The sequence below is a fragment of the Falsigemmobacter intermedius genome, from assembly GCF_004054105.1.
GTDB classification, from domain to species: domain Bacteria; phylum Pseudomonadota; class Alphaproteobacteria; order Rhodobacterales; family Rhodobacteraceae; genus Wagnerdoeblera; species Wagnerdoeblera intermedia.
The window spans coordinates 1-112,788 of record NZ_SBLC01000011.1 but is presented as its reverse complement, the minus strand read 5'-3'; the positions used below and the strand labels follow the sequence as shown (position 1 = coordinate 112,788).

The 112,788-nt window shown below is 62.8% G+C and carries 104 protein-coding genes, 5 pseudogenes and 1 riboswitch (1 of these 110 only partly in view); of the genes and pseudogenes, 47 read left to right on the top strand and 62 right to left on the bottom strand.

What is annotated here, in order from left to right; translation table 11 throughout:
- The 3 genes from EP867_RS09865 to EP867_RS09855 all read left to right on the top strand — a co-directional run.
- On the top strand, positions 1-177 hold the end of the coding sequence (locus EP867_RS09865) for a VWA domain-containing protein (protein WP_241656879.1). It extends 765 nt beyond the left edge of the window; only the last 177 of its 942 coding nucleotides appear in the window; its start codon lies beyond the left edge, outside the window; its stop codon occupies positions 175-177.
- Positions 178-188: 11 nt separating this feature from the next.
- Positions 189-722 (top strand): SRPBCC family protein, encoded by a 534-nt coding sequence (locus EP867_RS09860; protein WP_128488641.1) that lies wholly within the window; start codon positions 189-191, stop codon positions 720-722.
- 75 nt (positions 723-797) lie between these two features.
- Positions 798-1,799 carry a LysR family transcriptional regulator gene (locus tag EP867_RS09855; protein WP_128488639.1) on the top strand — a complete coding sequence of 334 codons (1,002 nt, stop codon included), beginning with the start codon at positions 798-800 and terminating at the stop codon, positions 1,797-1,799.
- A 103-nt stretch (positions 1,800-1,902) separates the two neighbouring features.
- Here the strand turns inward: EP867_RS09855 and EP867_RS09850 are convergent, their stop codons facing one another.
- The gene (locus EP867_RS09850; protein ID WP_128488637.1) at positions 1,903-2,670 is read right to left on the bottom strand and encodes an enoyl-CoA hydratase/isomerase family protein; all 768 of its coding nucleotides are present in this window, start codon (positions 2,668-2,670) and stop codon (positions 1,903-1,905) included.
- 474 nt (positions 2,671-3,144) lie between these two features.
- Here EP867_RS09850 and EP867_RS09845 point away from each other — a divergent pair, with 474 nt between their 5' ends.
- The 3 genes from EP867_RS09845 (at position 3,145) to EP867_RS09835 (ending at position 6,466) form a co-directional block, all read left to right on the top strand.
- Positions 3,145-4,317: an acyl-CoA dehydrogenase family protein gene (locus tag EP867_RS09845; protein WP_128488635.1), complete on the top strand. Its 1,173-nt coding sequence runs from the start codon at positions 3,145-3,147 to the stop codon at positions 4,315-4,317.
- 70 nt (positions 4,318-4,387) lie between these two features.
- Positions 4,388-5,434, top strand: a complete 1,047-nt coding sequence (locus EP867_RS09840) for an acyl-CoA dehydrogenase family protein (RefSeq protein ID WP_128488633.1) — start codon at positions 4,388-4,390, stop codon at positions 5,432-5,434.
- Between the two features lie 72 nt (positions 5,435-5,506).
- Positions 5,507-6,466 carry a Bug family tripartite tricarboxylate transporter substrate binding protein gene (locus tag EP867_RS09835; RefSeq protein WP_128488631.1) on the top strand — a complete coding sequence of 320 codons (960 nt, stop codon included), beginning with the start codon at positions 5,507-5,509 and terminating at the stop codon, positions 6,464-6,466.
- A 180-nt stretch (positions 6,467-6,646) separates the two neighbouring features.
- On the opposite strand, the pseudogene EP867_RS09830 reads toward EP867_RS09835, so the two are convergent.
- Positions 6,647-7,126, bottom strand: a pseudogene (locus EP867_RS09830) (LysR family transcriptional regulator); the annotation flags it as partial.
- Between EP867_RS09830 and EP867_RS20250 the strand changes: the two are divergent.
- Complete coding sequence (locus EP867_RS20250; RefSeq protein ID WP_241656878.1) at positions 7,080-7,220, top strand: hypothetical protein; 141 nt, start codon at positions 7,080-7,082, stop codon at positions 7,218-7,220. The pseudogene EP867_RS09830 and the gene EP867_RS20250 sit on opposite strands and share 47 nt — an antisense overlap.
- A 73-nt stretch (positions 7,221-7,293) precedes the next feature.
- Here EP867_RS20250 and EP867_RS09825 read toward each other — a convergent pair whose 3' ends face one another.
- Positions 7,294-9,582: an arginine/lysine/ornithine decarboxylase gene (locus EP867_RS09825; RefSeq protein WP_128488629.1), complete on the bottom strand. Its 2,289-nt coding sequence runs from the start codon at positions 9,580-9,582 to the stop codon at positions 7,294-7,296.
- A 278-nt stretch (positions 9,583-9,860) separates the two neighbouring features.
- Between EP867_RS09825 and EP867_RS09820 the strand changes: the two genes are divergently transcribed.
- Positions 9,861-11,078 (top strand): mechanosensitive ion channel family protein, encoded by a 1,218-nt coding sequence (locus EP867_RS09820; RefSeq protein ID WP_128488627.1) that lies wholly within the window; start codon positions 9,861-9,863, stop codon positions 11,076-11,078.
- A 79-nt stretch (positions 11,079-11,157) separates the two neighbouring features.
- A complete protein-coding gene (locus EP867_RS09815; protein ID WP_128488625.1) occupies positions 11,158-11,862 on the top strand; it encodes a YoaK family protein in 705 nt (234 codons plus the stop codon).
- An 11-nt stretch (positions 11,863-11,873) separates the two neighbouring features.
- Here EP867_RS09815 and EP867_RS09810 read toward each other — a convergent pair whose 3' ends face one another.
- From EP867_RS09810 to EP867_RS09745, 14 genes are all read right to left on the bottom strand, one after another.
- On the bottom strand, positions 11,874-12,209 hold the full coding sequence (locus EP867_RS09810; RefSeq protein WP_128488710.1) for a hypothetical protein: 336 nt from the start codon (positions 12,207-12,209) through the stop codon (positions 11,874-11,876).
- Positions 12,209-12,832 (bottom strand): hypothetical protein, encoded by a 624-nt coding sequence (locus EP867_RS09805; RefSeq protein WP_128488622.1) that lies wholly within the window; start codon positions 12,830-12,832, stop codon positions 12,209-12,211. The genes EP867_RS09810 and EP867_RS09805 overlap by 1 nt, the downstream gene beginning before the upstream one ends.
- Positions 12,829-13,530: a response regulator transcription factor gene (locus EP867_RS09800; protein WP_128488620.1), complete on the bottom strand. Its 702-nt coding sequence runs from the start codon at positions 13,528-13,530 to the stop codon at positions 12,829-12,831. The genes EP867_RS09805 and EP867_RS09800 overlap by 4 nt, the downstream gene beginning before the upstream one ends.
- Positions 13,508-15,052 (bottom strand): sensor histidine kinase, encoded by a 1,545-nt coding sequence (locus EP867_RS09795; RefSeq protein ID WP_128488618.1) that lies wholly within the window; start codon positions 15,050-15,052, stop codon positions 13,508-13,510. The genes EP867_RS09800 and EP867_RS09795 overlap by 23 nt, the downstream gene beginning before the upstream one ends.
- The gene (locus EP867_RS09790) at positions 15,049-16,395 is read right to left on the bottom strand and encodes an ATP-binding response regulator (protein WP_128488616.1); all 1,347 of its coding nucleotides are present in this window, start codon (positions 16,393-16,395) and stop codon (positions 15,049-15,051) included. The genes EP867_RS09795 and EP867_RS09790 overlap by 4 nt, the downstream gene beginning before the upstream one ends.
- Positions 16,376-17,557, bottom strand: a complete 1,182-nt coding sequence (locus EP867_RS09785; protein WP_128488614.1) for an FIST N-terminal domain-containing protein — start codon at positions 17,555-17,557, stop codon at positions 16,376-16,378. Before EP867_RS09785 ends, EP867_RS09790 begins: the two co-directional genes overlap by 20 nt.
- A 1-nt stretch (position 17,558) precedes the next feature.
- On the bottom strand, positions 17,559-18,254 hold the full coding sequence (locus EP867_RS09780; protein WP_128488707.1) for a response regulator: 696 nt from the start codon (positions 18,252-18,254) through the stop codon (positions 17,559-17,561).
- A 129-nt stretch (positions 18,255-18,383) separates the two neighbouring features.
- Complete coding sequence (locus EP867_RS09775) at positions 18,384-18,989, bottom strand: hypothetical protein (RefSeq protein WP_241656877.1); 606 nt, start codon at positions 18,987-18,989, stop codon at positions 18,384-18,386.
- Positions 18,986-19,786 (bottom strand): ABC transporter permease, encoded by an 801-nt coding sequence (locus EP867_RS09770; protein ID WP_128488612.1) that lies wholly within the window; start codon positions 19,784-19,786, stop codon positions 18,986-18,988. Before EP867_RS09770 ends, EP867_RS09775 begins: the two co-directional genes overlap by 4 nt.
- On the bottom strand, positions 19,783-20,526 hold the full coding sequence (locus tag EP867_RS09765; RefSeq protein ID WP_128488609.1) for an ATP-binding cassette domain-containing protein: 744 nt from the start codon (positions 20,524-20,526) through the stop codon (positions 19,783-19,785). The genes EP867_RS09770 and EP867_RS09765 overlap by 4 nt, the downstream gene beginning before the upstream one ends.
- The gene (locus EP867_RS09760) at positions 20,523-20,774 is read right to left on the bottom strand and encodes a PepSY domain-containing protein (protein ID WP_128488607.1); all 252 of its coding nucleotides are present in this window, start codon (positions 20,772-20,774) and stop codon (positions 20,523-20,525) included. Before EP867_RS09760 ends, EP867_RS09765 begins: the two co-directional genes overlap by 4 nt.
- A gap of 11 nt (positions 20,775-20,785) precedes the next feature.
- Positions 20,786-21,220, bottom strand: coding sequence for a cupredoxin domain-containing protein (locus tag EP867_RS09755; protein ID WP_164888826.1), 435 nt, complete (start codon positions 21,218-21,220; stop codon positions 20,786-20,788).
- A gap of 18 nt (positions 21,221-21,238) precedes the next feature.
- The gene (locus EP867_RS09750) at positions 21,239-22,204 is read right to left on the bottom strand and encodes a PQQ-dependent catabolism-associated beta-propeller protein (RefSeq protein WP_128488605.1); all 966 of its coding nucleotides are present in this window, start codon (positions 22,202-22,204) and stop codon (positions 21,239-21,241) included.
- A gap of 18 nt (positions 22,205-22,222) precedes the next feature.
- A complete protein-coding gene (locus EP867_RS09745; RefSeq protein WP_128488603.1) occupies positions 22,223-23,425 on the bottom strand; it encodes an ABC transporter substrate-binding protein in 1,203 nt (400 codons plus the stop codon).
- Between the two features lie 192 nt (positions 23,426-23,617).
- On the opposite strand from EP867_RS09745, the gene EP867_RS09740 reads away from it, so the two are divergent.
- Positions 23,618-24,145 carry an SRPBCC family protein gene (locus EP867_RS09740; RefSeq protein WP_128488601.1) on the top strand — a complete coding sequence of 176 codons (528 nt, stop codon included), beginning with the start codon at positions 23,618-23,620 and terminating at the stop codon, positions 24,143-24,145.
- Positions 24,145-25,074: a YncE family protein gene (locus EP867_RS09735; protein WP_128488599.1), complete on the top strand. Its 930-nt coding sequence runs from the start codon at positions 24,145-24,147 to the stop codon at positions 25,072-25,074. The genes EP867_RS09740 and EP867_RS09735 overlap by 1 nt, the downstream gene beginning before the upstream one ends.
- Here the strand turns inward: EP867_RS09735 and EP867_RS09730 are convergent.
- From EP867_RS09730 to gfa, 7 genes are all read right to left on the bottom strand, one after another.
- The gene (locus EP867_RS09730) at positions 25,058-25,879 is read right to left on the bottom strand and encodes a substrate-binding domain-containing protein (RefSeq protein WP_128488597.1); all 822 of its coding nucleotides are present in this window, start codon (positions 25,877-25,879) and stop codon (positions 25,058-25,060) included. The genes EP867_RS09735 and EP867_RS09730 overlap by 17 nt on opposite strands.
- On the bottom strand, positions 25,879-26,391 hold the full coding sequence (locus tag EP867_RS09725; protein WP_128488595.1) for a c-type cytochrome, methanol metabolism-related: 513 nt from the start codon (positions 26,389-26,391) through the stop codon (positions 25,879-25,881). The genes EP867_RS09730 and EP867_RS09725 overlap by 1 nt, the downstream gene beginning before the upstream one ends.
- Before the next feature lie 165 nt (positions 26,392-26,556).
- Positions 26,557-28,362, bottom strand: a complete 1,806-nt coding sequence (locus tag EP867_RS09720; RefSeq protein ID WP_128488593.1) for a methanol/ethanol family PQQ-dependent dehydrogenase — start codon at positions 28,360-28,362, stop codon at positions 26,557-26,559.
- A gap of 220 nt (positions 28,363-28,582) precedes the next feature.
- Positions 28,583-28,978 carry a c-type cytochrome gene (locus EP867_RS09715; RefSeq protein WP_128488591.1) on the bottom strand — a complete coding sequence of 132 codons (396 nt, stop codon included), beginning with the start codon at positions 28,976-28,978 and terminating at the stop codon, positions 28,583-28,585.
- Between the two features lie 34 nt (positions 28,979-29,012).
- Positions 29,013-29,843 carry an S-formylglutathione hydrolase gene (gene fghA, locus EP867_RS09710; RefSeq protein ID WP_128488589.1) on the bottom strand — a complete coding sequence of 277 codons (831 nt, stop codon included), beginning with the start codon at positions 29,841-29,843 and terminating at the stop codon, positions 29,013-29,015.
- A 102-nt stretch (positions 29,844-29,945) separates the two neighbouring features.
- The gene (locus EP867_RS09705) at positions 29,946-31,076 is read right to left on the bottom strand and encodes an S-(hydroxymethyl)glutathione dehydrogenase/class III alcohol dehydrogenase (protein ID WP_128488701.1); all 1,131 of its coding nucleotides are present in this window, start codon (positions 31,074-31,076) and stop codon (positions 29,946-29,948) included.
- Positions 31,077-31,197: 121 nt separating this feature from the next.
- Positions 31,198-31,779, bottom strand: a complete 582-nt coding sequence (gene gfa / locus EP867_RS09700) for an S-(hydroxymethyl)glutathione synthase (RefSeq protein WP_128488587.1) — start codon at positions 31,777-31,779, stop codon at positions 31,198-31,200.
- Between the two features lie 262 nt (positions 31,780-32,041).
- On the opposite strand from gfa, the gene EP867_RS09695 reads away from it, so the two are divergent.
- From EP867_RS09695 to EP867_RS09665, 7 genes are read left to right on the top strand one after another with little or no spacing between them, the layout of a single operon-like run.
- Complete coding sequence (locus EP867_RS09695; protein WP_128488698.1) at positions 32,042-32,995, top strand: AAA family ATPase; 954 nt, start codon at positions 32,042-32,044, stop codon at positions 32,993-32,995.
- Positions 32,979-33,884: a DUF58 domain-containing protein gene (locus EP867_RS09690; RefSeq protein ID WP_128488585.1), complete on the top strand. Its 906-nt coding sequence runs from the start codon at positions 32,979-32,981 to the stop codon at positions 33,882-33,884. The genes EP867_RS09695 and EP867_RS09690 overlap by 17 nt, the downstream gene beginning before the upstream one ends.
- On the top strand, positions 33,881-34,240 hold the full coding sequence (locus EP867_RS09685; RefSeq protein WP_128488583.1) for a hypothetical protein: 360 nt from the start codon (positions 33,881-33,883) through the stop codon (positions 34,238-34,240). Before EP867_RS09690 ends, EP867_RS09685 begins: the two co-directional genes overlap by 4 nt.
- Positions 34,231-35,181 carry a VWA domain-containing protein gene (locus EP867_RS09680; RefSeq protein WP_380049733.1) on the top strand — a complete coding sequence of 317 codons (951 nt, stop codon included), beginning with the start codon at positions 34,231-34,233 and terminating at the stop codon, positions 35,179-35,181. The genes EP867_RS09685 and EP867_RS09680 overlap by 10 nt, the downstream gene beginning before the upstream one ends.
- On the top strand, positions 35,178-36,113 hold the full coding sequence (locus EP867_RS09675) for a vWA domain-containing protein (protein ID WP_128488581.1): 936 nt from the start codon (positions 35,178-35,180) through the stop codon (positions 36,111-36,113). Before EP867_RS09680 ends, EP867_RS09675 begins: the two co-directional genes overlap by 4 nt.
- On the top strand, positions 36,110-36,712 hold the full coding sequence (locus EP867_RS09670; RefSeq protein WP_128488579.1) for a hypothetical protein: 603 nt from the start codon (positions 36,110-36,112) through the stop codon (positions 36,710-36,712). The genes EP867_RS09675 and EP867_RS09670 overlap by 4 nt, the downstream gene beginning before the upstream one ends.
- Complete coding sequence (locus EP867_RS09665; RefSeq protein ID WP_128488577.1) at positions 36,706-37,809, top strand: BatD family protein; 1,104 nt, start codon at positions 36,706-36,708, stop codon at positions 37,807-37,809. The genes EP867_RS09670 and EP867_RS09665 overlap by 7 nt, the downstream gene beginning before the upstream one ends.
- 106 nt (positions 37,810-37,915) lie before the next feature.
- On the opposite strand, the gene EP867_RS09660 is transcribed toward EP867_RS09665, so the two are convergent.
- The 3 genes from EP867_RS09660 to EP867_RS09650 all read right to left on the bottom strand — a co-directional run bounded on the left by EP867_RS09660 (position 37,916) and on the right by EP867_RS09650 (position 40,410).
- Positions 37,916-38,173, bottom strand: a complete 258-nt coding sequence (locus EP867_RS09660; RefSeq protein ID WP_128488575.1) for a hypothetical protein — start codon at positions 38,171-38,173, stop codon at positions 37,916-37,918.
- Between the two features lie 144 nt (positions 38,174-38,317).
- Positions 38,318-39,595, bottom strand: coding sequence for a PQQ-dependent sugar dehydrogenase (locus tag EP867_RS09655; RefSeq protein ID WP_128488573.1), 1,278 nt, complete (start codon positions 39,593-39,595; stop codon positions 38,318-38,320).
- A 278-nt stretch (positions 39,596-39,873) separates the two neighbouring features.
- Complete coding sequence (locus EP867_RS09650) at positions 39,874-40,410, bottom strand: cupin domain-containing protein (RefSeq protein ID WP_128488571.1); 537 nt, start codon at positions 40,408-40,410, stop codon at positions 39,874-39,876.
- Between the two features lie 758 nt (positions 40,411-41,168).
- On the opposite strand from EP867_RS09650, the gene EP867_RS09645 reads away from it, so the two are divergent.
- The 5 genes from EP867_RS09645 to EP867_RS09625 are packed head-to-tail and all read left to right on the top strand — an operon-like array spanning position 41,169 to position 46,018.
- Positions 41,169-42,110: a glycine/sarcosine/betaine reductase selenoprotein B family protein gene (locus EP867_RS09645; RefSeq protein ID WP_128488569.1), complete on the top strand. Its 942-nt coding sequence runs from the start codon at positions 41,169-41,171 to the stop codon at positions 42,108-42,110.
- A 1-nt stretch (position 42,111) separates the two neighbouring features.
- The gene (locus tag EP867_RS09640) at positions 42,112-43,305 is read left to right on the top strand and encodes a CaiB/BaiF CoA transferase family protein (protein ID WP_128488567.1); all 1,194 of its coding nucleotides are present in this window, start codon (positions 42,112-42,114) and stop codon (positions 43,303-43,305) included.
- Between the two features lie 26 nt (positions 43,306-43,331).
- The gene (locus tag EP867_RS09635; RefSeq protein ID WP_128488565.1) at positions 43,332-44,351 is read left to right on the top strand and encodes an ABC transporter substrate-binding protein; all 1,020 of its coding nucleotides are present in this window, start codon (positions 43,332-43,334) and stop codon (positions 44,349-44,351) included.
- Positions 44,352-44,364: 13 nt separating this feature from the next.
- Positions 44,365-45,144 (top strand): ABC transporter ATP-binding protein, encoded by a 780-nt coding sequence (locus EP867_RS09630; RefSeq protein WP_128488563.1) that lies wholly within the window; start codon positions 44,365-44,367, stop codon positions 45,142-45,144.
- Positions 45,137-46,018, top strand: a complete 882-nt coding sequence (locus tag EP867_RS09625) for an ABC transporter permease (protein WP_128488561.1) — start codon at positions 45,137-45,139, stop codon at positions 46,016-46,018. The genes EP867_RS09630 and EP867_RS09625 overlap by 8 nt, the downstream gene beginning before the upstream one ends.
- A gap of 72 nt (positions 46,019-46,090) precedes the next feature.
- Here EP867_RS09625 and EP867_RS09620 read toward each other — a convergent pair whose 3' ends face one another.
- The 11 genes from EP867_RS09620 to EP867_RS09570 all read right to left on the bottom strand — a co-directional run bounded on the left by EP867_RS09620 (position 46,091) and on the right by EP867_RS09570 (position 57,350).
- On the bottom strand, positions 46,091-46,576 hold the full coding sequence (locus EP867_RS09620; protein WP_128488559.1) for a RidA family protein: 486 nt from the start codon (positions 46,574-46,576) through the stop codon (positions 46,091-46,093).
- 71 nt (positions 46,577-46,647) lie between these two features.
- Entirely contained in the window at positions 46,648-47,043 is a 396-nt protein-coding gene (locus EP867_RS09615) for a c-type cytochrome (protein ID WP_128488557.1), read from the bottom strand.
- A 24-nt stretch (positions 47,044-47,067) separates the two neighbouring features.
- Complete coding sequence (locus tag EP867_RS09610) at positions 47,068-48,654, bottom strand: flavin monoamine oxidase family protein (RefSeq protein ID WP_241656876.1); 1,587 nt, start codon at positions 48,652-48,654, stop codon at positions 47,068-47,070.
- Between the two features lie 213 nt (positions 48,655-48,867).
- On the bottom strand, positions 48,868-50,163 hold the full coding sequence (locus tag EP867_RS09605; protein ID WP_128488554.1) for an NAD(P)/FAD-dependent oxidoreductase: 1,296 nt from the start codon (positions 50,161-50,163) through the stop codon (positions 48,868-48,870).
- Between the two features lie 84 nt (positions 50,164-50,247).
- Positions 50,248-51,687, bottom strand: coding sequence for an enolase-like domain-containing protein (locus EP867_RS09600; protein WP_128488552.1), 1,440 nt, complete (start codon positions 51,685-51,687; stop codon positions 50,248-50,250).
- Positions 51,684-52,487: an ABC transporter ATP-binding protein gene (locus tag EP867_RS09595; RefSeq protein ID WP_241656875.1), complete on the bottom strand. Its 804-nt coding sequence runs from the start codon at positions 52,485-52,487 to the stop codon at positions 51,684-51,686. The genes EP867_RS09600 and EP867_RS09595 overlap by 4 nt, the downstream gene beginning before the upstream one ends.
- 24 nt (positions 52,488-52,511) lie before the next feature.
- A complete protein-coding gene (locus EP867_RS09590; protein WP_206616325.1) occupies positions 52,512-53,513 on the bottom strand; it encodes an ABC transporter substrate-binding protein in 1,002 nt (333 codons plus the stop codon).
- A 30-nt stretch (positions 53,514-53,543) separates the two neighbouring features.
- Positions 53,544-54,305 (bottom strand): ABC transporter permease, encoded by a 762-nt coding sequence (locus tag EP867_RS09585; protein WP_206616324.1) that lies wholly within the window; start codon positions 54,303-54,305, stop codon positions 53,544-53,546.
- Positions 54,306-54,316: 11 nt separating this feature from the next.
- On the bottom strand, positions 54,317-55,381 hold the full coding sequence (locus EP867_RS09580) for a dihydrodipicolinate synthase family protein (RefSeq protein ID WP_128488548.1): 1,065 nt from the start codon (positions 55,379-55,381) through the stop codon (positions 54,317-54,319).
- Positions 55,382-55,477: 96 nt separating this feature from the next.
- Positions 55,478-56,515 (bottom strand): NAD-dependent epimerase/dehydratase family protein, encoded by a 1,038-nt coding sequence (locus tag EP867_RS09575; RefSeq protein ID WP_206616323.1) that lies wholly within the window; start codon positions 56,513-56,515, stop codon positions 55,478-55,480.
- A 196-nt stretch (positions 56,516-56,711) separates the two neighbouring features.
- Positions 56,712-57,350: a TetR/AcrR family transcriptional regulator gene (locus EP867_RS09570; protein ID WP_128488544.1), complete on the bottom strand. Its 639-nt coding sequence runs from the start codon at positions 57,348-57,350 to the stop codon at positions 56,712-56,714.
- A gap of 291 nt (positions 57,351-57,641) precedes the next feature.
- Here EP867_RS09570 and EP867_RS09565 point away from each other — a divergent pair, with 291 nt between their 5' ends.
- On the top strand, positions 57,642-58,691 hold the full coding sequence (locus tag EP867_RS09565; protein ID WP_128488542.1) for a hypothetical protein: 1,050 nt from the start codon (positions 57,642-57,644) through the stop codon (positions 58,689-58,691).
- 49 nt (positions 58,692-58,740) lie between these two features.
- On the opposite strand, the gene EP867_RS09560 is transcribed toward EP867_RS09565, so the two are convergent.
- The 6 genes from EP867_RS09560 to EP867_RS09535 are packed head-to-tail and all read right to left on the bottom strand — an operon-like array spanning position 58,741 to position 65,403.
- Positions 58,741-60,072 carry a TRAP transporter large permease gene (locus EP867_RS09560; RefSeq protein WP_128488540.1) on the bottom strand — a complete coding sequence of 444 codons (1,332 nt, stop codon included), beginning with the start codon at positions 60,070-60,072 and terminating at the stop codon, positions 58,741-58,743.
- The gene (locus EP867_RS09555) at positions 60,069-60,593 is read right to left on the bottom strand and encodes a TRAP transporter small permease subunit (protein WP_128488538.1); all 525 of its coding nucleotides are present in this window, start codon (positions 60,591-60,593) and stop codon (positions 60,069-60,071) included. The genes EP867_RS09560 and EP867_RS09555 overlap by 4 nt, the downstream gene beginning before the upstream one ends.
- A 30-nt stretch (positions 60,594-60,623) precedes the next feature.
- Positions 60,624-61,670 carry a C4-dicarboxylate TRAP transporter substrate-binding protein gene (locus EP867_RS09550; protein ID WP_128488536.1) on the bottom strand — a complete coding sequence of 349 codons (1,047 nt, stop codon included), beginning with the start codon at positions 61,668-61,670 and terminating at the stop codon, positions 60,624-60,626.
- A gap of 36 nt (positions 61,671-61,706) precedes the next feature.
- Positions 61,707-64,088: a xanthine dehydrogenase family protein molybdopterin-binding subunit gene (locus tag EP867_RS09545; RefSeq protein ID WP_128488534.1), complete on the bottom strand. Its 2,382-nt coding sequence runs from the start codon at positions 64,086-64,088 to the stop codon at positions 61,707-61,709.
- Positions 64,085-64,582: a (2Fe-2S)-binding protein gene (locus EP867_RS09540; protein ID WP_128488532.1), complete on the bottom strand. Its 498-nt coding sequence runs from the start codon at positions 64,580-64,582 to the stop codon at positions 64,085-64,087. Before EP867_RS09540 ends, EP867_RS09545 begins: the two co-directional genes overlap by 4 nt.
- Positions 64,582-65,403, bottom strand: a complete 822-nt coding sequence (locus tag EP867_RS09535; protein WP_128488530.1) for an FAD binding domain-containing protein — start codon at positions 65,401-65,403, stop codon at positions 64,582-64,584. The genes EP867_RS09540 and EP867_RS09535 overlap by 1 nt, the downstream gene beginning before the upstream one ends.
- 156 nt (positions 65,404-65,559) lie before the next feature.
- Between EP867_RS09535 and EP867_RS09530 the strand changes: the two genes are divergently transcribed.
- Positions 65,560-66,180, top strand: a complete 621-nt coding sequence (locus EP867_RS09530) for a TetR/AcrR family transcriptional regulator (RefSeq protein ID WP_128488528.1) — start codon at positions 65,560-65,562, stop codon at positions 66,178-66,180.
- 39 nt (positions 66,181-66,219) lie between these two features.
- Here the strand turns inward: EP867_RS09530 and tpa are convergent, their stop codons facing one another.
- The 9 genes from tpa to EP867_RS09485 are packed head-to-tail and all read right to left on the bottom strand — an operon-like array spanning position 66,220 to position 75,720.
- On the bottom strand, positions 66,220-67,599 hold the full coding sequence (gene tpa, locus EP867_RS09525; protein WP_128488526.1) for a hypotaurine--pyruvate aminotransferase Tpa: 1,380 nt from the start codon (positions 67,597-67,599) through the stop codon (positions 66,220-66,222).
- Between the two features lie 24 nt (positions 67,600-67,623).
- Positions 67,624-68,424, bottom strand: coding sequence for a FadR/GntR family transcriptional regulator (locus EP867_RS09520; protein ID WP_128488524.1), 801 nt, complete (start codon positions 68,422-68,424; stop codon positions 67,624-67,626).
- A complete protein-coding gene (locus tag EP867_RS09515) occupies positions 68,405-69,910 on the bottom strand; it encodes a M81 family metallopeptidase (RefSeq protein WP_128488522.1) in 1,506 nt (501 codons plus the stop codon). The genes EP867_RS09520 and EP867_RS09515 overlap by 20 nt, the downstream gene beginning before the upstream one ends.
- Before the next feature lie 3 nt (positions 69,911-69,913).
- Positions 69,914-71,179, bottom strand: a complete 1,266-nt coding sequence (locus EP867_RS09510; protein WP_128488520.1) for a Zn-dependent hydrolase — start codon at positions 71,177-71,179, stop codon at positions 69,914-69,916.
- Between the two features lie 2 nt (positions 71,180-71,181).
- A complete protein-coding gene (locus EP867_RS09505) occupies positions 71,182-71,886 on the bottom strand; it encodes an ABC transporter ATP-binding protein (protein WP_128488518.1) in 705 nt (234 codons plus the stop codon).
- Positions 71,883-72,653: an ABC transporter ATP-binding protein gene (locus tag EP867_RS09500; protein ID WP_241656874.1), complete on the bottom strand. Its 771-nt coding sequence runs from the start codon at positions 72,651-72,653 to the stop codon at positions 71,883-71,885. Before EP867_RS09500 ends, EP867_RS09505 begins: the two co-directional genes overlap by 4 nt.
- Positions 72,650-73,621, bottom strand: coding sequence for a branched-chain amino acid ABC transporter permease (locus EP867_RS09495; RefSeq protein WP_128488516.1), 972 nt, complete (start codon positions 73,619-73,621; stop codon positions 72,650-72,652). Before EP867_RS09495 ends, EP867_RS09500 begins: the two co-directional genes overlap by 4 nt.
- A gap of 1 nt (position 73,622) precedes the next feature.
- Entirely contained in the window at positions 73,623-74,477 is an 855-nt protein-coding gene (locus EP867_RS09490; protein ID WP_206616322.1) for a branched-chain amino acid ABC transporter permease, read from the bottom strand.
- 58 nt (positions 74,478-74,535) lie between these two features.
- Complete coding sequence (locus EP867_RS09485) at positions 74,536-75,720, bottom strand: ABC transporter substrate-binding protein (protein ID WP_241656873.1); 1,185 nt, start codon at positions 75,718-75,720, stop codon at positions 74,536-74,538.
- A gap of 477 nt (positions 75,721-76,197) precedes the next feature.
- Positions 76,198-76,307: riboswitch (TPP riboswitch) on the top strand.
- On the opposite strand from EP867_RS09485, the gene EP867_RS09480 reads away from it, so the two are divergent.
- The 4 genes from EP867_RS09480 (at position 76,298) to EP867_RS09465 (ending at position 79,381) form a co-directional block, all read left to right on the top strand.
- Positions 76,298-76,909: a YkoF family thiamine/hydroxymethylpyrimidine-binding protein gene (locus EP867_RS09480; protein ID WP_128488511.1), complete on the top strand. Its 612-nt coding sequence runs from the start codon at positions 76,298-76,300 to the stop codon at positions 76,907-76,909. (Overlaps the previous riboswitch by 10 nt.)
- An 18-nt stretch (positions 76,910-76,927) precedes the next feature.
- Positions 76,928-77,680 carry an ABC transporter permease gene (locus EP867_RS09475; protein ID WP_128488509.1) on the top strand — a complete coding sequence of 251 codons (753 nt, stop codon included), beginning with the start codon at positions 76,928-76,930 and terminating at the stop codon, positions 77,678-77,680.
- On the top strand, positions 77,673-78,407 hold the full coding sequence (locus EP867_RS09470) for an ABC transporter ATP-binding protein (protein WP_128488507.1): 735 nt from the start codon (positions 77,673-77,675) through the stop codon (positions 78,405-78,407). The genes EP867_RS09475 and EP867_RS09470 overlap by 8 nt, the downstream gene beginning before the upstream one ends.
- Complete coding sequence (locus EP867_RS09465) at positions 78,404-79,381, top strand: ABC transporter substrate-binding protein (RefSeq protein WP_128488505.1); 978 nt, start codon at positions 78,404-78,406, stop codon at positions 79,379-79,381. Before EP867_RS09470 ends, EP867_RS09465 begins: the two co-directional genes overlap by 4 nt.
- 6 nt (positions 79,382-79,387) lie before the next feature.
- Here EP867_RS09465 and EP867_RS09460 read toward each other — a convergent pair whose 3' ends face one another.
- A complete protein-coding gene (locus tag EP867_RS09460) occupies positions 79,388-80,155 on the bottom strand; it encodes an aspartate dehydrogenase domain-containing protein (RefSeq protein WP_128488503.1) in 768 nt (255 codons plus the stop codon).
- A 141-nt stretch (positions 80,156-80,296) separates the two neighbouring features.
- Here EP867_RS09460 and EP867_RS09455 point away from each other — a divergent pair, with 141 nt between their 5' ends.
- Genes EP867_RS09455 through EP867_RS09445 form a run of 3 tightly spaced genes read left to right on the top strand, consistent with a single transcriptional unit; the run spans position 80,297 to position 83,698 of the window.
- Entirely contained in the window at positions 80,297-80,683 is a 387-nt protein-coding gene (locus tag EP867_RS09455; RefSeq protein WP_128488501.1) for a response regulator transcription factor, read from the top strand.
- Positions 80,684-80,687: 4 nt separating this feature from the next.
- On the top strand, positions 80,688-80,945 hold the full coding sequence (locus tag EP867_RS09450) for a hypothetical protein (RefSeq protein ID WP_128488499.1): 258 nt from the start codon (positions 80,688-80,690) through the stop codon (positions 80,943-80,945).
- On the top strand, positions 80,942-83,698 hold the full coding sequence (locus EP867_RS09445; protein WP_322099006.1) for an ATP-binding protein: 2,757 nt from the start codon (positions 80,942-80,944) through the stop codon (positions 83,696-83,698). The genes EP867_RS09450 and EP867_RS09445 overlap by 4 nt, the downstream gene beginning before the upstream one ends.
- Here the strand turns inward: EP867_RS09445 and EP867_RS09440 are convergent.
- Positions 83,665-85,203 (bottom strand): helix-turn-helix domain-containing protein, encoded by a 1,539-nt coding sequence (locus tag EP867_RS09440; RefSeq protein WP_128488497.1) that lies wholly within the window; start codon positions 85,201-85,203, stop codon positions 83,665-83,667. The genes EP867_RS09445 and EP867_RS09440 overlap by 34 nt on opposite strands.
- A 181-nt stretch (positions 85,204-85,384) precedes the next feature.
- Between EP867_RS09440 and EP867_RS09435 the strand changes: the two genes are divergently transcribed.
- From EP867_RS09435 to EP867_RS09410, 6 genes are all read left to right on the top strand, one after another.
- Positions 85,385-86,728: a substrate-binding protein gene (locus EP867_RS09435; RefSeq protein WP_241656872.1), complete on the top strand. Its 1,344-nt coding sequence runs from the start codon at positions 85,385-85,387 to the stop codon at positions 86,726-86,728.
- Between the two features lie 97 nt (positions 86,729-86,825).
- Complete coding sequence (locus EP867_RS09430) at positions 86,826-87,854, top strand: branched-chain amino acid ABC transporter permease (RefSeq protein ID WP_128488495.1); 1,029 nt, start codon at positions 86,826-86,828, stop codon at positions 87,852-87,854.
- Between the two features lies 1 nt (position 87,855).
- Positions 87,856-88,974 (top strand): branched-chain amino acid ABC transporter permease, encoded by a 1,119-nt coding sequence (locus EP867_RS09425; RefSeq protein ID WP_128488493.1) that lies wholly within the window; start codon positions 87,856-87,858, stop codon positions 88,972-88,974.
- A complete protein-coding gene (locus tag EP867_RS09420; RefSeq protein WP_128488491.1) occupies positions 88,971-89,741 on the top strand; it encodes an ABC transporter ATP-binding protein in 771 nt (256 codons plus the stop codon). The genes EP867_RS09425 and EP867_RS09420 overlap by 4 nt, the downstream gene beginning before the upstream one ends.
- Complete coding sequence (locus EP867_RS09415; RefSeq protein WP_128488489.1) at positions 89,738-90,451, top strand: ABC transporter ATP-binding protein; 714 nt, start codon at positions 89,738-89,740, stop codon at positions 90,449-90,451. The genes EP867_RS09420 and EP867_RS09415 overlap by 4 nt, the downstream gene beginning before the upstream one ends.
- A 181-nt stretch (positions 90,452-90,632) precedes the next feature.
- On the top strand, positions 90,633-92,270 hold the full coding sequence (locus EP867_RS09410) for a long-chain-fatty-acid--CoA ligase (RefSeq protein ID WP_241656871.1): 1,638 nt from the start codon (positions 90,633-90,635) through the stop codon (positions 92,268-92,270).
- Here EP867_RS09410 and EP867_RS09405 read toward each other — a convergent pair.
- A complete protein-coding gene (locus EP867_RS09405) occupies positions 92,252-93,310 on the bottom strand; it encodes an AraC family transcriptional regulator (RefSeq protein ID WP_128488487.1) in 1,059 nt (352 codons plus the stop codon). The two genes, EP867_RS09410 and EP867_RS09405, sit on opposite strands and share 19 nt — an antisense overlap.
- A gap of 84 nt (positions 93,311-93,394) precedes the next feature.
- Between EP867_RS09405 and EP867_RS09400 the strand changes: the two genes are divergently transcribed.
- Together EP867_RS09400 and EP867_RS09395 are read left to right on the top strand one after the other, a co-directional pair.
- Positions 93,395-95,170: an acyl-CoA dehydrogenase gene (locus tag EP867_RS09400; protein WP_128488484.1), complete on the top strand. Its 1,776-nt coding sequence runs from the start codon at positions 93,395-93,397 to the stop codon at positions 95,168-95,170.
- Between the two features lie 15 nt (positions 95,171-95,185).
- Positions 95,186-95,980, top strand: coding sequence for a crotonase/enoyl-CoA hydratase family protein (locus EP867_RS09395; protein ID WP_128488482.1), 795 nt, complete (start codon positions 95,186-95,188; stop codon positions 95,978-95,980).
- 33 nt (positions 95,981-96,013) lie between these two features.
- On the opposite strand, the gene EP867_RS09390 is transcribed toward EP867_RS09395, so the two are convergent.
- From EP867_RS09390 to EP867_RS09375, 4 genes are all read right to left on the bottom strand, one after another.
- Positions 96,014-97,510, bottom strand: a complete 1,497-nt coding sequence (locus EP867_RS09390) for a tripartite tricarboxylate transporter permease (RefSeq protein WP_128488480.1) — start codon at positions 97,508-97,510, stop codon at positions 96,014-96,016.
- Positions 97,511-97,520: 10 nt separating this feature from the next.
- The gene (locus EP867_RS09385) at positions 97,521-97,958 is read right to left on the bottom strand and encodes a tripartite tricarboxylate transporter TctB family protein (RefSeq protein ID WP_128488478.1); all 438 of its coding nucleotides are present in this window, start codon (positions 97,956-97,958) and stop codon (positions 97,521-97,523) included.
- A 77-nt stretch (positions 97,959-98,035) separates the two neighbouring features.
- The gene (locus EP867_RS09380; RefSeq protein WP_128488476.1) at positions 98,036-98,995 is read right to left on the bottom strand and encodes a Bug family tripartite tricarboxylate transporter substrate binding protein; all 960 of its coding nucleotides are present in this window, start codon (positions 98,993-98,995) and stop codon (positions 98,036-98,038) included.
- 234 nt (positions 98,996-99,229) lie between these two features.
- Positions 99,230-99,985 (bottom strand): fumarylacetoacetate hydrolase family protein, encoded by a 756-nt coding sequence (locus EP867_RS09375; RefSeq protein WP_128488474.1) that lies wholly within the window; start codon positions 99,983-99,985, stop codon positions 99,230-99,232.
- A gap of 434 nt (positions 99,986-100,419) precedes the next feature.
- Here EP867_RS09375 and EP867_RS09370 point away from each other — a divergent pair, with 434 nt between their 5' ends.
- Both EP867_RS09370 and EP867_RS20245 read left to right on the top strand, forming a co-directional pair.
- Positions 100,420-101,484 (top strand): glycosyltransferase family 4 protein, encoded by a 1,065-nt coding sequence (locus tag EP867_RS09370; RefSeq protein WP_128488472.1) that lies wholly within the window; start codon positions 100,420-100,422, stop codon positions 101,482-101,484.
- Between the two features lie 464 nt (positions 101,485-101,948).
- Positions 101,949-102,695: pseudogene (locus tag EP867_RS20245) on the top strand (CaiB/BaiF CoA transferase family protein); the annotation flags it as partial.
- 238 nt (positions 102,696-102,933) lie between these two features.
- Here the strand turns inward: EP867_RS20245 and cydB are convergent.
- Together cydB and EP867_RS09350 are read right to left on the bottom strand one after the other, a co-directional pair.
- Positions 102,934-103,924: pseudogene (gene cydB / locus EP867_RS09355) on the bottom strand (cytochrome d ubiquinol oxidase subunit II).
- A gap of 3 nt (positions 103,925-103,927) precedes the next feature.
- A complete protein-coding gene (locus EP867_RS09350; RefSeq protein ID WP_128488678.1) occupies positions 103,928-105,325 on the bottom strand; it encodes a cytochrome ubiquinol oxidase subunit I in 1,398 nt (465 codons plus the stop codon).
- Positions 105,326-105,665: 340 nt separating this feature from the next.
- Between EP867_RS09350 and EP867_RS09345 the strand changes: the two genes are divergently transcribed.
- From EP867_RS09345 to EP867_RS09325, 5 genes and pseudogenes are all read left to right on the top strand, one after another.
- Positions 105,666-106,139 (top strand): DUF3459 domain-containing protein, encoded by a 474-nt coding sequence (locus EP867_RS09345; RefSeq protein ID WP_164888823.1) that lies wholly within the window; start codon positions 105,666-105,668, stop codon positions 106,137-106,139.
- Positions 106,140-106,340: 201 nt separating this feature from the next.
- Positions 106,341-106,745: pseudogene (locus EP867_RS20615) on the top strand (transposase); the annotation flags it as partial.
- A gap of 79 nt (positions 106,746-106,824) precedes the next feature.
- Positions 106,825-107,613: pseudogene (locus EP867_RS20230) on the top strand (DDE-type integrase/transposase/recombinase); the annotation flags it as partial.
- Between the two features lie 246 nt (positions 107,614-107,859).
- Positions 107,860-109,044 carry an efflux RND transporter periplasmic adaptor subunit gene (locus EP867_RS09330; RefSeq protein WP_128488468.1) on the top strand — a complete coding sequence of 395 codons (1,185 nt, stop codon included), beginning with the start codon at positions 107,860-107,862 and terminating at the stop codon, positions 109,042-109,044.
- Positions 109,045-109,050: 6 nt separating this feature from the next.
- Complete coding sequence (locus EP867_RS09325) at positions 109,051-112,161, top strand: efflux RND transporter permease subunit (protein ID WP_128488466.1); 3,111 nt, start codon at positions 109,051-109,053, stop codon at positions 112,159-112,161.
- The last annotated feature ends 627 nt before the right edge of the window (positions 112,162-112,788 follow it).

Sequence of the window (112,788 nt, the reverse complement as noted above, 5' to 3'; positions counted from 1 at the left end):
CCGGAAGCCGGTCCGGACCGGATCGAAGCCGCCCTGCGCGCGGCGGCGCGTGTTCCCGCGCGGCAGATGACCCTCTCCCAAAGCCTGGCGCCGCTCTTTGGCGCGATCGGCGCGGCCCTGCTGGCGGCGCTGTGGCTTGCCTCTCTTTTCCCACGACAAACGACCCGGAAGACCTGAAAGGAACCTCGATGAACCGCCGTAGCTTCTTTGCTCTCAGCCTGCCGCTTCTGCTGGTGCCCCATCTCGGCCTCGCCCATGGCCCCACTCCGCAGCGGGCTGAGCAGAGCCTGGAGATCGCAGCCGCGCCCGATCGGCTTTGGGCCTTACTGTCCGATCCGGCCCTCTATGCCGACTGGCATCCGGCGGTGGCCTCGGTGGAGATGGAGGGCAGCGGAGCCGGGGCAAAGCGCCGGGTGACCTTTGTTGCAGGCGGCAGCGTGCTGGATGGCATCGACCGGATCGACGATGCGGCGATGGAGATCCGCTGGCGGCTCTCCGAAGAGGCGATCGAGGTCTTTCCCGTCAGCCATTACACCCACACCGTGAAAATCACACCCGAAGGGGACGGCGCTTCGGTGACCTGGAAGTCGAGCTTCTTTCGCGCCGATACCACCAATGAACCCGAAGAGCGCTTCAGCGATGAGGCCGCCGTGGCCGCCGTCGAAGAGCTGATCCGCAGCGGGCTCGAAGGGCTGAAAGCCCGTGCAGAGCAAAAATCCTGACCTGTCAGTCGGGCCGGGGGGCGTCTCTCTGCCCCCCTCGCGCCGCGGGGTGAGCGAGCGGAAAGGACCGCCTCCATGAGCTACAGGGACCAGCTTCTGACCTCTGACAGCCGTCTGCCGCCGGTCCCGGAAGACCGACGGCTCGCAGCGGCGCTGTCGCCCCGGCGGCTCGAAGTTTTTCGCGTGACCGCAGCCACCGGCAGCGTGACCCGCGCCGCGCGGCTGCTTGATCTGAGCCAGCCGACGGTGTCGCAGCATCTGCGCGCGCTTGAGACGGAACTGGGGCGGGCGCTCTTTGCGCGGCGGGCCGGTCGCCTGATGCTGACGGCCTTCGGCACCGCCTTTCTCAGTCACGCCACGGCGATGTTGCGCCAGCAGGAGGCTTTGCAGCTGCTGCTGGCCGAGACCTCCGGAAGGCCAGGTCCGCCCCTGCGGATTGCGGGTCTTCCTTCGGTCCTGCAGGCGCTGGTGCCGGGCGCGATCGGCAGCGTTTTGCAGGAGAATCCGGCCCGGACCTTCGATCTGCAGGAAGCCGATACGGCGACGGTTCTCGCCATGCTGGAGGCCGGGCAGGCCGATGTCGCCCTCGTCGATCTGACGGCGGCTGATCCTCTGCCAGAGGGTTTCGCGGCAGAGGGTCTGCTGTCGGATCCCTGGTTTCTGGTGGCACCCTCGGGCATAACGCGGCCAGACGGCCTTTGCGCCGATGGGGCAGAGGCGCTGGCGGAGATCTCACCCTCGGTGCAACTTCCCTCCGGCTCAGGGGCCGGGCAGGCGGCGCGGGCCTGGTTTGCGGCCAAAGCGCCGGGGCAGAGTGTCGTGGCCCGCGTGCGCAGCTATTCCGCCATGCTCGGCCTGGTGCGACAGGGGCTTGGTGTCTGCCTCGCGCCGGGTCTGACGCTTTCGCTTTATGGCAAAGAGGGAGTACAGCTTCGTCCCGTTGCTCTTCCCGCGCGAAAGATCGGGGCGGTTTATTCCGGGCGGCGGAAATGTCGGGCGAGGACTGCGCTTCTCGCGGCGCTCAGCGCCCTTTGTGCAGATGAGGCCCGGCTCAGACCGGATCTGCCGGAGGGCTGAGCACTGCGGAACTTTATCAGCCGTCCAGCCTTCGCGGGCAGGACGGGTCGTGGTGCGGGCAGGGGCGCGCTGCGCAGGCGCCCCCACCCGCAGCCGGTCGGGCTCAGCGTCCGCGATAGACCGGCGGGCGCTTTTCCAGCATCGCGGTGCGGGCTTCGACGGCATCTTCCGTCTTCGACAGCGCGACGGTGAAATCCTGCTCGAAGCGGTAGGCATCGCGCGTGGGCATCAGATCGGCCATATTGCACGAGCGTTTCGCATAAGCGACCGCCAGCGGGGCCTTGGAGGCGATCACGGCGGCCAGACGCTGGGCCTCTGCGTGAACCTGGTCGGGTGCAACGAGGATATTGACGACCCCCATGCGATACATCTCTGCGCCCGAGAACCTTGCACCGGTCAGGAACATCATCCGCATATTGCCGCGACCGAGCACGGTCTTCAGCATGGCCGCGCCGCCTGCGAGGCCCACATCAATCTCGGGCATGCCGAAGCTTGCCTGCTCTGAGGCCACAACGACATCCGAGAAGGCGGCGATGGCAAAGCCCATGCCAAGCGCTGCACCATTGACGGCGGCCACGATCGGCTTTGAGCATTCGACGATGGCGTTGAAGCATTCGCGGGTGACGCGGTTATGCGCGCCGAAGGTGCCGGGGCGGCCATCGGGACGGTCGCGCAGATCGGCACCGGCGCAAAAGACCTTCTGGCTGCTGCACAGAACCGCCGCACGAATGTCGTCGCGCTCGTTCACCTCGTCGAGAATGGCCACGAAGCGATTGCGCATCTCGCTGTTCATGGCGTTCACCGGGCCGCGGTTCAGAGTGATCGTCGCGACATAGTCCCGGACGTCGAGCGTGATAATTTCGTCAGACAAAGTTGCCTCCCTGAGAGTTCCGCCGGGAAGATGCCTCAGGTGCTGCAGATTGACTTGTGCGCGATGAACACAGCTTCATTGCAGATCTGCCACTATTTTACCGGGCAGCCCTGAGCGGGCGGCCCGGTCCGCCGGGCTTACGGCGGTGGCATCTGTGGCGACCCTGCGCGCGCCAGGCATCCTTCCGCGCCGGCGCAAGGGACTGCTGCCGGGCTTTTGCGCAAGGGGGACTCATCTGGTCCTCCGCCTGGAGGTTTATCTTGCCTGAATTGCCATAAAGCTTTGCGCATCCGGCATTAGTGTTTCCCCGACCGGCTGTGCAAGGGTCACGGCGAAGGGGCCAGGGACCGGCTGCCTGCGCGCTCTGTCAATGTTCGGCGCAGGGTGGGTGTGAGAGGCTCCGGACCTGAAATCGGCCATCTGCGGCGCGGTCACGAGACTTCGTGATGCCGGGGTGGCGCATGGGAGAAGACGATGACCACTGCTGTTGATTATGCAGCTTTTGCCGCCGAGGTGCGGGAATTTGCACTGTCCGTCTGTCCGGAACCGACCCGGAAGATCATGCGCGAAAACCGAAAGCTCTCGCGCGGGCCCTGGGCAGAATGGCAGCAGATCCTTTATGCCAAAGGCTGGGGCGCTCCGGGCTGGCCGAAGGAATTTGGCGGCATGGGCTGGGACGCCCGGCAGCGGTTCATCTTTGATGAGATGATGGCGGAATGCGATTGCCCGCCGCTTTATCACCACGGCCTGCGCCATCTTGGTCCGACCCTGATCAAATACGGCACCGAAGAGCAGAAGCAGCGCTTCCTTCCGGGCATTCTGAACGGCACGGACTGGTGGTGCCAGGGCTTTTCCGAGCCGGGGGCCGGGTCGGATCTGGCCTCGCTGAAATGCGCGGCGCGGCGCGAGGGCGATAAATACATCGTCAACGGCCAGAAGATCTGGACCTCGCATGCCCATGAAGCCGATCTGATGTATACCCTTGTGCGGACCTCACGCGAGGATCGTAAGCAAAAGGGCATTACGCTGCTGTTGATCCCGGTGAAGTCGAAAGGCATCACCGTGCGCCCGATCCGCACCCTCGACGGCTTCCACCACGTCAATGAAGTCTTCCTTGATGATGTGGAAGTCCCGGTTGAAAACCGCCTCGGGGATGAGGGCGATGGCTGGACGGTGGCGAAGTATCTGCTTGGGCACGAGCGGCTCTCCTCGGCCAATACGGCGGGCCTTTTCAAAGCCTTCGCCGCGCTGAAAGCGCTGGTGGAGAGCGAGCTCTCCGCCCCCTCGCAGCGGCGTCGCCGCGAAGCCGCGCTGGCACGCATGGCCGTGATCGAAGCGCGGATGATCGGGTTGCGCGAGCAGGGCCGTCAGGCCGTGGCCGATACCATGGAGGGGCGTCCGCTGGGGATTGCGCCTTCGGTCATGAAGCTCATCGCCTCGGAACTGGTGCAGGAAATCGATGAGATGATCCTCGCCATCGTGGGTCCGGAGGTCATCGCGCAGTTTTATCCCGATGGCGAAACCGCGGGTTATGACGCGAAGGTCCTCGCCATCCGCAACTATCTGCTGCACCGCGCCAATACGATCTATGGCGGCAGCAGCGAAGTGCAGCGCGATATGATCGCCCGCGAGCTTTTGGGCCGCTGAGCCCCGGCGGGCAGGCCGCCTGACGCAGCCTCCCCGGATCAAAGCCCCTGTTTCGAAGGAATTTCAGAGCATGTCCACGCTCGATTTTGCGCCTATGACCGACCCGCAGATCTTTGCGGAAGCTGATCGTTTTGTCGCCAGCCTGATCCCTGAACCCCTTGCGCCTGAGACCAGCACTCAGACCTGGGCGGGGATGACAGAGATGGGCTGGCCGCTGTGCCTGCTGCCCGAGGAGGCCGGTGGCCTTGGTGCGGATCTGGCCACAGTGGCGGCCATCGTCGAAGGGGCCGCGCGCCATGCCCCCGCCGCGCCGCTGGTCGCGGGCTGTGCGGTGGTTCCCTGGCTTCTGAGCGCCGCGCCCGCAGATCTGCGGGAGGCCGCCACAGCCGGCATCGCCGACAACAGCTGGCGTATCGCCTATAGCCGCCCTGTCTTCAGCGCGGCGCTGCGCGGCGGTGAAACCGTGGTCACGCCCTTTGGCCATGACGCGCCCACCCATGTGCTTCTGGCGCTTGAGGCTCCGGCGGAACTGGTGCTGGTCGATCTTTCGGCTGCGGGCGTCAGCCATTCGGTCAGCCGCAGCCTTGACGGGCGCTGCTCGCTGCAGCTGAGCCTTTCGGGCGAGGCGCTCGCTCAGGGCCGCCGTCTGGCCGAAGGTGACGCCGCCGCGCGTCTTATTGCGGCGGCAGAGGATCTGGGAGCCGGTCTGACCGCGCTGGAGATCGTGTCGCTGGCCGGGGTGGCCCTGAAACGCACCGCCGAGTATCTGGGCGAGCGCGAGCAGTTCGGCGCGAAACTCGCCTCGTTCCAGGTGCTGCGTCAGCGTTTTGCGGCGGTCTATGCCGATTATCTGAACGCCCGCGCACTCTGCTTCACGCTGTTCAACCAGAACCTTCTGGAAAACGCCGAAGCCGCGCCGCAGCGCCAGGTCGCGCTGGCCTATCTGCTGGCGGTGCGCCAGGCCCATCAGATCGCCCAGCAGGTCATTCAGTTCCACGGCGGCATCGGCGTGACCGAAGAGCTGGGCGTGTCGCGCCTGAACCGCCGTCTGCTGGCGGCTGCCTATGACTTTGGCTCCGCCGATGACGCGGTGGAGCAGCTGATCGCGGCCGCCTGAGGCGGCCTGCTCTGAACGACCGGAGGCGCCGCCCGAGCGCAGGCCCCCGGTCGGAACTGGTAAGGAGGAACCATGTTCAAACACGCTTTCGGCGCGCTGGTCGCGCTTGGTCTCAGCATCGCTCCGGCGCTGGCAGAAACCTATCCCAAGGGTCCCGTCACCCTGGTGATCCCCTACAGCGCCGGCGGCCTGACCGATATCGTCGGTCGCGTGGTTGCGCAGGAACTCCATGAAAAATGGGGTCAGCCGGTGGTGGTCGAAAACGTCACCGGCGGCGGCTCGCTCAACGGAGCGGTCAAAGTTGCGAAAAGCGATCCGGATGGCCAGACGATCCTGCTGGGCTCTTACGGGCTGATCACCGGTCAGATCATGCTGCCGCAATCGGGTCTGAAACCCGATGACCTGGCGCCGGTCTATAAGATCGGCCGCACCAACAGCCTTCTGCTGGTGCGCAAAGATTTCCCGGCGGACACGCTGGAAGAGGTCATTGCCTATATCCGTGACAATCCGGGCGATATGACCTTTGCCTCTTCGGGCATCGGCTCAAGCCCGCATATCGCGGCTGAAGTCTTTGCCGGTCAGCTGAATTCCGAAATCCTGCATATCCCCTTCCAGGGCACCTCGCAGGCGATGACGGAAATCGTGGCGGGCCGCGTCGATGCAATTTTCGACGGCGTGACGCCGGGCATGCAATATGCCCGCGACGGCAGCATGAAAGCCATCGCGATCGCCGCGACGGAGCGTCATCCCTCGGCTCCGGAGGTCGCAACCTTCAACGAGCTGGGCACCGACTTCGTTTTCGGCCCGTTCTGGGGCTTCTTCGTGACCTCTGCCACCCCCGAGCCGGTGCAGCAGGCGCTTTATAACGACCTCCAGGAGGTGATTATGAGCGATAAGATCCGCGCCAAACTGGAAGAATACAGCTTCGCCATGCGCAACCCCTCGCAGCAGGAGTTCCGCGACTTCATGGCTGCGGGCACCAAAGAGATCGAAGATCTCGTGGCCTCGGGCCGCCTGGTCGTCTCGAAGTAAACACCGTTTCTCCGGCCCGTCTGCTCTGCGGCAGACGGGCCTTTTCTTTTTGCGGCAGACTGTTGCCGTCTGACAGGAGTGTTTCATGCTGAAATGCGCCGCTATGGCCGAGTTTTGCACCGCCGTTGACATGAGGGGCATCCCGGACACCGCTTCAAGCTCTATGCTTTCCAGATCGGCCAGCGCATGTCCCATCGGTAGCCAGAGCCGATAGGGCGACACCAGCAGCGTCTCCACATGCATCGCCATACGGTCCTGGATCGAAGAGGTCATCAGCACCGCGACATCAAGCTCGCCCCCGATCAGCAGATGCTCAAGGTAATCGGCGTTTTCCTCAATGACGGAGAGCTCAATGCGCGGGAAAGCGCGGCGATAGCGTGAGAGGATATCGGAGAGCACATAGCCCGCCACCAGCGAGGTCACCCCCAGCGACAGACGCCCCGGCAGGCTTTCGGTTTCATCGCGAAAGCTCGAGCGGGCAGAGGAGACATCCGTCAGGATCCGCCGCGCGTGCCGCAGAAAGGCCTGCCCCTTGTGGGTGATCTCCATCCCCCGCGCCTGACGCTCAAACAGCTGAATACCGAGATCTTCTTCCAGCGCGCGGATCGCCTCAGTGACCGAGCTTTGGCTGATCGACAGCTGCCGCGCGGCTCCGGTCACCGAACGGGTTTCGGCCGCGGCGATGAAGAACTGTAACTGCCTTAAGGTGAATGCCATGCCGCCCCCTGAGGGGAGAATGGCAAAGAAAATCTGAAGCGCGAAGGTTTTTTACACGAAAGCCCGGCCAGCCGGCCGGGCTTTCGTATCATTGATGAAGGCGGCGCCTCTCAGAGCGCCACGCAGTCGGCGTAATGGCGCACCAGACCGTCCGGCCCCACTTCGGAGACGAGGCCGTGGATATCGGTCTCAAACCCGGGGCATTCACGCGCGAAATCGCGGTTAAAGCGCAGGAAATCGACGATGCCTTTGTTGAAGACCTCGCCCGGGATCAGCAGCGGAATGCCCGGCGGATAGGGCGTCACGAGGCTGGTGGTAATACGGCCTTCCAGCTCATCCACCGGCACCCGCTCGGTCTTGCGTTTTGCGATCTGCGCAAAGGCTTCCGAGGGGGTCATGGCCGGGGTGTGGTCGGTCAGATAGATCTCGGTCGACAGACGCGCGATGTCATATTTGGCATAAAGCTCATGCACATGCTGGCTCAGATCGCGCAGGCCCATCTGCTCATAGCGGCTGTGACGCGCCGAAAACTCGGGCATCACGCGCCAGAGCGGCTGGTTGCGGTCATAGTCGTCCTTGAACTGCTGGAGTGCTGCCAGCAGCGTGTTCCAGCGGCCCTTGGTGATGCCGATGGTGAAGAGAATGAAGAAGCTGTAAAGCCCGGTCTTCTCCACCACAACGCCATGCTCGGCCAGATATTTCGACACGATCGAGGCCGGAATGCCGGTGGCATCAAAACGTCCGTCGATGTCGAGGCCGGGGGTGATCAGCGTGGCTTTGATCGGGTCGAGCATGTTGAAGCCCGGCGCCATATCGCCAAAGCCGTGCCAGGCGTCTTCGCCGTCGCGCTGCACGCCCTCAGAATCGGTGCGGCGCAGTTCCCAGTCGCGGGCGCGACCGATGCCTTCTTCGACCAGCTCATCCGGGCCCCAGACCTGGAACCACCAGTCATTCTCGCCAAATTCGGCATCCACTTTGCGCATGGCGCGGCGGAAATCCAGCGCCTCAAGGATGGATTCTTCCACCAGCGCGGTGCCGCCCGGCGGCTCCATCATGGCCGCCGCGACATCGCAGGAGGCGATGATCGAATACTGCGGGCTCGTGGAGGTATGCATCAGATAGGCTTCGTTGAAGAGATGCCGGTCGAGCTTCACCGTTTCGCTGTCCTGCACCAGGACATGGCTGGCCTGGCTGATGCCGGCGAGCAGTTTGTGAATGCTCTGCGTGGCATAGGTCACCGAATGTTTCGTGCGCCCGCGCTTGCGGCCCATGGCATGATAGGTGCCATAGAAGGGGTGGAAGGCGGCATGGGGCAGCCAGGCTTCGTCGAAATGCAGGTTATCGACATAGCCGTCGAGCAGGCGCTTGATCTCTTCGGTGTTGTAGAGAACGCCGTCATAGGTCGACTGCGTCAGCGTCATCACCCGCGGGGTCACGGTTTCCGGGTCCACACCGGCCAGCAGCGGGTTGGCGCGGATCTTGGCTTTGATCGCCTCCGGTTCAAACTCGGCGCGGCCGATCGGGCCGATGATGCCGTAGTGGTTGCGCGTCGGGCGCAGGAAGACCGGGATCGCACCGGTCATGATGATCGAATGCAGGATCGATTTGTGGCAGTTGCGGTCAACCACAACCACATCGCCCGGCGCCACCGTATGGTGCCAGACCATCTTGTTTGAGGTCGAGGTGCCATTGGTCACGAAGAAGCAGTGATCGGCATTGAAGATCCGCGCGGCATTGCGCTCAGAGGCGCCGATGGCCCCGTTGTGATCGAGAAGCTGGCCCAGTTCCTCCACCGCGTTGCAGACATCGGCCCGCAGCATGTTTTCGCCGTAGAACTGGTGATACATCTGACCGATCGGCGATTTCAGGAAGGCGACGCCCCCCGAATGCCCCGGGCAGTGCCAGGAATAAGAGCCGTCCTCGGCGTAATCGAGCAGCGCCTTGAAGAAGGGCGGCTGGATGCTTTCGAGGTAATTTTTGGCTTCGCGGATGATGTGACGCGCCACAAATTCCGGCGTGTCTTCAAACATGTGAATGAAGCCGTGCAGCTCTTTGAGGATGTCATTGGGCAGGTGGCGCGAGGTGCGGGTCTCACCATGCAGGAAGATCGGCACGTCCGAGTTCTTCCAGCGGACTTCCTCGATAAAGGCGCGGAGTTTGCCGATGACGCTGTCATGCTCATCACTGCCCTCGAACTCTTCGTCGTCAAAAGACAACACGAAGGCCGAAGCGCGGCTCTGCTGCTGGGCGAATTGCGACAGGTCGCCGTAGCTGGTCACACCCAGGACTTCAAAGCCTTCGCTTTCAATCGCGTCGGCCAGCGCCCGGATGCCAAAGCCCGAGGTATTCTCGGAGCGGAAATCTTCGTCAATAATGACGATCGGAAAGCGGAATTTCACGGTAGGTTTCCTTTCGTCACCACAGCTCGCGATGCTCATCACAACCTGTGGTCTTCTGGTCAAGCCTTTCCTGCTGCCGCAGGGCAGAGAGAGCGGATATCTCTGCAAAAAACCGCCGGTCAACGAAAGAGTTCCGGGTTTTGTGGCCCCGCGCCGCGCAGAGGCCCGGCACAGGAGCCGTTAGGCGGCGTGCGAAATTTCCGTTTCATGTCGCGCTGTGTTATGGCCTGCTGCCCCGGGCTGCCCGGGCAGAGGCACGACAAACAGAGACGAGGCAGATGGAGACTATCCGGCTTATCGCCACAGATTATCCATGGATCGGCACGGCCTTCTGGCTGACCCTTCTGACCGCTGCGGCGCTGGCAGTGAACTTCGTGGTTCCGGTGGCGCTGGTCAAACTGCTCCACCGCGTGATTGAGCGGGTTCACTTCCTGCAGGGACCTGAAGTTGTGCGCTCCGGCGTGATCGCGCGACTGGCCAATGCGGCTCCGGCCATCGTGATTTATGCGGGCATCGTTATGGTGCCGGGGCTGCCAGCCGCCCTGGCGACCGTGGTGCGCAATGTCGCCAATGCGGTGATCATTTTATGCATGGCCATGGCCATCGCCGCCGCGCTTGATCTTTTTCATACGATCTGGCGGCGCCGCGAGGGGGAGACCGGGCGCTCGATCAAGGGCTATGTCCAGGTTGCGACGATCATTATCTATATCATCGCGGCGCTTTTGATGATCGCGGCGGTGATCGACCGCTCGCCGCTGATCCTTCTCTCGGGTCTGGGGGCGCTGACGGCGGTTCTGATCCTTGTCTTCCAGGATACGCTTTTGTCGCTGGTGGCGGCGGTTCAGATCTCCTCCACGGATATGCTGAAAGTCGGCGACTGGATTGAGGTGCCGGCGCAGGACGCCAATGGCGATGTGCTGGAGATCGCGCTTCACACCGTGAAGGTGCAGAACTTTGACAAAACCATCACCACGGTGCCGATCCGGAGCCTGGTGACGCAGCCCTTCAAAAATTACCGCGCCATGCGCGAAACCGGCGGGCGGCGGATCAAGCGCTCGGTTCATATCGATCAAAGCACGATCCGCTATCTGACCGACGAAGAGCTCCACCATCTGGCGCAGATGAAGCCGCTTAAGGACTACATTGAGCGCAAATCGCGTGAGCTGGCCGAATGGAACGCGCAGCTTGCGCCGGCTGAGGCCGGGGTGAACCGGCGCAGGCTGACCAATATCGGCACCTTCCGCGCCTATGTGGAGAGCTACCTCAGGGCCCATCCCCGGCTGCGCCTCGATCTGACGATGATCGTGCGTCAGCTTGAGCCGGGGCCGGAGGGGCTGCCGATTGAGGTTTATGCCTTCACCAATACGACCGTCTGGGCCGATTATGAGGCGATTCAGTCGGATATCTTCGATCATCTTTATGGCGTGTTGCCCGAGTTTGGCCTCTCGGTCTTCCAGAACCCCTCGGGGCGCGATCTTTCGGTCCTGTCGCGCTGACGGTGCCACCGCCGCGCCCGGTGACATCGGCGCGGCGGTGACCTATCCTTGAGCGCATCGCAGGCGGAGGGCCAGGCAGATGCTGCTGCGTGTCGGTGAGGCGCGGACAACCGGGATCAATCTTTTCCTTGCGGCGGTGCTTTCTTCCGTCGCGGGAGCGCTGAATGCGGTGGGCTTTCTGGCCGCAGGCTCTTTCACCGCCAATATGACCGGAAATCTCTCGGCCTTTGCGGATCATCTGGCCTTCGGGCGGATCGCTGCGGCGCTGTCTTTTGCGGGGCTGGTCCTTGCCTTTGTCAGCGGCGCAGGGGCGGCCGCCCTCTGGATCCGGGGGGCAGAGCGGCGGGGACAGCGCGCGGTTTACGCCCAGGCGGTTTTTGCAGAAGGCCTCTGTCTGACGGGGCTGGCCACCTGGCTGGTTGTGCGCGGGAGCAGCCTGTCAGAGCCGGGGCTGATCGTGGCTTTGTCCTTCGTCATGGGCTTTCAGAACGCTGTCAGCACGCTGATTTCAAATGCCCGGGTGAGAACCACCCATGTCTCAGGAATGGCCACCGATCTGGGCATCGAAATCGCGGCCTGCCTTGGCCCGCCGCAGGAGCGGCGTGCCGCCCTGCAACCTCTGAAACTCCACGGGCTGACGCTTTTTTGCTTTGCGGCAGGCGGGATCGGCGGGGCGCTGATCTATGGCTTCAGCACGGCAGCGCTGATGGGGATCTGTTCGCTGTGCCTGCTGGGGCTGGCCGTGCCCGAGATGATCCGGGCCCGGCGGGCGGGGCGCGGCTGAGGCCGGTCAGATCAGAAGCAGATCATCTCCGCCTCAGCCTGGGCGCGGCGCAGTTCTGCGAGGATGGCCGTATTGGTGGGATTGCCCCGAAAGAGCGCGGCCCGTTCGCCGCCGCCCTGCCGCATCCGCAACACCGTCTCTGCGGCGACGTAATCCTCCCAGCTCAGGATCTCGGCGATGGCATCCACCGAGCAGGAGCAGCGCGTCAGCGCATCGGCGTTCTGTCCGTTGGTGGCCATACAGGCAAAGACATATTCCGCCCGTGCCGCCGTGGGGTAGTCGCTGACCACCTGGGCAGCGGCCGGAAGGCAGAGGGCGAAAAGGATCGGAAGGCTGAGGTATTTCATCATCTGGTCTCCGGTTCAGAGGTCAGAATTTCGCTGTAACGCTCGGGGGCATCCGGCAAGGTGGCAGAGAGCAGTGTGAGCTGTCCTGGATCGCCCTGCTGCCAGCGGATGTCGATCACCAGATCGGCGAATTCGCCATAGCGGTGGCGGTTGGGATCCCCCTCGAAGGGCGCGATGAGAAGCCGGTCTTCGCTGAGGTCTGCCGCGCCAAGGGTCTGGCGCATGCGGTTGCGGATGTAATGCGGGTTGCCCCCGGTCTCCTGGGCTGTGACGCGCATGACGTTTTCCAGAAACATCAAAAGGATCGGATGCGGCGAGGCGGCCGGAAATTCCGCCATTGGCCGGCCGTCATGGGCAAGGGTCAGCCGGCCTTCGGACATGGCGCTCAGCCGGATCTCCTGGCCAGGCTCCGCCCGCATACGGCGGTAGCCGCCTTTGGGCGGCGGCGCATCCGCGGCGGCCTCGGGCAGGGCGCGGCTGTGGCGGAACGTCAGGCTCGCACCCTCCGTAAGCTCCGCCAGCACACCGGGGGCCATGACCCGGTCGCCAAAGGTTTCAGCCTGCAAAGGCAGCGGGGCAAAGCCCAGCACCAGGGCTGCGAGCAGGGGGCGAAGGGTGATCAAGGCGCAGTCTCCTCAGCGGTGAGCCCTGCGGGCTCAAGAACAAAGCCGCGGCCTCGCAGGGTCCGCAGCACCAGGCCATAGGCGGTGAAATTTCCAAGCTTTCGGCGCAGATAGCCGATGTAGACATCGACGACGTTATCCGTTGATCCCCCGTGCGGGGCCCAGAGCGCGTCGAAAATCGCGCCGCGGGTGCTGATTTCGCCGCTGTGGCGGATCAGCCAGGCCAGAAGCTCCCCCTCCCGCTCGGTGAGGGCCACATCGCGGCCTGCGCCGCGCACGAGGCGGGTTTCGGGGTTCCAGGAGAGGCCCGCCAGCACCAGGGGCGCGCTTTGGGGGATATGGCGGCGCAGCTGCACCTCGAGCCGCGCCAGAAGCTCAGTGAACTGAAAGGGTTTGACGATATAATCCTGCGCGCCCGCATCAAGGCCCTCGGCCCGCTCTTCGACCCGTGACAGGGCCGAAAGCATCAGGGCAGGCATTTTATGCCCCGCCGCGCGCAGATCGGCGAGGATTTCGGCGCCGCTCTCTTCGCCCAGCATCATATCGACGATGGCGGCATCAAACGGCTGTCGCCCGAGAGCCTCGCGCGCCCCCGCATGGCAGTCGGTATGCACAGAGCTGTGGCCCGCCGCCGCCAGACCCCGCCGGAGCAGCGAAGCAATATCGGGATCATCTTCAATCAGCAGAATATGGGCCATCTTTGCCTTCTGTCGCCGCTGTCAGTTCCAGTTCCAGCCCGAAGCCTTCCGGCAGGGCCAGGCGGCGCAGGTCGCCGCCAAATTCCCGCGCCGCCCAACGGGCCAGCGCAAGGCCGATGCCAAAGCCGCTGACGCCCGGCGAGGCGCTGCGGATATGGCGATCAAAAAGCGGGGCCTCTGCCGGGGGCTGAGGCCCCTTGCCGCTGTCGCAGATCTGAACCCGGACCCGGCCCTCTGAGATCTGCGCCGTAATGCGGATCTGAGCATCTTTCCCGGCGAATTTCACGCTGTTTTCAAAGATCCCCGCAAAGATCTGCCGCAGCCAGTCCGGATCGGCGCGCACCCGCAGCCCCGCGGGGACCTCAGCGCTGACGGTGACCGAAGCCCGCGACAGCAGCGGCGCAACATCGCCCCGCGCAGCCTCAAGTGCCTCCGGGAGGGGGACATCGCGCAGGCTCAGTTCCAGCTCACCGCTTTCAGAGCGCGCGATGCGCAGCAGATCCTCAATCCGGCGAAAGAGCCGCTCGGCGCGTGAGGTGATGGTGTGGAAACTCTGACGCAGATCAGGGTCAGCGGTCATGGCTCCCAGTTCCGCCTCTCCCATGATGACGGTCAGGGGGGTGCGCAATTCGTGGCTGACATCGGCGAAAAACCGACGGCGCGCCGCATCAATCGCGCTCAGACGGCTGTTGGCGGCGGTGAGTTCCGTGGTGCGGGCCTCAACCAGGCTTTCGAGATCGGCCAGATCGCGCTCCAGCCGCGCCCGCCGCCGCGCGATGCGGCGTGAGGCCTGGCGCATCCGGGCAAACATCAGCCCCAGTTCGTCATGGCGGTCCAGGGCTGCAAAGCCCTCCGCACCGCTGAGGTTCGGGGCCTCCCGCGCCACACGCCGCAGCCCGTCAAACAGCGGACGCAGCGTGCCGCGCCAGAGCAGCAGCAGCAAAAGCGGCGCTGCCACGGCAAAGGCCGCCATGCCAAAGCGCAAGGGGCGGCGCAACGCCTCAAGGCCCTTCAGCGCCAGATCGCGGCGGCGGGTTTCATGCTCAATCCGGCTGGTGATGACCGCAGGCGCATGGGTCAGGTGAAAGGCGATGCCCGCCTGACCGGCGGGGGTTTCGGGGGCTAGCGCCCGCATCTGGCTGAAGAAGCTTTTCATCCGCGCGACATGGCGGATATCTGCGGCGCGCCGGCTGGCCTCGGCCTCATCGGGGGCGGCGGCGACATCGGCGGCGGTCAGCGCCTCGAGCCGCGCGAGTGCCGTCTCAATGGCCCCCGCACCGGCCGTGCTGGCTCCGCCCTGCAGCATCCGCGATAACATCCATTCGCTGATCCGGGTCGAGAGGCTGCTCCAGGCCTCAAGGCGGGTCTGTGCGGCCAGAGCCTCCTGGGCGCGCCGTTCGGTGGCGGTCAGACCAAAGACCGCAAGCCCCGCGCCGCTCAGCGTCAGGACACTCAGGCCCAGGGCCCCCAGCCAGAGCCGCAGCCTGAGGGAGGGGCGGCAGGGCAGCACCGTCCGGATCACCGCTCCGCCTTTGGCCGATCGGCGAAAATGGCCTCAATCGCGTCGCGCAGTGCTTTGTCGGTGAAGGGTTTGCGCAGCACCCTGCGCGCCAGAGTCCCGGCCTCCTGGCGGATGGAGGCGGTGTCTTCGGCGCTGATGATCACCGCAGGCGGACGCCGCCGCCAGAGCGGAGCCAGATCGCGCAGCACATCGATCCCCGTCTCGCCATTATCAAGGCGGTAATCGGTGACCACCAGGTCGGGACGTTTGGCCTCGGCGGCGGTAATCGCCTCTGCCACCCCTGCTACGGTGATGGTCTCAAAGCCCCAGCCGCCCAGCAGCATGGCCACGGCGCGGCGCATATTGGGATCGTTTTCGACAATCAGGACCCGCTGACCGCTGTAATCGGGCTGTTTGAGCGGGGCGTCTTTGCCGGGCTCATTTTCCTGCGGCGTGCTGCCGCGATAAAGCGGCAGCGCCACGCGGAAGCGCGATCCGGATCCGGGCTTTGAATGCAGCTCCAGCCTGTGGCCAAGCTGATCACAGGCGCGGCGCACAATCGAAAGCCCAAGCCCGGTGCCGGGCTGGCTGGTGCAGGAGAGCCGTTCAAACTCAATAAAGACCCGTTCCTGATCGCGGGGATGAATGCCGGGGCCGCGGTCAAGCACTTCGAGCCAGACCACCCCGCCCTGACGGCGCAGCCCGATCAGCACGCGGTCGCCGGTGGTATATTTCAGCGCATTGGTGATCAGGTTCTGCGCGATCTGGCGCAGGTAAACTGGATCGCTTTCCACCGTCACCGAAGAGGCAACAAAGCGCAGATCGACCTGCCGCGCCTCTGCGAGGGGGCGCGTGTCGATCTCGAGACGCCGAAAGAGCCGGTCGATGGCCAGCGGCACACGGTTGGTCTCAAACTTACGGCTGTCTAGGCGGGCGATATTGGAGAGCGCTTCGATCAGCTCTCCCGCGGAATCGAGCGTGGCGGTCACCGTGCGGATCAGATCGCTTTGCCCGCCATCAGCGGAGGTTTCCTCAAGATGCGACAGAAAGAGTTTGGCGGCGCTGAGGGGCTGCAACAGATCGTGGCTTGCGGCACGCAGAAAGCGGCTTTTGGCGCGGTTGGCCTCATCGGCGATGCTGTTGGCCTGTTCCAGCTCGGCATTGATGCGCGCCAGGCGCTGCAAAGCGTCCTCAAGATCGCGGTTGCGCCCGATCAGTTCGCGCTCAAGCACGGCGGCGGTGCGGGTCTGCACCCAGCCAGGTCCGCGTGTCTCGCCGATGCGCACTAGGCGCTCCATCAGCGTGGTGTTGATTTTCTCAAGCTTGCGGATGCGAAGCTCCAGATCAGTGGTGCGCCCGTGCATCGCCGTCCCCTTCTCCCTGCAGGGGAGCATGGCTCTCGGGGGCGCGGAACGCCAGCCCGACAAAGGTCTGATTGACGTGAAAGCCTCCGTGCTGCTCGCCGTAGGTGGAAAAGCCCGCAACGCGGTGCCGGGCGTAAAGCTCCGCAACCCGGCCTTCCTCTCCGGCCTGTTCAACGGCGAGCCGTCTGAGAACGCAGTCAAAGCCCAGAACCATCTCGGCAGGCGGCATGGCATTGAGCCTTGCTGCCAGCCGCTCGGCCAGGCTTTCCGCCCGCCCGATGCCGAGGATCGCGCCGGTTTCGATGGCCGACATCAGCGACAGCCCTTCCTCGCCCTCGCGGCCGCGGATCGCACGGACAAAGTGTCGCCCACCCTGGGTTTCGATCAGCGGATGGGCGGCAAAGACCGCCGGGCTCAGATCCTCGGGGGCAACTCCGACGAGGCGGGCATATTCCAGCGCGGCAGGTTCGGCGTTTAACTCGCGGATGATGCGATTCTCCGGATCACCTTCGGTGACGACAATTCTTTCGCCCTCAGGTGTGAAATGGTCGAGAATGATCTCTTCGATCGCAAAATCGGTGGCGATCCGGCAGAAGATCGCGGCCACCTCCCGCTCCTCACCCTGCATGGCCAGATGGGTGCGCCCGAAGCGCAGCCCGTCTGCGGCAGAGCCGCCCACCACCATGAGAGAGGGGATCACCGCTTCACAGGTTGCGGTGACCAGCTCCTCATGGCCGGAGGCCCCGTCGATCAGCAAAACGCCGAAATGATTGGGAAATTCCTGCGCGCCGTCGAGCCGCTCCAGCGGGCGCAGGGCGCGCATCCATTCCATCACCGGTGTCTGGGTCAGATTTTCCAGCCAGACCGCTCCGGCCCGGAAGTTCTGAGCCGGAAAGGCAATCAGGATGGTTTTCTCATCGTCATATCCGCCATAGGCAAACCCCCCGGCCGAAGAGCAGGCGAGCACCAGACACTCCGGCCCGAGCGGTGCTGAAATCCCCGCGCAGATCTCGCGCACATCCGCGCCGCGCGGGCAGAAGATCAGCACAAGGGACGGTCGGCAGCGCCGAAGCGCGGGCAGGGCAGAGGTGACCACCTCCGCCGGTCCGCCGCCGAGAGCCAGCGTCAGCGGCGGAAAATACTCCGTGGTCTTCACAGTCATCTCAGCGTGCAAAAAGACCGGCTTTGCTGGCCAGCAAAGCGGCCTGGGTTCGGTTGCTGACGTTGATTTTATTCATGATCGCCGCGATATGCGTCTTCACGGTCGCTTCCGCGATGGAAAGCTCCCAGGAGATGACCTTATTGGGACGCCCCTCACACAGAAGCCGCAAAATCCGCATCTGCTGCGGTGTGAGCGTGGCAAAGGTGCGCGCCAGGGGCGGCTCCTTTTCCAGCTGATCGGGGCTGATGCCTTCGGGCAGAACCTGCTCGCCGCGCCACATCCGCTCGAAAGCGTCGCCCAGTTCTGCCCGCGGCAGGGTTTTGGAAATAAAGCCGCAGGCGCCCGCAGCCATGGCCGCCGAGACCCGTGCCCTGTCGATCTCAGCCGAAATCACCGTCAGCGGCACCGAACCCAGGCGGGCGCGCAGCTGCAGGACCCCTTCCATCCCGTCCACATCGGGCAGATTAAGGTCAAGCACCACGGCATCGGGTGCGCCTTCATTGCGGATTGAAGCTTCCGCCGCCGCAAGGCTGGCGGCCTGGCGCACACGTCTGAGCGAAAACAGATGGCCCAGTGTCAGCGACAGGGCCTCACACATCAGAGGATGATCGTCGACAATCAGAACATCCCGGATCACTGACCGGCCCGCAGCCCTGACGGGCGCTGCCGCCTGACTGAAATCAGTCTGGTGGTTCATCATAGTCCCCTCCCTGCGCGAAGGCCGGCCTCCACCCGGTTGTTCCCTCGCAGGGTCAGTTTACGCAAAGCAAACCAGGAAGCGAGAACTTTCTGTATACCGTGGTGTCCGAAAGGGATTTTTCTGCGATTACAGACCCTTCAGGGCCGCGGCCATCAGTCTGGCCAGGGCAAAAGCGCGCTGTTCCAGAATCACCGGGGTCTCGCAGACATAGGTCAGCGACTGCTGGCGATCGAGGAAGATGCGGGTTGACCAGTCGATTTCGGCCTCGACCTTATCGATGCGGTCAAAGTCTTTCTCATCGGCCGCCATCAGCTGATCAAAACTGCGCCGCTGCTCATTGATCGCCTGATCGAGACGGGCCTGCTTGTGGGCATAGCGGGTGATTCCTTCCATGACACGGGCGCGGCTGCTCTGGATCCGCTCAAAGGTGGCGAGGAATAGGGCCTGCATCTCATCGGCGCTGTGGCGGGCGGCGAAATCTGCGATCTTCGCTTCAGCCTCAGCCAGGGGCATGCGCCGGGCGGCAAGTTCAGCACCAAAGGTCCGGATTTCAGGCGTCTCAGCCAGAGCCTGTGCTTCTTTGCCTGCGGGCGGGCCGGGCCAGATCTGCGCGACCGAGAGCGCGGGCTGGCGGCGCTGAATGCAGGGCCAGTCCGGATCGGCCGGACCCGCCGCCTGAACGGGCAGAGCAATGAGCGAAAAGGCGACAATCAGTTTCAGCAATCGGGTCATGACTTCCCCCCCCGGGCCGCCCGCCAGAGCCCTCTGGCGGGGTTATACATGAACATGGTGAGGCCAAAAAACACCACCGTACAGCCCGCCGTGATCAGCAGGGCCTCGAAGTTGAGTTTGGCGTAGAGCGCAAATCGGATCAGCTCCACCGCATGGGTGAAGGGGTTGAAGGCGGCGATGTCATGCAGGAGCGGGCTCGACTCGCGCAGCCGCCAGAGCGGATAGAGCGCGGAAGAGGCGAAGAACATTGGAAAAATCACGAAGTTCATCACGCCCGCGAAATTCTCAAGCTGCTTGATGGCTGAGGAGATCAAGAGCCCCAGAGAACCCAGCATCAGCCCGGCCATGACCAGCGCAGGGGCCACGGTGACCCAGCCCCAGGGCGCGGGTTTCACCCCCCAAAGCCGCGCGATGAGCAAAAAGGCATAGACCTGCAAAAGCGCCACCAGCACCGAGGCCAGCAGCTTGGAGCCGAGCAGATACCAGCGTGGCGCCGGGCTAACCAAAAGCGAGCGCATCGCGCCGGTCTCGCGGTCATAGACCATCGAAAGCGAGCTTTGCATGCCCGCAAACAGCAGGATCAGCCCGCAAAGCCCGGGCGTGACATAGACTTCGTAAAGCACATAGGTGCGATAGGGGGGCGTGATCGACAGCCCCAGAACCGACCGAAATCCCGCGGCAAAAATGAAAAGCCAGACCAGCGGCCGCACCAGGGCTGCGAAGAAGCGCTCTTTCTGGCGGATGAAGCGCAAAAATTCGCGCAGCGCGATGCCGCGAAACACATACCACCAGCTCATGCAGCCGCCGCTCCGGTCAGGGTGAGGAAAGCCTGCTCAAGCGGGCGGTCTGCCGCGATGTCAGCGCAGGTGCCATCGGCGAGAACCGCACCCCGATGCAGCAAAAGGGCGCGGTCCCGGGGCAGAAGTTCCTCAAAAATATGGGTGGCCCAAAGCGTGCTGACGCCCTCTTCGGCGATCAGCCGGCGCACAAGGGCCAGAAGATCCGCGCGCGCGCGCAGATCCAGCCCGGCCGTGGCCTCATCCAGCAGCAGAAGCTGCGGGCGGTGCAAGAGCGCACGCGCAATTTCGGCGCGGCGCTGCTGACCGCCCGAAAGCGTGGCCACCCGGGACCGGGCCTTGGGGGCGAGATCCACCAGCTCCAGCACCTCGCCGATGCGCAGGCGCGCTTTTGCGGGCGACATGCCATGCAGGGCAGCGTGATAGCTCAGGTTCTGCTCCAGCGTCAGATCCGCATCAAGGGCGCGGCTTTGAAAAACCACGCCCAGCTTTGCCAGCGCCTGACGGGGGCTGCGGCGCAGATCATGCCCCGCAACCCGGATTTCGCCCGAAGACGAGTTGTAAAGCCGTGTGATCAGCGAAACGAGCGTGGTCTTGCCCGCACCGTTCACCCCCAGAAGCGCGCAGAACGCGCCCTGGGGGATCGAGAAGGAAATCCCGCGCAGCGCCTGAACCCGCCCGAAGCGGTGGCTCAGGCCCGAAACTTCCAATGCGGGCGAGGCCGCAGGCGCGGGGATCATTCCTTCCGGCGCTCCTTCTCGGTGAAGTCGGCATTCAGTTTGACGTCATACTGGCCGTCGGCGCAGATCACATCATCCAGATCAAAGCTGCCATCATCTTCGACTTCAATGTTGTCGCTGTCGACTTCGCATTTCATCGCCGCGAGAACTTCGTCGATTTTTGCGATCTGCTCAGCAGTGGCCTTGTCATCGGCAAAGGCCGGAAAGGCGAAAGCCGTCAGAGCGGTGGCAAGAAGAATTTTACGCATTATTTCACCTGTCAGCGAATGTTGAAGACGGCCTTCTGGCTGTCGCCCGAAGAACCAGGGATCGACAGCGTATAGCTGCCGGGCGAGATGGCAATGAAGCTGATCTCAGCCTCACCACCGGCGTCAAATTCCAGCGAATGGACACCCATCGGCCGGACTTCGATTTTGTTGATCACGATCTCATTGATCCAGATCGCGCGGAAGAAATCGCCACCCGACAGCGCCAGCTCGGCCGAGCCGTCAGCGACGATCTTCATCTTGTAATAGGCCCCGGATTTCAGATCGATCGGGCCTTCTGAGACCGGTTTGCCGGAGGCCAGCGTGAGCGGCGGCAGCGTCACCCGGTTCGCTTTGCCCATCAGCCCGGCGAAGCCATAGTCAAACTGCTGTGCGGTGGCGGCCCCTGCGCCAAGAACCAGCGCGGCTGCGATCAGAACTGCTTTCATCTTTCTTTCCCCCCTGAATTACGATTTCACCGCGACCACGCCCCAGGGCTGTTCGCCCACCGGGACCGAGACGGTGACTTCATCGGTCTCAGTGTTGATCACCGAGATGTCGTTGGAATTGCCGTTGGTGGTGTAAAGGAATTTGCCGTCCGGCGAGAAACCCAGCTGCCAGACGCGCTGGCCAACCAGCAGATAATCCGTCACCTCCAGCGAGGCGACGTCGATCACCGCCACACGGTTGGCCGGCCCAAGCGCGACATAGGCTTTTTTGCCATCCGCAGTGACGCGCAGCCCCACCGGCTGAAGCGCCTCGGGCAGAATACCCGCCACTTCGAAGGTAATCTTTTTGGTAATCTCATTGCTGGTGGTGTCGATCACCGAGACCGTGCCGCCGATTTCCGCCGTCACAAAAAGGATTTTCCCGTCCGGAGTATATTCGGCAAAGCGCGGGCGGCTGTCGACCAGGACGTTGGCGACGATCTCAAAGGTTTCGGTGTCGATCAGGTGGGCCATATTGGTCGTTTCCGACGTATTGACCACGATCTTGCCGTCCGGGCTGACGCCCATGCCTTCAGGCTCAACCCCGACCGGCACTTCGGCCAGAACCTGACGGGTCTCGGTGTCGACCACGGTGACGATATTGTCGTCCTCATTGGCGATGAACAGCTTTTTGCCTTCGGGGTGCAGCACGAAAAGCTCCGGGTCCGGACCCGAGGGCAGTGAGGGCAGCTCTTCATAGGTCGCCGCATCATAGACCCGCACCAGGTTGTCGTCTGAGGCGCAGACATAGATCACTTTGCCATCGGGCGAGGCGGTGATCCCGCGCGGGCGCTGCATTCCGGTGATCGTGTGGATCACCTCCAGCGAGGCGGCGTCGAGCACCGTGATCGAATTGCCTTTTTCGTTTGAAACGAAGATCTTATCGGCGAATGCGGGGGCCGTGCTTAAAATGGTGCAGGCGGCCAGTGCGGACAGAAGCTTCATATATCCCTCCCCTTATGATTATTTTTTGCAGCTGCTTTCCTGCCGGTCGATACCCAGGGTGTCGAGCTGGCTGGTCTGATGCAGAAATTCCTCCTGCGGCGAGACCGAACTGATCACCCGATCAGAGGCCAGCAGGATCGGCTGGCGCAACTGCCCGTCCCAGTCGCGGAAGGTCAGCTTCTGGCCTTTGAAGGCGGCAAGACTGAACTCCGGCGATAAAATGTGATCGCGCAGGGCTGCGAAATCGCCCCCCTTGGTGCGGGTCGCGGCTTCGCCGATCACCCGCAGCGCAGTCCAGACCTGGAAATCGGCCTCGGTGGCCTGGCGCCCGGACAGCTTTTCAAAGCGCGACTGCCATTGCATCGCGCCCCAGGCCTCATGCGCGGGATGCCAGGTCACGGGCCGAAGCCCCGCAGACCCTGCCACCGGGCGCGCGTCCCAAGTGTGATAGGGGAGCCAGTCCGCGAAAACACCGGAATGGTCGGCCGCGACCACCACGTGATGGTTCGCCGCCCCTTGGGTAAAGACCGGCATCTGCGCCTGGACCTGAACATGGCCACTGTCCGTGCGCCGCGCGCCGCCGGTGTCTTCAAAGACCTTCTCTGCGGTCAGTCGGGCACCGAATTTCTCGGCCGCCCGGCGGTAAGCCGCGCCGAGCGCGCGGTCCTGCGGGTGGCTGCCCTCAATCAGGAACCAGTCGCTCCAGCGTTTCCAGACCAGGTATTGCGCGAGAGCATCGCTGAGCATGGCATCTGAGGGCGCGATATGCAGCAGATTGGCGCGGCACCCTTCGGCGCGCAAAGCATCATCCGTGGAGAGGGCGTTAAAGATCACCGCCCGGTCCCCGGCCAGGTCTGCGGCCTGTGCGACGGCCGCGCTGTCACCAAGGATGACAAACCACTGCACCCCCTCCCCCAGCAGCCGTTCCATCTCGGGCGCGAGAGCTTCGGGGGCGAGCGCCTTCGTCTCGGTCTCAAAGCTTTGCTTCATGAAGGCGCCGGTCGTGGCATTGTCGGCCGTGCCCAAAGTCGCCCCTGCAAAGCCCGCATCTTCTGCCGGAAGGCTGAGGCGCGAGATCGGCATGGGGCCGGGCGCATCGATTCGCAGCACGGCGGCGCGGTAAAGAACGCTGTCACTTTGCGCCTGAGACACCGAGGGCGCGGCCATAAGCACAAAGGAGGCCGCCAACAGCGGCCCGGGTGATTTCGGAAATCGAAGCATGACATTTCTCCCTGGTGCCATTAGCGCCCGGGAGAAGGCGGCAGGGAAGCATTATTACATATTAAGAAATTTATAAGTGATTGAAATCAAAGGCACTCATACTTTCGTCTGACTGTGTCAGCCTGAATTCCCTGCTCAATCTGTCCGGGCAATGCGCCGCCAGGGGCGGTGCAGAGAAGGAAAGGAAGCGAAATGTTTGCAAAAATGGCAGCGGGATTTGTTCTGGCCCTGAGCCTCTCGACGCCGGTTCTGGCTCATGGACCGGCGCGATTGAAAACCGAACAAAGCATCGTGCTGGAGGCTCCGGTCGCGGATGTCTGGGCCGTGGTCGGAAATTTCAGTGACCCGTCCTGGGACCCCTCGACCGTGAGCTTCACGGAAGCCGCGAATGAAAAAGGCGCCACCCGCACCCGGGTGATGAAAACCGGCGGCGAGGTGACTGAGGAGCTGATGAAGCTCGACCCCGCGAAACATGCCATTTCCGTGCGTTTCGTCACCGACAATACCGAGGCGGTGAAGGCCTCGAACTACGCCTCGCATATCACTCTGAAAGACGAAGGCGGCAAGACGCGCGTCGACTGGCGCGGTGCCTTTTACCGGGCCTTCCCGCAAAATGACCCGCCCGCTGATCTGAACGATGAGGCTTCGACCGAAGCCGTGCGTGCTCATCATCAGGCCGGCCTCGACGCGCTGGCCGCGCGCTTCGGCAAGGTCAACTGATGCTGCTGCGCGCTGCGCTGTTCTGGGGGGCCCTTGCGGGCAGCGCGCAGGCCGATCTTGCGGTGATTACCAGCCAGGCGGCGGGCAGGCTGACCTTTCTTCAGACCGCCGATGGCAGCCTTCTGCGCGAAGTGGATCTGCCTGGTCAGCCCGCCGCCATTGCGGTCAGCGCCGCTCATGTGGCGGTGATCGCCGTCGGCAGCCGGACGCTGCATCTGCTGGATCCTGCGGGCAGAGAGGTGGCGCGCCATGTCTTTTCCGGCGCGCCCTTCGCCCTCGCCTTTGACGGGCAGAGCGGTGATCTTCTGGTAACGGATGCGATCGGGGCGGGGGCGGTGCATCGCCTCTCCGTTCCCGATCTGAAGCCTCTCGGTCAGATGAGCGCCGCTGCCAATCCCACCGGCATCGACAGCGATGCGGTGGGCTGGTTTGTCGTCGCGGCGCGGGATGCCGATCTTGCCCTCATCTATCCGCCGGGCTGCCGAAGCTGTTCCCCGCGAAGCGTCAGCGTCGGCCATCATCCCTTCGGCGTGACGCTGCACGAGGGGCGGGCCTATGTCAGCAATGTGCTGTCAGATGATCTTTCAGTGATCGACCTGCAAAGCGGGACAGAGATCGCCCGCATCCCCACAGGGGCCCGCCCCTATGCCACCACTTTCTCGGGGGGGCGGGGGTTTGTCAGCAATCAATATGACGCCAGCCTGACCGTCTTTGACGCCGCCGGTCTTAAGGTGATCGGAGAGATTGAGACCGCAGATTATCCCGAGGGTCTGTCAACAGACAGTGAAGGCCGTGTGGTGGTTGCGGCCTGGTTTTCCGATCTGGTGCAGATCTTTGACCCGAACACCCTTCAGATGATCTCCGAAAGCCCGGTGGCGGAAGGGCCGCGGGCTTTCGGCAGGTTTATCACGCTTAACCCGGCGCCTTGAGCATCTTGCCGTAATCATCGACCAGCGGCACCCCGGCATCGCGTAAAATGGCGTCGATCTCAGCCTGGTTGCGGCGGATCAGGCTGTTAAGCTGATGTTTCCACTCGATCTCCCCCGCACGCACGCCCATGGTGATGCGAAAGAAAAGCCGCGGTGTACCGGTTTCTTCCACCAGGGGCGTGACCTTCAGCTCCGGGAACTCTTTGGCCATGGGTCCGGCGATCGGGCCCCACATCAGCGCAAAATCCGTGACGCCCTCGCGCAGATCGCGCAGCATGTCCCCGGCGGGATTTTCCACCCGGCGATCGGTCATCAGATCATAGGGTTTGGCGAATTTCATCATGCCGCGCCGCGCCGCATGGGTCGTCACCGGAGAGCCTGCCACCACACCGCCCCTGCGTCCCTGCAGGCGCGGATCGGCCAGGGTCGTGACATCGGAGAGATCGCTGTCGCTGCGGGTCACCAGCACATGGGTTGAGGTATAGTAGTGATTGGTGTTCAGCACCAGTTCGTCACCCTGAGGGGCGCCGATCACCACATCGCATTTCCCCGCCGTCAGGGTCTGGCGGACAAAGCCGATGACCTGGGGAAACCAGGTATAGGCCAGCGGGCGCTCCAGCTTTTCGGACAAAAGCGCCGCGATGCGGTTTTCAAATCCTGCGCCCTCCTGAGAGGAGAGCGGCAGATTTGCAGGGTCCGCGCAGACGCGGAAGCTGTTTTTATCAACCAGATCCGCGACCTGCGCCGAAGCGGGACTGCAGAGCAGTCCCAGCGACAGACAGGCCGCAGCGGTCAGGCGATGCATTACGACCCCTCCATGCAGGCCTTTTCAGCAGCGGTATATTCCGCGGACTTGTCAACCCGTTTGGCCGGACGGCCGCGCGGGATCGCCTCAACGCCGCGGGCGCGCAGATAGGTGTAGATGTCGTCGAGATAGCACATCACATTGGGATTGGTCGCAAAGGCGGGCATCACCTGATTGGAGGACGAGTTGATCTCCTGCTTGCCGCTGGCGACCACGCCGACGAAATCATAGTAATCCATTTTGATCGCAGAGTTCTTCAGCGCCGGAGCATAGGTCGACCCTTCGCCGTCCGGCCCGTGGCAGACGTGGCATTCCGCGTGATAGCGCCGGAAGCCTGAAAAGGTCGGCCAGTCCACAGCGCCTTCGTCATTGATCGCAAAGGTCGGGATTTCATCGGCGTTGAAGTGGCGCACACCATCGGTGCTCGCAGCAGCAACATCCACCTCCGCCCGCACCGGAGCCGCAGCGGCAACAGCGATCAAGAGCCCCAGAAGCGGCGTGATAAAGTTCATGAATCAGTCCTCCCAATATTCCCGGGTCTGAGGCTAGCGGAGGAGCATGCAGCGGGACACTGGACTTTAGTAGGAGGCCTGCCCCCCTTTCGCTGCGCGCAGCGAAAAGCCGCCCCCCTGCGAAAGGGGGGCGGCTAAGAATTCTCAGTTCAGTCTGAGTGCGGATCAGTCCGGCAGTTTGAAGACGGTCAGCTGACCACCAAGCGCGGTGTAATCCGACAGGGCTGCATAGCCGCCCACGGCGCCGAGGCCGTCGTTCGGGTTGGTCAGACCTGCCGCCAGACCGATACCGGCCCAGCCGCCGATGCCCGAGAGCACGCCCACATATTGCTTGCCGCCATGCTCATAGGTGAAGACGTTGCCGATGATGCCCGAGGGGGTTTTGAACCGGTAAAGCTCTTTCCCGGTCTCAGAGTCGACGGCTTTCAGATAGCCTTCAAGCGTGCCGTAGAAGACGATATCGCCTGCGGTGGCCAGGGCGCCCGACCAGACCGAGAACTGCTCAGGCAGCGACCATTTGATCTCACCCTTGGCTGCATCCCAGGCGATGAAGTTGCCCATGCCGCCGTGGCTGTTGGGGGCCGGGAACATAGAGAGCGTTGCACCGACATAGGGCTGACCGGCCGCATAGCTGACGCGGAAGGGCTCATAGTCCATGCAGACGTGGTTGGTCGGCACATAGAAGAGATTGGTTTTCGGCGAGAAGGCCGCCGGCTGCTGGTCTTTGGAGCCAAGAGCTGCCGGGCAGATGCCGGTGGTATTGGTGTCTTCGCCGTTCTGTGCGGTCGAATATTCCGCCACAACCTGCGGACGACCATATTGATCGGAGTTTTTGTCCATCTCAACATGGGTTGCCCAGTTGACCTGCGGGTCGAACTTCTCAGCAACCAGCAGCTCACCGGTGACGCGGTCGAGGGTATAGGCGAAGCCGTTACGGTCGAAGTTGACCAGGACTTTACGCATCTGGCCATCGATTTCGATGTCAGCGAGGATGTTTTCGTTCACACCGTCGAAGTCCCACTCATCATGCGGGGTCTTCTGGTAGAACCAGGCAGCCATACCGGTGTCGGCATCGCGGGCCATGATGGTCATCGACCATTTGTTGTCGCCCGGGCGCTGGCTCGGGTTCCAGGTCGAGGGGTTGCCGGTGCCGTAGTAGATCAGGTTGGTTTCCGGATCATAGGTGGTCCAGCCCCAGGTGGTGCCGCCACCGATCTGCCACTGGTCGCCTTCCCAGGAGTTGAGCGAGCTGTCTTTGCCGATCGGCTTGCCCAGAACCATGGTTTTTTCCGGGTCAACCAGCATCTCGTCATCCGGGCCGGTCGAATAGGCGCGCCAGACCAGGCTGCCGTCTTTGGTGCTATAGGCGGTCAGGTGGCCGCGGACGCCGTACTCACCGCCCGAGATGCCGACGATGACCTTGTCGTTCACCACGGTGACGGTGGCGGTGTTGGTTTCACCCTTGGCCGGATCGCCGTTCACGACCGACCATTTCTCCGCACCGGTTTTCGCGTCCAGCGCGACCAGTTTGGTATCGGCCTGATGCAGATAGATGGTGTCATCGGCAAAGGCGAGACCGCGGTAAACGGTGTCACAGCACATCACCCCGATCACATCGGCGTTCTGCTCAGGAACGTAACGCCACATGATCTTGCCTTCATCGGCCAGGTTCAGGGCGTAGACCATGTTCGGGAAGGGGGTGTGGACATACATGATGTCGCCCACGACCAGCGGCGAGCCTTCATGGCCGCGCAGAACGCCGGTCGAGAAGGTCCATGCGACCTGCATCTTGCCGACGTTGTCTTTGTTGATGGCGTTCAGCTCTGAGTAGCGCTGCCCGGCATAGTTGCCAAGCTGCTGGCCCCATTGCTTGGCGTCCGCCTGCAGGGCTTTGACGGAGTCATTGGCGAATGCGGGTGCCGCAGTCGATACAAGAAGCGCGGCCAGCAGACCGGGCAGTGTTCTTTTCATCTCAGCTTCTCCTCCCGTGGGGTGACAGTGAACTCCGCCGGCCTCCTCAAACCTGGACGCGGGTTCTTAATATTCTCTTATCAAGCGGGGGCTGCGGGATTCTGTCAACGCCTGGCTGCATCGGTGCGACCAAAGTATGAGAGGGGGCGCAGGCCCCGGCCGCCGAATGAAAAAGGCCGCCCCTGAAGGGGCGGCCCGATCGGCGCAGAGGCCGGATCTGTCACTCAGCGGCGGTAGCCTGGGCGCTCAGGAAAGCGATGAGATCGGTGCGCTCATCTTCTTTCTTCAGGCCGGCAAAGGACATCTTATGGCCTTTGTACATCGATTTCGGATCGGCCAGGAAGCCGCTCAGGCGCTCAGCATCCCAGACATCCCCCGCTTCGCCTGCGGTTTTCAGAGCATCGGAATAGCCGAAACCCTCAAAAGAGCCGACGGTACGGCCGACCACACCATGCAGATTCGGTCCGGCCCGCTTCGGGCCATCAGCCTCTGCGGTATGGCAGGCGGCGCATTTACGAAACACTTTCGCGCCTTTTTCCACATCGCCTTCTGCGAAGGCTGCGGGCGCAAGGCTCATCAGGGTCAGCGCAGTCAGCGCACCGGTCAGTCGGATCATCTTTTCCTCCTCATAGTCCTGGGCCCTTTGTGCCTCAGGCGCGCAGGTTTGTCGCGTGGAACTTTACATGGTCCTGCATCACGCTTGCGACATAAAAATAGCTGTGATCGTAAGTCTCTATCAGCCGAAGGCGCAGCGGCTGGCGTTTGAGCAGCGCAGCCGTGGCCAGGGCCTCGGGTTTCAGCAGATCAAGGAACTGATCTTTGGCCCCCTGATCGATCATAATGGTGCCGGGATAGCCCTTCTCTGCCAGCAGGAGAGAGGCGTCATGGGCGGCCCATTTGCTCTCATCCGTGCCGAGATAGGCGGTCAGTTGTTTGCGGCCCCAGTCGCTGGCGGTCGGATTGGCGATGGGCGAGATCGCCGAGACCGAGCGGTAGATCTCAGGATGGGTCAGGGCCAGGGTCAGCGCGCCATGGCCGCCCATGGAATGCCCGGTAATTCCCTGAGCGTCGCGATCAAGCGGGAATTCGGCAAAGACCAGCTCGGGCAGTTCACGGGCGATGTAATCCCACATCCGGAAATGTGGCGCCCAGGGGGCCTCGGTCGCATTGACGTAGAAACCCGCGCCCTGTCCCAGATCATAGGCCGGATCATTCGCCACGCCTTCACCGCGCGGCGAGGTGTCGGGAAAGATCAGCGCGATGCCTTCTTCGGCTGCCCATTGCTGGGCACCGGCTTTGGTCATGGCGTTTTCATGGGTGCAGGTCAGGCCCGAGAGAAACCACAGCACCGGCACTTTGCCGTGTTTGGCCTGGGGCGGCAGGTAGACGGCGAAGGTCATCTCGCACTGGCAGGCGTCAGAGCTGTGTGAATAGACGCCCTGAACCCCTCCGAAGGAGGCGTTTTCTGACAGGGTTTTCATGGCAGGGTCCTTTGGCTGAAGCGCAAGGGGGGGATGTAAAAGCCGCCCCCCGCGCGACCGCCTGATCCCGCAGCGGATGCAGGATCAGGCTTTTCAGGGGTCTCAGAATTCGACGACGGCGCGGATAGACTTGCCTTCGTGCATCAGATCGAAGCCTTTGTTGATATCCTCAAGCTTCAGCTTGTGGGTAATCATCGAGTCGATCTCAATCTTGCCCTGCATGTACCAGTCGACGATTTTCGGCACATCGGTCCGGCCGCGTGCGCCGCCAAAGGCCGTACCTTTCCAGACGCGGCCGGTGACCAGCTGGAACGGACGGGTCTGGATTTCGGCACCGGCGGGTGCCACGCCGATAACCACCGAAACACCCCAGCCGCGGTGGGTGCATTCCAGCGCGTCGCGCATGACTTTGACGTTGCCGGTGCAATCGAACGAGTAATCCGCGCCGCCGATCTGGTCGAAGGGGGTCTTGGTCATCTCAACGATGTGCTGAACCACCGAGCCTTCGATCTTGGTCGGGTTCACGAAATGGGTCATGCCGAATTTGCGGCCCCATTCTTCTTTGTCGTCGTTCAGATCCACGCCGATGATCATATCGGCCCCGGCCATTTTCAGGCCCTGGATCACGTTCAGACCAATACCGCCCAGACCGAAGACAACCGCTTTCGCGCCGATCTCAACCTTAGCGGTGTTGAGCACGGCACCGATGCCGGTGGTGACGCCGCAGCCGATGTAGCAGATCTTATCGAAGGGCGCGGCCGGATCCACTTTCGCCAGCGCGATTTCCGGCATGACGGTGTGATTGGCGAAGGTCGAGCAGCCCATGTAGTGATAGATCGGGGTGCCATCGAGCATCGAGAAGCGGGTGGTGCCATCGGGCATCAGGCCCTGGCCCTGGGTCGAGCGGATCGAGGTGCAGAGGTTGGTCTTCTGCGACAGGCACGAGGGGCACTCGCGGCATTCCGGGGTGTAGAGCGGGATGACGTGATCGCCCGGCTTCAGCGTGGTGACGCCTTCACCGACCTCAATGACAACGCCTGCGCCTTCATGGCCCAGAATGCAGGGGAAGATGCCCTCCGGGTCGGCACCCGAACGGGTGAATTCATCGGTGTGGCAAAGGCCGGTGGCTTTAATTTCAATGAGGACCTCGCCCTTCTTCGGGCCTTCGAGGTTCACCTCCATGATCTCAAGGGGTTTGCCAGCGGCGAGGGCGACGGCGGCACGGGTGCGCATCATGGATATTCTCCTGCGGTTCGACTTGCTCAAAGGGCGGGGACAGATCCCCGGATCGGTTCAGACACAGCAGGGCCGGGCGGCGTGAACGCCGGTCCCGGCCCTGTCGGGAGAAAGCAGATCAGGCTTTCAAAGCGCCTGATTGTTTCGCGACATGGGTCGCAATCGCATCCATCAGCGGCGGCGAAAGCGCGTCATAGGGCTCAAGGCCCAGTTCTTTCAGACGGGCGCGGATATCGCCCATCCGCGACGGCTCAACACCGGATTCGATGACCGAGGAGACGAAAGCAGCAAACTGCGGCTCGCTCCAGCCGTCCTGATCGGAGAGTTCGGTATGGACAAAATCAAGGCCGTAGAACGGATGGCCGGTGTTTTCGATGCGGCCATACATATGTGCGCCGCAGCCCGAGCAGGCATAACGCTGGATGGGAGCCGCTTCATTGACGATCTTCAGCTTATGGCCATTGGCCGTGACGCTGAGCGCATCGCGCCCCACGACAGCCACCTGGCTGAAGATGGCGCCTTCGGGCTTCCAGCATTTGGTGCAGCCACAGACGTGGTTATGCGCGGTCTGGGCCGCCACTTTCACCTCAACGCGTTCGCTGGCGCAGTTGCAGTGCAGCGTGCCGCCTGCGAAATCCGCACGACCTTTTTTGACGCCACCATCCACCGCCGGGTGAATCTTCACATTCTCATAAGTCACAGTCTGCCCTCCTCCTGAATCGGACCGATCGCAGCGAGTGTCGGCCGCAGCCGCAGACCGCGCAATTCAGCAAAAGGGTGGAGGAGCGGGGCGCCGCCGGTGCCCAGAGCCTCAGCCTAAAGCATGAGAGAGGCGGGGCTGAAAACATTTGGCGGAGCCTGTCAAACGCGCCACTCTTCCCCCGGAGGTCTGATTGGGAGGACTGACGATGAAGGAAGCAACCCTGGTTGCTGCCCCGCCTGCGGGTCAGGAGAGCACAGAAATGGCTCCGCTGATCGCACTGGCCGCGGATCTGCGCGCGGGCCTTGTGGGGCACGAATATCTCACCGACCGTCTGCTGATTGCGCTGCTCACTTCGGGCCATGTGCTCATTGAGGGGCCGCCTGGTCTGGCGAAAACCCGGGCAGTGAAGCTGCTCTCGGCGGGGCTCTCGGGCAGCTTTGCGCGTGTGCAGTGCACACCGGATCTGATGCCGTCAGACATCACCGGCACCCAGGTCTATCATCCCGACAGCGGCGCCTTCAGCTTTCGGGAGGGGCCGCTTTTTCACAACCTGGTGCTGGTCGATGAGATCAACCGCGCCCCCCCAAAAGTGCAGTCCGCGCTGCTGGAGGCCATGGCCGAACGTCAGGTGACCAGTGGGGGTGAAACCCGCCCGCTGCCCGACCCCTTCCTGGTCGTCGCCACCCAGAACCCGATTGAGCATGAGGGCACTTTTCCGCTGCCCGAAGCGCAGCTTGACCGCTTTCTGCTCCATGTCGATCTGGCTTTGCCGGGGCTTGAGGCCGAACGCGCCATCCTGGATCTGGTCGAGGCTGAGGGCCTGTCGCAAACGCCTCAGAGCCAGAGCCGCGGAACCCGGCTGGACGCCGGGGCGATCCGTGCGGCCCGTGCTCATGTGGCGCAGATCCACCTCGCTCCGGCGCTGCGAGACTATATCGTGCGTCTGGTGGTCGGCACCCGCGAGACCGAAGGCGGTCCGCTGGAGGGATTGGTGGGCCATGCGGTCTCGCCGCGCGGCTCTCTGGCGCTTGCCGCCGGGGCGCGGGCGCGGGCGGCGCTGATGGGGCGCGATCATGCGCTGCCCGAAGATGTCACTGCCCTCGCCCCGGATGCCCTCGGGCACCGGATTATTCCCGGCTGGCGCGCCACCTCAGAGGGGGTGAGCGGGCGGGATCTGATTGCGCGGCTGCTTGATCATGTCCGTCCCTGGTAAAGGCCCGCGCCCCGGCCCCCTCGGGCTGAGTGGCGATCAGGTCACCGTCGCTGCACTGCTGGCGCTGGAGTTCGCGCCGCCGCTGCCGCAGGAAATTCCGGCCCTGGCGCTTGCCCGGCGCCCCGGTGTGACCGCCACCCGTGCGGCGGGGCAGGGCCATGTCATCCGCGAGCTGCGCCCCTTTGCCGAAGGGGATGATCCGCGCTTTCTGGACGCCGCTGCCTCGGCGCGGGCGGGCGCTCCGCAGGTGCGCGGCTTTCATGAGGACCGCGAGGGCAATCTGCTGCTGATTGCCGATTTTCGCCGCCCCATGCTGTGGGGAAGTCAGGCCCGCTTCCGGTCCGTGGCGGCGGCAGAGATCCTGATGCGGCTCGGCTGGCAGGCCATGAGCGGCGGAGGCGCGGTGGGTCTGGTGACGCTCTCGGATCAGGGGCTTGAGGTGACCCGCCCGCGGGCCCGCCACAGCGGCATGTCGCGGATCGCGGCCCATCTCGCCCGGGTCCATGCCTCAGCACTGGCGGCAACTGCGGCGGGCGCCGTCACGCCTGATCTCGATCAGCAGCTTGCCTCTGCGCTGCGCCATGCGCCCTCCGGGGCGATGGTGGCGCTGGCCAGTGGTCTCGATCAGCCGGGACCGCGATTGACGGCCGTGCTGGCTGCCCTGTCACAGCGGGGTCCGGCCGCGCTTTTACTGATCGAAGATCCGCTGGAGCGGGCCGCCCCGGCCGAGGCTTTGCCGACCCGCCGCCCTGGCCGTACTGAGGCGGAACTTCTGTCTCTTCAGTCGCTGCCTGAGAGCCGAAGCCGCCGGGCCTCCGATCTGCATCTGCCCGGGTTGAAGGTCGCAAGGATCGCCGCGGACAATCTGACTGCGGGGGCCGCGGCATGAGCGCTGAGGTCGTGGCCCGCCTGCATCCGCCGCGCCTGCCGGAGGCTTTCACCACCGCAGGTCCGGCCGATCTTCTGCTCGCGTTTGGCCTCGGTCTGCTGGGTTTTGGGCTGGTGTTCTGGCTGATTGCCCCCGCGCTGACGCGCAGGACAGTGCCGCCCTCAGCGCGGGCGCGTGCCAAAGCCGCCCGCGCGCTTCCCCCCGGTGAGGGAATGCTGGCCCTGGCAGAGCTTGCGGCCCAGCAGGGCACCGGTCTGACCCCTGAGGAACAGAGGGCGCTTTATGCCCGGGATCCGGGGGCCACGCCTGAGGCCCTGGCCGACCGGCTGGCGCGAGGAAGAGGGCGGTGGCTTTGATCAGTTTTGCCCTTCCGGTCGCCGGACTTCTGCTGTTTCTGCCGCTGCTGGTGCAGCTTTTACCGCCGCGCAGCAGTGGCAGCAGCAGCCTAGAACTGCCCGAAGGGCTGAGCCGCGAAGGCCGCGCGCCTGCACGGCTGAACCCGCTGCGCGGGCGCGGCGGGCTGGCCCTTCTGATCTGGGCCCTGCTGGTTCTGGCTCTGGCCCAGCCGCAAAGGGTGGAACTGCGCCCGGATCGCAGCGCGACGGGGCGCGACATTCTGCTGGTGCTCGATATGTCCGGCTCCATGGCGACCGAGGATTTTTCGCTCGATGGCGAAACCGTCTCGCGGCTGACGGCGGTGCGCCGGGTGGCGGGAGAGTTTATCCGCGCCCGCCAGGGCGACCGGGTGGGGCTGATCGTTTTTGCCGATCGCGCCTATGTCTCGAGCCCGCTGAGCCATGATCTCAACGCCGTGGTGCGCGCTCTCGATGAAGCGGTGATCGGGCTGACCGGCCGTTCGACCGCGATTTCAGACGGGCTGGGCCTGGCATTGAAGCGCAGCCTTGCCTCAGATGCGCAGTCGCGGGTGATCGTGCTCTTCTCGGACGGGCGCGACACCGCCGCGCGGATTGATGCACGCGAAGTGGCGCGGCTGTCAGCGGGGCATGGCATCCGCATTCACAGCGTGGCCCTCGGGCCCGAGGATCTTGAGACGCGGCCCACCTCCCGCGATGCCGTCGATATTGCGACCCTGCGTGAGATTGCCGAGATCGCCGGGGGCGAGACCTTCCGCGTGCGCACCCTTGAGGATCTTCAGGCCATGGCGGAGACGCTGGACGCGCTGGAGCCGAACCCTGCGTTGCGCCCGCCGGTTGCGGTCTATCAGGGGCTCTGGCCCTGGCCTGCGGGGCTGGCGCTGCTGCTTCTGGGGGTGCTGATATGGAGGCGGCCGACATGACGGAGCTGATCTTCCTGCGGCCCTGGTGGCTGGCGGCGCTGCTGCCGCTGGCGGCTCTGGCCTGGCGGCTCTGGCGGCAGTCGCCCCATGGCGGCTGGGCGCGGGTGATCTCGCCGCAGATGCTGGTCCTTTTGCAGCGGGATGGCTGGCTGCGGCCTGGTGAGGCGGGTCGGCTGCGGCTCTGGCTGCCGCTCGCGGGGGCGCTCCTGATCGTGGCCCTCTCCGGCCCTGCGGTGCCGCGTGCGGGCCAGGCGGAATATCGCAGGCTCGATCCTTTGTTGCTTCTGCTGGATCTGTCGCCCTCGGTCGTTGCCTCTCCGGTCGCGCTGGCGGGGCTGCAGACGGCGGCGATGCGGCTGTTGCAAAGCGCCGAGGGGCGGCCGGTCGGCGTGATGGGCTGGGCGGCAGATGCCTATCTGATCTCATCGCCCACTTCGGATGCGGAAAGTCTTGAGGGCACGATTGCGGTTTTGTCGCAGCAGACCATGCCGGTTGCAGGCTCGCGCCCCGATATCGCGCTTTCCATGGCGCGCGACCTTTTTGCCGGTCCTGAGACGGGAGAGGGGCCGGGCATCGGCGGAGCGGATCTGGTGGTCATCACCGATGGCGCGGGCATCGGAGAGCGCGCCTCAGAAGAGGCCCGCCGTCTCGCCTCAGACGGGGCGCGGGTCTGGGGCCTTGCGCTGCCCGCCAGCGCCGAAGGTGCGCCCGCACCGCAGCCTGAGGCACTGCGCAGCCTTGCGAGGGCGGGGGGCGGCGAGATGTTCCCCGAGGCGGCCACGCCTGAGCTTGTTCAGGCCATTGCCTCAGCGGCGCGTCTGCGTCTGGCGCGCGATCCCCAGTCGGCGGCGGCCCTGCAGGATTTCGGGCCCTGGCTTCTGGCGCTGGCAATGATCGCACTTCTTCCCCTGTTCCGGAGGCGTGAGGGATGAAATATCTGACATCCGCCGCCCTGATCTGCCTGATCGCAGCCTTTGCCCTTGGCGGCGCGGCGCCTTTTGCACGGCTTGCCATTCTGCTGGGCCTGCCAGGCGTTGCGGCGCGGATCACCGGGGATCCCTCCGTTGCGGGCGTGGGGTATTATCTGGCCGGAGACTATCCGAAGGCCGACGATGCCTTTCGCCGTGCGGGCCGCAATTCCACCTATAACCGCGGCCTCAGCCTGGCCTCGGTCGGGGCCTATCCGCTGTCGGTCGCCTATTTTCGCGCGGTTCTCTTTGTGAACCCCTCTGACAGTCAGGCGCGTGAAAATATGGCCTATGTCTCGACACTTTATCCGCCGGTGGTGGGCGAGGCCAATAACCAGGGCCGCATCAGGGCCGAGGCTTATAAGACCCATGGCGGCGCCGTGGTTGAGGGGGTGCGCCGACTGGAGCGGCCTTTGGACGAGGGCGGGCGCGTCGCCGATGAGGCCTGGCTGGCCGCCCTGGCCGATGATCCGGGCGAATTTCTGCGCCTGCGCCTGGCGGAAGAGCATCTGCGCCGCCTGTCGCTGGGCCTGACCCCGCCGGAGGAGGGCGATCCATGGTAAGGGGGCTTTTGATCATCATCCTGCTGCTCTGGCCGCTCACCGTGCGGGCGGAGGGGGAATTTTCGCTGACATTTCAGCTGGCGGAGCCGCTGGACCGCCCTGTCGTCGGGCAGATGATTCCGGTTATTCTGCGGGGCCGCTATGATCGCCATATCGCCAATGAAAAGCTGATCCTGCCGCCCAGTGAGACCTTTGACTGGATCCAGACCCACGCAGATGAATGGTTTGAAGAACGTATCGATGGCAAAAGCTGGCGTATCCTGCAGCGCCATCTGGCGATCTGGCCGCGTCATGACGGGCTTTTGCACTTCGGCCCCGCCGAACATCAGCTGACCATTATCACCCGCGCCGGTCAGCGCGCAGAGGCCAGCGTGAAGGCAGAGCCGCTCTCGGTCTCGGTCGCGCCGCATCCCGATCCGATGATGAACGGCTGGAAATTTGCCGCTCGCGCGGTCGAGATTGAGGACGTGCTTTCCGCCGATCCGGCGCGTCTGCCCGATGGGGAGGCGGTGACGCGGCGTGTGACCCTGCGTGCGCTTGGCTCTCTGCCCGAGCATCTGCCCCCGCGGCCGCTGATCTCAGAGCCATGGCTCATCACCTTCGCCGCGCCGGTCCATCGTGAGATGCGCCGCACCCCGGAGGGGCCGGTCTCGGAAGTGGTCTGGGAGTGGCAGTTCCGACCCGAGCATGGCGAGCCGGGGGTCCTCGAGCCCATCTCCATCCCCTGGTTCGACACCATCGCACATGAGATGAAAACCGTTGAAATTCCGTCAATTACCATCGGTTATGCGAGCTACTACACCGGCCAGACGGCCAAGGGCCGCTTCTCGGCGCGGCTGAAGTGGGGCCTTGCGGGGGCGGCATTGGCGGGAGTGTTTGCGGGCGGGCTGATTACTTTCTGGCGCTTCGGATCGCTGCAGCGGGGAGCGGCGCTCACGCAAAGGTTGCGGCGGCTGGATCTCCGGCGCTGGCTCGCGCTCTGGCAGGCGCGGCGCAGCGGGGATCTGCTTGCAGAGCGGCGCCTTGCGGAAGAGCTCAGCCTGTCAGAGGCGCAGCGCCGACGGCTCGATCTGAAGATTTACGGGCCAAAGGTCTGAGGCAGCGCGTGGAGAGCCCTGCCGTTCAGGGCTGTCAGACGCAGGGGCGCGCCTGAGACTGCATCGCCGGTAAGGACTTCGGCCCAGACGGGCGCTCCGCCTTTCCTCACTCCTGCAGAGGCTGGCCGAGCAGACGGCGGCGGCGCAGATCTTCGGGGTCGTTCTGCTCTTCGTCCCCGTTGTCATTCGGGTCCTCATCAATCGGATCATTTCCCGGCAGAACATTGCCGTCATCATCAAGGTTCAGCCGCTCCTCATCGAGCAGCGGCAGATCTTCCTGGGCACGGTCAAAGACCGGCTCATCGGCGAGGGGATCGGCTGACGCAGCCACGGGGCGGCCCTGCCGGGGATCTGGTCTGGTCATCGCAAGCTCCTGTGATCGCAAGTTGTAATGGATAACCCGCAAAGGGGCCAGGGTGTTCCCCTTCGGGCAGCAGAGCGGCTCTCTGCGGTCAAAAGAAAAGGCTGCCCGCCTTTCGACGGGCAGCCGGCAGAGAGAGAGGTTCTCTTACTTCGGTGCGATACGGAAGATCTGGCCTTCTTCGAGAACTGCGTAGAGGGCATTGTCCGGGCCAAGGGTCAGGCCGCGGAAACGGCCCTCAATGCCCGGCAGTTCCATGGTGACGACTTCGCCCGCGCTCTGGCCATCTTCTGACAGCTCAACCACATCGATGCGGTTGCCCAGCGGCGTGCCCCCGAAGGCAATGCCCATCAGACCCACCGCGAAGCGGCCGTTCCAGTCGCCCCACTTCTCGCCGACGAGGAACTCTGCCGAGCCGGAGCCCTGCGAGAGGCCCTTGTTGTTCCAGGCGGGTTTCATCGCATCCGGATAGAGTGCCACATCGGTCATCGGCATGAATTTCGCCCGCTCAACCGGGTCCATACCGTCATGCTGATTGGGCGAATAGCCGCAATAGTTGTCCGGGCAGTCGCCGCGACCGGATTGATTGGGGCGCGGATCCCAGCCGCCGTTGCCACCGACCACAAGGGCGGTGATCTCGTCGGAATGCCAGGGGCCATGCTCTGCGATCACCGGCTGACCGGTGCCGGGGCGGAAGGCGATGCCCTGCACGTTGCGGTGGCCATAGGTGTAGATGCGCGGATCAAATCCTTCCGGCGGCTTGTTCTCTGCCGCAGCTTTGCCGTCTTTGCTGATCCGCAGCACCTTGCCGCCCAGCAGCGTGCCGCTTTGGGGAACTTCGCTGTTATGGGTGTCGCCGGTGGTCACATAAAGGTAGCCATCGACCGGGTTAAAGCGGATCCGCCCGCCGTTATGCGCGCCCGAGCCACCGAAGGGGTGATCCGAGTCTTTCAGCTTATAGGGGATATCTTCGATCAGATCGGTGCGGTCGGAGACATTGGAGAAATCCTCTGCGACCTTATAAGACATCAGCCGGTTGGTGGTCGGATCGGCCTTTTTCGAGGCTGAGTAGACATAGATCGTGCGGTTGCCGGCGAAATCCGGATCGACAGCCACACCATTCATCCCGGCCTGACCGTTGCAGAAGAGATCCTCCTGAGGGCTTGCAAAGCCTTCGGCCCCCTCCATACCGATCAGTTTTTTAATGTCTCCCGAGGGCAGACGGACCGAGAGGCCGTCGCATTTCTCGGTGATAAACATCGTGCCGTCGGGCAGGAAAGCGACATCCCAGGACTGATCGAGCCCGCTGACGACTTCGGTGATTTCAAGCTCAGGGGCGGCCGCCATGGCCGGCAGCGCGGTCAGTCCGGCGAGAGCAAGCGCAGAAACGGTCGCGTAGTGAAAGCGTGAGACGGATGCTGGCATTCTCAATGTTCTCCTCCCAGAGATGTTGCCCGATCGCGCCCCGGGCAGGGACTGACCGGCGAAGCCGCAGCCAGGGGTCTGCTCTGCCCGACCCCCGAATGAGAGGGGCAGAGCAGACTCAGCGCAGCCAGGAAAGCCTAACAGCTTTCCGCCGTTTGTCGCCTTTTTTCCGCGAGGAGCCGGGACAGTGACGCCGGATTCGTGCAGCGGCAAAGAAAAAGCCCGCAGGGCGCAGAGCCGTGCGGGCTGATCGGATGCCTTGCGGCCTGTCCTGTGCGTCAGGCTTTCGGAGCCGCGTGGATCGGGTCCACCCAATAGACATTCTCCGGCGGCTCAACCGGGTCCACATCGGTGATATTCACCACAACGGCTTCATTGTCTGAACGCACCAGCACGCATTGCAGCACCTGGCTGGGATCTGCGTTGATCTCCTGGTGCGGCACATAGGGCGGGACGTAGATGAAATCGCCCGGACCTGCTTCGGCCACGAACTCAAGGCGGTCGCCCCACCGCAGACGTGCATGGCCGGAGACGACATAGATCACGCTTTCAAGCGGCCCGTGGTGGTGCACGCCGGTCTTGGCATCGGGCGCGATGGCAACGGTGCCGGCCCAGATCTTCTGCGCACCGACGCGGGCGTGGTTGATCGCGGCCTGACGGAACATGCCCGGGGTCTGGGCGGTGTTGCTGTCGAGCTGGTCGCCTTTGATCACGCGGACGCCGTCGTATTTCCACTTCGGCGCATCACCCTCATGGGCGTGGTCGTGAGAGTGGTCGTGGCTGTGGTCGTGATCGTGCAGATGATCGTGCGGCATGACGCTTTCCTTCTAACGCAGCGCGAAGCTCCCGCGCTCGGGCAAAGCGCTCAAGGTCTCTGCCCTATTTCTAAGACTTAGCGCTCTCGTGGCGGGCTGTGCAAGCCTGGCGCCACGGCTGCAATGCGGCCCCCGCGCGGTGGCACTCCGCGGCGCGGGGAACAATCTTCTGCCCGGACCGATCTGAACCGATACGGGGCAGGGCATGGGGCAGAGCGACCCTGCACGATGCCCTCGGCCTTGTTTTCCTGAGATATCAATCGGGTGACACCGCTTCGTGCCACGCTGGATGCCGTGGCGAAATGAGGGGCGCTGCTCTGAAGACAGCAAAGGATTCTCCGGCTGGTGCCAATGCGGGGGGCTTCATCCGGGAAATTTTCGCTCCAGGAGGAGAATAATTCTCTCTTCCCTCTGCGCCGCCGTCAGGAGCGGGGGCGTTCCGGGGCAACAGACCGAAGCGAAGGCGACCTGCGGAATATCTGCCCTCTGCAGGGCGTGAAGGCGAATTTTGTTCTTATCCTTCGGTGAGTGTCGGAACGGCACAAAAAGTAAGAGGCCAGCCGCCCTGGATCGGCTTATGTTAAAAAGCTGCCAGAGCAGCATTATTTGTAGTTTATTATTTCTTTTTTACCCTTAACTTTGAACATTCCTGCTACCGCCCTGCGGTTTCAGGTCCTTGCGGCACGCGCCCGCATGGTGCTTTTGCAAGGGGAGCCGCAGCGCGGTGACCCTGCCAGTTTCAGGCCCCGGAGAGACCGATGTTCCAAGTTGATGAAGCCCGCCTTGCCGGACCGCTGACCCAGCCTCTGGGCTATATGCGTCGGACGCGGGAGTGGTATCTGGGTCTCGGCTACGACAAGCCCTACGAATGGGCGCATAACCCTGACGCCCCCTTCACCCGTCCGTCAAAGCCACTGGCGGAGATGACCGTGGCGCTGATCACCACGGCCGCGCCCTATCAGGCCGACAAAGGCCCCCAGGGTCCTGGCGCGCCCTATAATTCGGCGGCGAAGTTCTACGAGGTCTTCTCGGGCCCTACGGACAGCGACCCTGATCTGCGGATCTCGCATGTTGGGATTGACCGCAAGAATGCCGATATGGCCGATCAGGGGGCCTGGTTCCCGCTGAAAGCTTTGCGCAAAGTTCTGGCCTCGGGCCGGATCGGGGCGATTGCGCGGCGGTTCCACGGTGCCCCCACCAACCGCAGCCAGCGCCATACCATGGAGGTCGATGCCCCTGAGCTGCTGAAGCGGCTGCGCGAAGACGGCGTCGATGCGGCGATCCTGGTGCCGAACTGCCCGGTCTGCCACCAGACCTGCACGCTGGTGGCGCGGCATCTTGAGGAGAACGGCATCGTCACCGTGGTGATGGGGGCTGCAAAAGACATCGTCGAGTTTGCAGGCGCGCCGCGGTTTCTCTTCTCGGATATGCCGCTGGGCAATGCCGCCGGTCGCCCGAATGATCCCGAAAGCCAGCTTCGCACGCTCAATCTGGCGCTCGATCTGCTGGAACACGCGCCCGGTCCGCGCACGACGCTGGCCTCTCCCGAAGAGTTCCGCGCCGATCACTCCTGGAAGCTTGATTACTCAAACATCCACCAGCAGACGCCCGAACAGATCAAAGCCCTGATGGAAGAGGCCGAGGCGGCCCGCATCCTGGCGCGCCAGATCCGCGAAGACACGCTGAAGAAAGAAGGCTGAGATGTCAGGATTGTTCCAGGGCGTCCGCATCCTTGATTTCACGCGGTTTTTTGCAGGTCCCTTTGGCTCTCACCAATTCGCGCTCCAGGACGCGGATGTCATCAAAGTCGAGCCCCCTGAGGGTGAGGACCAGCGCCGCTTTCAGTCCACGCCTGAGTGGGTGGCCCGCAATATGGCGCCGGCCTTTGCTTCGGTGAATGTCAACAAGCGCTCACTGACGCTCGATCTGCGCAAACCCGAGGCGCGGCAGATCATTGAGCGCCTGGTGGCGGATGCCGATGTGGTCTGGGAAAACTTCCGCCCCGGCGTGATGGAGCGTCTGGGTTTTGGCTATGACGCGCTTAAAAAGATCAATCCACGCCTGATCTATTGCGCGGTCAGCGGCTTTGGTCAGGACGGGCCGGAGCGCGGCACGGCGGCCTTTGACGGAAAAATTCAGGCGATGACCGGCCTGATGACCATGACCGGCAACCCCGAAGACGGGCCGATGCGGACGGGCATTCCGATCTGCGACCTGATCGGCGGGCTGAGCGGCGCTTTTGCCGTATCGGCCGCACTTTACCGCCGCTCGGTCACCGGAGAGGGGGAATTCCTCGATGTCTCCATGGTGGAATCGACCCTGAACGTGCTGACCCAGCAGGTCTCAGAGGTCACCATGGCCGGGATCGTGGCGCAGCAATATGGCAATCTGTCGGTTACCCGTAAAGTCACGGCGGACCGCTTTGCCTGCGGCGGCGGATATCTGATGCTGGCGATCCTGCTGGAGAAGCAATACGTGCGCCTGATGGAGACCATCGGCCGTGCGGATACGCTTTCGGACCCGCGCTTTGCCGACTGGCAGTCGCGCAGCGATCACGCCGGGGACCTTCGCGCGATCATCGAAGGCGCGATGCGCGAGGGCACGCCTGAGGCCTGGGCCGCAAAGCTGACCGCCGCGGATGTGCCCTGCTCGGTCATCCTGAGCATCGATGAAACGCTGCAGCATCCGCAGGTTCAGGCGCGCGGCTTCCTGCAGACCGTGCCCTCTGAGCATGGTCCGATGACCTTTGCAGGCCCCGGCTTCCGCACCGCGAAGGGGCCGGGGCAGATCACCCGCGCCCCTGTGGCGGCGGGGGCTGACAACGACGACATTCTGACCGAGGCGGGCTTCAGCCCGGACGAAATCTCCGCTTTCCGCAGCGCAGGCGCGCTTTAAGCGGACCACTTTTCAGGGAGATCACTATGACTGAGACCCGTTTTCGCACCTTCCTTGCCGGGATCGCCCTCGGCACCAGTCTGGCCTTTGCGGCACCTGCCTCGGCAGAAGTGTCGGAAGTGACGCTGGCAAACCAGTTTTCGCTCTCGCATCTGCCGCTGATGATCATGAAAGATCAGCAGTTTATCGAAAAGCAGCTTGCGGCCCAGGGTCTGCCGGACACCAAGGTGAACTGGATCAGCCTCGCGGGGTCTTCGGCCATGATCGACGGGCTGCTCTCGGGCAGCCTGCATGTGGCCTCCACCGGCACCTCGGGCTTTGCGGTTCTTTGGGACAAGACCAAAGGCCAGGTGAAATCGCTGGGCGCGCAGGCCTATAACGTGCTGAACCTCGTGACCCGCCTGCCGGGCGTGGAAAAGCTCGAAGATCTGCCGCTCGACACCAAAATTGCGGTTCCGGCTGTCGGCACATCACCCCAGGCCCTGGCGCTGAAGATTGCGGCCCTGCAGAAATTCGGCCCCGATCAGATCAACCGCTTTGACCAGATGACCGTCACCATGGCGCATCCCGATGCCTATGCGGCGCTGCAATCGAGCGGCTCTGGTGTGGATTCGCATTTCACGGCACCGCCCTTTGAGGTTTGGGAGACCGCCCGCATTGACGGTGCGAAAGTCATCCTGAGTGCTGAGGATGTGCAGGGCGGCGAGCCTGCCACCGGCACCGTGCTTATGGCCACCACGAAATTCCGCGATGCCAACCCGAAAACCTTCACCGCCGTCCATGAGGCGCTGAAAGACTCGGTGAACTTCATCAACGAAAACCCGGAAGAGGCCGCGAAGATCTATCTCGCAGCGCTGAACAATACCAAAGACTCGGTTGAAGAGACCGCAAAACTGATCGCTGATCCGCGGATGGGCTATACCGTCACGCCGACCAATGTGGTCAAACTGCTCGGCCTCTTTAAAGACGTCGGCGCGATCAAGACTGTCCCGGAAGACTGGAAAGACCTGTTCTTCCCGGAACTCCACGAACTGAACGGCAACTGAAAGGTCAGGCCCGATGGAGACGAAACTGCTGAACGTCGACGGCGTCACGCTGCAATATAAGACCCCGGAGTCGCTCATCACCGCCACTTATCGTGTCAGCTTTGACGTCAATAAGTCGGATCGTTTCATCCTTCTCGGGCCCTCGGGCTGTGGAAAATCCACGCTTCTGAAGGCGGTGGGCGGCTATCTGAACCCGACGGAGGGTCAGATGAGCCTGAACGGGCGGCGCATCTCGCAGCCCGGCCCCGACCGGATGATGGTGTTTCAGGAATTCGACCAGCTGCTGCCCTGGAAGACGGTGCTGGAGAATGTGATGTTCTCGCTGACCGCCAGTGGCCGTCTGAACAAACGTGAGGCGCGTGAACGCGCGCTTCACTATATCGACAAGGTGCGGCTGACGAAATTTGCCGACAGCCATCCTCACCAACTGTCGGGCGGCATGAAGCAGCGCGTGGCCATCGCGCGCGGCATGGCGATGGAGCCTGATATTCTGCTTATGGATGAACCCTTTGCGGCGCTTGACGCGCTGACCCGGGTGCAGATGCAGGATGAACTGCTGCAGCTTTGGGAAGATACGAAATTCACCGTTCTTTTCGTGACCCACTCGATCTCAGAGGCGATCCGCATCGGCAACCGCATTCTGCTGCTGTCGCCGCACCCGGGCCGCGTGCGCGCCGAGATGATCTCGGACGGCGAGGACCGTGTGGACCCGGCAACGGGGCGCAAAATGTCAGAGATCATTCACGACATGCTGTTTGAAAATGAGCAGAAGGGAGCAGAGGCCCATGGCTGAGCCCGTCACCGCAACGCCCTTCATCATTCGCGAAGAGAACACCTCTCAGGCCCCGGCGGATCTGGTGATCGAACGCCGCCGCCTGACGGTGTTTGAACGGCTCTGGTCCATCGGTGCTTTGCGCAAAGCTCTGATCCTGATCGCGATCGCGCTCTTCTGGGAAGGCTATGCCCGCTGGGCCGACAATGAGCTTTTGTTCCCGACCTTCACCGCCACGCTTCAGGCTATGGCCGAGGGGATCAGCAACGGAAAGCTCCTGACGGCCACCTGGGGTTCGCTGAAGCTGCTGCTGGTGGGCTATTTCGGCGGCATCATTCTGGCGGCGCTGATGTCCGTGGCGGCGATCAGCACGAAGATCGGCAACGACATTCTGGAAACCATGACGGCGATGTTCAACCCGCTGCCGGCCATTGCCCTGCTGCCGCTGGCGCTTTTGTGGTTCGGTCTTGGCATGGGCTCGATCATTTTCGTGCTGATCCATTCGGTGCTCTGGCCGGTGGCGCTGAATACGCATTCGGGCTTTACGGCGGTGTCGCCGACCCTTCGGATGGTCGGGCGCAACTATGGTCTGCGCGGGCTGCCGCTGGTCTTTAAGGTGATGATCCCGGCGGCCTTCCCCTCGATCCTCGCCGGACTGAAGATCGGCTGGGCCTTCGCCTGGCGCACGCTGATCGCGGCCGAACTGGTCTTTGGTGCGACCGCAGGCGGTGGCGGCCTCGGCTGGTATGTATTTGAAAACAAAAACATCCTTGAGATCCCGTCGGTTTTTGCCGGTCTTTTGTCGGTGATTATCGTGGGCCTTGTGATCGACAACTTTGTCTTCCGCGTGATCGAGCGGCGCACCATCGCCCGCTGGGGTATGAGCCACGGATGAAACCGGGCCTGAGGAAAAGAAAAGAGCCGCTGTCGGGAAGGCAGCGGCTCTTTTCCGTTCAGGGCAGAGAGATCAGGGGCGGACGGCCGTGACCTCAATCTCAACCAGCCAGCGCGGGTGAACGAGCGCATCAACGATCATCGCTGAACGCGCGGGCAGGTTCGGCTGGTCGGCCGTGCCGAAGAACTGGGTATATCCCTCCATAAAGCCCGAAAAGTCGGCCGCAGCCCCTTCGGGCGCGACCAGGAAGACCTGCATCTTCACCACATCCCCCATGGTGAGGTTCAGATCTTTCAGGGTCGCCTCAATGCCTTTCAGGACCGAGATCGTCTGGGTTTTCGTATCCCCCCAGGCCTCTGCGGTGGCGGCATCTGCCGCAGGATCGGCCGGCTGCGGGACCGCGCCGCTGACATAGACCGTCGTGGCCCCGCCGGGAACCTCAACCGCCCGCGCGATGGGAAAATCAGAGCCGGGGGTCTTGTGCCGGATCACCTCCTGAGCGGGGGCGCTCAGCGGCAAAAGGCACAGGAGGGCTGCGGAGAGAGAGATGCGTTTCATAGCGAGGTCCTGTCATCAGAAAAAGTATCGGCCTGCGCCGGGGCGGGGGCGCGGCTGGCGGGATTGCGATGTTACTCGCGCATGGCCTGTACATCGGCGGCTGTGGAGCTGCCTTCATAGCTGTTGCCCAGGTTGTGGCGGACATAGTTCACCACCTCAGCCACCTGCTCATCATCCATGATGCTGCCCAAAGGAGGCATCGCCCGATAGCCGTTCAGCACCCAGGCGATCACGGCATCCGGGGATTCCACGAAATCGCTGTTTGCAAGAGGCGGGTAAGCGCCCGCCCCTTCAGCTCCCCGGCCATCGGCCATGTGGCAGCCGGAGCAGACGGCATTGTAGATCGCCTGACCCTCGCGTTGCGGCAGGGTGGGTGTTGTGCCGCTTTGCACGAAGTCCTGTGCCACGGCTGCGCCCGAAACAGCCAGAGTGGCGATGAGCGTGGCGGCAGTCAGAATAGTTTTCATTTTCCGTTCCTTTCCTGCGCGCGCTCAGGCCTTCGTGACGACCTTATGGAGCCGCTCAATTGCATTGAGAGCCGAGAGGATCGCGCCTTCCTGCCAGGCAGGCAGATAGGACATATGCTCCCCGGCCATCAGGACGCGCTGATCCATCTTCAGGGCCTGGGGGTAATGGGTGGCCATATCGCGCCATTCGCCGTAGCAGCCCAGGACCCAGGGCACACGGTGCCAGGCGACGGAAACCCCGCTGGAAAATTCCTCACGGTATTGCGGGTGGATCTGCTCGCCATATTTCAGGGCAAGCTCAATGCGCTCCTCATGCTCAATGGCGTTGAACTGATAAGAGGCCGCGCCCCAGGAATAGGTCGCGAGCAAAACACCCGGCCCGTCGCTGAGAAATTTTGTCGAGGGATAAGAGATCAGCGTGATCGGCAGATCGGTATAAGTGATCCCGCCATAGATATGCTCATCCTGCTCCCAGAAGCGCCGCTTGAATTCCAGAGCAATCTTAATTGACGAGGCATAGGGCACGCTTTCGATTGCCTCGGTCATATCGGCGCTGAAATTATGCTCAATCTGGCTGAGAATGGAAAAGGGGATGGTGCAGATACAGTAATCCGCCGTCACCGTCTGCTCTTCGCCATCCCCCTCGCGGGGGACGAAAGTCGCGCTGACACCTGTTTCACCACCCTCTATGCGAATGACCTTGGCGTTATAGGTGATCAGGTCTTTGACTTCATTCTCAAAGGCTTTGGCGATCATATCCATCCCGCCAACGGGTTGGAAAATGGCCGACTGATGGTCAATGGATTCGCCGGTGATCAGATCATTCCAAAGTCTACCGCGCAGAATATCGCTCAGAGAGATGATATCTGAGGCCACGGGCTCGGCCCCTTCGCCGCCACCGGGATCCGTCTGCCAGCCGCGATAAAGCGAGACGGCATCAGATTTCACATATTCTAGGTCGTCGTTCAGCACGCCGTAACGTTTGAGAGACTCCACCAGCAGCTGAGCGTCTTCATCCGTGACCAGATCGTCGAGCTTGTCCTGGTTGATCGCCTTGGCCAGCAATTCCGAAATCTGGCCGCGATAATCCGACTGGATCTCTTTGAACCTTTGTGGCTTGCCGCCAAAGGCCTCAGAGTTATGGACATAGGCGTTGTAATTGACCTGGATAAAGGGCTCAAGCTCAACCCCGAAACGGCGACAATAGTCTAAAACCGCATAATGGTCCGAGGGGATACGCCATGGCCCCGCATTAAGGTAATTGCCTTCGGCGAATTTGACTTCCTGCTTATGGCCGCCAAGCTCGGTATAGACATCGCCGCCTCGCAGGGTCCAGCAGCGCCCGCCGGCTTTCTCCCGATATTCAAGAACCCGGACTTTATAGCCCGCGCTGCGCAGTTCCAGCGCGGCGGTCATCCCGGCCAGACCTGCGCCAAGGATCAGCACGGAAGTTCCCTTCGGATCGCCCTCAAGCTTCACCGGCCCTGCGTAATTTGACGGACGCGCGTGGCCCATGCCGGTCATTGCCGCATACATTGCAGAGGCTCCCGCACTGGCCCCCACCATGGCCAGCAGGCTTCGCCGCGTGATGCCGCCTGGAATTGTCACCATTTCCCATCCTCCCGAGCGCGCGACCTCCCTCAGGTCCGGTCGGCGCGAAAGCCACTCATACCCGTTCAGGCTGCACACGCCCCTCCACCGGGCGGGCACAGTCCGTTCGGGTAACAGCCTCAGGGCGGCGGGGTTCCGCAAAAGTGCCTGAGCAGGCCCCGGACGGCGCTTTCCCGCCGGGGGTGAGTGGGTAAGACGGGTGGGGCAGGGGCCTCAGTCCTGGATCTGCCCGCCGTCTGTGCCTTTCGGGGAATGGGTGATCAGACGGACCGCGCTGCGCCCGCGCACGTGGTTCCAGAGCCAGTTCCAGGCGACCGTAGCCCGGCTGCGCGCGCCGATCAGGAAGTAGATATGCGCAATACCCCAGACCCACCAGGCCAAAAAGCCGCGCATCCGCAGCCGGCCATATTGGATCACGGCAGAGCGCTTGCCGATCGTGGCCAGATCACCAAGGTGGCGATATTTGAAATCCGGCGGGGCCGCCCGACCCGACTGACGTGCGCGGATCACACGGGCCACATAAGCGCCCTGCTGTTTGGCAGCGGGGGCGACGCCGGGCACGGGTTTCCCCTCCCAGGCGGGAACCGTGGCGGTATCGCCGATCACGAAGACCTCCGGGTGACCCGGCGCGGTCAGATCGCCCAGGACCGGAACCCGGCCCGCGCGATCGCCCTTGATCTGCAGCCAGTCCGAGGCCGGAGAGGCTGCCACCCCCGCCGCCCAGATCCGGGTCTGGCAGGGCAGAAATGTGCCGCCGATGTCAATCCCATCCTCCCGGCACTCGGTGACCGGAGCGCCGAAGCGCAGCTCAACCCCGCGCCGCTCCAGCGATTTCGCGGCATAATCCGAGAGTTTGGGATCAAAGGCCGCAAGCAGGCGGGATCCGGCCTCAATCAGCAGGATGCGGCTGGCGGCGGTGTCGATATTGCGAAACTGCGGGCGCAGCTTTTGTGCAAGCTCGGCAATGATCCCGGCCAGTTCCACCCCGGTCGGCCCGCCTCCGACGATGGCGAAGGTCAGAAGGGCTGCGCGGCGGGCGGGATCGGCCTCGCGCTCAGCCCGCTCAAAGGCGAGAAGGATGCGGCGGCGGATCAGTGTGGCATCCTCAAGGCTTTTCAGCCCCGGCGCAAATTCGGCCCATTCATCGCGCCCGAAATAGGAATGCCGCGACCCCGTGGCGATCACCAGGGTATCATAGGCCACCGGCTCCCCTTCGCTGAGGATCACCTTTCCGTCCCGGATCCCCGTCACGGTCGCCAGCAGCGTGGTGACGTCGGGGCGAGGCTCCATCAGGTCGCGCACCGGCCAGGCGATTTCAGAGGGCGACAGAATCGTCGTGGCCACCTGATAGAGCAGCGGCTGAAACAGATGATGATTGCGCTGATCGATCAGGGTGATGCGCAGACCGGCACCTTTCAGGCTGCGCACGGTCTGAAGGCCGCCGAAGCCTGCGCCAATCACCACAACATGGTGCGGCCCCGCCTGGCCGTCTTTCGGGTGATCGGTCATCTCGCCTCCGTTTTCCACTGGTCCCGGTTGCGGGATCTGTCAGGTCAACGGTTAAAGACGCCGCAGGTTTCCCGCAACGCGGCCCTAGAGCGCAGGGGCGTCCTGTCGCGGCGGCCAGAGAGCGGGGGGCATGGCGGTAAGCCCCCCGGTCTGAGGCACAGCCGCAGCCCCGAAGCCCCGGGCGCTGAGCAGCCCTTGCGTTGCGACACGGCCCTGCGCGATGCGCAGCCGGACCTTGTCCCCCTGGCGGTGGTAAAGCTCCGGATGTGCGGCGAGGAAATCCTCTCCCTCAGCTCTGGTGCCAAAGCCGTCGATGAAGTGGTGGGCGTTTTTCTCCACATGGCCGAGGCCAAGGAACGAGACCAGCGCCAGATCCTGTTGCAGGGCGGTCCCCGGCTCACAGGTCAGATCCTCGGCAGAGAGAAGTCCCCCCGGTTGCCAGCGCGTCATCCGCGCCGCATTCAGGATCGATTTGTAAAACCCCTTGCAGACCTTGGTTGAGACACCGCGATAGCCCAGATCGCGCGCCAGTGTCGCCGCCTCGAGGCTGCCGTCGGATTCGTCGATGATGATCGGCAGATCCCGGGCGATCCCGCTGACCGGCACCGCAAAGGCCTGATCGCGGTGGATCGGCTGCTCAAGGCAAAGGAGAGCGCGGCGCAGAACCGTCAGTTCCGGGTCAGCCTCAAAGGCGCTCCAGAAGGCCCGGAGAGCGGCGGCATCCCGGAACTGCTCATTGCCGTCGAGGGTGACCCGCAGCCCCGCGCCCAAGGGGGCGAGGATCGCCGCAATACTGCGCAGCCGCGCAAGATCGGCCCCGACATCGCCGCTGATTTTCAGTTTATAATAGTGGCCGCCATAGTGGCGCACCACCTCCTCCAGGGTCTCGGGCAAGCCATCGTTGACGCGGCTTTGCTGGTCCGCCGCCGTCAGCGGATCGGCCAGCCCTACGGTGTGGCGCAGCGCGAGGCTGCTTTGCGGGATCTGCGCGGCGAGAAACTCTCCCAAGGCAAAGCCTTCCAGATCCGGTGTCAGATCGGGGATGACCATGCCCGCCAGATTGGCCTTCATGGCTGCCGCAAAGCCAAGGCCCTCGGCGCGGCAAAGCGCATCAAAGACCGCCCGGTCCAGCATCGCCGGCCCGAAAGAGGCGATGAGCGGGTTCAGCCCCTCAGCCTCAGCCGCCCTCATCTGTGCGGTGTAATGGCGGGCAAAGAAGGAAAAGGCGCTGCCCTTCGGCAGGGCCAGATAGCCCTCTGACGCCAGTTCGACCGAGCGGCGCAGCTGGTGGTGGTTCTGGGCATCGGTGAGGCCCGGGTTTTTATCAAACCACTTGGCACTCAGCGCTTCAGCCGACCAGCCGGTGGCTGAACGCCCGTCCGCCAGTTCGATCCGGACCTGCACCACAAGCTGCAATCCGCCGGACATGGTGGTGACACCAAAGCGGAAGGGCATCCGCATCTGATAGGGCCGCTCGAAACAGCGGATTTCTGCGACCTTCAGATGCGGTGCCTGATCGCTCATTCGGGGACAAATCCATTGCCGGAGCCCGGCTCACGCCCGAGCAGTTTGTCGTAGATCTGCATCGACAGCCGCCCGAATTCCGGGCTGACCCGGGTTTCCAGGCTGCGCGGGCGCGGCAGATCGATGTCGAGCACGGTATCGATCCGGCCCGGACGCGGCGACATGATCACCACCCGGTCCGAGAGAAGCACGGCTTCGGGGATCGAATGGGTCACAAAGAGAACCGTCTTGCGGGTCTGCGAGCTTTCGCCCCAGATCCGCAGAAGCTCGAGGTTCATCTCGTCCCGGGTCATGGCATCCAGAGCGCCAAAGGGCTCATCCATCAGCAGAATTTCCGGGTCCATCAAAAGACCCCGGCAGATCGCGGCGCGTTGCTGCATCCCGCCCGACAGCTCTTTGGGGAGCTTGTTTTCAAAGCCCTTCAGACCCGTCAGTTCCAGAAGTTCCATCGCGCGGTTGCGGTAGGCTTTCGGGTTTTTGCCCGAAAGCTCCGCCGGCAGCAGCACGTTATCAAGGATGGTGCGCCATTTCAGAAGAACCGCGGCCTGAAACACCATGCCCACATTCGGGATCGGACGATCAACTTTCACGCCGTCCACAAGGATGGTGCCCTGACTGCGCTCGCGCAGACCGGCCACCACCCGCAGAAGGGTCGATTTTCCGCAGCCCGAAGGCCCGACAAGCGAGATGAACTCGCCCTGCCGGACATTGAGGTTGATGTCGCGCAGCGCTTCGACCGGACCCGAGGCGGTGTCATAGGTCATCGAGACCCGGTCGAGCTGGATAGAGAAATTGTCCACGCGGTTCCGCCTGTTCTTCTTAACTTATTTCTTCACGTCGAGCGGCATCTCAACACGGGTCAGGAAGCCCGCATCAAAGGCATCTTCGCATTTCACTTCAGCGGGCAGGCCCATATAGGTATTGACCAGATCGACCGAGGCGCAGGCCTTGGTCATATCGATCGCGCCGATGCCGTTGTCTTTGAAATTCTGCGTCTTCATCAGATCAAGGCCGAGCTGCATATTGGCGCTGAGCGCGACTTCATCGATCTCCGGCACGGCCTTTTTATAGATCGCCATGGCGGCTTCCGGGTCGTTCATCACGTCCTGCCATCCTTTGTAAGAGGCCTCAAGGAAACCCTTCAGCGCATCGGGGCGGTCCTTCATGGTAGCGTCAGAGGCCATGATCGACATCGCATAAAGCTCAAAGCCGTAGTCGGCCCAGTTCAGCGAGACGACTTTGCCCTCGCCCACGGCTTTTTCGGCCATCGGGAAGCCGGTGGTGTAATCGGTCACCGCATCGGCGCGGCCTTCGGCCAGGGCTGCGTATTTCGCCGTCGGCTCAATGTTGACCCAGTTGATGTCGTTCACATCGAGATTGTTGATGCGCGCGAAAGCCGGCCACATCAGGCGCTGGCTGTCACCTGCCGGGGCACCGATGGTTTTGCCTTTCAGATCCGCCGGGGTGGTGATGGCGCTGTCGGCTTTCGAGAAAAAGTTCATCGGCGAGCTGTCGAAGATGATGCCGACCACTTTCACCGTGGTGCCGCGGGCGCGCGAGCCGATGATGACGGCGGCATCCGCCAAGCCCGCATCGGCGCGGCCGGTATCGACCTTGGCAATCGAGTCGCCCGAGCCTTTTGAGCTCTCAAGCGTCACATCAAGGCCCTTCTCGGCGTAATAGCCCTTCTCTTTGGCAACCCAATAGGCGGCGTGATCGCCGACCGGGAACCAGTTCATTGCGAAGGTGAACTTTTCGGCCGAAAACGCAGGCGCTGCGGCCAGGGCCGCCATCATCGCCACGGAAGTCAGGAGAGCATTTTTCATTATCTTCAGTCCCTGTTGGTTAGAGGTGGCTCAGGCTTCGTTCCCCTCGGCCCAGGGGGCGAGGATGCGCGAAAGAAGACCGACGGCGGCAAAAAGCACGAGGCCGATCAGCGAGATATAGATGAGCGCCGCAAAGGCTAGCGCCGTGTTCATCGAGCTTTGCGAGGTGACAATCACATAGCCAAGCCCGTTCTGAGAGGCGACGAATTCCCCCACAATCGCGCCCACAACGGCAGAGGTTGCCGTCACTTTCAGGGCCGAGAGGATATAGGGATAGGCATTTGGAATGCGGATCTTCAGAAAGACCTTCCACTTCGGGGCCGAAAAGACCCAGCCCAGATCGATCATGTCATGATCAATCTGGCTCAGGCCCACGGCGGTATTGATCACGACCGGGAAAAACCCGATCAGCGCGCCCATAAGGATATTCGGAAAAATCCCATAGCCCACCCAGATCAGGAAAAGCGGCGCAATGGCTACTTTGGGCAGGGTGTTGAGAAAGACCAGAAAAGGCATCAGCGCACGGTTGATCACCGGCGACCAGGCCACGAGGCAGCCCAGGAACACCCCGCTGACTGCGGCCAGCAGAAAGGCCCCGATGATGGCGACGCCGGTTGCCCAGATATGGCCCCACCAGCGGATGGTGGGATCAAACATCGCATCCAGCACCGAAGCCGGAGAGGGCAGAAGGTAGGGGCGCAGTCCCCCGAAGGTCACTGCGGCCTGCCAGGCGGCAATCACCGCCGCAAAAAGCAGCGCCGCCGGCAGATAGTTCAGAAGTTTGTCTTTCATCCGGCCCACCCTTACGCCAGCCAGCGCTCAAGATTGGCGCGCACGAAGGCGTCATCGGCCAGATCGGCGTGAAGCCGCGAGACGCGGGTCAGCTCTTCCGCCTGACCCGGCGACAGGCCCTCTGCCGGATCAAGGCACCAGATGCCCTCCAGCAGACCCTGGCGGCGCAGGATCTCATGGCAGCCCGCGATGCAGCCGTGGAAGTTGTTGGCCACGTCAAAGAAGGCCGAGTTGCAGTCGGTCACCCGGGCGTCGAGGCCCAGAAGCGCGTCGCTGACCGCGCCTTTGCCCGCCTCTTCACGGCAGCGGTTGAAAATTTCAACCGCGCCTTTGGTCCAGACCGACCAATGGCCCAGAAGCCCTCCTTTGAAACGCATGGTCACCGGTTGCCCATCGCGCATCACCGTAAAGGGTGTCACCAGGTCCAGGACGATGTGATCGTCATTGCCGGTGTAAAGCGTGACTTTGTTCTCAGCCCCTGCCGCCACAATGCCGCGCACCACATCGATGGTTTTATAGCGGTTGAAGGGGGCGACTTTGATCGCCACGACATTCGGGATCGCCGCAAAGCGTGCCCAGAAATTCGCATCCAGATGCAGGCCGCCCACGGCCGACTGCAGATAAAAGCCGATCAGGGGGATCTCCGCCGCCACCGCTTCGCAATGCGCAATCAGCTGGTCTTCCGACTGACCTTTCAGCGCCGCAAGCGACAGCAGACCGGCGTTATAGCCAAGGGAAACGGCAACCTTCGCTTCCGCCACCGCCTGAGCGGTCGGGCCGGCAAGTCCCGCCACCATGGCCAGCTGCCGGTCAGTCCAGGCCGCAGCGGTTTCAGCGGCCAGCGAGAGGACGCGGTCGTAAAGGCCGACCTCACGAATGGCGAACTGCGTGGTATGCACCCCCACCGCCAGACCGCCCGAGCCTGCATCGAGGTAATAGCGGGTTAGCGCCCGCTGGCGGCGCTCATCCAGTTCACGCGCCGCAGTCAGTGCCAGCGGATGGGCCGGGATGACCGTGCCTGCACGCAACAGATCAAGGGCCGCTTTTTGAACGTCAGGGCTGGCTTTGCCGGTCATCTTCAGGGACTCCGCTCGGGCGAGAAAGCCGTAAAGGCTTTTAAATTCAGTCGTTTATAGAAGGTCAGCCCCGGGGGGGCCTGACCGGGGGCTGTCTCAGAACGCGCCCGTGCGGGCCTCAAACTTCGTGGGCTTGTTATAGGCGACTTCGCCGCGGGCCACCCAGTCGGCCACCCAGTCCAGCATCGCGCCCAGCGGCACCGAAGGATAGCCAAAGAGGGTATTGGCCTGAGCGGTATTGGTCAGCCAGGCCGTCGAAGGCTCTGCCCCCACGAGTTTCGGCTCAACCCCAAGGCGGGCGGCAAGCTCAGTCACCAGCCAGCGCAGCGACAGGGTTTCCGGGCCCGAGCAGTTGATCGGCGAGGTCACTTCGGTGGTATGGGCAAGGCAGCGCAGCGCCTGGGCATTGGCATCGCCCTGCCAGATCACATTGACATGGCCCATGAGCGAAAGATCGATCACCGTCCCCGCCTTGATCCGCGAGGCCAGATCGTAAAGCACGCCGTAGCGGCAATCGATCGCGTAGTTCAGGCGGAAAATCCGGCCCGGCGTGCCATGTTTGCGCGAGAAATGCTCAAACATCCGCTCACGGCCGAGGCAGGACATTGCATATTCGCCGCGCGGCTCGGCCGGCTGGCTTTCCAGCGCACCGCCCTGAAACACGTCCACCAGCGGATAGACATTGCCGGTCGAGAAGGCGACGATCCGGCTGTCTTTGAAGGTTTCCGCCACCATGGCGGGCACATGGGTGTTCATCGCCCAGGTCAGCGCCTGATTGCCCGAAGCGCCGAATTTCATCCCCGCCATGAAGATGACGTTTTTGCACTTCGGCAGCGCGGCCAGCGCTTCGGCATCCATCAGATCGGCTTTGATCGTCTCAATGCCCCAGGACTGCAGGCGGGCGACCAGATCCGGCTCGCTGAAGCGTGCCACACCGATCACGCGCTTTTCGGGGGCGGCACGTTTGGCCATCCGGGCAAGGGTCGGGCCCATTTTGCCGGCCACGCCGAGGATCAGGATATCGCCGTCCACCCGCGCCAGATCTGCAATCAGCGCCTCATCGGGGCGGGTCATGAAGTCTTCGAGATCTTCGACGGTCTCAAAGCGCGCGGGCAAAACGGATGTCGCGGTCACGGTGGCGTCCCTTTCCGGTCGCAACTTCGGGGCGACCCTGATGTTCGTCATACCCTCACGCTAGCGAGAGGAAACGGTGATTTCAACTATTTAGTTGAAATTTAACGTAGCGAAACATCAGACGGGAGGAAGTGATTGAAATTTATGCAAAATACAGGTGCGAAACAGGGACTGTGCCGCCTGAGAAACGGGCGTTTCAGGCGCGAAGGCCTTTCAGCACCATGGTGACGATATGGCTGCGATACGACTCAATCACCGCCGGATCGGCAAGGTTGCGCCCGAAGATAGCTGACATGGTTTTGCCATTGGCGAAGTAAAAGAAAGTCATCCCGGCGATCGAGATATAAAGCTCCAGCGGATCCACACCCTTGCGGAAGATTCCCTGAGCCTCGCCGTCGCGCAAAGTGGCCCCGATCATCGAGATCAGCGGCGAATTGGTGGCCAGCATGGTTTCGGCGTTTTGCATATGCGGCGCGCCCATGGCGTTTTCATCCGCCAGCATGCGGATGAATTCATTGTGCTGCGCCAGATAGTTCAGCGAAAAATCGATCAGTCGGGTGATCGCTTCCTCCGGGGGCAGGGTGCGCAGATCCAGTTCGCGTTCTTTCAGGCGGATCTCGCTGTAAATCGCCTCAAGTGCCGCGCGGTAGAGATCATCCTTCGAGCCGAAGTAATAATACACCAGCTGCTTATTCAGCCCCGAGCGGCGCGCGATGCTGTCGATCCGTCCGCCATTATAGCCCGCTTCGGCAAATTCTTCGCGTGCGGCGGTCAGGATCTGCTCGCGCGCAGCGGGGTTCTGCCCGCGGGCGGTGCGGTTCTGGCTTCTGGGCATCGGCGGCTCCGCAATGGATCTGAGGCATGAGGAGATAGCGGCGCGGGGTCAGCCTGTCCAGAACTTCGCAGCCCGACAGAGGTGCGGCCGCCCTCCAAAGGGATCAGGCCAGGCGATTTTTCTTGACCTGCGTCCGGTGGTCTTTCCTGATGGATGCGTTATCGATGGCGCTTCAGCCCTCCGGCAGGTGAGTATGAGTTCAGATTTTCAGGATGTTTTCCGCGCCGCTCCGCCCTTTGGCGGCACCAGCATGTTTGACGTTGGTGCTCAGCGTGACCACGGAGGTGCGACATGACCGCGACCACGCAGATCTCCCGCAGGTTTCTTTTGGGCAGCAGCGCCGCTCTGGCCCTGAGCACGTTTTTGCCCCGTTCCGCCCTGGCCGCTGAGGGCTATTGGAGCCCGCTTCGGGCCCCTTCGGATCGGAAGGACCGTATCGTTCACAGCGGCCACAGCCTGACCGACAGTTACCTCCACCCCGGTCCCTGGCCTGGCACCATGCGTCTGCTGACCGAAGATATCGGCGTGCGCAGCCCCGACCGGCGCCATATCAAATCCACGATCCCCGGCTCTCCGATCATCTGGCGGTGGGACAATCCGACGGATCCGGGCACCGATGCGCGCCGCGATATAGCAAATTTCAAGACCCTGGTGATCACAGAGGGGGGGCCTCCGGCCAGAGTTCAGCCGCAGCAGCAGAACGACTATATGGTTCAGTCGCTGGATTATCTGTGCCGCTTTACCGCCAATGCGCTGAAAAACGGCGATGAGGGCAGGGGATGCCGGGATATCCTGCTGTGGTCGATCTGGCCCTCACTGACCCTCTGGCGCCCGCAGGGTAACAAAGAGTGGCAGGAGTTTCCCGACTTCCGGGCCGCCTTGCCGGAATATGGCCGCAGCTTTGAGTTCATGGCGGCCTATGCGGCCTGGAAAATGCGCAGCTTTTTCCCTGATCTGCCTGATGACTGGCGGATCCGGGTGATCCCGGGGCACAAATGGATGGAGCGTGTCTGGGATGCGGTGCCTGCGGGTGAGATGCCGGGCATCCGCCGGATCGAAGAGCTTTTTGTCGATGACATTCATGCCAATGACATCGGCGGCTATGGCCTGGCCTGTCTGGTGGTGAGCTGCCTTTATCAGCGCAATCTGAGTGAAAGGCGCAGGCTCTTCCGCGTCGATGGGGTCAGTCCGGAGCTGCGCGACTGGTGTACCCGGACGGCCTGGGAGATCCTGAAGGACTATGCCCCGGCCGGGATGGGGGGGCAGACAAGTGCGGGGCTGTTGTGGGACCCCGAAAAAATGCCCGATCCGCTGCCCGACTGGCGACCGCCGACCGATTGAAAAGACCGCCCCCCGCGCTGAAGCGGGGCGCGGTCCTGTCCTTGTTGTCTCAGATCAGCGCGAGGCTCAGGACCGGAAAGAAAGCCAGCACCAGAAGGACAAGGATCATCACGCTGATGAAGGGGATGGTGCCCATAAAGACCTTCTCCACCCCGATCGACGGATCATTCAATGTGTTGTGCACCGTAAAGACCGAGATACCGAAGGGCGGCGTCAGCAGACCGATCTCAACCGCCAGCACCGTGAGCACGCCGAAATGGATCAGGTTAAAGCCAAAGCCATCGGCAATCGGGGCCATGATCGGTACAACGATCAGCAGGATCGAGGTGCTGTCGAGGATCATCCCCAGAGCGATGATCAGAAGGATATACATCGCCAGAAACCCCGTCGCGCTGAAGCCGCCGTCGCGGATCAGCCCGGCAATGCCATTGGGCAGCCCCGCCACGGAGAGCATCCGGCTGTAAAAGCTCGCCGCGATCAGCAGAAAGAGGATCGAGACCGAGATTGCGCCCGTCTGACGAATGATCTCCCAGGTTTTCTGCCGCGTCAGGCTGCGGCGCATCAGGGCGATGATCAGCGCGCCGAAGGCCCCCACACCACCGGCCTCAGTCGGGGTGAAATAGCCCGAATAAAGCCCGCCGAGCACCAGAAACACCAGAGCCGCGATCGGCAGAAGCCTGGCCAGCATCTCCCGGCCCGACATCCCGGTCTCCTGAGGCCCCGCCTGCCGGCGTTGCCGGGCAGCCTCGGGGTTTTCATAGACAAACCCGGGGGTAAAACGGGCCATGGTCATGATGACCACTACAAAGCCAAGGGCCAGCATTGCCCCCGGGATCACCCCGGCAATAAAGAGCGAGCCGATCGAAACCTCTGCCAGCACCCCGTAAACGATCATCAGAAGCGATGGCGGGATCATCATTCCGAGAATTGACGATCCTGCCACGGTTCCGGCCGCAAAAGCGGTGCGATAGCCGTGCTGGCGCATCTCGGGCACCGCCACGCGGGTAAAGACCGCAGCCGAGGCGATGGAGACCCCGGTCACAGCCGCAAAGACGGTATTGGCCGCCACGGTGGCGACCCCCAGCCCGCCCAGAAGGCGGCGAAGCAGGACCTCTGCCACGGCAAAGGTGTCACGCCCGACATTCGAGGCGCTGACGAGGAGCCCCATCATCACAAAAAGCGGAATGGTCGCAAAAAGGTAATCCGCAATGCCGTTCCAGGCGGTCAGATCCAGAAGCCGGAAGGCCAGATCGATATTGCCGCGCAGGATCCAGATCCCGAGGAAGCCCACGAGGATCAGGCCAATGGCAATATGCATCCCCAGAAGGATCAGCACGACCAGAAGTGCGATGAGCAAAAGCCCGATGGTCAGAGAGGTCATGCCCGCGCTCCCGTTGCGATGCGAAAGGCGCCCAGAAGCGCTGCCAGCATGCCAAAGACGGCCCCGAGGGTCATCAGCCAGCGGAAGGGCCAGATCGGAATGGTAAAGACGCCCTGAACGCCGAAGAATTCATTGCTGGTGAAGGTGCCAAGACTCTCGCCCCAGCCGCCAAAGGCGATCAGCCCGCAGACGAGGGCGGCGCAGAGCATGAAGAACACCTTCATCGCGCGCCGAAGCAGCAGGCTGCGCGCACCGATAAGCTGCAACAGCAGATCGGCACGGGTCAGGCGGTCGCTCAGAATTGCGCCTGCCAGTTGCAAAAAGACGATTGCCACCACCGAGCGGCCCGCAATTTCCGCGACCCCCACAATCGGGCTGTTGAGAAAACTGCGTCCGATCACATCGGCCACAATCAGGAACATCAAAAGGAAGGTCCAGACCGAACCGGTGGCAGAGAGAACCTCTGCCAGCCGGTCCGCCGGCCCGCCCTCAACCGGGCCGGGTTCGGGGGTATCATCCATCTTGCGTAAACCGCATCTTCATTTCAGCTTTTAAAGCCCCGCATCCCAGTCGCGCAGCGGCGTGACCCCGCGCGCGCGCAGCTCGCTCATATAAGCCTTCAGAACGGCCTTACCGGCGTCGCCGGTCTGGCCGATCCAGGGCTCAATGATATTGGGCAGGGTGTTCACCCAGGCAGCTTTTTCCTCAGCCGGAAGCTCTGCCACTTTCAGACCGGCGGCCTGCATATCGACCATGGCTTTCGCGGCCAGCTGGGTGACATATTCGCCATGTGCTTTTGAGGTCACCGGACCGGCGGCCAGGAAGGCCTGCTGCACCGGCTCGGGCAGCGACTGGAAGAACCTTTCATTGGCCGCGATCGAGCCGAAATACATCGAACCCGCACCGACCTTCGTCAGATGGGGTGCCACCTCATAAACCCGGGTCGGCAGGATACCCGAGGCAAAAGACAGCGCGCCTTCGGTCACTCCGGTCTGGATATTGGTGTAATAGGTGGTCAGCGCGCCATCAACCGGGGTGGCTCCGGTTCCGCTCAGCCAGTTGGCTGAGGTGCCCGGGGCATTGATTTTGCGGTTCTTCAGATCCGCCAGGCCGGTAATCGGGAAGTTTGAGTAGATGTCATAGCTGTCGGTAATCAGCGAGGACAGATGCCGCATGCCCTGAGCCTTCCAGCTCTCGGCAAGCTCGGGCAGTTCCACATTCAGCTTGTCGAAAATATCGATGAGCATCATGTGGTCGTCGGTGGCGAAGGGGGCAAAATAGGTCACATTCTGCAGGGGCATGGTGGCCCCCTCCCAGACGGTGCCGACCATGCCGACATCGACGATGCCGTCTTTCACGGCCGCGCGGGTGTCGGTGAATTTGTAAAGCGTGCCGCCATAGGCCTCGACCCAGTTGATCTTATACTCGCCTTTCTCGGCAAGAATGCGATCCACTTCGGGCTGGAAGCCATTTTTCATGGCATAGACCCAGATATTGGCCTCAGGGTGGCTGGAGCCGATATTCACGGTCACGCTTTGTTGGGCGTAGGCTGCGGTGCCGAGCAGCAGGGCCACGGCGAAAGTCAGTTTAGCAGGCATCGTTTATCCTCCCAGATCCGGATGCACAGGTCTTTCTCAGTCGCTCAAAACCCCCATGGCGCGCAAAATGCGCTCAGGCGTCATAGGCATCTGCAAAATGCGCCCGCCGCTGGGGCGGATCGCATCATTGATGGCATTCATCACCGCAGCCGGCGCACCGGCCGTCCCGGCCTCTCCCGCGCCTTTGGCGCCGAGCAGCGATTCCGCGGTCGGTGTTTCCACATGGGCGATCTGCATGTCCGGCATTTCCACCGCCATCGGCACCAGGTAATCCGCCATCGAGCCGTTCAGAAGCTGGCCATAGTCGTCGTAGAGACATTCCTCAAAGAGCGCGCCGCCCAGACCCTGGACGATCCCGCCGCGGATCTGTTCATCGACCAGCTGCGGGTTGATGACGCGGCCGCAGTCTTCGACGCACCAGTGCTTCAGCAGCTTCACAAAGCCCGTGTCGCGGTCCACCTCGACATAAGAGGCCTGAGCGCCATTGGTGAAGGCGAAGGGGTAATCCATGGTGATGAAATGGCGCGTCTGCACCAGTTCACGCGGCAGGCCTTTCGGCAGCGTATCGCCCCGGAAATAAACCACGCGGCCCAGCTCGCTGAGCGGCATCCGCACAGCACCGCCCTCGCGGTCGACGATCTGCCCCTCGTGGACGGAGAGGCTTTCGGGCGCGCATTGCAGCATGGCCCCCGCCACCTCCAGGATCGCCCCCTTTAGCGCAATCGCCGCCTGAAGCGCCGCTTCACCGCCGATGCCTGCCCCGCGCGAGGCCCATGTGCCGCCGCCATAGGGGGTGACCTGAGTGTCGCCGGTGATGACGCGGACCTGATCGGGGCGCACGCCCACGCCCTCGGCCACCACCTGCGAGAGCATCGCCTCGGTGCCCTGGCCCTGTTCGGTTACACCCGAGAGCACCACGACCGAGCCGTCGGGGTCCATCCGCACCGTCGCCCCGTCCTGGGCCGAGATGCGGGCACCGCCGATGCCATACATGAAGGGGCTGGGATTGGTCAGTTCAATGAAGCTCGCAAGGCCGATACCGCGCCAGATGCCCTTTTCCCGGGCCTCTGCCTGATCGCGGCGCAGGGCCTCATAATCCATCATTTCCAGTAGCTTATCCATCGTCGCCTGATGCGACAGCCCCTCAAAACGCATATTGGCGGGCGAGGTGACCGGATAGGCGTCATCGGCAAAGAAGTTCCGCCGACGGATCTCGGCGGGGTCCATATTCAGCGCCTCTGCGGCCAGATCGACCAGCCCTTCGGTCACCGCCGTGGCGATCGGATGGCCCACGGCGCGATACTGGCAGGTCGGCGCTTTGTTCTGCAGCACCACCGAGGTCCGCGCGCGGTAATTGGCGAAATCATAGGGCCCGCCGCAAAGGTTCACGACCTGGTTGCCTTCAATCGCCGAGGTGCGCGGATAGACCGAATAGGGGCCGATTCCGGTCCAGTCGTCGATATCAAAGGCGAGGATTTTTCCGGTCTCATCTACGGCGATGCGACCATCAATCTCATGGTCGCGGGCGTGGATATCCGAGACGAAACTCTCCAGCCGGTCGGCGATGAATTTCACCGGACGGCCCATGACTTTCGCGATGGCCGCGGTGGCCACTTCGTCTGGATAGACGTGGACCTTGATCCCGAAAGAGCCGCCGACGTCGTTGCAGATCACCCGGACCTTTGATTCCGGAAGACCCAGATGCGTGGCCAGCACCGTCTGGATCATATGCGGGGCCTGGGTGCCCTGCCAGACCGTCAGCTGCCCCTCAGCGGCGTTCCAGTCTGCCAGGCAGCCGCGCGGCTCCAGCGTGACGCCGGTGTGACGGCCGGTCTTGAAACTGGCCGAAATGACCTTGTGGGCGCTGGCGAAAGCCGCTTCCACATCGCCCTGCACATGCTCGCGCCGGAAGGCGAGGTTATCGCCCAGCTCCGGGTGAATGACCGGGGTTTCGGCATCAAGCGCGGTGCGGATCTCCGTCACCACCGGCAGTTCTTCATAATCGATGTTCACCAGGGCTGTGGCAGCTTCTGCCTCTGCGCGGCTGTCGGCCACGACGGCTGCCACCGGCTCACCGACCCAGCAGGTGCGCCCGATGGCCAGGGCGTGCTGGGGCGCGGATTTCAGCCCCTTCAGATGCGCCAGAACCGCGACCCAGGGGGTGCAATGCGGCGCCAGATCCGCGCCGGTGAAAATCGCGCGGACGCCTTCACAGGCAAGGGCTTCCGCCGTGTCGATGGCGGTGATCTTCGCGTGCCCCCAGGGCGAGCGCACGAAGGCCACATGCAGCATGCGCGGCAGCGAAAGATCATCCACATAGCGGCCACGGCCCTGCACCAGGCGCGGTGCATTGGGGCGCGGGACGGTGCGGCCGATATAGCTGTTCGGACGGTCGGGATTGCCGAAATCAATGCTCATTTCACGGCCTCCGCCCGGGCGCGGGCCACATTTTCCACGGCGTCGATGATGGCCTCATAACCGGTGCAGCGGCAGTAGTTGCCCGAGAGATGATCGCGGATTTCAGCGCGGGCAGGCACGCCGCCGCGCTGCAGAAGATCGGCGGCGGTGGCCAGCATCCCCGGCGTGCAGAAGCCGCATTGCAGCGCATTGCGTGCTACAAATTCGGCCTGGAGATCGGCGATCACGCCGCGCTCGGTCAGCCCCTCAATCGTTTCGACCTCCATACCATCGGCCTGGGCCGCCAGCATCAGACAGCCGCGGATGATCTCCCCGTTGACGCGCAGGGTGCAGGCTCCGCAGACCCCGTGCTCGCAGCCGATGTGAGAACCGGTCAGCCCCAGTTCCTCGCGCAGAAAATCGGTCAGATGCTGGCCGACGCGCACACGCGCTTTGACTTTTTCGCCGTTCACGGTCAGGCGGATCGGCGCTTCCGTTTGAAAATGATCGGACATTATGCGTGATCCTTCAGGCAGCGGGAGAGCAGAACCCGGGCCAGATGGCCCCGATAAGCGGCAGAGGCATGGGCGTCGTTTTGCGGCTCAATGTCGCCGGACAGGGCCTCAAGCGCCCCGGCGGTATCGCCTGCGTCCAGCGCCGCCATGACCCCGCGGGCCAGAAGAGGACGCGGACCGGTGCCGAAAAAGGCGATCCGATGCGCGCCCCCGCGTTTTACGAAAGCCAGACCGGCGAGGGCAAAATCCCCCGCGCGGCGGGAGAGTTCGCGGATGTCATAGGTCTCATCCGCCCCGGCAAGGGGAAGAGAGATCGCGGTCACAATCTCATCGCTGCCAAGATCCGTCACAAAGACGTCCTGGAAGAAGTCATCGGCCGCGACCTCACGTTCGCCCTCCGGCCCGGCGATGCGGATCCGCCCGTCCAGCGCCAGTACGCAGGCGGGAAGTTCCGCCGCCGGATCTGCATGCGACAGCGATCCGCCGATGGTGCCGCGGCTGCGGATGGCCTTATGGGCGATCAGCGGCACGGCGCGCTGTAAAAGCGGGGCATGTTCAGCAATCAGAGCATTCCGGCCAAGTTCCGCATGGCGCGTCAGCGCGCCGATCACCAGGCGGTCCCCCTCAACCCGGATGCCCTGCAGCGCCGCAATGCCGTTGATGTCGATAAGCCGCGTATCCCCCGCAAGGCCCATGTTCATCGCCGCCATCAGGCTCTGGCCTCCGGCGATGACCTTTGCCTCGCCCTCCGCCTCTGCCAGCCACGCCGTGGCCTCGGCAATCGTCGATGCGCGGGCATAGCCCGCCAGCGTCGGTTTCATTCGTCCCCTCCCTCAACGGCGGGGCGTGGTCTCTCCTCCCCACGTCCTGCCGCTTGTCTTTAGTGAGCAGATGCTCTCTAACTTGCAATTAGCTGGCCAGGCGCCCGCGCTGTCAAGACAATTCGAAGGTGAACCGAAGGGAGCCTGATCCGGATCATGACTGCCCACCCCACGCCCCGACCCACGCCCCCCCGCCGCCGCATGGCCCCCGAAGACCGCCGCCGGCAGATCCTTGCGGGGGCGGTCAGCTATTTCGCGGAAGTGGGGCTTTCAGGGAATACGCGGGATCTTTCGCAGCGGCTGGGGGTCACGCAGTCCCTGATTTTCAAGCATTTTCCAACCAAGACCGCGCTGCAGGAAGCGGTCTATGAACAGGTCTTTCTGAGCCGGATTGAGCCGCATTGGCCCGCGCTGATCCGTGACCGCAGCCGCCCGCTGCTCGCGCGGCTGGAGCAGTTCTACACCGAATATACCCGGGCGATCTTCACCTATGAGTGGATGCGGATCTTCATGTTTTCAGGCCTGGAGGGGGCAGAGCTGAACCGGCGCTACCTTGGCCATCTGCAGCAGGTGATCCTGTCGCCGATGCTGGAGGAGCTGAACGCCGCGATTGCGCCTGAGGTGGCGGGACCTGAGGATATCTGGCGGCTGCACGGCAGCATCATCTATATCGGGATCCGTCGCTTCGTCTATCAGACGCCCACCCCGCAGGATGAGGGGCCCGCCGTTCTCGACAGCGTGGCGCATTTCCTTGGCCGCTGGCCAGGGCTGGTCTGAGGCGTCCCCCCGCGACCGGCGCGGAGGGACGATGAGCTTTCAGCCGAAAACTTTGGTCAGCGCCACATCAATCGCATTGGTGATGCGGTCGATTTCCTCGGCCGTCACCGTCAGCGCGGGCGAGAGGCAGAGCGTGTTGTTAAAGCCCGGCAGCGAGCGGTTGGTCGCACCAATGATCACGCCCTGGGCGAGACATTCGGCCACCACGGCCTGAGCCTGTTTTTCGTCAACCGGCTCTTTGGTGGTGCGGTCTTTCACCAGCTCAGCCCCAAGGAAGAGGCCAAGGCCCCGCACATCGCCAATGACGGCATGCTTTTTCTGCAGCGCCTTCAGGTTCGCCATGCAGCGCGCGCCCATGGCGGTGGTGTTCTCCAGCAGGCCCTCTTCTTCGATGATGCGCATGTTTTCCAGCGCCGCGACCGGGCCCGAGGTGCAGCCGCCGAAGGTCGAGATATCGCGGAAATAGCTCATGCTGTCGGAGGGATCTTCTTTGAACAGATCAAAGACCCGCTCGGTCGTCACCGTGCAGGAGATCGCCGCATAGCCCGAGGCCACACCCTTGGCCATGGTCACGAAATCGGGCTGGATGCCATATTGCTGATAGCCAAACCACATGCCCGTCCGGCCCAGACCGCAGACCACTTCGTCGATATGCAGAAGGATGTCATACTGACGGCAGATTTCCTGCACCCGCTCCCAATAGCCCTTCGGCGGCACGATCACACCGCCACCTGCGGTCACCGGCTCAAGGACGATGGCGCCCACGGTATCGGGGCCTTCGCGCAGGATCACCTCTTCGATGGCGTCCGCCGCGCGGCGGCCATAATCCTCAACATCCCACTGCTTGCGATACTCAAGGCAATGCGGGACCGGAACAAAACCCTCCGGGTAGGGGCCATATTGCTCGGCACGCTGCGGCTGGCCCGAGGTGGCAAGGGTGCCGATGGTGGTGCCGTGGTAATCCCGCTCACGGTAGAGGATCTTCCACTTTTTGCCGCCGTGCTTGCGGTGCGCGATCTGGCGCACCATCTTATAGACCTTCTCATTGGCCTCCGAGCCGGAGTTTGAGTAATAGACCCGGCTCATACCCGGCATCTTCTCAATCAGCTTCTCCGCAAAGAGCGCGGCGGGAACGTTGCCCGCAGCCCCGGCATAATAATTCAGCTTGATCAGCTGATCGCGCACCGCATTGGCAATGCTTTCGCGGCCGTAGCCCACATTGACCGTCCAGACCCCGCCCGAGACGGCGTCGAGAAACTCACGCCCCGTGGCGTCCCAGAGTTTCAGGCCCTTACCTTCGACGAAGACGCGCGGGTCGGTGGTCTCATATTGCTTATGCTGGCTCAGGTGATGCCAGACATGCGCCTTATCCGCCGCCACGACCTGCGAGAGGTCGTTCTTCTTATAATCCAGATCCATCAGTTTCTCCTCCCGCAAAGGGGCTCATTCGCTGTGCTTGCGCGACAGCAGATCCATGTGAAAAGCCGCGTCGAGGTTATGCATATAGCCCTCGGCGCAATCCATGTGGTGGCGCATAACAGAGGCGAGCGCGGCCCGGTCATTGCGCCGGAGCGCATCAAGCAGGTCGCGGTGTGCCTCAATATTGTGCTGCCCGAATTCATGATGCTCCCGCATGCTGCCGGTGCGTTTGGTCACCAGATCGCGCAGCATGGCATTGAGAAAGCGACACATCAGCGCGAGAATCGGATTGTCGCAGATCTCGCACAGAATGTCGTGAAAGCCGACTTCCACCTGGCGCGCGGTTTTCAGGTCTTCGCGGTGCGCGGCCTGCACGCAGGCGGCGATATTCTCTTCCAGTCGCGCGAAATCAGCCGCGGTGATGCGCCCGGCCACATTTTCGATCAGCATCACCTCAAGGGTTTTGCGCAGATCATAAACGTCTTTGAAATCCAGGTCCTGGAAGTGAAAATACTGCCGCATCTGCCGGATCACGACCTCGGGCGACGTGGCCTGCACCTCCGGCCCGCCGTTGGGCCCGGCCTGCATGATCAAAAGACCCTCCACCTCCAGCGCCTTCAGCGCTTCGCGGATGGTGCCCTTTGAGCAGCCGAAATGCTCCATCAGGTTTTTCTCATGCGGCAGCCGGTCGCCTGGGCCAAGGTTTTCCCTGGCAATCCAGCGGCGAAGTTCTTCTGCGACCTGATCGGAAAGCTTGATCCGCCGGATCGGAGGTTTGCGACCCGCTGCGGCAGCCAGGCTCTCGTCAGGGAGTTCTTGGGTCATCATCGGTCTTCCGGCTGGCGCCCGCGTCGAGCGGATAAATCGGGCGCCTGAGGTTTTTAAAATCAAAGAGACGGAAGTCTGATCCGGTGACTCCGCCTCCGGCAACTTCTACCACAACTTTAGAGAGAGGTTCAAAGACCGGACGGCAATACATGCGTGACTTTAAAAGCAAAACCGAGGCTTCTTCCGGGATCACGCCGACCGAAGTGAAGATCCCGCGATCCCAGGGCTCATGCGCGGTCTCTGCCACCAGGATCTGCGCCTCCGGCGTGCTCAGCAGCGCCACCCGCCCCATCCGGCAGAGCATGCCCGTATAGATCGGCCCGGTGACGGTGTAATCCCCCGAGCCCAGCCGCGTGACCTTTGCCGTCAGGCTCAGCGGCGGGGCAGGGGGGGCGAAGCTTTCCGCAGAAATCTTATTGCCGAGGCTGACGGTGATCTCTGCGCCCTCACCGGCGGCAAAGGCCTGTGCGACCACAGCCGGATCATGGATCGGCCCGGCGACAAGCCCGGTGAAGCCGGCCTCAAGAGCGGCTTTCAGCACATCGATATTGTCGCAGGTGCCGCCCGACATGCAGTTGTCGCCATGATCGAGAAGCAGCACCGGCCCTGCGCCGGGGGCGGAGAGCGCGGCCTGCGCCTCTGCCAGTGAAACCTCCAGCGGCTTTTGATCATAGATAAATTCCGCCCGCCGCGCCCAGATCGCATCGGCGATGCTCTCCAGCGCCGGAGCAGGGTCGTGGCCCGGCTCCGCGAGAGCCACCAGCGACATGCCGGCTTCCCGGATGTCACTGGCCGGAAAGCCGCCAAAGAGGCTGACGTCCACCATTCCGTTTTCTTCGGCCAGAGCGGAGACCGCATCGAGCATATCGCGCATGACGCCGGGGCGTTCGGAATTCATCGGCAGGGTATGGGCGATCAGCGGCAGGGGGATGTGATGCAGGGTCAGGCCCTGCAGCCTCTCGCGCCGCTCCATGGCCTCGCAAAGCCGCTCGCCGGTCTCATACATGTCGATATGCGGATAGCTGAGGTAGCCGCAGATCGCCTGGACACCGGCGGCAAGCGCCTTCGTCACATGGGCATGCAGATCGAGCGCCACGCCGATCGGCACATCGGGGCGGCGCCGGCGCAGACGCGCGATCAGCTCGCCCTCGCCATCCTCATAGCTGCGGGTCACCATGGCGCCATGCAGATCCAGCAGCACCAGATCAATGCTGTCATCCAGATCGGCCAGGATGGTGTCACAAATCAGCTCAAAAGCCTCATCCGCCACCGGACCCGAGGGGTAGGCATGCGCCAGGATCGGGCAGGTGACTTCATAGCCGCGCCGCTCCGCCCAGTCGAGAAAGGCGCCCACCGGGGTCTGTTTGCCCCGCGCCGCCGCCAGGGCCTCTGCCCCGTAAACCGGGCGGAAGGCAGCAAGCGGGGTCGGCAGGGGCGAGAAGGTATTGGTCTCATGGTTGACCTGGGCAATCAGCAGTCGCATGGCTCAGTCAGTTTCCTTTTCCCGCAGCGCTTCGGCGCGGCTGCGATCATAGCCTAAGACCGCCTCAAGAAGCACCTGGGCGCCGGCGGCACATTCGTCAAAAGTGGTGCTTTCCGCCGGGTTATGGCTGAGCCCTCCGGCTGAGGGCACGAAGATCATCGTGGTGGGGGCCAGCCGGGCAATATGCACCGCATCATGGCCCGCGCCCGAGACGATTTCCCGCGCGCTCAGACCCATGCGGGCGGTGGCCTGACGAACGGCGTCAATGCAATCGGGGTCAAAGGCCACTGCCGCGACATCAGAGACCGGCGTCAGAGCCCCGCTCACCCCGGAGGCCGCGAGGATTCGCGCGAAGGCGCTTTGCAGCTCGGCATCCATCGCCGCCAGAACCGCATCCCTCGGGTGGCGCATGTCGATGGTCAGGCGCACCTCGCCGGGGATGACATTGTTCGAATTGGGGCTGACGGTGACATGGCCCACCGTCGCCACCGCATCGGGCGCATGAGCGAGGCCGATGGCATCCACCGCCCGGATGAGATCCGCGGCGGGCAGCAGAGCGTTCTGCCGCATCGACATCGGCGTTGAGCCGGTATGCGCGGCGCGGCCTTCAAAGACCGCCTCATACCAGCGCAGCCCCTGGACGCCGGTGACGATGCCGATGTCTTTGCCCTCGGCCTCAAGGATCGGGCCCTGTTCGATGTGGAGTTCAAACATCGCGCCGATGGGCTGCCCTTTGGGCGGCAGGTCTCCGCGCCAGCCGATGGCCTCGAGTGCGTCGCCGAAAGAGATGCCCTCACTGTCACGCCGCCCGTTGACCTGATCGGCGCTGTAGACCCCGGCAAAGCCCCCCGAGCCAAGCATCGCGGGCGAGAAGCGCGAGCCCTCTTCATTGGTCCAGTTCACCACCATCAGCGGGGCTTCAGTCTCAAGCCCCGCGTCGTTCAGGGTGCGAATGACCTCAAGGCCCGCCAGAACGCCTAAGACCCCGTCAAATTTCCCGCCCGTGGGCTGGGTGTCGAGGTGGCTGCCCATGGCAATCGGCGGCAGATCGTTGTTTTTGCCGGGGCGGATCGCAAACATATTGCCAAAGAGATCGTGGCTGAGCGTCATGCCCGCCGCTTCCACCGCCTCTTTGAACCAGGCGCGGACGCGGGCGTCTTCCTCGCTCAGCGTCAGGCGGCGGATGCCGCCATCGGGCGTGCCGCCGATCCGGGCCGTCTCCATAAGGCTGTCCCAGAGGCGCTCGCCACGGATTTTCAAATTCGTCATGGTCAGGCTTTGACCCCCAGATAGCGGTCACGGGCATCTTTGTCGCGGATAAATTCCTCGCCCGTGGCGTGATAAACAATGCGGCCTAACTCGATGATATTGTGGCGCCGCGCAAGGGCCGTGCAGACCGCAAGGTTCTGCTCAACCAGAAGAATTGATACCCCCGTGGCCGCGATTTTGCGGATCTGCGAGACGATCTCATCGACGATCACCGGAGCAAGCCCCTCAACCGGCTCATCGAGCATCAGAAGCTTCGGCCCGGTCAGCAGCGCGCGCGCGATCGACAGCATCTGCTGCTCGCCGCCCGACAGCTGGCCGCCGCCGTTCTTCTTCCGCTCTTCCAGGCGCGGGAAGATGGCATAGATATCTGACATCCCCCAGGCCGCACCGCGGCGTTCGGCAATGCGCAGGTTCTCCTCGACCGTCAGCAGCGAGAAGATCCCGCGGTTTTCCGGCACCAGCGACACACCCTGTTTGGCGATGCGAAAGGCGGGCTGCCCTGCCAGATCGCGGCCCTGCAGGCGCACGGCGCCCTGGCCGGGGGGCAGCGCCCCGGCCAGGGCGCGCAGGGTCGTGGATTTGCCCGCTCCGTTACGGCCCAGCAGCGTCACCACCTCACCCTCATTCACACTGAGCGAGACGCCCTGCAGAATATGGCTTTTGCCGTAATAGGCGTGAAGGTTCTCAACCTCGAGAAGCGCGCTCATGCGATGTCCCCCGTGATCATGGAGCCAAGGTAGGCGCTTTGCACATCCGGGTTCTCCCGCACCGCCGCGGGCGGCCCCTCGGTCAGTTTGCGCCCGAGCCGCATCACGGTGATCGTATCGGAGATATTCATCACGATCCCCATGTTATGCTCGATGAAAAGGACGGTGTGATCGCGGCCAAGATCGCGGATCAGCCGCTTCATTTCCTCAATATCCTCAACCCCCATGCCCGAAGTCGGCTCATCCATCAGGATCACCGAGGGCTTTGCCGCCATGGCCATGCCGACTTCCAGGCGGCGCTGCTGGCCGTGTGAGAGTTCCCCTGCCGGGCGATTGTGCACCGCCGTCAGGTTCATCCGCTCCATCACCTCTGCTGCGGTCGCCATGGCGGGGCGATTGGCCTCAGCCATGCGCCAGGGCGCAAGTGCCTGCCAGGGCGTTTTACCCTGGGCCGCAAGCCGCAGGTTTTCAGAGACCGAGAGGGTCGGGAAAAGGCTGGTGACCTGGAAGGACCGCGCGATCCCCTGGCGGACCCGTTCATCATCGCGCAGATTGGTGATATCGGTGCCGTTGAGAAGGATCTGCCCGTGGGAGGGCATCACCCGCCCGGTCAGCGCGTGAAACATCGTCGTTTTGCCCGCGCCATTGGGGCCGATGATCGAATGCACCGAGTTGCGGCGGATATCGAGATCCATATCGGCCAGGGCCACAAATTTGCCGTAGGTGACGCCAAGGCCGCGGGTGGAAAGCGCAATATCAGGGCTCAATGCTCCGCCTCCTTCTTCGCAGGGTTTTGATCTTTCTGGACAATCATCACCCAGAGCTTTTCGATCAGCCCCCAGAGACCCTTTTGCAGGAAGAGCGCGATGCAGACGAGCGCCAGCCCCAGCAGCAGCAGCCAGCGCGGCCAGATCTGCGACAGCACATCGGCCAGGATCATATAGGCCGCAGCCCCAATGACAGAGGCAAAGAGGCTGGTTGAGCCGCCGATGATCGTCATGATCAGGATCATCTCAGAGGTGTGATGCTCAATATTGGCCAGCGGCGCCACACCGATCAGCATGGCTTTCAAAGCCCCGCCATAAGCCGTGACTGCACCGGAAATCGCAAAGGCTGCGGTCTTAAACGCCTTGACCGGAAAGCCGATGGCGGCGGCACGCTCTTCATTGTCCCGCACGGCAATCAGCGTGCGGCCAAAGGTCGACTGCGTGGCCTGCAGCATCACGGCAAAGAGCACCAGGAAAGAGACCGCCACGAAGATATAGAAACTCCAGGCGTCATTCATCGGGCCTGCACCCAGATCCGGGCGCGGCACATCCATCAGCCCGTTATCGCCCCCGGTCAGATCCGAAAAGGTATAGGCCAGGAAGTAGAAAAGCTGCGAGAAGGCCAGCGTCAGCATGACGAAGTAAACGCCCTGCCGCCGGATCGACAGCCACCCCACCAGGGTCGCCACGGCAGCGCCCAGAAGCGTTGCCATGATCAGCACCAGCCAGACCGGCACGCCATAGCGGGTCAGGAAAATCCCCGCCATATAGCTGCCAAGCCCGAAGAAAATGCCCTGACCGAAGGATAGAAGCCCGGTGTAGCCCAGAAGCAGGTTACAGGCCGCCGCGATCAGCGCATAGATCAGCACCTCAGAGGCGAGGATCCCGGAGCGCAGGAACAGAGGCAGCGCCAGCACCGTCAGAAGGGCAAGGCCGAATTGCACGAGGGGACGGTTGATCAAAAGCATCTCACGCCCTCCCGAACAGGCCGCGCGGCATCATCACGATGATGGAGGCCATGCCGATATAGATCATCAGGCGCGCACCCTCGGGCCAGATGGTGGCCATAAGAGACTGCACAACGCCGACCAGAATGCCCGCGACCAGCGCGCCCACGTAAGATCCCATGCCGCCGATCACCACGACCACAAAGGCGATGGAAAGCGCCTCTACCCCCATGAAGGGTTCCACCCCCCGGATGGGCGAGACCAGACCGCCGGCCAGACCGGCCAGACCGGCACCGGCGGCAAAGACCACCGTATTGATGCGCAAAGTGTCATAGCCCAGAAGCGCCATGTTTTCCGTGCTTTCCGAGCCGGCCCGCACGATGGCACCCAGCCGTGTCCGCTCCAGCGCCCAGTAGAGCGCAAGCGCCAGCACCGCCGTGAAGGCGATCGTAAAGAGGCGGTATTTCGGATAGATGAAATCGCCCCAGATTACCACGCCGTTCAGCCCGTCAGGCGCCGAGACGTTGCCGCCGAGCGGTCCCCAGAGGATGATCACCAGTTCCTGGATAAAGAGCGCGATGCCCACGGTCACCAGGATATGGAAAGTATGGGGCAGCTTATAGATCCGCCTCAGAAGCACGGCCTCCGTCACCCCTGCCACGATGGCCACGATCAGCGCGGCTAGCGGCATGGCAAGCCAGAAACTCATGCCGCGCTCGACCAGATCATAGGTCAGATAAGCGCCCAGCAGATAAAACGCCCCATGGGCAAAGTTCACGAATTGCAAAAGGCCGAAAATGATCGACAGCCCGACAGCCAGCAGAAAATACAGCATGCCCAGCCCGATGCCATTCAGCACCTGGAAGAGATAGGTCACCAGAGGGTCTCCCGTAAGGAACAGCCGCAGGGGAGGAGCCCTGCGGCTTTCAGGGGCGTCAGCTCAGCTTGCAGCCGGTATTCGCCACCTCAAGGAAGGACTGTCCCGAAGAAATCACTTCGGCAAAATCGTCCTTATCGGCCATGGCGGATTTCGCCTTTGCCTTCAGCAGGTAGTAGTTTTTGATGACCTGATTGTCCTCAGGACGCACCATCTCTTCGCCGGTGAGGCCCGCGTAGGTCATGCCTTTCAGCGCGGCCTGAACGGCCTTCTGATCGGTGCTGCCGGCCTTCATGGCGGCGTCGATCATCAGCTTGGTGCAGATATAAGACCCCGCGAGCGAATAGTTCGGGTTCTCATTATATTTGGCGCGCGTCAGCTTCACCAGCTCAGCATTGGTCGGGCTGTCGATGGTGTGCCAGTATTGCGCACCAAAGTAGATGCCTTCGCAAAGATCGGCACCAAGCGCCTCAAACTGCTCCAGCCCCGAGGCCCAGGCGACGACGATGGTCATGCGCTCTTTCAGACCGAAAGAGACCGCCTGACGCAGCGTATCGGCGCATTGCGCCCCGAAGTTCAGGATCAGCAGAACATCAGGTTTGGCCGCGATGGCATTGGTCAGATAGCCCGAGAATTCCTTCTCAGTGAGCGAGTGATAGGAGTTGCCCACCAGCTCAAGGCCCTTTTCTTCCAGCACATCTTTGGTGGCCTGCAACAGGCCTTCGCCAAAGACATATTGCGGGGTGACGGTATACCAGCGCTTCGCATTGGGCAGCGCGTCGATGATCGGCCGGATCGACTGGTTGATCGCGCCGAAGGTCGGCACCGACCAGCGGAAGGTCGCGGCATTACACTCGGTTCCGGTGATCTCATCGGCCCCGGCGGTGGTGATGAAGTTCGCGCCGCCCTTGTCGGCCTCTTTGCCCATGGCAAGCGATTCCGACGACAGGATCCCGCCTGCAAAAAGCTGAATGCCCTCCTGCTGGATCGCATCCTGGACCTTGCGCACGGCCGTCGCGGGCTTGCCTTCGGTGTCGAGGTCGAAGGTTTTCACCTCACGGCCATATTTCGCGGTGGCCTCTTCGGCGGCGATGATCGCACCCATTGAGGCATATTTGCCGTTGGCGGCATTCCCGCCCGAGATCGGCACCGGAATGCCGACTTTGAGAACATCACCCGCCGCAGAGGCATGGCGAAGCAGTCCGGGGCTGGCAAGGAAAAGCCCGGCGCCAGCAGTGCTCAAAAGTAGTTTTCTTCTTCCGATCATGATGGTTCCCCGTTGGATGCGTATTCGCTTATCAGTTCTTATAGTCGTAACTATACGGATAGATTTTTGATTCCGTAAAGTCATTTTGATCGCGCATGCCCCGGGAGGGATCACAGCCCGCCCCTTCAAGGAATTAAGGGCGGAAAGCGACCTTATGGTTTGCCCTGCAAGCCTCTGAAATGGCGGGTCTCTTGAGGGGGCAGTCGATTTTATGTGCAGCGCTGCGACGGGGTCCGTTCCGGGCGCGGCGCTGGCACTGCCGGGGCGTCTCAGGGGGCAGATTGCGACAGCCGGGAAAAAATTTTGCGGCGTTTCGCGCCAATCCCGTCACCCGACGCTGCTGAGAACCATGCCCTGCGCACGAAGCGCCGCCCCTGATCCTGCACCCCCACCGTGCAGACAGAGGCCTCTCAGAGAGGGACTTGACAGCCGCAGATCAGGGCGTGATGTTGCCCCTGTAACCAGGGGTGCTTCCGTACAGGGGGCTGAGATGCGCAGATCCGCGCGAACCCTTCACAGCTGATCCGGGTAATGCCGGCGGAGCGAGGGACTTATGTTCATTGGCGCGCAGGTGTCGCTTTATCCGATGACCACCGATTTCGTCGGGGTTATCCTGTCCGGTCTGTCGGCTCTTGATCCCTACCGCAATGATCTGCGGATTGAGACCGACGATATCTCCACCCTGATGGTCGGCGCCCCGGGCCCGCTGTTTGACGCGATCCGGGATCTTTTTGCCAGGGTGGCAAAGGGGCCGGATCATGTTGCCATGCATGTCACCCTGTCGCGCGGCTGTCCGGGGGAGCCGGATGATCCTTCCTGTCGCTGTGATATCCTTGCGGTGGCGCAAAGTCAGTCGCTGGCAGAGCGCCAGAGGCTCGCGCTCGAGGCGGTTACCGCCGCCCCGCTCAGCGGTGTTGAGATTGACGTGCAGTTCTCGCTCTATGTCATGGGCAGCGGCGGGCATATGGATGAGATCTATGGCTGCATCGCCTTTCTGAGAGACAGCGGCACCTTCCTGCGGTCAAAGAATTTCTGCACCCGTCTGCGCGGCGATGCGGGGCCGGTGTTTGAAACGCTCCGCCAGGCCTTTTTGCGCTTCGGACCGGCGCAGGGCCATGTGACCATCGATCTGACCGCTTCGGCAAACAGCCCCTCTGCGCGCTGACGCGAGGAAGGGTTTGCTATGTCCCGGATGCTGTCGCCGCTGGCGCTGTTTTTGCTGCTGTTCGCAGTTTGGGAGGGCTATTGCCGCCTGAGCGGAGTGTCAGAGCTTGTTCTGCCAGGACCTCTGGCAGTGCTGCATGCGCTTTACATCCACCGCGACGCCATTGGCGTACACGCCCTTGCCACTGTTCTTGTGGCCCTGCCCGGGTTTGCCCTCTCGGTGAGCTTTGCCGTCCTCACCTCAATGCTCCTGCATGCCTGCCCCCGGGCAGAGCGTGCGGTTCTGCCGGTCTTTGTGGCCAGCCAGACGATCCCGCTTGTGGCACTGGCGCCGCTGATGATCCTCTGGTTTGGCTTCGGGCTTTTGCCGAAAATCCTGCTGGTCATTCTGGTGACCTTTCTCCCGGTGCTGCTGAGCCTGCTGTCGGGCTATCGCCAGACCCCGGCAGCCTTCACGGAACTTTTGCAAAGCATGGGGGCGGGCGGTTTTGAGATCTTTCGTCGCGCCACCTGGCCCTCGGCACGGCCGGCCTTCTTCGCCGGTCTGCGCATCTCCGCCACCTATGCTATTGTGGCGACGATTTTCGCCGAATATGCCGGGGCGCGCCAGGGCATCGGCATCTGGATTTTGTCGGCCAAGAACAGCTTTCGTGCGGATCTGGTTCTGGCCGGTGTGGTGGTCTCCGCTCTGCTGACCCTGACCCTGCTGGCGGTGCTCAGGGGGATTGAGGTTTTGACCCGCCCTGGTCGGGGGGGGCGCGGTCATGCTTGAAATTCGGGATCTGACCATCACCGCCCAGGGGCGCAGCCTTGTTCAGGATCTTTCGCTCCAGGTCCCGGGCCAGGGGATCACCGCGCTGCTCGGACCTTCGGGTTGCGGAAAAACCTCTGTCTTAAAGTGGCTTGCGGGGATTTTGCCCAAAGGTCTGCGCGCCCGGGGGGTTTTGCGTCTCGACGGAAGAGACTGTGCCGCGCCGTTGCCTGCGCTGGCCTATCAGCCGCAAAGCGACGCGCTGTTTCCCTGGCTGACGATTGCTGAGAATGCGGCCCTTGGCCTGCGGGTGGGCGGTCTTTCGGCAGCTGAGGCCAGGGCGCGGGTGCTGCCGCTTTTTGCGCCTTTCGGGCTTCAGGGCTCCGAAGGCGCCTTCCCGGAGGCGCTGTCGGGTGGCATGCGCCAGCGGGCGGCCTTTTTGCGCACCATGGTGCAGGACAGCCGCTATGTCCTTCTCGATGAACCCTTTTCTGCCCTGGATGCCGTTACCCGCCTGCGCATGCAGTCCTGGCTGCTCGATCGGCTGGCGGCCCATCCGCGCGGCGTTCTGCTGGTCACCCATGACCTGCAGGAGGCCGCGGCCCTTGCCGATCGGATCTGCGTCATGATGCGATCCCGCCTCGTCACCCTGCCTGTTGATCTGCCCCATAGCGCGCGCAGCGAAGCCGCCATGGCCCCGCTGCGGGAGCATCTGAAATCTCTGCTTCTGGAGGAGCGCCTGCCATGATCCGCCCCCTTTTGACTGCCGCTTTCATCGCCTGTCCCTTTGGCCTGGCGGCCCAGACCCCGGTCACCGTTGCTCTCGACTGGACGCTGAACACCAATCACGTCGGGATTATCGCGGCCCGCGATCGGGGTCTTTACGAGGAAGCGGGCCTGACTGTCGAAGTGCTGCCCTTTTCCGACACCAGTTCCGCCGCTCTGGTTGCCGCCGGGGCCGCCGATTTCGGTTATCTGTCCGCCCTGGCCTTCCTGAGCGCGAAGGCGGGAGGCGCGGATCTCACAGCTCTCTGGGCCACCATGCAGCATGAAACCGGGCGGCTGGTCTACAATCTTGATAATACTGAGATTAAGCGGCCCGCAGATCTGTCGGGCCGGACCTATGCCGGGTTCGGCAGCGCCTGGGAGGCGGCGCTGATCGGCACGATGATCCGCCATGACGGCGGCCAGCCTGAGTGGGAGACTGTCACGCTCGGGACCGGTGCCTATGAGGCGCTTGCCTCAGGGGCTGTGGATTTCACGTTGGAAGTTGCGACCTGGGAAGGGGTCAACGGCAGGCTGCTGGGCCGCCGCCAGGGCAGTTTTCGCTATCAGGACTATGGTGTGCCCGACCAGCACAACGGCTATATCGCGACCCGCGCGGGCGTTCTGCGCGAGCGGCCGGAGATTGTGAAAGCCTTTATGGAGGCAACGAAAGCGGGCTATGACTGGGCGGCCGATCACCCGGAAGAGGCCGCGGATCTGCTGTTGAAAGCAGGCGATTTCGCGCGCCCCGAGCTTGTTCACGCCTCAATGCAGGCCATCATCGATGGCGGCTGGCTGCGCGATGAGAGCGGTGGGATCGGCCTTATCCGTGCCGATCGTTTCGAAGGGATGGCCAGATTTCTCTACGACAGCGGCGTGTTGAAAGACCAGAGCGGGCAGGCTCTGGTCTGGCCCGGAGACCTCTCGGGCTGGTACGATCAGTCCTGGCGTGACTGAGCGGGGTCAGACGATCTGAAGGCCGCCGCCGCCAAGGATCCGCGCGATTGAGCCTGCGGCAGAGCGCGGCGTATAGGCCCCGGTAACCCCGCCGAGCGAGGGGGATGAGGCTTCAATCACCCAGGAAAGCCCCTTGCCCTCAACCTCAATGCGGTGCTCATTCACGCCCTGACCGGGCACTGCGAGGATCCGGCTGAGGGTGCGGTCCATCCCCACGCCTGCCATGGCCACGGCGGCATGCACATTGACGTTGCGCGGGAATTTCCGGCAGGCCTCACGGGCCGGGCCTTCGAACACAACCCCCTCGGTCTCCGGCGCGAGGCCAAGACTTTTGCCGCTTTTGCGGGTGGTGATGGTCACGCTTTTGAGGATCGGCCCGGCATCTGACAGACCATCAAGGCCCAGAACCGCGCCATGGGGCAGATAGAAACGCCGACCCGACCGCGCCGTCACTTCCCGGATCTGCGCCTCAAGCGCCGGATCCGAGAGCGCAGTGCCGGAAAAGGCGCAGAAATCCGCCGTTTCCAGAACGCGCGGCGCGTAGTCGGCGACGACCTGGGCGACCGATGTCTCAATCACCAGATCCGCCCCGCGCGACAGCGCCTCTTCGGGATCTGCCGTGGCGATGCCAGGCGCAAGCCCCAGATCCGCGACCTTTGCGGGATCGCGATTCACCACGAAAACCACCTCGACCGTCTCGTGTTTCTGCAGCTCCGCCAGCACCGCACGACCAATCGTGCCCACTCCGAACAGTCCCACTTTGCGCTTTTGCATCTCTCATCCCTCCGATTGCCCTCTGTTCTAGCGAGGGTTGATGCACTTCGCGAGTATGCCGGGCTAATTTTCTTGCCAGACGCGCATTGATCCTTAGACTTGTTAACGGAAAGAGCATTTGACTGTGGGGGAGCAGCCCGAATGTTCGACGTTTTGATTGCAGAAGACGAACCTGCCATTTCCGAGACGCTGCGCTTTCTTCTGGGCCGGGCGGGATGGCGGTGTGAGACGGTGGCGGACGGCGATGCCGTTTTGCCCGCTTTGCGCCGCAAACGCGCAGGGCTGGTCATTCTTGACATTATGCTGCCGGGGCGCAGCGGGCTGGATGTGCTGCGCGCCCTTCGGGGCGACAGCGATTACGCAGGGCTTCCCGTGCTGATCCTGACCGCACGGGGGCAAAAGGCGGACCGGCAACTGGCGCTGGATCTGGGGGCGGATGGCTTTATCTCCAAGCCCTTCGCCAATGATGAACTGATCCGCGAGGTGCAGCGCCTGCTTGAAGGCACTGCGGCGGCGGGCGGGCACTGACCCCGTGTCGCGGCGCACAGAGCAGCGGGAGGAGGCGCGCCGGCGCGATCTGGCGCTGGTGCTGCCAGGCCTTGGGCTGCTGATGCTGCTGCCGCCGCTCATGAACCTTTTTACGCGGCGGGTCCTTTTGTGGGAGATCCCGCTGGAAGTGATCTATCTCTTCACCGTCTGGGCGCTTTTAATCGTCGGAGCGGCGGTCTTTTCGCATCGCGTGCGGCCCGGACGGGATGCCCCGCGAGAGGCGGAGCGTGATCGGGAATGATGCTTTCGGCCGATTTCGTCGTCCTGGCCTCCGTCAGCTATGTGGGGCTTTTGTTTCTGCTGGCCTGGGGGTCTGACGTCTGGGCGCGTCAGGGGCGGGGTGCCTTCCTGCGTTCACCCCTCGTTTATACGCTGTCGATCTCGGTCTATTGCACCAGCTGGACCTTTTACGGCGCGGTGGGAACTGCGGCCCGCAATGGTCTGGAATTTATGGCGATTTATATGGGGCCAACGCTGGTCTTCGTGGGCTGGTGGTTCGTGCTGCGCAAGCTTCTGCGCATCGGCCATGGTCAGAGGATCACCTCAATCGCGGATTTTCTGTCGTCGCGCTATGGCAAATCGAGCCGCATCGCAGTTCTGGTTACGGTGATGGCCACGGTCACGATCACGCCCTATATCGCGCTGCAACTCAAAGCGATCACCGCCTCGCTTCAGGTGATTACCCAGCAGACGGCGGGGCCGACGCGGCTCTCAGCGCTTGATGATGCCACCCTTGCGCTGATCGTCGCGGCGGGGATGGCGGTCTTCACCATCCTTTTCGGCACCCGCAATGTCGACGCCCGCGAGCAGCATCCCGGCGTGGTCGCCGCCATCGCCTTTGAGGCTGTCATCAAACTTCTGGCCCTGGTGGCGGTGGGTCTTTGGGTGATAAGCGGCGTAAGCGAGGGCCCCTCTGACATCTTTGCCCGCGCCACGGCGGCGGGCTATGAGGTGCATGAGACCGCGCCCTTCGGGAACCGCTGGATCACGGTGCTCTTTTTGTCCGCCGCTGCCGTGATCTGCCTGCCGCGTCAGTTTCAGATCACGGTGGTTGAAAACAGCCACGAGGACCATCTGCGCACCGCCGCCTGGGCCTTTCCGCTTTATATGCTGATCATCAGCCTCTTCACGCTGCCGATTGCCTATCAGGGGCTGGCGACCCTGCCTGCGGGGGCGAACCCGGATATGTTCGTGCTGACCCTTCCGCTGGCCGCGGGACAGGACGGGCTGGCCCTTCTGGCCTTTATCGGCGGCTTTTCGTCGGCCACTTCCATGATCATCGTGGCGTCGATTGCGCTGTCGATCATGGTCTCAAACCACATCGTGCTGCCCCTGGCGCTGCGGCTGACCGATGATCTCAGCGAGGCAGGAACACGGGGCTTTGCGCGGCTTTTGCTGATGAGCCGGCGGGTCTCGATCGCACTGATCCTCTTTTCGGGCTTCATCTATTTCTGGCTGACCGGCGAAAGCGGGGCGCTTGCGACCATCGGGCTGATCTCATTTGCGGGGGTGGTGCAGTTCCTGCCTGCGCTGCTCGCGGCGCTTTACTGGCGCCGCGCCACCATGGCCGGGGCGCTTTGGGGGATGGCCGCGGGATTTGCGCTCTGGGCCTGGACGCTGTTTATGCCGAGCTTTGCGGGATCGCATCCGAGGATCGCGGATTGGGTGGCGCAGGGGCCATGGGGGATCGGGCTTCTGCGGCCTGAGGCGCTTTTCGGTATGAGCGGGGTTGACCCGCTGGTGCATGCGATTTTCTGGAGCCTTCTGGTCAATACGGGCCTTTTGATGCTGGTCTCGCTGGTCACCCGCCAAAGTGCCACCGAGCAGGATCAGGCCGAAGCCTTCGCGGATTGTTTTGCCGCCCCCGCGACCGGAACTGCCGTCGTCCGCGCAAGGGTCGCCGCAGAAGATCTCTTCTTTCTCGCCGAAAGGGTCCTTGGGTGGAGCCGCGCCCAGGCCATGTTTTCCCAGGCCGGAATTGCCAGGGCAGGGGCGCGGGCCGCAGATGCCGTCCCCCCGGCCTTCGTCAGCCGGCTTGAGCGGGAAATGGCCGGTCTGATCGGCGCGGCTTCAGCCCATATTCTGCTGTCCAAAATCGTCGAGGGCGACGGGCTCTCGCTGGAAGAGGCGATCCAGATCGCCGGTGAAACCCTTCAGGTCATCTCTCATTCAAATGAGCTGGAGCGCAAATCTGCAGAGCTGCATCTGACGGCACGCAAACTTCAGGAGGCCAACGCAAAGCTTCATACCCTGCACCGGCAGAAAGATGACTTTCTCAGCCAGGTCAGCCATGAGGTGCGCACGCCAATGACCTCGATCCGCTCAATCTCTGAGATCCTGATGCGGGAAACTGATCTGCCGGAGGGGCAGCGCGAACGTTTTGTTGAGTTGATCCACCAGGAAAGCCTGCGCCTGACCCGGCTTCTGGATGAGATCCTTGATCTGAGCGCGCTTGAGCATGGTGAGCGCGACTGGCTGAACCGGCCCATCGACGGTGGCGCGGCGCTTGCGCGGGCCTGTGATGTCTGCGAAGCCCTGGCGCGGCCGCGCAACATTCATATCCACCGGGCCGCAAAAGGCCCGCAGGTCATGGTGCCGGGTGATCCGGACCGCCTGGCGCAGGTTTTCATCAATATCATCGCCAATGCCATCTCGCATAACCGCGCCCCGGACCCGGTGGTTCTGGTCACGGCAGAGACGAAGGGCGACTCCTGGGTGGTTGAGATTTCCGACAATGGCAGCGGCATCGCGCCCGAATTTCGCGAGGCCGTCTTTGAGAAGTTTCTGCGCCTGACCGCGGCTCCGGGGACGGCGGGCGGCTCTCTGCCTGGCCTTGGCCTGGGGCTGAGCATCTCCAGCACGATTTTGCAAAAGCTCGGCGGGCAGATTGATCTGGTGGACGGGCCGCTCTCGGGGGCCTGTTTCCGCATCACCCTTCCGCTCGCGCCTGAGCCAGAGCCTCAGGAAGCTGCGCTGAGTGTGGCGGCTTCCTGACGGTGGCTGCAGGCGGCGCGCGGGCAAAGCGCGCAGGAGGGACCGACCGGCACCGCCGGGGTCGCATCTGAGATTTTCAGATCGCTGCCATAGACCGTTCGGTCCGCCTGCAACAGATCGCAGGCCAGCATGATTGAGAAGGTGAGCGGCGGATCACGCCAGCTTGCAATCCGCTTCGGCACCGCCTTGGCGATCAGCAGATACCGGTGGCCATTGGGAAATTCCGCCACCTGGCGCACCACATCGGGAGCCGCCGGGGCCAGATAAACCGGCCAGATCGGGCAGCCGTGACCGCCCCCCGGCCAGGACAGTCCATGCACCGGAAAGCGCTTGGTCAGCCGTCCCGAAGGATCAGCCCGCAAAAAGCCGAAGGGCACCCCTTCAGCGCCCGGACGGCGCAGGGTGACAAGGCGGTGGGCCGCCTGCTCAAAGCTGGCCCCGAAGCTGTGCGACAGAAGATCGATGTCGTAGCGGTGCCGCTCTGCCGCGTCGAGATAGGCGTCATAGGGCATGACCATGGCCCCGGCCACATAAGAGGCGAGCGCCGAACGCGCGAGACGACCGGCCTCTTCCGTGCCGGTCCCGAGCCCGGCCCCGATCCGGTCCAGCACCTCACCCTGGGCGAGAGAGACGATCTGGCGGGCCAGTTGAAATCGCCGCGTCGCCTGGGGATCCGAGCTTCGAAGCCAAAGCGTCCCCCCCTCGCGCCGCACCCGCTGCGCTCCGGCATCGCCGGTGCGGCGGCAGCGCAATCCGTGACGCCGCTCCAGGACCTCTGCGAGATGCGCTTCATCGGTCCGGCCCTCCAGATCAGCCCGGATCTGCTCTGCCGCCGCTTCAAGTTCGGGGAAATAGTTGTTGGCCGCGATAAAGGCATCCTCCACCTCGCGGACGGGGGACAGGCTTGAGCGGCGCAGGCGGGACTGCTCGAAATAGCCCGCAAGGCCGCGCATGGTCTGGCTGAGCCCCCGAGCCTCCTGCATGATGGAACCGGAAAAGCGTGCCCGCTCGGCCTCGCTCAGATCCGGGACCTCGGCCAGAATTTCCGCCCCCGACCGCAGCCCGGTCATGCGGTTCAGCGCCTCATGCAGCATCGCCGCGAGAACCGGGTCTGAGGAAAAGCGGTCTGAAAGATAATCCAGCTCTGCCCCGGCCTCCGCCTGGGCGCGGTGCAGCCGCAGCAGCGCCTGAGCGAGTTCGGGATAGCGTGCCACCAGATCGCGCAGATCCCCGGCCGGCGGGCTGAGCCCGGCCAGCAGCGGATCCCCCATCACCTCTTCAAGGCGCTGCACCAGTTTCTGCTCACGCGCGCCCGAAAGGTCTTCGGGCAGCAGCCCCAGACCCGCCGCGATCCGGTTGAGAAGCGCGCCCCCCACTTCCCGCCGATCGGCCTCAATCAGATTAAGGTAGCTCGCCGAGATACCTGCCGCAGCCGCCAGACCGGCCTGCGACAGACCCATCTCCTTGCGGCGACGGCGGATTTTCGGACCAACGGGTGCGCGCACAGGGCTTTGCCTTACTGAGAGGAGTGGTAAAGTTTTGTAAATTCTTTACAGAATAGAATGCAATTTTCAAAAGTCTTTACAAAAAAATCCTTCAATCTCAGTTTCTTATTGAGAAGCTTTCCCGGCTGGCCTCTCCTGTGGGGCGGAGTGAGGACTCTGTTTCAACCAGGGAGGAAGAGACGTGACGAGACTTCTGATGAACCGGCGCGGGCTTTTGCGCACCATGGGTGCGGGGGCGGCGGCGACGATGGCCTCGCCGATGTTCTTTACGCGCGGCGCATGGGCCAATGAGTTCTGCAACAGCCCCGAGAAGACCGGCAAGATCATCTTCGGCTTCAACGTGCCGCAGACCGGATCTTACGCCGAAGAGGGGCTTGAGCAGCTGAAAGCCTATGAACTTGCGGTCAAGCATATCAACGAGGGCGGCGGTATGCTGGAGACCCTCAAGCCGTTGTCGCTGAAGGGCAATGGCGTGCTGGGCAAAAAGGTCGAGTTTGTCTCGGGCGACACCCAGACCAACACCGACGCCGCCCGCGACGGCGCACGCCGCATGATCGAGCGTGACGGCGCGGTCATGGTGACCGGCTCGGTGACCTCGGGTGAGGCGATTGCGGTGCAGTCGCTCTGCCAGGAGAAGGGCGTCATCTATATGGCGGGCCTGACCCATTCGAATGACACCACCGGCAAAGACAAGCGCCGCTATGGCTTCCGCCATTTCTTCAATGCCTATCAGTCGGGCGTGGCCATCGCGCCGCATCTGGCCAATGCCTACGGCAAAGACCGCCGCGCCTACCACCTGACCGCCGATTACACCTGGGGCTGGACCCAGGAGGAATCGATCAAAGCCGCGACTGAAGCGCTTGGCTGGGAAACCGTGGCCACCGTGCGTACGCCGCTGGGTCTTGGGGATTACTCGCAGTATCTGACCCCGGTTCTGAACTCGGGCGCGGACGTGCTGATCCTGAACCACTATGGCCACGACATGGTGAACTCGCTTCCCCAGGCCGTGCAGTTCGGTCTGCGCGACCGTCAGGCCAATGGCAAAGACTTCCAGATCGTCGTTCCGATGTTCTCGGAACTGATGGCTGTGGGCGCGGGCGAGGCGGTGAAAGGCATCATCGGCACCTCGAACTGGCACTGGGCGCTGGAAGATGCGGGCACTCAGGCCTTCACCAAAGCCTATGGTGAGGCTTACGGCGTTCCGCCCTCACAGGCCGCACACACCGGCTATGTTCAGGCCATCCTTTACGCCGATGCGGTGGAGCGTGCCGGCACCTTCTATCCGCCGGAAGTCATCAAAGCGCTCGAAGGTCACGAGTTTGACGGAGTTGGCATCGGCCCGACCCTTTATCGTGACAGCGATCACCAGTGCTTCAAAGACGTTCTGGTGGTGCAGGGCAATGACAATCCCACCAGCAAATTCGACGTGCTGAATGTGATCGGCAAGGCCACCCGCGACGAGGTCACCTATGACCCGTCGATCTTCGGCGGTGAGCTTGGCCCCTACGAGCCGAACCAGTGCTGATCTGAGCCCCACAGCCGGGCCGGGGAGAGGAGCCCCGGCCCGGATCTGAATGCCATTCCACAAGAACCGGGTCTTGAAACCCGTCCGGGGGGGGAGAATGAACGCCTTTCTTGCGCAATTGCTGAACGGGCTCGACAAGGGCGGGGCCTATGCCCTGATCGCTCTTGGTCTGACGCTGGTTTTCGGCACTTTGGGCGTGGTGAACTTTGCACATGGCGCCCTGTTTATGCTGGGCTGCTTTTGTGCGGTCGCCTTCCGCGCTCTCATAACCATCGAAACCGTCACCACTGATCCGACAAAACTGTCCCCCTGGGGCCAGCCGCTGGAGATCCGCACCCCGATCGTGCAGGACTGGCTGGGCAGCTGGGGCACGGTGATCGTCGATTACTCGGTGCCGCTGTCGATCCTGATGACCATTCCCGTCATGCTGGCCATCGGCATCGGCATGGAGCGCGGGCTGATCCGGCATTTCTACAAACGCACCCATGCCGAGCAGATCCTGGTGACCTTTGGTCTGGCCATCGTGATCGGTGAGATCGTGAAAGCAGGCTTTGGCCCCAACCCCTGGCCGCAGCCGATCCCGAACGCGCTGCGCTCGGCCGCGGATATCGGCCGCTGGATCGGGATGGAGCCGGGTGCGCTCACCTATCCCTGGTGGCGGATGATCTATCTGTTCTTCGCGCTGGCGGTGATTGCGGGCGTCTTTGCCTTCCTGCGCTTCACGACCTTCGGGATGGTGGTCCGCGCCGGTATGGCTGACCGTGAGACGGTGGGCTTCCTGGGCATCGACATCGACAAGCGCTTCACCGTGGTCTTTGGTCTGGCCGCCGTGGTGGCGGGTGTTGCAGGCGCGATGTATACGCCGCTGCTGCCGCCAAACTATCAGATCGGCATGGATTTTCTGGTCTTAAGCTTCGTCGTGGTGGTTGTGGGCGGCATGGGCTCTCTGCCCGGTGCGGTGCTGGCGGGTTTCCTTCTCGGCATCCTGCAGAGTTTCGCTTCGATGACGGAAGTGAAATCCCTGATCCCCGGCATTGACCAGGTCATCATCTATCTTGTCGCCGTTGTCATTCTTCTTGTGCGCCCCCGTGGTCTGATGGGCCGGCGCGGTGTGATGGAGAGCTGAGATGTTTTACCTCTCCAGAACTGACCGGCTGAAACTGTTGGCTTTCGCGGCCGTGGTGCTGCTGATGCCGATCTGGCTGACGCCGCTGGGCGCGGCTTACCCGGGCCTGATGCAGAAATTCGCGATCTATGCGATCTTTGCCATCGGCTTCAACATCCTCTTTGGCCTGACCGGATATCTCTCCTTCGGTCACGCCGCCTTCCTTGGGGTGGGCAGTTATACGGCCGTCTGGTCTTTCAAACTGCTGACCATGGACATCCTGCCGGCCATGATCTTTGCGGTGATCCTTTCGGGTCTCTTTGCCCTGGTCATCGGCTTTTTCTCGCTGCGCCGGACGGGGATCTACTTCTCGATCCTGACGCTGGCTTTTGCGCAGATGAGCTACAGCCTCGCCTATTCGGTGCTGACCCCCATCACCAATGGCGAAACCGGCCTGCTTCTGACCCGCAATGACCCGCGCATTATCGACAGCGCCTTTGGTGCGGCCCATGTCGGGGCCGAAGGGCTGCCCTCACCGACGCTGCTCGGCGTTCCGATGAGCGGCTATACCGGCTTCTATCTCTGTGCCGTGCTGCTGATCCTTGCGTTCTTTATCGCGCAGAAGATCTTTGCCTCGCCCTTTGGCCTGGCTCTGCGCGGGATCAAATCGAACCAGACCCGGATGATCTACACGGGCTTTAACACCAAGCCCTACACGCTGGCCGCCTTTGTAATCTCAGGCATGTTCGCGGGGCTGGCCGGGGGGCTTCTGGCCGTCACCGACCCCATCGCCGGGGCGGAGCGGATGCGCTGGACGGAATCCGGGAATATCGTTCTGATGACCATTCTGGGCGGTGTCGGCACGCTGATCGGGCCGGTGATCGGGGCCTGGGTGATCGAGTATTTTGAAAACATCTTCTCGGCCATCAACAAAAACATCCTCAATCAGACCTTCGATTTCCTGCCCGATGGTCTGCAGAACGTCATCGTCACCGTGGCCTCAAAATTTGTGGGCGAGGGCTGGCACCTGACGCTGGGTCTGCTCTTTGTCTTCATCGTGGTCTTCCTGCCGGGTGGCCTGGTGGAAGGGTGGCAGAAACTCATGGCGCGCTTTGGCCGCAAAGGGGGGGATAAGAAATGAGCACCACTCCCAATATCGTCCTTCACGCGGCGGATGTGTTCAAAAACTTCGGCGGTCTTCGGGCATTGTCTGACATCGATCTGCAGATCGAAGAGGGCAAAACCCATGCCATCATCGGGCCGAACGGCGCGGGCAAATCGACGCTGCTGAATGTCATCATCGGGCGCATCCCGCCGACCTCAGGTGCGGTGATCTTTGACGGCACCGTGCTGACCGGTAAGGCGCCCCATGAGATCAACCAGCTCGGCATTTCCCGCGTGTTTCAGACGCCCGAGATTTTCGCGGATCTCTCGGTGCTGCACAACGTCATGGCGCCCGCCTTTGCGCGCCGCGACGGGGCTTTCAAGCTGTCGATGTTCCGCACCACCTCGCGCGAAGATGAAATCCGGGCTGAGGCAGAGCATCTTTTGCAGGACTTCGGCATGTGGGAGCGGCGTCACGATCACGCAGGGGCGCTCTCACGCGGGGACAAGCGGCGGCTGGAACTTTGCATGTGTCTGATCCAGCACCCGCGCCTGCTGCTGCTCGATGAGCCGACGGCGGGGATGTCGCGCCATGACACCAACACCACGATTGATCTTCTGAAGAAGATCAAAAGCCGCGGCATGACCAAGGTCATCATTGAGCATGACATGCATGTGGTGTTCTCGCTGGCCGATAAAATCTCGGTGCTGGCCCAGGGGCGGATCATCGCCCAGGGGCTGCCCGAGGACATCCGGGTCAATCCGGATGTGAAGAAAGCCTATCTCGGGGGGCACAGCGAATGAGCAGTGACGTCTTTTTTGAACTGCGCGACGTGCATGCCTATTACGGCGAAAGCTACATCGTTCAGGGCGTCTCGATGAAGGTAAATAAGGGCGAGGTTCTTGCCCTTCTGGGCCGCAACGGGGCGGGCAAAACCTCCACCCTGCGCACCATTGCGCGCGCCGATAATCCGGGCATGACGCGGGGCGAAATCTGGCTCGAAGGTCAGCCGGTTCATGCGATGAAATCCTGGCAGGCAAGCCAGGCGGGCATCCAGCTGGTGCCCGAAGACCGCCGGATCATTCCGGGCATGACGGTCGAGGAAAACCTGATCCTGAGCCAGGTCGCGCCGAACAAAGGCTGGTCGCTTGAGCAGATCTACAGCCATTTTCCGCGTCTGGCAGAGCGTCGCCAGCAGGAGGGGGTAACCCTTTCCGGGGGCGAGCAGCAGATGCTGGCCGTGGCCCGGGCCCTGGCGCGGGAGGTGAAACTTCTGCTGCTGGATGAGCCCTATGAGGGGCTGGCCCCGGTGATCGTCGAAGAGATCGAACACATCGTCCAAGACATCAAGAAATCCGGCATCACCACGATCATCGTCGAGCAGAACGCCGTGGCCGCGCTGAAAATGGCCGACCGCGCCGTGATCCTTGATACCGGAGAACTTGCCTTTGAAGGCTCGGCCGCCGAACTTCTGGCCGATGCCGAACTCAGAAACCGCTATCTGGCCATCTGAGACCGCAATCCTCAGCGGCAGCGGTCCCCTTCCCACCGCCTCTGAGGTAAGATCCGGCGAAGCACTGCTTTCGCCGGATCTTTCTCTTTTCTGACCGCGCCGCAGATGTGCCGTGAGGTTATTCTTGCGAAATGCCGCCCGACTGGCTCCGATGGCGCTGTGTCAGACGAGGGAGGCAGCAATGACGGCAGGGTCGGTGATTATGGGGCAGATGATGAATCGCCCGCTCTCAATTCCGGCGGTGATGGATTACGCGGCCGATGTCTATGGCGAGCGGCGGATCATCTCAGCCACGGTCGAAGGCGGGCTGCATGACTACAGCTATGCCGAAGCCTGGGTCCGGATTGCGCGTCTGGCGCATGGGCTGCGCGCGCTCGGCATCGGCCCCGGCGACCGGGTGGCGACGCTGGCCTGGAACGGCTACCGGCATTTTGAGCTTTACTACGCCATCGCCGGGATCGGTGCGGTCTGCCATACGATCAACCCGCGGCTCTTCCCCGAGCAGATCGCCTGGATCATGAACCATGCCGAAGACAAAGCGATCTTCTTCGATCTGACCTTCGCGCCGCTGGTCAGGGCGCTTTCCGACAAAATGCCCAAAGGCATCCGTCAGGTCTTTCTCTCGGATGAGGCGCATCGGCCTGAAGGCGCAGGGCCGGACTGTCTGGCCTATGAAAGCCTGCTGGAGGGTGGCTCTGACACCTTTGACTGGCCGGAACTTCCCGAAGATGCGGCCTCGGCGCTTTGCTATACCTCCGGGACGACGGGCGATCCGAAAGGCGCGCTTTACTCGCACCGCTCGACGCTGATGCATGCCTTCGGCTCTGTTCTGGCGGTGCCGCAAAGCTATGGAGAGGGTGCGCGCGTGCTGCCGGTGGTGCCGCTCTTTCACGTCAATGCCTGGGGGCTGCCCTATTCGGCCCCGCTGACCGGTACCGATCTGATCTTTCCGGGGCCGAAGCTTGACGGCGCCTCGCTCTTTCAGCTGATGGAGGGCACCGCCACCACTGCCGCCTGGGGGGTGCCGACGATCTGGCAGGGATTGATTGCCGAGATGCAAAAGCAGGGCCGCAAGCCAAAAGCCCTTGAAATGCTGCTGATCGGCGGCTCAGCCGTGGCGCCTGCGATGATTGAGATGCTCGAAGACTTCGGGCTGCGCACCATCCATGGCTGGGGCATGACCGAGATGAGCCCTATCGGCACCACCACCCGCCCGAGGGCCGGCCATGACCGGACAGAGCGGGTGAAGAATGCCACGCCCCAGGGTAAGCGCATTTTCGGGATCGACCTGAAGATCGTCGATGAAGAGGGCCGCAGCCTGCCGCGTGATGATGAGGCGACGGGCGAACTGCTGGTGCGGGGGCCCGGCGTGATCTCGGGCTATTTCAACGCCCCGCAGCATTCGGCCCAAGCCTTTGACAACGACGGCTGGTTCCGCACCGGCGATGTGGCGCGGATCTCGCCTGAGGGCGATCTGACCATCGTCGACCGCACCAAAGACCTGATTAAATCGGGGGGCGAGTGGATTTCCTCGATTGATCTGGAAAATGCAGCGCTTGCCTGTCCGGGCGTGGCCATGGCGGCCGCCATTGCCGTTCCCCATCCGAAATGGGATGAGCGCCCGCTGCTGGTGGTCGTCAGAAAAGAGGGGGCTGAGGTGACGGCGGACGCCGTGCGCGAAGCCGTTGCCGCCCGCATGGCAAAATGGCAGGTGCCCGAAGATGTGGCCTTTGTTGCCGCCATTCCGATGACGGCCACGGGGAAAATCTCGAAAAAAGACCTGCGCAAAGATCTTGCAGGCTATTTCACCACCGGCTGAGCGCGGCCCTGCATCCGGCGGCGACAGGCCGCCGGAGTCTCTCCGGTCCAGGCGCGGAAGGCCCGTGAAAAGACCGCGAGGGAGCTGAACCCCAGCTCCCAGGCGATGGTCTCAATGGGCTTCAGACTGCCGCCAAGATCGCGCAGCGCGATATCGCGGCGCAGATCATCTTTGATCGCCTGAAAACTTTGCCCCTCTCCTGCCAGGTGGCGCGAGAGGGTGCGGGCCGAAAGTCCCAGATGACGCGCCGCCTCTCCCAGACCGGGGTCGTCGGCCAGGCGTTCATGCAGCACCGCCCGCAGGCGCAGATGCAGTGCATGGGCGACATGGCGGGTGAAAATCCAGTCCCGCGGGGCGCGGGCCAGAAAGCCGCTCAGATCGTGATGCACACGGGTGACGGGCAGGGCGGCGACGCCGGGCGCGAACTGCAGTTCCGCAAAATCCGCTGCGAAGTGCACGGGGGCCGGAAAGATCACCGCGTAATCTGCCGCAAAGCCCGGGCGATCAAAGGGCAGGCGGACGTCGCGCAGAGGCAGTTCCTGTCCCGCAAGCCAGGATAAAATGCCGTGGCTGAGCTTCAAAAGCAGCATCTGCGCAAAACGGTTCAGGCCCGCGCTGAGCGGCGTCATCCGCAGAACTCCGGGCCGCGGCTGCGAGAGTTGCACATCATCAAGAAGCAGGTTCCAGAACTGAGCAAAGCGGTGCAGCGCGCCGCCCAGCGTCTGCGCCTCCAGCACCACGGTGCAGAGGTACTTCAATGCCCCCCGCCGCACGGGCCGCGACCAGAGCCCCATCATTTCATCGCCGCTGCGCGCCACCACGGCGCGGTAAAGCCGCACGACCTGGTCATGGCTGACCCGGGCCTCACGGCCTGAAATCGCGGCTTCGCGCAGGACCGCGTTCAACTCCGCAGCCGACAAAAGCCGCTGCAGCGCAGCGAGCCATTCGGCGATGAAATCCGCCGAGAGCGTGGCGAGATATGCGGAGTCTGCCGCCACAACCCGCAGGACGGGGTCGGATCTTTCCTCAATGTTGGCCATATTTGCAAAATCCCTGTCCCCTCCTGCCATATCATCCGGCGGGGATCACCGCTAGCCTTTCCACCGGAACCATGGAGCCTGCGCATGAGCTACAAAGCCCCTCTGGAAGAGGTCCTCTTCACCCTTGAGCATATTGCCGGGATCACCGCGCTGTCGCAGCGCCCGGGCCTTGAGGCCGCTGACCCTGAGACCGCCCGCGCGGTTCTGACCGAAACGGGGCGGCTTTGCGAAGAAGTGATCGCGCCGCTGAACGCGCCCGCCGACCGGGCACCCTCCACCTGGGAGGCCGGAGAGGTCACGACCAGCGCGGGCTTCAAAGAGGCTTGGAAGGCCTATGTGGATGGGGGCTGGCCGGGGCTGTCGCACCCGGAGGAATTCGGCGGCCAGGCGCTGCCGAAGGTGATCGGGGCCGCGGCGGCGGAGATGCTGAACGCCGCTAACCTCAGCTTCGCGCTTTGCCCACTGCTGACGGACGGCGCGATTGAAGCCCTGCTGACCGCAGGCTCCGATGAGATGAAGGCGCTTTATCTGCCCAAACTCATCGCCGGGACCTGGACCGGCACCATGAACCTCACCGAGCCCCAGGCGGGATCTGACCTTGCACTTCTGCGCACCCGCGCGGAACGGTCCGAAGATGGCAGCTACCGCCTGTTCGGGACCAAGATTTTCATCACCTATGGTGAGCATGATCTGGCGGAAAACATCTGCCATCTGGTGCTGGCGCGGACGCCGGATGCCCCGGCCGGTGTGCGGGGGATCTCGCTCTTTCTGGTGCCGAAGTTCCTGCCCGATGCGCAAGGGAACCCCGGCACGCGCAATGACGTTCACTGCACCTCGATCGAGCATAAGCTCGGCATCAAAGCGAGCCCGACCGCCGTGCTTCAGTTCGGCGATCAGGGCGGCGCCACCGGCTTTCTGATCGGCGAAGAAAACCGCGGGCTTGAGTATATGTTCGTGATGATGAACGCGGCCCGCTTTGCCGTGGGCATGCAGGGTGTGGCGATCTCAGAGCGTGCCCTGCAGCAGGCTACCTCCTATGCGAGAGAGCGGATCCAGAGCCGCCCTGTTGACGGCTCAGCCCGCGAGAGTGCGGCGATCATCCATCACCCCGACATCCGCCGCCTTCTGATGAAAATGCGGGCGCTGACGGAAGGTGGCCGGGCGCTGGCCTATTATGCCGCAGCGCTCAATGATCTGGCCCATCACGGCGAGGGTGCGGAGACCGCCGCGCTTTATGAGCTGCTGGTGCCGCTGGTGAAGGGGTTTTGCACGGAAAATGCCGTGCAGGTCGCCTCAGATGGTATCCAGATCCATGGCGGCATGGGGTTCATTGAAGAAACCGGTGCAGCACAGCATCTGCGCGACGCCCGCATTCTGCCGATCTATGAAGGCACCACCGCCATCCAGGCGAATGATTTTCTGGGCCGCAAGATCCTGCGGGACAGCGGGCGCACCGCGCGTGCCCTGATCGCAAGGATCGCAGCCACGGAAGCCGACCTCGCTGCGGGGGGGCGCGCGGCGCGCGATTACGCCGTCAGCCTCGGCGCGGCGCGCAAAGCCTTTGAAGATGCCCTTGGCTTCAGCCTTGAAAAGGCCGGAAGTGACCCGAATGTCGCCTGGGCAGGCTCGGTCCCGCTTTTGATGCTGGCGGGCAATCTGGTGGCGGGCTGGCAGCTTGGCCGCGGGCTTCTGGCGGCAGAGGCTGCGCTGAGCGCCGGGGGCGACAGCGCTTTCCTGCAAAGCCGCATTGCCGTGGCGCAGTTCTACGCCGCCCATCTTCTTCCCGAAGCGGCGCTGCAGCGCGACCGCATTCTCTACGGCGCGGCAAGCCTCCTCGCGCTTCCGCCCGAGACTTACTGACAAAGGACCTGGCCTATGCACAAACCCTATCTCAGCGTGACCGAAGACGGCCCCGTGGCCGTGGTGACCCTCTCGCGGCCCGAAAAGCGCAATGCGATTGATGAGGCCTCGGTCAATGAAATTGAGGCCTGGTTCAGCAAAATCCCCCCGCATATCCGTGTCGTGCTGATGAAGGCGGAAGGCGACCACTTCTGCGCTGGCCTCGATCTGCGCGAGCATCATGACAAGGCGCGTTCCGGCGTCGAGTTCATGCGGGTCTGCCAGGGCTGGCACCGCGCCTTTGACCGTATTCAGCATTCGGGCGTGCCGGTGGTGGCGGTGATGCAGGGCGCGGTGGTCGGCGGCGGTCTGGAACTGGCCTCAGCCGCCCATGTGCGCGTCGCCGATGCCTCCACCTATTTCGCGCTGCCGGAAGGCACCCGGGGGATTTTCACCGGCGGGGGGGCCACGGTGCGCACCGCCCGCATCATCACGCCGGGGCGCATGGTTGAGATGATGCTGACCGGCCGGGTGGTGGATGTCCATGAGGGCAAGGCCATGGGCCTTTGCCACTACATCTGCGACGAGGCAAAGGGCGATAAACCCGCCGCTGAACTGGGGATGGAGCTTGCCCGCAAGATCGCGGGCAATGCGCCTTTGTCGAATTATGCCATCGTCACCGGCATCCACAAGATTGCCGATATGTCAGCGACGGACGGGCTTTATACCGAAGGGCTGATCATGGCCATGGTGCAAAGCGGTGAGGATGTGCAGGCCCGTCTGGGTGACTTTGTCCATAAGCGCGCCCATAAGGTCACGCTGGAAAGCTGAGAGAAAGGCCCCGGTTTCCCGGGGCCTTTTTTATCACTCTTCCAGAACGTCGCGGCTGTCGCGCAGAGAGGGCAGGGCCATCGCCACAATCGCCCCGGCGGCCAGAAGGTAGAAACTGATTGAGATCGGTGAGGAAAAGACCGCCATCACATCCCCGCGCGACAGCTGCAGCACGCGGCGCAGGTTCTCTTCCATCATCGGCCCCAGAATAAAGCCCATCAGCAGCGGCGCAGGCGGCAGGCCGATCTGCACGATCAGATAGCCCGCAACCAGCATCACTGCGCACATCATCACCTCATAGCTGTCGTTTTTCAGCGACCAGGCCCCGATGCAGCACAGGATCACAATGGCCGGATAGAGCAGGCGGTAGGGCACGCTCAGGAGTTTCACCCAGACGCCCACCAGCGGCAGGTTCAGGATCACCAGGATCACGTTGCCAATCCACATCGAGGCGATCAGGCCCCAGATCAGCGCGGGATTGCTCTCCATCACCTTCGGGCCGGGGGTGATGTCGTGGATCATCATCGCCCCCACCATCAGCGCCATGACGGCATTGGAGGGAATGCCCAGCGTCAGCAGCGGGATAAAGGAGGTCTGTGAGGCCGCGTTATTGGCCGCTTCCGGCCCTGCGACCCCGGCAATCTCCCCTTTGCCGAAGTTTTGGGGGCGTTTGGAGAGGCGCTTTTCCATCGCATAAGAGGCAAAAGAGGCCAGCGCCGCACCGCCGCCCGGCAGGATGCCGAGGAAGGAGCCGAGAATGGTGCCGCGGGTCGCCGGAGGGGTCATCTCCGCCAGCTCTTCGCGGTTGGGCATCAGGCGCGAGATTTTCGCCGTGCCTTTCGGGCCCTCATCGCCTTCCCCGAGGTTTTTCACGATCTCGGCAAAGCCGAAAACCGCCATGGCCATGACCACGAAATCGAGGCCGTCAAAAAGTTTCATGACGCCGAAGGTAAACCGCTCATCCGCCGTGACGCTGTCGAGACCCACGGTCGACAACAGGATCCCCACCAGAACCATGGCGATGCTTTCGATCAGCCGCGCATTGGACAAAACGGTCGCGAGGATCAGCCCCAGAACCATCATCGCCAGATATTCGCCCGGACCAAAGCTGAAGGCCACCTGCGCCAGCGGGCGCGCCAGAGCCATGATGAAAATCGTGGCAAAAGTGCCTGCGATAAAAGAAGAAATCGCGGCCGTGGCAAGGGCGACACCGGCCCGGCCCTGACGCGCCATCTGATAGCCGTCAAGCGCGGTCACCACCGCCGAGCTTTCGCCGGGCAGGTTCACAAGAATGGCCGTGGTGGAGCCGCCGTATTGCGCGCCGTAATAAATACCCGCCAGCATGATCAGCGCCGCCGTGGGATCAAGCGCATAGGTCAGCGGCAGCAGCATCGAGATCGTCGCCAGCGGACCCAGACCCGGCAGAACCCCGATCAGCGTTCCCAGAAGGCAGCCGACGAAGGCATAGCCCAGGTTCTGCAGGCTCAGCGCCGTGGTCAGGCCCAGGAGCGCATTGTCGAAAAATTCCATATCCGGCCCCTCAGAAATTCGGCCAGACCGGGATGCGCATCCCGATCCCGTAGATAAAAACCCCCACCGCAGCGAGGGAGAGCCCCGCCCCCAGCAGCAGCGACTCAAGGGCGCGGAAAGGTTTTTCCGCAGCACCGGCCACCAGGACGGAAAGGATGACCGTCACCACCATGCCCAGCGGATGAACCGCCAGCGCAAAGATCAGCACCGATGCGGTGATCGCAGCCAGCCCGCGCCAGTTAAAGCCGCCGATCCGGCGGCCCGAGCGGCGCAGATAATCCTGCACCAGAATGGCCACCGACAGCACCAGCAGCAAAGCGGCCGCACCCACCGGCAGGACGCCCGGGCCTACCCGTCGTGCCGTGCCCATCGGAAGCTCCATGCCGAAAATCAGAAAAAAGAGAGAGAAGGCAAGAAATGTAAGTCCTGCCGCCGTGTCACGCCGCATGGTCTGCTCCGGGCTCGGGGGGATGAAAAGACCGCCCCCCCCTGGAAAGGCGGGGGCGGTCCGCGCAGAGCGCGTTCTTATTTCAGCGCGATGCCGTCTGCCGCAGCTTTGAACTTGGCGATTTCTGCTGAGATATAATCGTGACCCGGCTGATGCCCCTTGAGGTTCACCACGCTGCGGCCGTCGGATTCCACCTGAGCGACGATCCCGGGATCATTCATCACCTTCGCCATGGCGTCTTCGAGCTTGGCGCGAACAGCCTCAGGGGTGTTCTTCGGAACCGCCAGGAAGGTCCAGCCGACGTTGACCGCATCGGGATAGCCCGCCTCGGTCACGCTTTCGATATCGGGGCTGGCCTTCAGACGCTCCCCCAGGGTGACGCCAAGAATTTTCATCTTTCTGTCTTCGACATAGGGCGCGACGACGGTCTGATACTCAAAGGAGAGATCGATCACACCGGCAGCCAGGTCCACCATCTGGGTCGAGCCCGAAGTATAGGGGATATGCTCCAGATCAATGCCGGCGGCGCGTTTGAACAGCTCGCCCCCCAGATGCTGGGCAGTGCCAACGCCCGGAGAGCCGAAGTTCAGCTCGCCCGGATGCTCCTTGGCATAGGCGACCAGTTCCGCCATGGTGTTGAAGGGGGCGTTGTAATTGGCCACGATCAGCTGCGGCGAGGCGGTGACACCGTGGATGAACTCAAAGTCACTCAGCGGATCATAGGGCAGTTTTTCCGGGCTCAGCGCCGCCTGAATGCCGAAGGGGCCGGAGGTGGCCAGCAGAAGGGTATAGCCGTCCGGCGCAGCGATACGCGCTTCCTGAGAGCCGACGATGCCACCGGCACCGGGCTTGTTTTCGACAATCACCGGCTGGCCCAGTTCGGCCTGCAGACGCTCTGCCAGACGGCGCGACGTGATGTCGGTCACACCACCCGCACCAAAGGGAACCACCCAGGTGATCGGACGCTCAGGGAACTCGGCAAAAGCTGCGCCGGAAAACGCAGCCGTCACAGCGGCCGCCAGCAAAATGGCTTTCATTGTCTTTCCTCTCGTTGCGACGCGGGGTAAAGCCTCCTCAGCTTTGCCGCCCGGCCGTTTCCTCTTTCGCAGTGCAAAAGAGGTTTCCTCTCAGCGGAGAGGACAATATGTCGCGCAGAGAGTAAATGCCCGGATTGACCATGAAATTCGCAGAACAGTTCTGCAATTATTTCGTTAATTCAGGCACTTCGAAGACCGCCCCCGGGCAGGGGCGGTCCTGGAGCAGGGACCCGCTCAGATCACCGGATTGCTGAGCGTGCCGATGCCATCAATCGTAATCTCAACCAGATCGCCGCTGCGTATCGGGCCGACCCCGGCGGGGGTGCCGGTGATGATCACATCCCCCGGCTCCAGCGTCATGACTGAGGAGATGAACTCCACCACTTTTCCGGTCGGGAAAATCATATCCGCCGTGGTGCTGTCCTGACGAAGCTCACCATTGCAGCGCAGCGAGATCGCCACATCATCGGGGTTGATCCCCTGCACAATCCAGGGGCCGACGGGTTTATAGGTGTCGAAGCTTTTCGCCCGGGTGAACTGGCCGTCTTTCTTTTGCATGACCCGGTTTGAGACATCATTGGCGCAGCTGTAGCCCAGCACGACCGATGCCGCCTCAGCCGCCGGAACATTGCGGCAGCGCTTGCCGATCACGATGGCGATCTCCGCTTCATAATCGATGCGGTCATTGGGATTGTCGAGGCGGATCGCCTCATCCGGGCCGATCACGGCTTCGGGCGAGACCATGAAGATCATCGGCTCTTCCGGGATCGCCATATTGGCTTCCTCGGCGTGAAGACGATAGTTCAGCCCCACACAGATCAGCTTGCGCGGCACGACAGGTGCCAGCAGCCGCACCGCCTCGCGCGCGATCACCGGCCCCGACGGCGTCAGCGCGCCATAGGGCCCCTCGGGAAGCCTGCGGATCCCCGCATCCTCCCAAAGCCCCCAGTGGGTTTCGCCCTCATGTTCAAAACGGATAATCCGGTTCATCCTGCCCCCCTTCCACGAAAATCCGCGCCAGAAGGGACCGCTTTTCCCGCAAGGTCAAGAGCACCGATCGATGCATGATGCGCTGTGCTGATGACAGAGGGCTCCACAGATTACGCCCCTTCCCGGTGGCCCCCGGATTGCCCCGCAGAGATTTGGAGTGCCGGCACCAAAGGCGCAGGATGACCCTTTGCCATTTTACATAAATTCGAGCGACTGCAGGAACTCTCCCCGCGCCACCGGATTGACCCTGGTGGCCCGTGGCACGCCCCTCTGCTCCAATGATTTCCCTGGACTGCGACGTCTCATCTGCGATGCTCAGGTTACGAAGGTCAGACCGCTCCCCGGGGGCTTCCATGCGGGGCGCGCCTGACCGGCAGGTGGGCTGCAGCCTCGCGGGACGCGGCTAAGACGGTCAGAGGTTCACGGAGGTCAGGATGAAGATCACCTTTCTGGTTCCCATGCTCAGCCAGAACGGCGGGATCAGGGTCATTGCCGAATATGGTCGCCAGCTGATCGCACTTGGCCATGAAGTGACTTTCGTCTCCGTCTACGACAAACCAGCCGGCCTCCGCCGCAGGATTAGAATGCTGCTGCGCAGAGAGGTCCGGCCTTCGCAGGATGCGAGGTTCTTCCTCGATATGTCCGACCGCCTGATCGACCTGCCAGGCAGCCACGCCATTGATTACGCGAAATTTCCCGATGCCGATTTTCTGATCGCCACCTGGTGGGAGACGGTGGAATGGGCCGTAAAGGCCCCCGCGCGCTGTGGCAGACCTGTGCATCTGATGCAGGGCTATGAGATGTTTCCCTTCCTTCCTGCAGAGCGCGTCAGGCGGACCTATGAGGAGGAGATCCCGAAAATTGCGGTCTCGCAGTGGATTGCCGATCAGGTCGAGCGGCATCACAGCCGCGCCTCCACCGCAGTGATCCTTAATTCGGTGGACAGCCATGCCTTTCCGATGAAAGCTTTTGTCGCCCATGACCCGATCCGGCTGGGCTTTGTCTATTCGTCTTTTGGCGGGAAGAACTCTGCCCTCATCCCGCCCCTGGCCCGCGCCCTGGAGCGGCGCGGCATCGCTGCGGAATTTGTCGCCTTTCACAGCGAACCGATCACGCTTCCGGGATTTGAGGGCCTTCTGCGCGAAAGCTATCTCAAGCCGCAGCAGGCGGATATTCCCGCAATTTATCAGTCCTGTGATCTCTGGCTCTGGCCCTCGATTGAGGAGGGCTTCGGCCTGCCCATCCTTGAGGCTCTCTCCTGCGGGACACCCGTTGTGGCGGGTCTGGCCGGTGCGGCGCCCGATGTGATCAGGACCGGCGTGAACGGCTATCTCTGCCCGGCAGAGCCCGAGACCTTCGCCGATCTGATCGCGCAGTATCTGGCTCTCCCGCCGGAGGAGCGCCGGCAGATGAGTGAGGCGGCACGCGCCACCGTCCTCGCCTGGTCCTGGCAGGACGCAGCCCGCCGCTTCGCCGCTGTCCTGCAGAGGTTACTCTGAGATCTGTGGCTGAAGCCGGGGGCTTCAATCAGCAGCGGGGGTGGGGATGCGTTGCGTCGCCCTCGTGGCGGCATTTGCGGCAGTCTTTTATCACAGACAGCGTAGGGAAATGACTTCTCCCCCGGGGCAGACCGGGAGCGGACACCACCACCGAAGCTGCGTCGACATAAAGATGTGTTTTGTGGAACGGCCGGGGCGTGCCGCTGCTCCGTCTGACCCGCTGCGCGCCCGGCTGTAAGAGCCCCTTCGCTTAACCCGCCCTTAGGGCAAACCTCACGAATGGAGGCTCGTTCGGGTCGGACGAAACAGCGGCGCAATGCCCTGCAGGGACAATGACCGCCCGAGCAATGCATTCTTGCCCAATCCGCACAATAACGGGGCCATTTCCTCGCTATGGTGACGCGCAAACCGGCTGCCGGACAGGCGACCGGAGAACTGCAATGGAAACGTAAGGCTGAAGAAGAATGCAGAGCGTCCTTGAGGGATACAAAGTCGTTGATTTCTCCCGCATTTTCGCGGGGCCCGATGCCGCGCAAACGCTTGGTGACCTCGGCGCCGATGTCATCAAGGTCGAGGATCCGGCCTCTGGTGACGGTTGCCGCAGCCTCGGCGTGACCGATCCCGCTCTCTTCGGCTACAGTCCCGCGTTTCAATCCTTCAACCGCAATAAGCGCAGCCTGACGCTGGATCTCACCAATCCGGAGGCCCGGGAGATTGCGGCGCGCCTCATCGCCGAAGCTGATGTGGTTATCAACAATTTCCGACCCGGCACCATGGAGCGGTTCGGGCTCGATTATGAGGCCATGTCGGGCCACAATCCGGGTCTGGTCTATTGTAACTTTCAGGCCTTCGGTGACCGCGGCCCCCTCGCCCATCTGGGCGCGAATGATCTGCAGCTTCAGGCGCATTCGGGTCTGATGAGTATCACCGGCGAGCGGGGCGGCGCCCCCGTGCGCGCCGGCAGTGCGATTGTCGATCTTCATGCCAGCATGGCGCTTGTTGCAGCCATCATGACGGCGCTTTTGCATCGCAGCAAAACCGGGCGCGGCCAGCTGGTGTCCACGTCGCTGCTGCAAAGTTCGGCCCATCTGATGAACTATCTCTACCAAGAATACTGGGAGACCGGATATGTTCATACGGCCATGGGAACGGCCAACCATCTCAGCGTGCCGAACCAGGCCTTCCCCTCCTCGAACGGCTGGGTCATCATCATTGCACCGCCGTTGACATCCGTCCAAACCCTTGAAAGGGCAGCGCCATCAAAGCTTCGCATCAAACAGGCAGGAATACCTGTGGCTTCATATCGACAGCAGCCTGTCGTCCGGCAGGGCCAATGGCGCGGTCAAGGGCTGCCCTATGCAACAATCAGCAGACGGATCACCATTGCAAGGGCAGTGACCGATGCGACGCCCGCCAGCCAGAGACCGACAAACCAGGCCAGTCGCCGCATCAGTGATAGCCCTCTTCCGGGTCCATCTTGCCGCGAAACACCCAATAAGCATAGCCGGTATAGGCTAGGATCAGCGGCACCAGCACCAGGGTTCCCACCAGCGCAAACCGCAGACTTTCGTCAGGCGCAGCGGCCTCAGCGATCGTCAGGCCCGGCGGCACCATCATCGGATAAAAACTGATCCCGATCCCGACGAAGGCCAGCACAAAAAGCGCCAGCGCGCAAAGAAAGGGCGCGAGGTCATCACCGCGACTGAGCCCGCGCCAAAGCCGCCACGCCACCAGTGCGACCAGAGCCGGAACGGCGAAGCTATAGGTCGCGGTCGGCCAGGCGAACCAGCGCGCGGCGTATCCGGCCTCCTGCAAAGGGGTGAGAGCGCTGAACACCGCCAGAAAACCAAGCGTCGCTGCGGCAAACCAACGGGCCATGCCGCGCATCCTTTCCTGCATCTCACCGCTCAGCTTCAGGTTCAGCCAGGTCGCGCCCAGCAGGGCGTAGCCCGCCGGGACCGCGATCCCGGTCAGGATGGAGAAGGGCGTCAGCCAGTCCCACCAGCCCCCGGCATAGGCGCGGTTCTCAACCTCAATCCCCTGCACCAGAGCGCCGAGGGCAACGCCCTGAGCTGCCGCAGCGATCAGCGAGCCGGCAAAGAAGCTGTGATCGCTGCGTGCGCCAGCGATACTCAAATGCCACCCCCCGGAAGATCAGCGCCAGCAGCATCAGAATGATCGGCACGTAAAGCGCGGGCATCACAATGGAATAGGCGAGAGGGAAGACCGCAAAGAGCCCCCCGCCGCCAAGGACCAGCCAGGTCTCATTGCCGTCCCAGATCGGGGCCACGGAATTCATCATCAGATCGCGCTCCCGCTCGCTTTGGGCGGTGGGAAAGAGGATGCCCACCCCAAGATCAAAGCCGTCGAGGATGACATAGACCAGCACGGCAAAGGCAATGATGCCTGCCCAGATGAATGAAAGCTCCAGTCCGAACATGGCTCACTCCTCTCGTTCACCGGGATCCTGCGCCGGTCCCGGGGCGATGCCGGCCGCCCGGATCGGCCCATCGTTCAGCACCTCCATCCGGACATCCGGGCCGATCCCCATCATGCGCAAAAGATAAAAAGTCCCGGCTCCGAAAATGAAAAAATAGACCAGGATGAAGGCGATAAGTGAGGCCGCCACCGCTTCGGCTGCCAGCGGTGAGAGACTCTCTGAAGTGCGCAGATAGCCATAGACCGTCCAGGGCTGACGGCCGACCTCAGTGGTGATCCATCCCGCCAGGACCGCAATGAAGCCTGCAGGCCCCATGGCCACCGCCGCCCGGTGCAGCAAAGGCGCATCATAAAGCCGCCCGCGCAGCCGCGCCACAAGCGCCCAGACCCCAAGGCCCAGCATGGCAAAGCCAAGGGCCACCATAATGCGGAAAGACCAGAAGACGATGAAGACCGGGGGTTCATCTTCATCCGGCACGGTATCAAGCCCCTTCAGCGGGCCGTTCAGCGAATGGGTCAGAATGAGGCTGGAGAGTTTGGGGATCTCGACAGACCAATGCACGGTCTTCGCGGTCTGATCGGGCCAGCCAAAAAGGATCAGCGGTGCGCCCTCGGGGTGGCTGTCGAAATGGCCTTCCATCGCCATGACTTTGACGGGCTGATATTCCAGCGTGTTCAGGCCATGGGCATCGCCAAGATAGATCTGCACGGGTGCGGCACAGATCAGCATTCCCATGGCCATGGCAAAACTTTTCCGGCTAGCCTCAGCCGCGCCGTCGCGCAGCAGATGCCAGGCCGAAGCCGCTCCGACCACGAGAGCCGTCGTCAGATAGGCCGCCATGACCATATGCGGCAGGCGGTAAAGAAAGGAGGGGTTGAAGATGATGGCCCACCAGTCTTCGGGCAGGAACTGACCGCTCTCAGAGATCGAGAACCCGGCCGGCGTCTGCATCCAGCTGTTAACCGAGAGGATCCAGGTGGCCGAAATCAGGGTGCCGACGGCCACCATCGCAGTTGCGAACATATGCAGCCCGTCGCCCACACGTTTGCGGCCAAAGAGCATAATGCCCAGAAAGCCCGCCTCCAGAAAGAAAGCTGTCAGCACCTCATAGGCCATCAGGGGGCCGATGACCGGCCCGGCCCTGTCGGAAAACACGGACCAGTTGGTGCCGAACTGATAGGACATCACAATCCCGGAAACCACGCCCATCCCAAAGGCTACGGCAAAGATCTTTTTCCAGTGATTGAAGAGGGCCAGATAGACGTCTTTACGCGTCCTGAGCCACAGCGCATTGAGCACCGCAAGATAGCTCGCAAGGCCAATCGAAAAGGACGGAAAGATGATGTGGAAGGAGACAGTGAAGGCAAATTGCAGTCTGGCCAGGATTTCCGCATCCATCAGTTTACTCCGCTTCCACATAAGCCCCCGGGCCGGATCTGACCGGGAGGTGATCTCACCGAGGCACGCTCAGCCGGGTGGAGAATTTAACAGCCCTTGCCTGCAGGGCTCTTGAAAGGCGGGGCGATGCAGGATCGAGCATTGCCCGAATTCATGTGAATTTCACCTTCTTTTATCGGGCGCTTCCGGTAACCCCTGCTAACATTGTGTTTTCCAAATGAAATTAGTTTCCGAGGGTGAACCGGGGGCAAGTGAGCACCGCATAATCAGGGCTGAGAACAACTCAGGCGTTAAGCCGCACGGGCTTAAGGAAAGCCGGACCCCCTTCCCCTTCTTTTCAGATATGCCGCCGGAACTGCGGCAGGATATCCTCGAAGGACGCAAAGAAGAGCTGCTGAAAACCCCCGAGCCGGAGGACCCCCGCCGACCGGATCCTGACGCGACCCTTGACCCCTGCGACCCGGCGAGCTTTCAGGCCGCAAAGCTGAACCACAGTGAGACACCTGAAGAACCGGGTGCCGAATGGCGCGCTTTCGTCCGGGAGTTGATCGCCCTGAGGCAGCAGGAGATCGTGCCGCGCCTGCGCGGCATTGGCGGCCATTCCGGCAGCTATATCAAAACCGGACCTTTAGCGGTCTGCGTCACCTGGGCGATGGGCGACGGCAGCCGCCTGCGGCTGCGTCTCAACCTGTCGGAGCAGGCTCAGTGGGGCCTGCCCCCGCCAGAGAGCCGTCTTCTGCGCCGCGAAGGCGAGGCAGGGCCTGACCGGCTCGGGCCCTGGTCGCTGGATTTCAGTCTGTCCGGGACAGGGACTTAGCACACCGGGCGCTCAGATCACCCCGGGAGCGCGCCCGCCTTCGCGGCGCGGCCCGCATCGCCTGTGCGCTGATAATCATCGATCATCCAGCGAAGAGTGCAGGCGGCAGCTGAGTCATGCCTGTCCTGCGACACATTCAATGGAGGACGGTCTCCTGTGTATGGCTGATTGGGTCCATACTTCCTGAGAGGAGCAGGGACCATGACGATTTCCAACGAACTGCTGGACGAGTTGCTGAAGGACTGCAATCTGCCTGGTGATGCAGGGCTTATGAAGGCGCTGAAAATCCGCCTGCTGAAACGGATGTCTGGTGCGGAACTGACGGTGAATCCGGGCTGTGAGGCGAGATCTCTGACCCGCAGGCGGAACAGGGCAACCCGCGCAACGGGGTGGCGACGAAGCGCGTGAGCGGCTCTGACGGCGAGGTGCAGTTTCGGTGCCGGTGACCGGGAGGGCAGCTTTGAACCGGAACTTGTGAAGAAAGGCCAGACCCGGATCGATGGCGCCGACGACAGGATCATCGGGCTTTATGCCGCCGGTTTGTCAGTGCGCGACATCCAGGAACATCTGGGGGATCTTTATGGCCTGCGGGCCTCGCCCGAGCTATGTGAGCCCTGAAAACCGGATCGTTAGAAGCTGAAGTTTTTCGTTTACCCTTCCCCATGGCCGGGAGGAGCTAGAACCTGTGAAATCCTCGAAACTTTCCGACGCCCGGAAAGCGTTCATCCTGAAGCAGGGCGCAGACGCGCATGCCGGTGGCGGATCTGTGCCGCAAGGCCGGGATCAGCCCCGCGACCTATTTTAAATGCGAGGGCATGTTGCCAACGGATATGCGGCGCATGAAGTTGCTCGAAGATGAAAACGCGAAGCTGCACAAGCTCGTCGCGGATCTGTCTTCGGACAAGGAAATGCTGTGAGGCACGTTTGCGCCGAAAGCTCTGAGGCCTGCCGGGGAGAGACCGCGTCTGTCTGGAGTGGCACGTCTCGATCCGAAGAGCCTGCGAGGTCTTTCACGTCGAGACATCGAGCAGCCATTATAAGGCCCGGCCCAAGCAGGCCAGCATATAGCAGAAGCTCCGTGACAACTGCCAGACCCGTACGCGCTACGGCTATCGCCGGGTGCATGTCATGTTGGCGACGGGGTCAGGGTTCTGACCGTCGTCGACATCTTCTCGCGCTTCTCGCCCGCCGTCGATCCAAGGTTCAGCTACCGGGCCGGGAACGTGGTTGACACGCTTGAACGCGTCTGCACCGGGCGCGGCTATCCGGCAAAGATCCGGGCCGACCTGGGGTCCGGATTCATCTCCCGCAATCTGGATCTCTGTGCCTGTACCAAAGGCGTAACGCCCGACTTCTCCCCCCCCGGCAAACCGACCGATAACGCCTTCATCCTGCGTCGGGGGAAACAGTCCACTGGACTGTTTCCTGATCCCTCCTCACCTTCAATGGGCGCTTCCGGGAGGAGTGTGTATCCGGGGTCCGCATCCGGCCCGAGCCCCGGGTGAAAGCCCGACAAGTTCAGCTTCGGGTGGTCGAGAGTTGGGTAGTGGATCACGGGAGGCCAATGCTGCCTCGCTGATCATCACACCACGGCAGAGAAACGTACCTTCAGGGCGGGAGCCTTTGTCCTCTCTCAGAGTTGAGAATTCAGGCTCTGCCCGGCCATTTTGCGGGTTGCCTCGCCATTACCGCTCCTCGACTTTCTGACAAAGGATATTTCATGCGTTACGCTGCATCCTTGCTGTTTCCGGCTTTCCTGCTTTTTCCGGGCCTGATGGGGGCGACTTTCGCTCAGGTGCCACCGCAGATGCCGCCGAAGCAGGTGGGGGTGGTGACGCTCGCACCCTCCGCCATTCCGCAGCGGGTGACGCTGCCAGGACGGGCGGTGGCCTTTGAGGAAGCGGCGATCCGCCCGAGGGTGTCCGGCCTGGTGACCAGGGTGTCTTACCGCGCGGGGCGTCCGCTCAAGGCGGGGGATGAGATGTTTCGCATCGATCCCGGCGTTTATGAAAGCCGCGCGGCCAGTGCAGAGGCAGAGGTGCGCTCCGCCAAAGCGGCTGCAGAGCAGGCGTCAGCCAGCCTGAGCCGGGCAGAGCAGCTGGTCGGCTCAGGGGTGTCGCGTGCGGATCTGGAGAACACCCGCTCGGCGAAAGAACAGGCCGATGCGCGTGTCAGCGCCGCCGAGGCACAACTCGCTATTGCGAAGGCTGAGCTTGAGTGGACGATCATCCGGGCGCCGATCGACGGGGTAGCGAGTGTTTCCAACGTCTCGGTCGGGGATCTGGTGACAGCAAGCCAGGCGCAGGAACTGGCAACGCTGACACGGCTGGACCCGATTGAGGTCGATATCCTGTCGCCGTCGGCCGCCATGCAGAGGGTGGTGGCTGACATTCGCGCCGGGCAATTGACGGTGAATGAAAAAATCAGCGCGCGGCTGACCCTGGAAACCGGTGAGACCTATGAGGTAGAGGGTGAACTGGAAGCCGCAGGCTTTCGCGTGTCTGAGACCACAGGTGCGATTGATTACCGGTTCATCTTTGCGAACCCCGACCTGAAACTTTTGCCGGGGCAGTTCGTGCGCGGTGAAATCTCCTTCGGCACGCGGGAGGGCTATCTCATTTCCCAATCTGCCGCCAGCCGCGACCGCAGCGGGCTGTTAAACGTCTTTCTGGTCGAAGATGGCAAGGCGGTGCAGCATCAGCTGAGAGACCTTGGCAGTTATGAACATCACTGGGTCGTCACAGAAGGGCTGAAACCCGGCGCGCAACTGATCGTTGACGGATTGACCGGGCTTGCTCCCGGCGCAGATGTCGTGGCGGTTGAGGTTGAGCTTACAACAGGTGGTGTGCCACAGACTGTGGCCCCGACGGGCGGCACGGCGCCCGCCGCTCCGGCGCAGGAGTAAGGCGGCATGGCGCGCTTTTTCATTCATCGGCCCGTCTTTGCCTGGGTTCTGGCGCTGATCGTCATGTTGGCAGGTGCCCTGGGCCTGAGCCGTCTGCCGATTGAGCAATATCCGCAGATTGCGCCGACCACGGTCTCAGTGCGGGCAGCCTATACCGGGGCATCGGCTGAAATTGTCGCAAATTCAGTGACTTCCGTGATCGAGGACGCCATGACCGGGATCGAGGGGCTGGTCTATATGACCTCCTCATCGACATCCGGTTCAGGCTCGGTCACGCTGACATTTGACGATACGATCGACCCGGATATGGCGCAGGTTCAGGTGCAGAACAAACTGCAGCTCGCTACGGCACAGCTGCCCTCTGTCGTGCAGCAGACCGGCCTCAGCGTCACCCGCTCCACCTCCTCCATTCTGCTGGTGGGGGTGCTGGCCTCGACCACCGGGACGCACAGCACGGTGGAACTGGGGGATCTGGTCTCGCAGCGCATCATCGATCCGATCCGCCGCACCCAGGGCGTGGGCACGGTGGATGTGTTCGGCGCGGGCTATGCCATGCGCATCTGGCTCGATCCGCTCAAGCTGACGCAATATCAGGTCACTCCGGCTGAGGTGCTGGCAGCGGTTTCTGAGCAGAACGTCAATGTCACCGTGGGCTCAATGGGCACCCTGCCCTCCGCCGAGGGGCAGCGGATCACCTTTCCGGTGTCATCGCAGTCGCAGTTGAGCAGCGTCGAAGAGTTTCAGCGCATTCTTTTACGGGTGGCCACCGATGGCTCAACGGTTTTCTTAGGCGATGTGGCAAGGATTGAGATCGGCCAGGACAGCTACGCCATGACGGCACGCTTCAATGGTCGTCCGGCGGCGGGCTTTGCGGTGAACCTTGCCTCCGGGGCCAATGCGGTGGATACCGCAGAGGCCGTTCGCGCCACGATCAGCCGGATCGAATCCTCGCTTCCTCCGGGGGTTGAGGTGGCCTATCCCTATGACACCTCCCCCTTCGTTGAGCGCTCGATCAACCAGGTTTACAAAACCCTCGCCGAGGCGGTCCTGCTGGTTTTCCTGGTGATCCTTGTCTTTCTGCAGTCCTGGCGCGCGACGATCATTCCGGTCATCGCCATCCCTGTGGTGCTTTTAGGTACCTTCGGCGTGCTGACGGTGGCGGGCTATACCATCAACACGCTGACCATGTTCGCCATGGTGCTCGCCATTGGTCTGTTGGTCGATGACGCCATCGTGGTGGTGGAAAACGTTGAACGGGTGATGGAGGAAGAAGGCCTCGACCCGGTCGCGGCCACCGAGAAAAGCATGGATGAGATCAGCTCAGCCCTCGTGGGGATCGTGCTGGTGCTTTCGGCGGTCTTTGTCCCAATGGCTTTCATGGCCGGATCAACCGGCATCATTTACCGGCAGTTCTCGGTAACCATCATCACCGCCATGGTTCTGTCGCTGGGCGTGGCGCTGATCCTGACGCCGGCGATGTGCGCAGGCCTGCTGCGCCCGCGCAAACACGGCGGCGGCATTGCCCCGGTGCGCTGGTTCAACCGTGGCCTTGATAAGATGACCAATGGCTATGGCGCGGCCGTCGCGCGGTTTGTGCGGCGACCGTTTCGCTTTCTGGTGCTGCTTCTGGCCATCTCGGCCGGGGTCTTTATGCTGTTTCAAAAGCTCCCCGGCTCATTCATTCCGCAGGAAGATCAGGGCGTTATCCTCGCAATGGTGCAGCTGCCCGATGGCGCAACCGATGCCCAGACCCGCGCCGTGGTCGCTCAGGTTGAAGACTATCTGCTCAACGGTGAGAAAGACGCCGTCGAAGCCGTTTTCGCAGCCCTCGGCTTCAGCTTTGGCGGCGCCGGGCAGAACAACGCCATGATGTTCGTCAAACTGCGCGATTATGACCAGCGGGCCGATATTTCGGCAGCCGATGTGGTGAACCGCGCCAATACGCATTTCTTCATGAACATCCGCGGTGGCCAAGTCTATGTGCTGCAGCCCCCCGCAATCAACGGGCTCGGCAGCTCTGCAGGCTTCACCATGCAGCTGATTGATCAGGGCGGCCAGGGCCAGGAGGCGCTGTCCACCGCGGCGGCTGAGCTTGTTCAGAAAGCTCAGGCCGACGGGCGCGTGGTGAACCTGCGCGGCAATGAAACCGCCTTTCAAAGTGCGTTGCGTCTCGACATTGACCAACAGAAGGCGGCGGCCTTCGGCCTTTCGCTCTCGGCGGTCAATTCCATGCTCTCGGTGATCTTTTCCGGGCGTGAGGTCAACGACTTCGCCCTCAGCGGCGAGCTGCGCCCCGTCGTGGTTCAGGGCGAGCCCTGGGCCCGGTCTCAGCCTGAAAATATCCACCTCTGGCATGCACGTAACGGCCAGGGGGAAATGGTCTCCTTCGGTGCCTTTACCAATCAGGAATGGGACCAGGAGCCGAAAGCGATCTCACGCTACGGCGACACACGCGCCATGGAACTCAGCGGCGCGGCCGCGCCTGGTCTCTCCTCAGGCGATGCCATGGCGGCGATGGAGGACCTGGTGGCCGACCTGCCGGGCGGCTATGGCGCGGCCTGGACGGGTCTCTCCTATCAGGAGCGGATGTCCGGCAATCAGGCACCGCTTCTCTTCGCCCTGTCCGCTCTCGTGGTCTTTCTGGCGCTCGCCGCACTTTACGAAAGCTGGTCGGTTCCCCTTGCGGTGATGATGACGGTGCCGATCGGCATCCTCGGGGCGCTTGGCGCCGCGCTGATCTTCGGTCAGTCCAATGATGTCTATTTCAAGGTGGGCCTGCTGACCACCATCGGTCTCGCAGCGCGAAACGCCATTCTGATCGTCGAATTTGCCCAGGATCTGCACCATAAAGGCGAAAGCCTGATTGAAGCTGCGATCCACGCCGCCCGCCTGCGGCTGCGCCCCATTCTGATGACGACTTTCGCCTTTATGCTGGGGGTCCTGCCACTGGCACTTGCCTCCGGCGCGGGGGCAGCAGCACAGCATTCGATCGGCATCGGAGTGCTCGGCGGTATGGCCGCATCCGCCGTCATCGGCATCTTCCTCGTTCCGGTCTTTTGGGTGGTCGTTCTGCGCTCCGTCCAATGGCTGCGCCCGGCTAAATCCGGCCCCGCCTGAGATGCCACGACGTGCAATTTTGGCTTTTTACAAATACTCAATCTTTTTCGCCCATCAATTCGCACCGAAGCAAAAGACCGCCCCTCGGGGCGGCCTTTTTTCTAAGTGAGATCCAGCGCGAAGTCCCCGGGGGGGGCACCCTCAGTAGGCGCTTTCAACGCCGGAGCGCTGCTGCGGTTTCTTCCGCCCGCCAGACAGCCCGACGATCAGCACGAAGAAAATCGGGACTGAGAAGAACCCCGAAGCGCCCCCGATACGGTGCCAAAAAGCGTCGCACGGCCGATCGCGTGACGCGCACCCGCACCTGAGGAGAACACCCGCGGTGCCACACCAATCCCAAAGGCCAGCGAGGTCATCGGGATCGAACGGAAGCGCAGTTCGTACCGAACCAAGTGTAGATGCTCGGCTGAGATCAGGGATTGTTGCTGCGTCTGGCAAAGGTGAGCGGTGCAGTCATGTGTCTGGCCAGTATTGTGGTTCTCACGTCTGACCCGCGTTGAGCATGCGCTCTGGATTCTCCTCCGAAAGGCTCCCGTCTAACGTGCAGCTGATCGCAAGTCCCCCAAGTTCGACAGTTCGGGGCTGATTTTGAGGATGGTGGCGGCGCTGCTTTGAGCAATATCAACG

What these genes read in the sequence shown, in the direction of transcription:
- EP867_RS09650 (WP_128488571.1), bottom strand. Translation starts at nt 40,410, where the DNA reads ATGCCGCACGATCATCTGCACGATCACGACCACAGCCACGACCACTCT.
- EP867_RS09630 (WP_128488563.1), top strand. Translation starts at nt 44,365, where the DNA reads ATGGAGACGAAACTGCTGAACGTCGACGGCGTCACGCTGCAATATAAG.
- EP867_RS09325 (WP_128488466.1), top strand. Translation starts at nt 109,051, where the DNA reads ATGGCGCGCTTTTTCATTCATCGGCCCGTCTTTGCCTGGGTTCTGGCG.
- EP867_RS09705 (WP_128488701.1), bottom strand. Translation starts at nt 31,076, where the DNA reads ATGCGCACCCGTGCCGCCGTCGCCCTCGCCGCTGGCAAACCCCTTGAG.
- EP867_RS09455 (WP_128488501.1), top strand. Translation starts at nt 80,297, where the DNA reads ATGTTCGACGTTTTGATTGCAGAAGACGAACCTGCCATTTCCGAGACG.
- EP867_RS09640 (WP_128488567.1), top strand. Translation starts at nt 42,112, where the DNA reads ATGTCAGGATTGTTCCAGGGCGTCCGCATCCTTGATTTCACGCGGTTT.
- EP867_RS09645 (WP_128488569.1), top strand. Translation starts at nt 41,169, where the DNA reads ATGTTCCAAGTTGATGAAGCCCGCCTTGCCGGACCGCTGACCCAGCCT.
- EP867_RS09725 (WP_128488595.1), bottom strand. Translation starts at nt 26,391, where the DNA reads ATGAACTTTATCACGCCGCTTCTGGGGCTCTTGATCGCTGTTGCCGCT.
- EP867_RS09445 (WP_322099006.1), top strand. Translation starts at nt 80,942, where the DNA reads ATGATGCTTTCGGCCGATTTCGTCGTCCTGGCCTCCGTCAGCTATGTG.
- EP867_RS09835 (WP_128488631.1), top strand. Translation starts at nt 5,507, where the DNA reads ATGTTCAAACACGCTTTCGGCGCGCTGGTCGCGCTTGGTCTCAGCATC.
- EP867_RS09685 (WP_128488583.1), top strand. Translation starts at nt 33,881, where the DNA reads ATGAGCGCTGAGGTCGTGGCCCGCCTGCATCCGCCGCGCCTGCCGGAG.
- EP867_RS09505 (WP_128488518.1), bottom strand. Translation starts at nt 71,886, where the DNA reads ATGAGCGCGCTTCTCGAGGTTGAGAACCTTCACGCCTATTACGGCAAA.
- EP867_RS09590 (WP_206616325.1), bottom strand. Translation starts at nt 53,513, where the DNA reads ATGAAAAATGCTCTCCTGACTTCCGTGGCGATGATGGCGGCCCTGGCC.
- EP867_RS09480 (WP_128488511.1), top strand. Translation starts at nt 76,298, where the DNA reads ATGTTCATTGGCGCGCAGGTGTCGCTTTATCCGATGACCACCGATTTC.
- EP867_RS09790 (WP_128488616.1), bottom strand. Translation starts at nt 16,395, where the DNA reads ATGCACGGGCGCACCACTGATCTGGAGCTTCGCATCCGCAAGCTTGAG.
- EP867_RS09405 (WP_128488487.1), bottom strand. Translation starts at nt 93,310, where the DNA reads ATGGCCAACATTGAGGAAAGATCCGACCCCGTCCTGCGGGTTGTGGCG.
- EP867_RS09665 (WP_128488577.1), top strand. Translation starts at nt 36,706, where the DNA reads ATGGTAAGGGGGCTTTTGATCATCATCCTGCTGCTCTGGCCGCTCACC.
- EP867_RS09330 (WP_128488468.1), top strand. Translation starts at nt 107,860, where the DNA reads ATGCGTTACGCTGCATCCTTGCTGTTTCCGGCTTTCCTGCTTTTTCCG.
- EP867_RS09380 (WP_128488476.1), bottom strand. Translation starts at nt 98,995, where the DNA reads ATGAAAGCCATTTTGCTGGCGGCCGCTGTGACGGCTGCGTTTTCCGGC.
- EP867_RS09585 (WP_206616324.1), bottom strand. Translation starts at nt 54,305, where the DNA reads ATGAAAGACAAACTTCTGAACTATCTGCCGGCGGCGCTGCTTTTTGCG.
- EP867_RS09425 (WP_128488493.1), top strand. Translation starts at nt 87,856, where the DNA reads ATGTTTTACCTCTCCAGAACTGACCGGCTGAAACTGTTGGCTTTCGCG.
- EP867_RS09615 (WP_128488557.1), bottom strand. Translation starts at nt 47,043, where the DNA reads ATGAAAACTATTCTGACTGCCGCCACGCTCATCGCCACTCTGGCTGTT.
- EP867_RS09765 (WP_128488609.1), bottom strand. Translation starts at nt 20,526, where the DNA reads ATGATCCCCGCGCCTGCGGCCTCGCCCGCATTGGAAGTTTCGGGCCTG.
- EP867_RS09855 (WP_128488639.1), top strand. Translation starts at nt 798, where the DNA reads ATGAGCTACAGGGACCAGCTTCTGACCTCTGACAGCCGTCTGCCGCCG.
- EP867_RS09395 (WP_128488482.1), top strand. Translation starts at nt 95,186, where the DNA reads ATGCACAAACCCTATCTCAGCGTGACCGAAGACGGCCCCGTGGCCGTG.
- EP867_RS09370 (WP_128488472.1), top strand. Translation starts at nt 100,420, where the DNA reads ATGAAGATCACCTTTCTGGTTCCCATGCTCAGCCAGAACGGCGGGATC.
- tpa (WP_128488526.1), bottom strand. Translation starts at nt 67,599, where the DNA reads ATGGATCTGGATTATAAGAAGAACGACCTCTCGCAGGTCGTGGCGGCG.
- EP867_RS09755 (WP_164888826.1), bottom strand. Translation starts at nt 21,220, where the DNA reads ATGAAAGCAGTTCTGATCGCAGCCGCGCTGGTTCTTGGCGCAGGGGCC.
- EP867_RS09385 (WP_128488478.1), bottom strand. Translation starts at nt 97,958, where the DNA reads ATGCGGCGTGACACGGCGGCAGGACTTACATTTCTTGCCTTCTCTCTC.
- EP867_RS09660 (WP_128488575.1), bottom strand. Translation starts at nt 38,173, where the DNA reads ATGACCAGACCAGATCCCCGGCAGGGCCGCCCCGTGGCTGCGTCAGCC.
- EP867_RS09460 (WP_128488503.1), bottom strand. Translation starts at nt 80,155, where the DNA reads ATGCAAAAGCGCAAAGTGGGACTGTTCGGAGTGGGCACGATTGGTCGT.
- EP867_RS09345 (WP_164888823.1), top strand. Translation starts at nt 105,666, where the DNA reads ATGCCGCCGGAACTGCGGCAGGATATCCTCGAAGGACGCAAAGAAGAG.
- EP867_RS09530 (WP_128488528.1), top strand. Translation starts at nt 65,560, where the DNA reads ATGACTGCCCACCCCACGCCCCGACCCACGCCCCCCCGCCGCCGCATG.
- EP867_RS09735 (WP_128488599.1), top strand. Translation starts at nt 24,145, where the DNA reads ATGCTGCTGCGCGCTGCGCTGTTCTGGGGGGCCCTTGCGGGCAGCGCG.
- EP867_RS09775 (WP_241656877.1), bottom strand. Translation starts at nt 18,989, where the DNA reads ATGACCCGATTGCTGAAACTGATTGTCGCCTTTTCGCTCATTGCTCTG.
- EP867_RS09745 (WP_128488603.1), bottom strand. Translation starts at nt 23,425, where the DNA reads ATGCTTCGATTTCCGAAATCACCCGGGCCGCTGTTGGCGGCCTCCTTT.
- EP867_RS09740 (WP_128488601.1), top strand. Translation starts at nt 23,618, where the DNA reads ATGTTTGCAAAAATGGCAGCGGGATTTGTTCTGGCCCTGAGCCTCTCG.
- EP867_RS09520 (WP_128488524.1), bottom strand. Translation starts at nt 68,424, where the DNA reads ATGACCCAAGAACTCCCTGACGAGAGCCTGGCTGCCGCAGCGGGTCGC.
- EP867_RS09390 (WP_128488480.1), bottom strand. Translation starts at nt 97,510, where the DNA reads ATGGAATTTTTCGACAATGCGCTCCTGGGCCTGACCACGGCGCTGAGC.
- EP867_RS09565 (WP_128488542.1), top strand. Translation starts at nt 57,642, where the DNA reads ATGACCGCGACCACGCAGATCTCCCGCAGGTTTCTTTTGGGCAGCAGC.
- EP867_RS09715 (WP_128488591.1), bottom strand. Translation starts at nt 28,978, where the DNA reads ATGATCCGACTGACCGGTGCGCTGACTGCGCTGACCCTGATGAGCCTT.
- EP867_RS09555 (WP_128488538.1), bottom strand. Translation starts at nt 60,593, where the DNA reads ATGGATGATACCCCCGAACCCGGCCCGGTTGAGGGCGGGCCGGCGGAC.
- EP867_RS09845 (WP_128488635.1), top strand. Translation starts at nt 3,145, where the DNA reads ATGACCACTGCTGTTGATTATGCAGCTTTTGCCGCCGAGGTGCGGGAA.
- EP867_RS09860 (WP_128488641.1), top strand. Translation starts at nt 189, where the DNA reads ATGAACCGCCGTAGCTTCTTTGCTCTCAGCCTGCCGCTTCTGCTGGTG.
- EP867_RS09720 (WP_128488593.1), bottom strand. Translation starts at nt 28,362, where the DNA reads ATGAAAAGAACACTGCCCGGTCTGCTGGCCGCGCTTCTTGTATCGACT.
- EP867_RS09465 (WP_128488505.1), top strand. Translation starts at nt 78,404, where the DNA reads ATGATCCGCCCCCTTTTGACTGCCGCTTTCATCGCCTGTCCCTTTGGC.
- EP867_RS09420 (WP_128488491.1), top strand. Translation starts at nt 88,971, where the DNA reads ATGAGCACCACTCCCAATATCGTCCTTCACGCGGCGGATGTGTTCAAA.
- EP867_RS09620 (WP_128488559.1), bottom strand. Translation starts at nt 46,576, where the DNA reads ATGAAACGCATCTCTCTCTCCGCAGCCCTCCTGTGCCTTTTGCCGCTG.
- EP867_RS09780 (WP_128488707.1), bottom strand. Translation starts at nt 18,254, where the DNA reads ATGAACCACCAGACTGATTTCAGTCAGGCGGCAGCGCCCGTCAGGGCT.
- EP867_RS09800 (WP_128488620.1), bottom strand. Translation starts at nt 13,530, where the DNA reads ATGGCCCATATTCTGCTGATTGAAGATGATCCCGATATTGCTTCGCTG.
- EP867_RS09625 (WP_128488561.1), top strand. Translation starts at nt 45,137, where the DNA reads ATGGCTGAGCCCGTCACCGCAACGCCCTTCATCATTCGCGAAGAGAAC.
- EP867_RS09495 (WP_128488516.1), bottom strand. Translation starts at nt 73,621, where the DNA reads ATGCTTTTGATCAACCGTCCCCTCGTGCAATTCGGCCTTGCCCTTCTG.
- EP867_RS09810 (WP_128488710.1), bottom strand. Translation starts at nt 12,209, where the DNA reads ATGAAATACCTCAGCCTTCCGATCCTTTTCGCCCTCTGCCTTCCGGCC.
- EP867_RS09670 (WP_128488579.1), top strand. Translation starts at nt 36,110, where the DNA reads ATGAAATATCTGACATCCGCCGCCCTGATCTGCCTGATCGCAGCCTTT.
- EP867_RS09840 (WP_128488633.1), top strand. Translation starts at nt 4,388, where the DNA reads ATGTCCACGCTCGATTTTGCGCCTATGACCGACCCGCAGATCTTTGCG.
- EP867_RS09400 (WP_128488484.1), top strand. Translation starts at nt 93,395, where the DNA reads ATGAGCTACAAAGCCCCTCTGGAAGAGGTCCTCTTCACCCTTGAGCAT.
- EP867_RS09510 (WP_128488520.1), bottom strand. Translation starts at nt 71,179, where the DNA reads ATGACGAATTTGAAAATCCGTGGCGAGCGCCTCTGGGACAGCCTTATG.
- EP867_RS09550 (WP_128488536.1), bottom strand. Translation starts at nt 61,670, where the DNA reads ATGCCTGCTAAACTGACTTTCGCCGTGGCCCTGCTGCTCGGCACCGCA.
- EP867_RS09695 (WP_128488698.1), top strand. Translation starts at nt 32,042, where the DNA reads ATGGCTCCGCTGATCGCACTGGCCGCGGATCTGCGCGCGGGCCTTGTG.
- EP867_RS09605 (WP_128488554.1), bottom strand. Translation starts at nt 50,163, where the DNA reads ATGACCGATCACCCGAAAGACGGCCAGGCGGGGCCGCACCATGTTGTG.
- EP867_RS09690 (WP_128488585.1), top strand. Translation starts at nt 32,979, where the DNA reads ATGTCCGTCCCTGGTAAAGGCCCGCGCCCCGGCCCCCTCGGGCTGAGT.
- EP867_RS09785 (WP_128488614.1), bottom strand. Translation starts at nt 17,557, where the DNA reads ATGACTGTGAAGACCACGGAGTATTTTCCGCCGCTGACGCTGGCTCTC.
- EP867_RS09760 (WP_128488607.1), bottom strand. Translation starts at nt 20,774, where the DNA reads ATGCGTAAAATTCTTCTTGCCACCGCTCTGACGGCTTTCGCCTTTCCG.
- EP867_RS09410 (WP_241656871.1), top strand. Translation starts at nt 90,633, where the DNA reads ATGACGGCAGGGTCGGTGATTATGGGGCAGATGATGAATCGCCCGCTC.
- EP867_RS09580 (WP_128488548.1), bottom strand. Translation starts at nt 55,381, where the DNA reads ATGACCGGCAAAGCCAGCCCTGACGTTCAAAAAGCGGCCCTTGATCTG.
- EP867_RS09430 (WP_128488495.1), top strand. Translation starts at nt 86,826, where the DNA reads ATGAACGCCTTTCTTGCGCAATTGCTGAACGGGCTCGACAAGGGCGGG.
- EP867_RS09570 (WP_128488544.1), bottom strand. Translation starts at nt 57,350, where the DNA reads ATGCCCAGAAGCCAGAACCGCACCGCCCGCGGGCAGAACCCCGCTGCG.
- EP867_RS09560 (WP_128488540.1), bottom strand. Translation starts at nt 60,072, where the DNA reads ATGACCTCTCTGACCATCGGGCTTTTGCTCATCGCACTTCTGGTCGTG.
- EP867_RS09635 (WP_128488565.1), top strand. Translation starts at nt 43,332, where the DNA reads ATGACTGAGACCCGTTTTCGCACCTTCCTTGCCGGGATCGCCCTCGGC.
- EP867_RS09770 (WP_128488612.1), bottom strand. Translation starts at nt 19,786, where the DNA reads ATGAGCTGGTGGTATGTGTTTCGCGGCATCGCGCTGCGCGAATTTTTG.
- EP867_RS09415 (WP_128488489.1), top strand. Translation starts at nt 89,738, where the DNA reads ATGAGCAGTGACGTCTTTTTTGAACTGCGCGACGTGCATGCCTATTAC.
- EP867_RS09610 (WP_241656876.1), bottom strand. Translation starts at nt 48,654, where the DNA reads ATGGTGACAATTCCAGGCGGCATCACGCGGCGAAGCCTGCTGGCCATG.
- EP867_RS09515 (WP_128488522.1), bottom strand. Translation starts at nt 69,910, where the DNA reads ATGCGACTGCTGATTGCCCAGGTCAACCATGAGACCAATACCTTCTCG.
- fghA (WP_128488589.1), bottom strand. Translation starts at nt 29,843, where the DNA reads ATGAAAACCCTGTCAGAAAACGCCTCCTTCGGAGGGGTTCAGGGCGTC.
- EP867_RS09675 (WP_128488581.1), top strand. Translation starts at nt 35,178, where the DNA reads ATGACGGAGCTGATCTTCCTGCGGCCCTGGTGGCTGGCGGCGCTGCTG.
- EP867_RS09545 (WP_128488534.1), bottom strand. Translation starts at nt 64,088, where the DNA reads ATGAGCATTGATTTCGGCAATCCCGACCGTCCGAACAGCTATATCGGC.
- EP867_RS09600 (WP_128488552.1), bottom strand. Translation starts at nt 51,687, where the DNA reads ATGAGCGATCAGGCACCGCATCTGAAGGTCGCAGAAATCCGCTGTTTC.
- EP867_RS09730 (WP_128488597.1), bottom strand. Translation starts at nt 25,879, where the DNA reads ATGCATCGCCTGACCGCTGCGGCCTGTCTGTCGCTGGGACTGCTCTGC.
- EP867_RS09470 (WP_128488507.1), top strand. Translation starts at nt 77,673, where the DNA reads ATGCTTGAAATTCGGGATCTGACCATCACCGCCCAGGGGCGCAGCCTT.
- EP867_RS09750 (WP_128488605.1), bottom strand. Translation starts at nt 22,204, where the DNA reads ATGAAGCTTCTGTCCGCACTGGCCGCCTGCACCATTTTAAGCACGGCC.
- EP867_RS09815 (WP_128488625.1), top strand. Translation starts at nt 11,158, where the DNA reads ATGCTGCTGCGTGTCGGTGAGGCGCGGACAACCGGGATCAATCTTTTC.
- EP867_RS09475 (WP_128488509.1), top strand. Translation starts at nt 76,928, where the DNA reads ATGTCCCGGATGCTGTCGCCGCTGGCGCTGTTTTTGCTGCTGTTCGCA.
- EP867_RS09655 (WP_128488573.1), bottom strand. Translation starts at nt 39,595, where the DNA reads ATGCCAGCATCCGTCTCACGCTTTCACTACGCGACCGTTTCTGCGCTT.
- EP867_RS09540 (WP_128488532.1), bottom strand. Translation starts at nt 64,582, where the DNA reads ATGTCCGATCATTTTCAAACGGAAGCGCCGATCCGCCTGACCGTGAAC.
- EP867_RS09820 (WP_128488627.1), top strand. Translation starts at nt 9,861, where the DNA reads ATGGAGACTATCCGGCTTATCGCCACAGATTATCCATGGATCGGCACG.
- EP867_RS09535 (WP_128488530.1), bottom strand. Translation starts at nt 65,403, where the DNA reads ATGAAACCGACGCTGGCGGGCTATGCCCGCGCATCGACGATTGCCGAG.
- EP867_RS09375 (WP_128488474.1), bottom strand. Translation starts at nt 99,985, where the DNA reads ATGAACCGGATTATCCGTTTTGAACATGAGGGCGAAACCCACTGGGGG.